The organism is Cryobacterium sp. Hb1 (assembly GCF_004403585.1).
GTDB lineage: Bacteria > Actinomycetota > Actinomycetes > Actinomycetales > Microbacteriaceae > Cryobacterium > Cryobacterium lyxosi.
On record NZ_SOHI01000024.1, the window covers coordinates 284,028 to 365,624 of the forward strand.

The following is an 81,597-nucleotide window of genomic DNA, read 5'->3' on the forward strand; positions in this document are numbered from 1 at the left end:
CTACCTGAGCGCCGGTTTCGTTAGCATCGAGTCGTGCATATGTTTTTTAGAACCCTCCTCCATGCCTTGCTGTCTAAGTTCGGCCCTCGGCTCGGTCATTTCGACGTCGCTCGCACCAACTTCGTGACGATGCCGACCGACCTGGACATTTTGCGGCACATGAACAACGGGGTCTACCTGTCGATCATGGACGTGGCCCGCTTCGATATGCTGCACCGAACCGGCGTCTGGGCCATTTTCCAGGAGCGCGGCTGGTACCCGGTTGTGGTTTCTGAGACGATCAGCTTTCGCAAGTCGCTCATGGTCGGCCAGAAGTTCACGGTGGAGTCGCGCATCCTCGGCTTTGACGAGAAGGCCGTATACGTCGAGCAGCGTTTCGTGCGACCGGATGTCGATGGCTCACCCGAAATCTACTCCCACGGCTACATTCGCGGCCGCTTTCTCAAGCGCACCGGCGGCGTGGTGACGATCGACGAGCTGCTCGAGGCGATCGGTGTCGCCCCCGACGAAGTGACGGTGCCCGAGTGGCTGCTTGAGTGGAGCCGCAATGCCGCGGCTCCCGCCACGCGAGCCCCCGCGCCGAGCATCTGGAACTAGCTGAAACGGTAGCGCCGACCGCGCCACGAGTAGCGTCAGCTGCGCCAGGGTGGTTCGAGGCTGGCGGTATTGGCAGAGCGTGTCCCCACTGTTGCGTCGTTCTTCATCCCGGTTGCACCAATAGCGGCAGCAGGCGCATGACGAGGCGACGCTCGTAAGGGGTTCGGCTCGCGGGCTCGTGTGCAGCCTTCGAGCCAATGCGTGCGGGTGTGCAGTTGTGGTGAATTCTTGGCCGCCAGCTCGACCGGGCAAGCCGTAGTGATGGAAGATGTTCCCGATTCCCGATCCCCAGGTTTCCGAGCGTGCTCGGCGGCGGACCTACACCGCCAAGTACAAACGCGACATTCTGACCGAGTGATGAAATCCATGATTTGTCCGTGCCTGGAGGGTTTTTCATGGGACAGCAGGCGCCCCCGATCGCGCCGCCGCCAGGCCGGGTTCAGAAGGGTTTGGTGGGCAGGTATTTTCCGTCGAGGGTGATCACGGCACGTGAACCGCCGTCGGGGTCTTCAACTTTCTTGATGTCTAGCTTGAAATTGATGGCGCTGATGATGCCGTCGCCGAACTGTTCGTGGACCAGGGCCTTCAAAGTAGAGCCGTAGACCTGCATCATTTCGTAAAACCGGTAAACGGTGGGGTCGGTCGGGATGCCGCCGGGGATGCTGCCGCGCAGCGGAATGGTCTGTAGCAGCATTGCGGCGTCCTTGCCTAGACCCAGCCGCTCAGCGACGAGTTCCGCAGCGGCTTCAGGCAACGGATGCTGACCGAGCAGGGCGGCGGTGACGAAAACTAAGCTCAGACCGGTGCCATCGGTCAGTTCCTGCCAGGAGAGGTCCTTGCGCATCTTGGCGTCGATGATGGCGGCGGTCAGTTCCTCGCGCGGAGCTTGGGTGTTCTGGGAATGAATCATGGTGTTTTCCTTTTCTTTTGGTGATACGAGGTGGTTAGGCGGCCAGGCCGGATACGGCCGGCGTAACATGATCCGGCGAATTGCCCGCGAGTGGGACAAAATGGCCGGTGACACCGTCCAGGGTGTCAATGGAGCCGGTTTCGATGTCGTAGACCCAGCCGTGGAGGTTCAGCCGGTTCTGATCCAGGGCCAAGGCGACGGAGGGATGGGTCCTGATGTTGGTCAGCTGGGCGATGACGTTCCCGCGGACCATGGCCTTCAACGACTCCTGGGCCGATACGTGGGTGCGGGCGGCATTGACGGCCTTCGCCGCATCGGCGTGGGCAAGCCAATTGGCCACGGCCGGCAAGTGGTCCAGGTTCATGTCGGTCGAGATGGCAGTCATCGCTCCGCAGTCGGAATGGCCACAGATGATGATGTCCGTGACGCCCAAGACGGCGACCGCGTACTCGACTGTCGCGGAGACACCGCCGGGCTCCGGGCCGTAGGCGGGCACGATGTTACCGGCGTTGCGCATGACGAACAGGTCACCCGGTTCCTGCTGGGTCAGCAGCTCTGGCACGACCCGGCTGTCCGAGCAGGCAATGAACAGGGCCTCAGGGTTCTGGGCGGTGGCCAGCTCCTTGAAGAGTTCAGAACGCGCCGGAAAGGCCTCCCGTTGGAATTTCAGAAAGCCATCAATGATGTCTTGCATGGGCTGTCCTCTCGATGTTTGGGGGGATAAGTCAAGGATGACGGAAACTATTTATAGTGTCCAAGACCTCTTTATGATGGAATCAATAAGTAATTTCTATAGTTGGAGAATCGTGATGTTGCGCCACATTCGTTACCTGACCGCGGTGGCGGAACACCAGAACTTCACTCGCGCGGCCGAGTCGCTCCACGTCTCCCAACCGACGCTGTCGCAACAGATCAAGCAATTGGAGAACTCGTTAAACGTTCAGCTCTTGGACCGGTCCGGACGGACCGTGCGGCTGACAGACGCTGGCGAGACCTTCCTGCGCTACACCCGCCGCGCCCTGCGCGAACTCGACGCCGGCACCCGGGCCATCCACGACGTGCAGGACCTGAGTCGTGGATCGCTCCGGTTGGCGATGACGCCTACGTTCACCGCGTATCTGATCGGTCCACTGGTCGAACGCTTCCGCACCCGCTATCCCGGCATCGCCTTGAGCCTCCAGGAGATGACCCAGGACCGCATCGAGGTGGCACTGGCCGAGGACACCCTCGACCTAGGCATCGCATTTGCCGAGGTGCGTTCGTCCGAGATTGAGACCCAGGCCTTGTTCGTCGAAACCCTCAGCCTGGTTGTCGGCAACAACCACCCCCGCGCTGAACAGCAGGCACCCATGACCCTGCGGGAGTTGGAACAGGAGGAGCTTGTGCTGCTCAGTGGCGACTTTGCTACCCGGCACCACATCGACCAGCATTTTCGGGACCACGGCGTTGCCCCCCGCATCGCGATCGAAGTCAACTCCGTCAGCGCGATCATGGAAATCATTCGTCGTGGCCAGCTCGCCACCGTGCTGCCCGAAGCCATTGCCCGCGAACAGCACGGGCTCAACCCGGTTGCCGTGCTGCCTGCTATTCCTCACCGCACCGCAGCCCTGCTCAGAAGGCAGGGTGCGTACATGAGCGCAGCCAGTAGGGCCTTCACCGAGCTGATATTGATGTGGAGCTAGCCGCCTGGCCCCGCCACGGCCAACGAAGTCACCGTCAAAGGACCTGTCCAACACCACCGATTCGTTTTACAGAAAACCAATGCAGCGCTCGTCGGCCATCGCACTGTGGTGCGCGACGGCGCCGGCAGTGGCGATCAAGCCGGGCAAGACGTTGACCACCCGCACGCCTTTCGGCCCGACTTCGGCGGCGAGAGAGCGACTGTAAAAGTTCATGGCCTCTTTCGATAATGCGAGAACGAGGTTAAAAACATGCCCTTCGTTGGTTCCCGCGTCTGCGTTCGCGATCACGATTATCCGGATCACTGCGTTTGCCAAGCAGAGCACGACCATTGCGAGGCTGAGTCCGACTTGGTGTCTGTCAAGCCACAAAATCATTCGTCCGCAAGTCGGGGTGTCGATATCTAGGTGACCTCCCAATTCCTACGAGGTCGATGGAAGGTTCCACTCGCGGTCGTTTTTCTGACGGCCGTGATGCCTCGCTGCAGCGCAACCGCGGCTGTCTTGTCAGCAGGCGAATCCGATCGCGGACTGCGAGAATCAATGTATGACTTCCACCGATCCCGCGGCGATGCTCGTTGGGCGGGGGAAGGCCTTCGAATGGATCACGCTGGGGTGGAACCCCATCGGTGTCATCGTGCTGGCTTTCCTCGCGACCGTGGCGGCTTTGGTGGTCCTGGTTACCGAAGGACGGGTGGCGTTCATCGACGGTCTCTTTGCCAGCGCGGTGCTCCTCGGATTGGTGCTCGATCTGACACGCGGATGGTGGTGGGCCGACCCGCTCGCGGGTTGCGTCATCGTCTATTACCCGGCTCGCGAAGCCCTTAGTCTCTTTCGTTTGAACGGGGGCAGCTCTTGACGACCTGGTGGACCGTAGTCCTGAGCGTGCTCGGCGGATTGCTGGTGCTGTGGCTGGTTCTTGTTCTAGTTCTCTGGATCGAGCAACGCCGGCAGCCTGGCGGAGCGTCACTTCGTGATCTGCTGCGCCTCGCGCCCGACGTCGCCCGGCTACTCAAACGCCTCGCCGTCGATCGAACCGTGTCGATCGGGGTTCGAATCTGGCTCGCGGTTCTTTTGCTCTACCTGCTGTCGCCGATCGATTTGATTCCGGATTTCATACCCGTTCTCGGTTACGCCGACGACGCCATCGTTGTCGCGATCGCTCTACGATTCGCGACTCGTCGGGCGGGTAGCGATGCGGTCAAGCGGCATTGGCCGGGAACACCCGAAGGGCTCTCAGCCGTGCTCCGACTGGCTGGCTTGAAACCCTCGGACTAATGCTCGAGTTCGCTGGACGATCCGAAAGCCGTCGAGCAGGCGTCCCAGCGAGGTTCGTCGTATGAGACTTCTGCGGAGCGCGTCTCGCCACTGCCAGGAGCTACCGCAGCAAGACATCACCGATTAGGCGGTGCGCACCGGAACGATGAGGTCCTTGTAGAACTGCGCGTGCGCTGGATAGTAATGCTCCCACTCGGGCATTGGCAGGCCGGCTCGGGAGGCGACCAGTCGATCGAGGTAGAAGTCCCAGCCCGGCCCCATCGTGGCGACCTCCGAGGGGGAACGCAAACGCTGCCCGAACGTGAGGTTGGTCATGCCGTCGCCCTCGACCAGGTGGAACAGCGCGCGCCAAGAATCCTCGCCCTCGCCGAAATCGCCGCTGAAGCGGTGTGGAGCCTGGCACTGCCGAATGCTCACATACTCCCACTTAGCGTCCGGCTCCGCCGTCATCCTGAATTTGACGGCCCCGGTGGCCGGCGAACCGGTGTAGGTACCGATCCACTTCTCGAGTTCGACCGGGCGGGTCAGGCTCGCCCACACTTTTTCGATCGGCGCGTTGAACAACCGATTCAGCATGAGATACAGGCCGTCCTCGCGCTGAACGAGACGTCCGGTGGGCTTGGCTGACATGGTGACCTCCACTGTGAGTGAAACGCGAGTCCTACCTCAGGCTAGGCCACTTTGCGCCCCTCGGCTATATGTCACAGGCCCTCCAGAACGGACACGGCGGCGTCGTGGCCGCCCGCTCCGCTGACCCCGTCGCAGCGACGGGCTCCGGCCCCACCGGTTTGGGTTTCGATGCGAGGGTGACCGTCGGCATCCGTCATGACCAGATCCTATCGAGGGCGAGAAGTCACCTTGTATTCGCCTGCCAGACACCTGGGACCGCTACACAGAGGCATCCAATGTCTGTTCCCAGGAGGATCACCGCATGAGCGCCTTTAGACGCCCCGCCCGACGCCGAGTTCCCGTAGTCACCATGGTGGTCGTCGTCGCCGCCTGCGCCGCGCTCGCGGCGGCGCCCCTCGTGTCGGCGGTGCCGACGGCATCCGCTGCCATCGTCACGGCGCCCATTACCGCGAACGGAACCGACCCCTACTTCGAGATGGCGCCGCTCGGCAGCTACGAGACCGGTACATTCGACAAGTCAGCCGCCGAAATCGTCACCCACCACGCCGGCAGTAAGCGACTCTTCGTGGTGAATGCCGAACAGGGCGCCGTCGATGTGCTGAGCATCACCGATCCCACCATGCCGGCCCAGCTGTTCGCCCTCAATGCTGAGGGTGCCCCGATCAATGGTGGCAGTGAGCTCATCCCGGCCGGGTCAACCGCCAACTCCGTGGCCGTGCGCACCGACGGCCTCGGCGCGATGGCCATCGAATCGCCTACCAAAACGGATACCGGCTGGCTCGTCTTCTTCGACGCCACCGCCGCGGCGCCCACAATTCTCGGTGCCGTCACGGTTGGAGCCCTGCCCGACATGGTCAGCATCTCGGCCGACGGCAGCTACGCCGTCGTGGCCAACGAGGGTGAGCCGAACGACGCCTACACAATCGACCCCGAGGGTTCCGTGAGCGTCGTCACACTGCCCGGCACGCTGGCCGCACCGGCGCAGTCTGCCGTTACGACGGCTGATTTTCACGCCTACGAAGCTAACGGCGGCAGGACGTTGCACGAGGACGTGCGCGTCTTCGGCCCGACGATCAACACGGCGTTCCCGATCTCGGCCAACCTCGAACCCGAATATGTAGCGATTGACGGAGTCACCGCCTACGTTGCTTTGCAGGAAGCCAACGCCGTCGCCGTCGTCGACCTTGCCACCGCAACGGTCTCCGATGTCTGGCCGCTCGGCTTTCAGGACCATGGCATCGCCGGCAACGGCATCGACGCTTCCGATAGGGACTCGACGGTCAACATCCAGACCTATCCAGGCCTGAACGGCATGTACATGCCCGACGGCATGAACGCGTACACGGCGACGGATGCTTCCACCGGCTCGGACGCCACCTACCTGGTCACCGCCAACGAGGGTGATGCCCGCGAGTGGGGTAGCTACGTGGAGGGTACGCGTGCCAGCAATCTCACGATCTGCGCCAACAGCCCGCTCTTCGGCAAAAACACCGACGCCGACCTTGGGCGCCTGAATGTGACCAAGGAAAACGGTTTCAACACCACCAACAGCTGCTACGACGAGCTCTACTCCTTCGGCTCGCGCTCGTTCTCCATCTGGAACACGAACGGCACGCAGGCCTTCGACTCCGGAGACGACTTCGAACGCATCACCGCCGCGGCGAACCCCGCGTACTTCAACTCCACCCACAGCGAGTCCAACCTCGAGGGTCGCAGTGACGACAAGGGCCCCGAGCCGGAGAACCTCGCCATCGGCGCCATCGACGGTCGCACCTACGCCTTCATCGGCCTCGAACGCGTCGGCGGCATCATGGCCTACGACATCACCGACCCGACCAACGCGCAGTTCGTGACGTACCTCAACAACCGCAACTTCACCGCCGATGCCATCACTGACCTGTCGGCGGCTGGCGATCTGGGCCCCGAGGGCGTCACGTTCATCTCCGCCGAGAAGTCACCCACCGGTGAGCCTATGCTCGCCGTCGGCAACGAGGTATCCGGAACCACGACGATCTTCTCGATCAATACCATCGTCGCTCCGGTCGCCACCGAGATCCAGGTGCTCGGCATCAACGACTTTCACGGTCGCCTCGAAGCCAACGCCAGGAACCAGGAGGCCGGAGCTGCCGTGCTCGCTGGAGCCGTCGCGCAGCTGAAGACCGAAAACCCGAACACCCTGTTCGTCTCCGCGGGAGACAACATCGGCGCCTCCACCTTCACGTCGTTCTCGCAGCAGGACGAACCGACCATCGACGCCCTCCTCGCGGCCGGGCTGGACGCATCCGTTGTGGGAAACCACGAGTTCGACGCCGGCTGGGACGACCTCGAGAACCGGGTCAGGTCATCGTTTGGCGACCCGCGTTATGCACTCGGTGCCAACGTCTACCTGAAGGGCACGAAAACTCCCGCTCTGAGTGAGTACTGGGTGAAAGAGGTTGACGGGATACGGGTCGGTTTCATCGGCACCGTCACCGCGCAGACCGCTTCGATGGTCTCCCCGGCCGGCATCGCCGACGTTGAGTTCGGCGACCAGCTCGAAGCCGCCAACCGGGTGGCCGGGCAGCTGCAGGACGGCAACACGGGCAACGGCGAAGCCGATGTCCTGGTGCTGCTCACCCACGAGGGTGGCGTCGGAACCGACTGCGCCGCGATCGGAGCCGCCGACACCCTGTACGGCGACCTCATTCGCGGCGCATCGGCGAACATCGACGCGATCCTCTCCGGCCACACCCACGCCACCTACAACTGCTCCTACCCGGTCGACGGCTGGACCGATGGGCTCGAACGCCCGGTGATGCAGAGCGGCCAGTACGGCATGAACCTCGACCGGGTGAACATCGCGGTCGACCCGGCCAGCAAGGCGGTTGTCTCGCTGACCAGCTCACTCGTCGACCTGCACGACGGAACGACCGGCCTGTTCCCGGCCGATCAGACCGTGGCGCAGACCGTAGCGGATGCGGCGACCGAGGCTGCTATCGTCGGATCGGTCGAAGTCGGGGCCATCAGCGCCGACATCACCCGGGCTTACAAGGGTGTGGCAGAAGATCGCGGTTCAGAATCGACCCTCGGCAACCTCGTCGCCGACATTCAACTCTGGGCCACCTCGAACGCTGACTTCGGCGGCGAGCCAGCCGAGATCGCCTTCATGAACCCCGGTGGCGTGCGCACCGACCTCAGCTTCGGCGAAGACGGAAAGGTGACTTACAAAGAGGTCGCCACCGTGCAGCCGTTCGCCAACACCCTCGTCACGATGGACCTCACCGGAGCCCAGTTGCGCGCGGTGCTCGAGGAGCAGTGGCAGCCCGGCCGTTCCAAGCTGCATCTTGGTGTCTCGGAGGGCTTCAGCTACCTCTACGAGCCCGACGCCGCACAGGGCGAGCACATCGTCGGCATGTCCCTGAACGGTGTGGATATCTCCCCGGCCGCAGTCTTTCGCGTCACGACGAACTCGTTCCTGGCCGCGGGCGGCGATAAATTCACGACCTTCGCCGCCGGAATCAACGCTACGGATACTGGCCAGGCCGACCTCACCGCCACTGTCTCGTACTTCGAGCAGCACGCACTCGTCGACCCGGCACCGCTTGGCCGCGCCGTGCTGGCGGGCACCGACTGGGCCAGTGTCGAGGTCGGCGACGCCGTGTTCACCCCGGGCGAGCGGGTCACCGTCACGGTCTCCGGGCTGAACCCCGGGCAGGAGATCACCGGCACGCTCTACTCCACACCGGTGAACCTCGGCACCTTCGCGGCCAACGCGGCTGGAATAGCCACGTTCTCGGCGGTGATCCCGACCAACACGCCGGTCGGGGCGCACACGCTCGTGATCACCTCCATCGGTCTTGAACCGATCAGTATCGCGGTCGCTGTCGTTGCGCCCGGGTACGCGGGCGCGGAAACGAGTGGCGTGAGCGCGATCCCGGCGCTCGGTGCGTCACTCGCCCCGGCTGGCCTCGCCGCGCTGCTCCTGCTGCTCGGCGGCGGCCTGATCCTGGCCCGTCGCAAGCGCCAGGCCCTCTCGGCCTAGCGTCAGAAAGACGGATGCCCCGGCTGTCGTGGCCGGGGCATCCGTCTGTGATCGCGGGGGCGTGTCACACCGGCGCGAGTGGTTCGAACGGGCGTGGCGGCTCGAGCGGGTCGGACTCGGTGGGCTTGGCCACCTTGCTGACCGCCCGGTCGAGGGCGCCGCGCACCGCGACGACGCCGGGACGCCCGGCACTCGAACGACGCGCGGCCGAGAACAGGGTGCGATGTGGTGTGCCCGGCAGATCGTGCAGCTGCACGGCCGGCATACGCCCGGCCCAGACCAAATCGGGCAGAATGCCCACGGCATTGCCTGATTCAATCAAGCGGATGTGTGCGATCAGGTCGGCGGTCTCGAACCGAACGTCCGGTTCGAATCCGGCCGAACGGCATAGCTGCGTGGCCCACTGGCGCGAGGCGGTGCCGACCGGTTCCATCACCCAGGGCAGGCCGGCGGTGTCCTCGAGCCTGTCGGCGCTGACGCGCGGGTTCTCTGCGGGCGGCACCGCGAGCCGTAATGCGTCCGTCGCGAGGTTCACCCGGTCGAGGTCAGGCCAGTGCGCGCGAGTGTGTCCGGGATATTGCTCGGCCAGCACGAGGTCGAAGTCCCGTGCCGCGACTTCGAACAGGCCACGCTCGGGCTCACGCTCGGTCACTTCGACCCGCAGCGCTGGAAATTCTTCGGCGAGAAAGGTGAGCGCCCGCGGAATCACGGCCAGAGCCGCCGACTGGAACACAGCCACCCGCACGGTGCCAGACACGGTCGTCGTGCTGGCACGCAGGTCGGCCTCGGCGAGCTCGAGCCGCTCCAGCAGATGCGTGGTGTGCTCGACCAGAATCTCGGCTTGCGGGGTGAGCTGCACCCGGCGACCGACTTTCTTGAGCAATACGACGCCGGCTTCTTTTTCGAGCAGCGCGAGCTGTTGCGACACGGCGGACGGGCTGTACGCGAGGGCCGCGGCGACCCCGGCCAGGGTGCCGCGAATCTTCAGTTCACGCAGCAGCCGCAACCGCCTGACATCCAGCATGTGCTACTCCGTACACCCATCAGCCCACCAAAAACCAAACCATTAGAAATGATAACGAATACTCTGCATAAACAATTGCTTTTGCTAAATATAGGCTGGTCCCAGACTTGATACACCAGAGCACCCCATCCGCGAACGAAAGACTAGTCTCGTGACCATGACCAACGCCTCCACCCGCCCCGCCAACGAGGATTTCAGTGCGGAGGTCGTCGCGCTCGTCAAGAAATGGCTCGACGAAAGCGCCACCATCCCGGCGGATGCCGCGGCCGAGCGGCTCGCCGGCGTGCTGAAGGACCCCAACGGCCTGGACTTCACGGTCGGCTTCGTGGACGGCGTCATGCGCCCCGAAGACAAGATGGTTGCCGGTTACAGCCTCGCGCGGGTCGCCAAGAAGGCACCCGGCTTTCTGCCGGTGCCTATGCGCGCCGCCATCGGACTCGGCGGCATTCTCGGTCCGGTGCTGCCTTGGGTAGTCATTCCGGCAGCCCGCACGGTGCTTCGCCAAATGGTCGGCCACCTCGTTGTCGACGCCACCCCCGACAAGCTGGGGCCCGCACTGGCTCATCTGAAAGAGGGCGGCAACCGCCTCAACATCAACCTGCTCGGTGAATCGGTGCTCGGCGAGAAGGAAGCGCGCGAACGGCTCGAGGGCACCAAGCGTATCCTCGAACGCCCAGACGTCGACTACGTCTCGATCAAGGTATCGTCGATCGCCAGCCAGCTGTCGATGTGGGCCTTTGATGAGACCGTCACCCGGGTGGTCGAACGGCTGACGCCGCTGTATGAGTTCGCCGCGGCATCCGCTACTCCGAAATTCATCAACCTCGACATGGAAGAGTATCGCGACCTCGACCTCACCATCGCGGTGTTCGAGGGGCTGCTCGACCAGCCGCAACTCGCCCAGCTTGAGGCCGGTATCGTGCTGCAGGCCTACCTGCCCGACGCCCTCAGTGCCATCCAGGGCCTGACCCACTGGGCCCAGAACCGCCGCGCGGCCGGGGGAGCTGCGATCAAGGTGCGCCTCGTCAAGGGCGCCAACCTCGCCATGGAGCATGTCGACGCCGCCGTGCACGATTGGCCGCTCGCCACGTTCTCGACCAAGCAGGACAGCGACACCAACTACAAGCGGGTGCTCAACTGGGCGCTCACCCCGCAGAATACCGACGCCGTCAAGCTCGGCATCGCCGGCCACAACCTGTTCGACGTGGCCTGGGCGCACCTGCTCAGCGTCGCCCGTGGCGTCGATGACCGGGTCGATTTCGAGATGCTGCTGGGCATGGCTACCGCCCAGGCCCAGGCCGTGCGGCAGGACGTCGGGCAGCTGCTGCTCTATACCCCCGTCGTCGACCCCTCGCACTTCGACGTGGCAATCAGCTACCTCATTCGCCGCCTCGAAGAAAACGCGAGCCAGGAGAACTTCATGTCGGCCGTGTTCGAGCTGACCAGCAGCCCGGAGCTGTTCAACCGCGAGAAGGCCCGTTTTCAGGCCTCCCTCGACGCGCTCGATGACCGGGTTCCTGCCCCCAGGCGCGTACAGGACCGCTCGAGCAGCTATGACCTCGATCGCCTCGCCGCCGCCCTCCCGGATGCTCGCCGCCAGAGCATCGAGACCGCCTCCGATTCCGACCCGCAGCTGACCGAAGCCCTGCTCGGCATCACCCGCGGATCGGTGCCCGCACCCTCGAGCTTTCGTAATGAGCCCGACACCGACCCGTCACTGCCGGCCAACCGGGCCTGGGGCCGAGGCCTCTTGGCCCGCGCCGAGGCATCCGTTCTCGGCACCGCCACCATTGAGGCCGCTGCAGTTCCCGATGAGGCCGCCCTCAATTCCATCATCGACGGCGTGCTGGCCGCCGGGGCAGCGTGGGGCCAGAAGACCGGCGCCGAGCGCGCCGCTGTGCTGCATCGCGCCGGACTGGCGCTCGCTTCTAGACGTGACCGCCTGATCGAGGTCATGGCGAGCGAGTGCGGCAAGACGATCACCGAGGGTGACGCCGAGGTGAGCGAAGCCATCGACTTCGCCAACTACTATGCCGAACGTGCCAAAGACCTCGATCGCGTGCAGGGCGCCATCTTCGTGCCCTCCAAACTCATCGTGGTCACCCCGCCGTGGAACTTCCCGACCGCCATCCCGGCCGGTGGCATGCTCGCCGCCCTCGCCTCCGGTGCTGGCGTCGTCGTCAAGCCCGCCACGATAGCCCAACGCACCGGTGCCGTCGTCGTCGAGGCGCTGTGGGAGGCAGGCATTCCGCGCGAACTTCTCGCGCTCGTCAACCTGCCTGACCGGGACCTCGGCGCCAAGCTCATCGCGCACCCCGCGGTCGACCGGGTCATTCTCACCGGCGGCTACGAGACGGCCGAGCTGTTTCGCTCGTTCCGCCACGACCTCCCGCTGCTCGCCGAAACCAGCGGCAAGAACGCCATCATCGTCACCCCGTCGGCTGACTTCGACCTGGCCGCCGCTGACGTTGTCAAGAGTGCTTTCGGCCACGCCGGCCAGAAGTGCTCGGCCGCGAGCCTGGTGATCCTGGTCGGATCGGTCGCGAAGTCGGAGAGGTTCCTCGGCCAGCTGGTCGACGCCGCGACCTCGATCAAGGTGGGACCGGCCAGCGATCCGGTCACCCAGATGGGCCCGATCATGTCGCCGGCCGACGGCAAACTGCTGCACGCGCTGACCACCCTGGGCGCTGAAGAAAAGTGGCTGGTCGAGCCGAAGCAGCTCGATGAGACCGGCAAACTCTGGTCACCCGGCATCCGCACCGGCGTCGTGCCCGGATCGTACTTTCACCTCACCGAGTTCTTCGGCCCGGTTCTCGGCGTGATGCACGCGCGCAATCTGGAAGAAGCCATCCGCTTTCAAAACGCCGTCGACTATGGCCTGACCACCGGGCTGCACTCGCTCGACGCTGACGAACTGGCCCTCTGGGTTGACTCTGTTGAGGCCGGCAACCTCTACGTCAACCGCGGCATCACCGGCGCCATCGTGCAGCGCCAGCCGTTCGGCGGGTGGAAGCGCTCCGCGGTGGGGGCCGGAACCAAGGCCGGCGGACCGAACTACCTGCTTGGCCTTGGCAGCTGGGTCAGCGAACCGGGCCGCAACAGCTCGACGCTGCACCTGCGCGGCCTCGAGCAGCGTGTCACCGACATCATCGAGGCCAGCCAGCCTTTTCTCGACTACACCGACTTCGACGTACTGCGCCGCTCGGCGGTGAGTGACGCGCTGGCCTGGCGCGAAGAGTTCAACGTCGTGCGCGACGCGACCGACCTCGGTGTGGAGCGTAACCTGTTCCGCTACCGCGCGTTGCCGGTCACCGTGCGCCTGACGGAAACCGGCACGCTCGCCCAGCTGCTGCGCGTGATCGCCGCCGCGACCCTGTCCAGATCGCGCTTCGACGTGTCCAGCGCCATTCCGGTGCCGCCCGCCGTGCGCAATATCCTCGCCGAGCGCGAGACCCTGGTGGTCATCGAGAGTGACGAGGAGTGGCTCGACCGGGCCCGCTCGGGCAAAATCACGGCCAGCCGCGTGCGTCTCATCGGCAGCGACCCGGTGCTGGGCGCGGCGGAGGCGGCATCCGCTCTTGCTGAGGCCACGAACGGCAGCCCGGACATTGCCGTGTATTCCAACGCTGTCACCCAGGCCGGCCGCATCGAAGTGCTGCCGTTCCTGCGCGAACAGGCCATCTCGATCACCGCGCATCGGTTCGGCAACCCGAGCACGCTCTCGCAGGGCGTGATCTGAAAAACGGCCGGTGCGGCTCGCGTGGGCGCACCGGCTACGAGCTATTGGCATAGTGATTAGTGGGGCAAACTGGTAGGGGACGTATAATTGCCGCTGTCCACAATTCGACAGGGGTTGACGCTTGAACGGAAATGCGACGACGACGCATCGAAACGTCGCTTTGTTGTCGGTAGCCAGTCTCATGGCGCCCCTCATTACGACGTCCGAAGAAATCGACCGACGGTTGAAGCCTGTTCTGACGCGCCTCAAGCTGCCCACCGGGCTGCTGCAGCGTGTGGCTGGTGTCTACGAGCGACGCAACTGGGGCCCGAACGAGACTTTTGACGACGCCGCGGTCAAGGCCGGTGAGATCGCGTTGAGGGAGGCCGGCATCAAGCCCAGCGACGTTGGCCTGCTGATCAACACTTCGGTCACTCGCAAACACCTCGAGCCCTCGGTCGCCGTGCGCATCCACCACGGACTCGGCCTGCCGTCGTCGGCGATCAACTTTGACATTGCGAACGCCTGCCTCGGTTTCGTCAACGGCATGACCCTCGCAGCGCAGCTCATCGACTCCGGCCAGATCAAGTACGCAGTGATCATCGACGGCGAAGACGCCGACGAGATCCAGTCCAACACGATCGAACGCCTCGGCCGCCCGGGCATCAAGCGCAAAGACTTCATGAGCGAGTTCGCGAGCCTCACCCTCGGCTCCGGCGCAGCCGCCGCAGTGCTCGGCCCGGCGGACGCGCACCCCGGTGGGCACCGCATCCTCGGCGGTGTCACCCGCGCGGCAACCCAATTCAATGACCTGTGCGTCGGCAGTGTCGACGGCATGTTCACCGACGCGAAAGCGTTGCTCAGGGGCGGTATGGAACTCGTCGTTTCGGCCTGGACCGAAGCCAAACGGGACTGGAGCTGGTCGAATATGGATCGCTACATCCTGCACCAGGTCTCAAGCGTGCACACCAACGCCATCATCAAGGCCACCGGTATGGACAAGACCAAGATTCCGCTGACCTTTCCCACCCTCGGCAACGTCGGTCCGGCGTCGATTCCGATCACGCTCGCGCAGGAGGCCTCGACGCTGAAATCGGGCAACCGGGTGCTGCTCATGGGCGTCGGCTCTGGCCTGAACACCGCCATGATGGAACTCGTTTGGTGAGGGTGGGCCCCCGGCGCCTGCCGGTCGCCACCTCGGACCCGGCCGCATTGCCACCGGCAGGACTGCCCGGACTGAACCCGGTGTGGTCGCGACTGATCGAGGTCACGGAGAGCGGCAGCGCTGGCGGTGTGACCCACGGCTGGCACCTGCTCGACAACGGCCCAGAGCTTGACGCGCTCGGCGTGATTCCGGTCGGCACAATTCTGTGTGTGCACGGCAACCCGACCTGGTCCTACCTCTGGCGCGGTCTGCTGGCCTCGGCAACGGAGGCCGCGACGTCGGGCGAGCCAGCCTGGCGCGTGATCGCCGTCGACCAGCTCGATATGGGCTTCTCGGCACGCACCGGGAGGTTTCGCCCGCTCGCTCGCCGGGTGCAGGACCTCGCCGACCTGACAGACGCCCTCGAACTGGCCGGTCCGGTGATCACTCTCGGCCACGACTGGGGCGGAGTGGTATCCCTCGGCTGGGCCGTCGACCATCCCGAGCTGCTGGCCGGCGTCATGCTGCTGAACACCGCGGTGCACCAGCCGGCCGGCGCTCCGATTCCGTCGCCGCTGCGGCTCGCGCTCGGGCGCGGCATCCTCGGCCCGGCAACCGTTACCACGCCCGCCTTCCTCGCTACGACGCTGGCCCTGGCGCATCCGCCGCTGTCTGCCGCGGTGAAGCGCGGCTACCGCGCGCCGTACCGAACGAGCGCTCGCCGGGGCGGTATCGGCGGTTTCGTCGCCGATATCCCGGTTGCCCTCGCGCACGAGAGCCGGGCTGAACTCGACCGCATCGCCGAGGGCGTGCGCTCGCTCACGGTGCCCACGCTGCTGCTGTGGGGTCCGCGCGATCCGATCTTCAGCGACCGCTACCTCGACGACCTGGTCGAACGGATGCCGCACGCCCGCGTGCACCGGTTCGAGGGCGCTGGCCACCTGCTCGCCGAAGATGCGGACTACGCCGCCGCCGCGCTGCTCTGGCTGGGCGATGCTGTCGTGAGCGCTCCCCTCGAGGGTTCGGTAGCGGTCTCGGTCTCGGTCTCGGGCTCGGGCGAGCCGAGCGAGACGGCCGTCTCGGGGAGCCTTGCCGCGTGGGCGGTAGCGGGGACGCATCCGCTCTGGCATTACCTCGACGAATTACAGGCCTCCGACGACACCGCCCTCGTTGACATGCAGCCGGCCCCTCGCGCCGTCAGCTGGCGACTGCTCTCCCTGCGCGTGCGGCAGATTGCCGCCGGACTCGTGCACATCGGCGTCAAATCCGGCGACCGAGTCTCGCTGCTCGTGCCGCCAAGCGCCGACCTCACCGCGGTGCTCTATGCCTGCGTGCGCATCGGCGCCATCGTCGTCGTAGCGGATGCCGGCCTCGGCCTGGCCGGCCTCACCCGCGCCGTGCGCGGCGCCCGCCCCGACTTCGTCATCGGGGCCGCTCCCGGCCTCCTGGCCGCCCGTGCGCTCGGTTGGCCGGGGCGTAAAATTTCAGTCGCAGGCTTTCCAGCCCCGATGGCCCGGCTGATCGGCGTCGAGCACACCCTCGCCGAACTGATCAGCCTGGGCCAGGCCCGCCTCAGTGCCGGTGACGGGCTTCCGGCTGAACCTGCGCCGATCGATGCGGCCGCCGTGCTGTTCACGTCCGGTTCGACCGGCCCGGCCAAGGGGGTCATCTACACGCACGGCCAGCTCTCGGCCGTGAGTCGCGCGCTCTTTCTGCAGTACGGCGTCGGTGTCGGCACCGGCCTCGTCGCCGGATTCGCGCCGTTCGCGCTGCTCGGACCGGCCCTCGGTGCCCGCTCGGTCACCCCCGACATGGACGTCACCGCGCCGAAGACCCTCACCGCGTCCGCCGTCGCGTCCGCCGTCGCCGCGATCGACGCGACGGTCGTCTTTCTCTCGCCCGCGGCCCTCGTGAACGTCGTCGCGACCGCCGCTGCGCTCACGCCGGCTGACCATGCTGCCCTCGCCGGGGTGCAGCGTTTTCTCTCGGCCGGTGCGCCGATCTCTGAGAGCCTGCTTGCCCAGGCCGCGGCGCTCATGCCGGAAGCGACCGCGCACACGCCATACGGCATGACCGAGGGCCTGCTCATGGCCGACATCACGCTCGAAGGCATCCGCGCCGCGGCCGCGAGTGTCGCACAATCGAAGGCGGTGCAGGCCGTAGCGCACGACGGTGAGTCGGTCCCGGCGCCGCCCGATCCGGCGCACTCGACGGCGCACCCGGCCGGCGGAGTCTGTGTCGGCGGGTCGACCGCGACCACACGCATCCGCATCAGCGCGCTCGACGCGAGTGGGGCAGCCGTTGGTGACCTCTCGGAGGAACCAAACGTGACCGGTGAGATCGTGGTATCGGCGCCGCACGTGAAGGACCATTACGACCGCCTCTGGCTTACCGAGCGCGGCTCGCGGCGTGGCGGAGTGCCGGGCGAACGTTGGCACCGCACCGGCGACGTCGGCCATCTCGACAGCGCAGGCCGCCTCTGGGTCGAGGGCCGCATGCCGCACGTCATCGTGACGGCCGACGGCGTCGTCACCCCGGTCGGTCCGGAGCAGCGGATCGAAACCCTGCCCGACGTTTCTCGTGCGGCGTTCGTCGGCGTCGGCCCTCTCGGCACCCAACAGCAGGTCGCCGTGCTCGAAACCGTGCCGCCCGCCCGCCGCGCGCACCGGGCACCCGAGGCGCTCGCCGCTGCCGTACGCTCGATGGTCGGCACACCGGTCGCTGCAGTGCTCGTGGTTCCGGGCCTGCCGACCGACATTCGGCACAACTCCAAGATCGACCGCAGCCGATTGTCGCGCTGGGCCACCGGGATCCTCTCTGGCGGTCGCTGGGTCAAGCCATGAGAGTGCTCGTCACGGGTGCCAGCGGATTTCTCGGCCGTGCCGTCGCTGCCCGCATCAGCGCGGCCGGGCACGAGGTGCGCACCTTTCAACGCCGGCCATCCGGCGTGCCCGGCGTCGAAGATGTGCACGGCTCGATCACGACGCCCGCCGACACCCCCTATGCCGGCCTCGCCTACGCCGTGAGCGGTATGCACGCGGTCGTGCACCTCGCGGCAAAGGTATCGCTTACCGGCGACCCGGCCGCGTTCGAGGCGGTGAACGTTGGCGGAACGCGCACCGTCGTGCAGGCCGCAGAGGATGCCGGCGTCTCCCGTTTCGTCTACGTCTCCTCGCCGTCCGTTGCCCATGCCGGCCGTTCGATCATGGGTTCTGACGCCCTTTCGGCCGCGCCCGGGCAGGCTCGCGGCGACTATGCCCGCACCAAGGCGCGGGCCGAACTGCTCGCGCTCGCCGCCGATGCTCCCGAATTCAGCGTGGTCGCCGTGCGTCCGCACTTGGTCTGGGGCCCCGGGGATACCCAGCTGATCGACCGGATCGTCGATCGTGCCCGCCACGGGCGACTGCCGCTGCTCGGACACGGTGCGGCGCTCATCGACACGACCTACGTCGACAATGCAGCCTCCGCGATCCACGCAGCGCTCGATGCCGCCGAGCGGGTGCACGGGCAGTCCTATGTGATCACCAACGGTGAACCGCGCCCGATTGCGGAACTCCTGGCCGGAATCTGCGGAGCGGCCAACGTACCCGCGCCAGCCTGGCGGGTGCCGGCATTCGCTGCCCGCGCCGCCGGCTCGCTCATCGAGGCCCTCTGGCGCGCTCGCCCGGGAACGGACGAGCCGCCGATGACCCGGTTTCTGGCCGAGCAGCTTTCGACCGCGCACTGGTTCGACCAGCGTCGCACCCGCGCCGACCTGGCCTGGACCCCCGAGGTGTCGCTGGACGAGGGCTTCGCCCGCCTGGCCGCCCACTACCGCTCGGCCCCCTAGCCCCCCACCACCCCCACCACTGCGGACGGGGCCCGGGCCCCGTCCCTGGGCGCAGTTTATAAACTGGGCCCAGGGCTCGGGCCCAGGCCCCGTCCGGTTAGCGCGTCTCGTGCGCGCGAAGGGGGGCCTCGCGCTACAAACGGATGCCGAGGGCCGCGCGCGCAAACCCGAGCGCTTCCTCGGGCTCCACGCCGAGCTGTCGCGCCTTGCCGGCGAATGTGGCGGCGGCAACCTGGACCTGTTGCTGGGCGGCATTTCCGCTCGCGGCGATGAAGGATCCGTTCCGGCCCCGCGTCTCGATGACCTCGTCACGCTCGAGTTCACGGTATGCGCGGGCCACCGTGTTGGCGGCGAGCCCCAGATCTTCGGCGAGCCTGCGCACCGTTGGCAGCTTGTCACCGGGGGTCAGATCACCCGAGCGCACCGCGGCGAGCACCTGCACCCGTAACTGTTCGTAGGGCGGCGTCGCAGACCGCGGATCGACCAGCAGCATCATGCGGAAGCCTGGGTTCGGTTCCCCGGATCGGGCCGATTGCCGGCCTGATCATCGGCCTGATCATCGGGCCGATCGTCACCACCACCACCGGCGGCGGAGCGCGTGCGGCGACGGTCGAGTTCGATGGCCGTCTCGGGCCACAGCCTGCGCAGAAAGTGCGTCGTGCTGCGATTGCGCATGCTCGTCAGGCTCCAGCTGACCAGCACGACGATGAGTACCGGGCCCATGATCGTGAACGAGCCGGCCAGAATCTCGTCGATCGAGCCGGGCGCCGGCAGGCTGATCGCCTCGCTCAAGGAGAGAAACAACACGCAGGAGCTCGTGGCGGCGATGATCCCGGGAATCTCGACGAGGCTGCGCAGGGTGCTACTGCGAAAAGCATCACTCCAGGCAAGTTGGATGTACGTGCCGGCCGGTTGGCCGCGGCCGAGCAGAGCGTTCGCCGCAGCCCAGGTCACCAGGCTCGCAGCGGTTGCGAGCGCTAACAGCAGCCCGGCCGGCCAGAGAATCGTGCGCACCGAGACATCGTCGAACACCCGATCCGGGTTGATCGCAATGACCCCAAGCACGGCGATGTAGCTCAGGGTGGCGAGGCCCAGCAGGCCCAGTGAGAACGCGCGGTGCAGCCGGGTGACGTAGTCGGTCAGCCCGGGAAAGGCGCTGCGCGCCAGTCGTGGCGCCTCAGCGACAGGGGCGAACGCCGACCGGGAATCGTCACCGATGAGGGCGACCGTCGATCCGACCGTCATTGCTACAACGATCAGGAACCCGTTCCCCAAATTCTGGTTGCCGTCCGTCACGACGAGCGCCGCCGCGCTCAAAACGAGTCCGACCATCGATCCGACCACCCCTGCGCGTTCGCGGCGATGGATCCGGCCCGACAGCTCAGGAACGATCTCAGGAACCAACGCGAGCCCGGCCTGCCGGGAGTAGGCCTGCAGCATCCGCCTGCGTGGTTCGGCTCGTGCGCTATGGATCAAGCGGATGCTGAGACCCGCCAGTACCAGCGCCGCCAGGATCAGTACGACCATGTCCACAAAACCTCCCTTTTGTGTGAATTCTGTACCAGAGTAGCAATACAAAATACGCGATACAAGACCGCTGGTCAGGCGTCGGAACGGCGGTTCAATGCATCGGTGACCAGGGCGAGCGCCGCGGCCGGGCTCAGGCCGAGCTGCTCGATCCGTGCCGCGAACGCGTCGGCAGCAGCCTGCGCGTGTCGTTCGGCCGAATCAACATTGGGGGCGACGAAAGATCCGAATCTGCCCCGCGTTTCAATCACACTGTCCCGCTCCAGCTCGCGGTAGGCACGCGCGACGGTGTTCGTGGCCAGGCCAAGCTCGGCGGCCAGGGCGCGCACGGTGGGCAGGCGGGTATCGTGGGCCAATTCGCCGGAGCGCACAGCCGCAACCACCTGGCTGCGCAACTGCTCAAACGGCGGCGTGCTCGATCGGGAATCGATGGCAATAAAGGATGTGGGCATGGGACCCTCCGTTCGACGTCATGAGCAATTTTGCCTCGCTACAACGAAAGCTGCAACAGCATACTCACGGTACGTTCTCTCGCGATGTTTCGCAGAATCGGGTAACGAGTTGCTTCAGCATCAGCGAAACAACCATCTCTGCGCTCTCGCGTGGCCGCGTAGGCTCGAACCATGACTTTTCCGGCCGACCTCCCCGCAGAATTGGCCGGGCTGCTGCCGACCCTGGTCGGTGTCGTGCTGCTTCTCGCGGTGGTCGTGACGGTGCTGCGCGCTTATCGCACGCAGCACCCGTTCGCCCCGGCACTCGCACTTCTGCGCGGAACCCTGCAACTGGCCGCGATCAGCCTCATTCTCAGCGGCATCATCAACGATCCGCTCTGGGTTGGCGTCGGACTGCTCGTCATGTTCGCAGCGGCCGTCGTTACCGTCACGCGCCGCATCGGCTTCAGCCGCCCGCATCTGGTGCGCGTGGCTGCGGCGATGGCGCTCGGCGTGGGCATCACGCTGACCATCGTGTTCACGACCGGGGCGATCGAGTTCTCGCCGCGCTACGTGCTCGCGATCGGCGGGATCATCATCGGAAACGCCATGTCGATCGCGACGCTCAGCGGGCGCCGCTTCTCGGAGGCGGTCGGCGATCACTGGGACGAGGTTGAGGGCTGGCTTGCACTCGGCGCCACGCCACGGCAGTCGACCCGCGACCTGGCCAGGCGGGCGGTCTACTTCGCGATCATTCCGTCCACCGACCAGACCAAGACCACGGGGCTGGTGACGCTGCCGGGAGCGTTCGTCGGGGCGATCTTCGGGGGAGCCTCACCGCTCGAGGCTGGCCGGTTTCAAATCGTCGTGCTCGCCGGAATCCTCTGTGCCGGGTCGATCGCCGCGGTCACCCTGCTTCACCTGATCTCTCCGGTGCAGCAGAAGCCGCTGCCCGGGTAACAGCCAGCTACTCGATTGAGCGATGGATCAGGCGGGAGAGCACGATCGCGCTGCGGGTGTGGTCGACGTTGGGGGCGAGGCGCACCTTTTCAAGGGCCGCTTCCAGGCCGGGAATGTCGCGGGCGCGAATGTGCACCATGGCGTCGGCGCTGCCGGTGACGGTTCCCGCATCGACAACCTCGGGCACCCCCGAGAGAATACGCAGTAATTCGTCGGGAGCCACCGTGCCGCGGCAGAACAGCTCGACATAGGCTTCCGTGCTCATGCCGTCGACCGCCGGGTCGACCTGGATGGTAAAGCTGCGAATCACCTTGTCGGCCACCAGGCGGTCGACGCGACGTTTCACAGCGGATGCCGACAGCCCCACCACCGAGCCGATGTCACCATAGCCCGCGCGCGCGTTCTGGCGCAGCAGGTCGAGAATGCTGTGATCGAGGTTGTCCATGGGGCGAGTCTAGGGGGCGGTCATACGTAAAATTGCGTCGATACCGTACATCTCGAAGATTTCTTGCGCAGATCAGCGTGAAACGTCGAATCATGCTGTGTGAGACTGAGTATGGCGTCCCGGAACGATCACTGCTGTTCGTGCCGGGCTCACGTGAGCGACCTGGTCCGCCATTCACCCGAGTTCCGAGGGTCGACAGGCCCGCGGATCCCCGAAGGAGCCTCATGTCGATCAACTCAGTCATCCCCGTCATTGCCGAAGACCTGGCCGTTCCCGTGCGTATCGCCACTAAGCGCACCGTGCTGATGTGCAAGCCGCAGTTCTTCACCGTCGTGTATCGCATCAACCCCTGGATGGACCCGGCCCTGCCCACCGACACCTCGCTCGCCGTCGCCCAGTGGCAGACCCTGTACGACACCTATGTCGGCCTCGGCTTCGACGTGCAGCTGATCGATCCGATCGACGGCCTGCCCGATATGGTCTACGCGGCCAACGGTGGCTTCGTCATCGACAACCAGGCCTACGGCGCCAAATTCACGCACGTCGAGCGCCAGCCCGAGGGCCCCGCCTACATGGGCTGGTTCGCCGCCAACGGCTTCGAGGTGCGCGTACCGGTCGAGACCAATGAGGGCGAGGGCGACTTTCTGTTGGTCGGCGACGTCATCCTGGCCGGCACCGGCTTTCGCAGCGACTCCAACAGCCACGCCGAACTCTCGGCCATCGCCGGGCGCCCGGTCGTCACCCTGCGCCTGATCAACCCGAGTTTCTACCACCTCGACACCGCCGTCGCCGTGCTCGACGACACCAACATCGCCTACCTGCCGAGCGCCTTCGACGCGCCGAGCCTCGCGATTCTGCAGGAACGTTACCCCGACGCGGTCATCGTCACCGAAGAAGATGCCGCCATTTTGGGCCTCAACTCGTATTCCGACGGCTACAACGTCGTGATCGCGGCCCGCGCCAAGGACTTCGAACGCCAGCTGCGCGCACGCGGCTACAACCCGATCGGCGTCGACCTGTCCGAGCTGCTGCTGGGCGGCGGTGGCGTCAAGTGCTGCACACTCGAGCTGCGCCGATGACACCGCGTCTCTCAACACTGCGTCTCTCAACACTGCGCCTCTCAACACTGCGCCTCTCAACACCGCGAACGTCAATCTGAAGGAGCACGCTATGACCCCGAACCTGACCGACGCGAAGACTGAAGCCGCCGCATCCGTTTCGCCAGCTGCCGCTGCCCTGATCAGAGAGGAGAGCGCGCACGCCGCGCATAATTACCACCCACTCGAGGTTGTCGTTGCCTCGGGTGACGGCGCCTGGGTAACGGATGTCGCTGGTCGCCGCTACCTGGACTGCCTGGCCGCGTACTCCGCCGTGAACTTCGGGCACTCCAACCCGGTATTGCTCGACGCCGCCCGCACTCAGCTGGGCCGCATCACCCTGACCAGCCGGGCCTTCTACAACGATCAGCTCGGTCCGTTCGTGACCGCGCTTGCCAAACTCGCCGGGAAAGACATGGTGCTTCCGATGAACACCGGCGCCGAAGCCGTTGAATCCGGCATCAAGGTTGCCCGCGCCTGGGGCTACCGGGTGAAGGGCGTCGCGCCCGACCTGGCCAACATCATCGTGGCCGCCGGCAACTTTCACGGCCGCACCACCACCATCATCAGTTTCTCCGATGACGAGTCTGCCCGCGCCGATTTTGGCCCGTTCACGCCCGGTTTTCGCACCGTGCCCTACGGCGATGCCGCCGCCCTTGAGGCCGCGATCGACGAGAACACCGTGGCCGTGCTACTCGAACCCATCCAGGGTGAGGCCGGCATCGTTGTACCGCCAGCGTCGTATCTGCCGGCCGTGCGCGAGATCACCAAACGCCTGAACGTGCTGTTCATCGCCGATGAGATTCAGTCGGGCCTCGGTCGCACCGGATCGACCTTTGCCTGCGACCTCGTGGGCGTCGTGCCCGACCTGTACCTGCTCGGCAAGGCCCTCGGCGGCGGCATCGTTCCCGTCTCGGCCGTGGTCGGCAACACCGACGTTCTCGGAGTGCTGCACCCGGGCGAGCACGGTTCGACCTTTGGCGGCAATCCACTCGCCGCGGCCGTCGGCCTGGCCGTTGTGAACCTGCTGGCCACCGGCGACTACCAACAGCGTGCGACCGAACTCGGTGCGCGCCTGCACGCGGGGCTTTCCGCGCTGATCGGCCACGGCGTGATCGCCGTGCGCGGTGTGGGGCTCTGGGCCGGCATCGACATCGATCCGTCGTTGGCCCCGGGCCGGGTGGTCTGCGAGGCCCTTCTTGCCCGCGGCGTGCTCGCCAAGGACACGCACGGGTCGACCATTCGACTTGCGCCGCCGATCGTGGTGTCTGCTGAGGACGTGGACTGGGCCGTCGAGCAGCTGCGCCTCGTGCTCGCTGACCTCGCCGCCGCGAAGTAGGCCCCCACCCCGCGCCAGCTGCTGCCCGGCCACGCGGCGGGGACGCCGAAAGGGAGTGTCGGCATGTGACGACTGGCCGGGGCGTGGCGGCCAGGCACTCTAGGCTGGCAATCATGTACACCGACCTGCCCGAAACCGAACTCCGCGCCTATCGCAGCGGTCAAGTCGACCCCGCTGATTTCGACGCGTTTTGGGCCGACACGCTCGCCGAGGCCGACCGGTATCCGCTCAATGCCATCGCCACGCGGGTCGATTGCGGGCTGAGCACGCTCGACGTGTTCGACGTGACGTTCACTGGGTTTGCCGGGCAGCCGATCAAAGCCTGGTTGCGCGTTCCTGCTGGCGCTGGCGCTCCGTTGCCGACCGTCGTGCAGTTTCACGGCTACGGCCGGGGGCGCGGGCAGGCGTTCGAGAACCTACTGTGGGCATCCGCCGGGTACGCGCACTTCGACATGGACCTGCGCGGTCAGGGATTCAGCGGCAGCACCGGGGACACGGGCGACGATGCGGGCAGCGGACCGCAGGTACCCGGTTTTATGACTCGCGGCATTGAGTCCCGCGAAACCTACTATTACCGTCGGTTGTTCACCGATGCGGTGCGCGCCGTCGCTGCGGCCCGCAGCCTCGAGCTTGTCGACTCTGCGCGAGTGGGCGTCGTGGGCCGTAGTCAGGGCGGCGGTATTGCGCTCGCTGTGGCTGGGCTCGTGCCCGACCTGGCCGCCGTGGTCGCGCGCGTCCCGTTTCTCTGTGACTTTCCGAGGGCATCCGTCATCACCGATGCGCTGCCGTATCGTGAGCTCGGCCAGTACCTCGCGACCAATCGGTTGAGGGCGACACAGGTAAACGACGTACTGGCCTACTTCGACGGTGTGAACTTTGCCAAGCGCGCCACCGCGCCGGTGACGATGACGGCGGCGCTGATGGACCCGATTTGCCCGCCGTCAACAGTGTTCGCTGCCTACAACAATTACGCCGGACCGAAGCAGATCACGGTCTGGCCGTACAACGGGCACGAGGGCGGCGCCTGGGAAGACGACGCTCTCGCCCTGCGGGCCTTCAGTGAGAGCTTCGCCTGACGCGTGCGCCAGTACTGGAGGTCGACCGCGCGCGTCAGGTGACCGTGCGGTGCGCGTTCCATGTATGAGATGCCGGCCTGCTGGCGTATGCAGTCCGTCTCGCCTACTCTGTCGGAGCAGCCTTCTTCGGCGCACGCTTCACCGGAGCGCTCGTGACGACAGCGGATGCGCTGACCGTCTGCTTGGGCAGAGTGCCCGTGCGCACGGCAGCTCTGCGCGCCGGAACCGCCAGGGCGGCATCGACCAGGGGCGCGGCCACCGGCTGCAGCCGGGAGAGCTGGGTCACGTGGCCGGGGTTCAGTTCTTCGAGCGCGTTCACACCGAGCAGACGCATGGTGCGGGCCACCTGCTCCGACAGAATCGCAATCGTGCGGTCCACCCCGGCTTCACCGCCGGCCATGAGGCCGTAGAGGTAGGCGCGGCCGATCATCGTGAAGCGGGCGCCAAGGGCGATCGACGCGACAATATCGGCCCCCGACATGATGCCCGTGTCGAGGTGCACCTCGGTGTGCGCACCGACCTCGCGGGCGACCCGCGGCAGTAAGTGGAACGGGATCGGCGCTCGGTCGAGCTGGCGACCGCCGTGGTTGGAAAGGATAATGCCATCAACGCCGAGGTCGACGAGGCGCTTGGCGTCGTCGATGTTCTGCACACCCTTGACGACGACCTTGCCGGGCCACTGCGCCTTGATCCAGGCGAGGTCTTCAAAGTCGACGGTCGGGTCGAACATCGAATCGAGCAGGTCGGCGACGGTGCCGCTCCAGCGATCAAGGCTCGCAAAGGAGAGCGGCTCGGTGGTCAGAAAATTGATCCACCACTCCGGGCGAGGCAACGCATTGACGACGGTACCGAGGGTGAGCGCTGGCGGAATCGAGAAGCCGTTGCGCTTGTCGCGTAGGCGGGCGCCGGCGACGGGCACGTCAACGGTCACCAGAAGCGTGTCGTACCCGGCCGTGGCGGCCCGGTCGACGAGCGCCATCGAGCGGTCGCGGTCCTTCCACATATACAGCTGAAACCAGTTGCGCCCGTTCGGGTTGGCGGCTTTGACGTCTTCGATCGAGGTCGTGCCCATGGTGGACAGGGCGAAGGGGATGCCGGCCCGGGCCGCGGCATGCGCCCCGGCAATTTCGCCCTCGGTCTGCATCATTCGGGTGAAACCGGTGGGTGCGATACCAAAGGGCTGGGAAACCGGGGCACCGAGCACGTCCCAGCCGGTCGACACGCTCGATACGTCGCGCAGAATCGACGGGTGAAACTCGATGTCTTCGAAGGCCTGGCGAGCCCGGCCCAGCGAGATCTCGGCTTCGGCTGCGCCCTCGGTGTAGTCGAACGCAGCCTTCGGCGTGCGCTTCCTGGCGATGGCCCGCAGGTCGCCGATCGTGAGCGCCGCATCGAGACGGCGCTTCTTCGCGTTGAGCTCGGGGGTCTTGAACCTCAGCAGCGGGGCGAGGTCTGTGATCTTGGGGATGCGTCGTTGAATCATGGTCGTCCTTATCTAGTGTGCGGTGAGCTGGGTCTCGGCGTAGTACCCCGAAATGTGGGACTGCACGGCGAGGCGGGCGGCATCGGCTTGACCGGTCAGGATGGCACGGAGAATGCTGCGATGCTCGAGCATGAGACGAGCGGATGTTTTCGGCCAGCTCGCCAGACCCAGCGCGCCCGCCCGTGCGTACCCCTCGATGGCGCTGCGGAGGCCGGCCATGGTCGCGGTGATGACCAGGTTGCCGCTCGCTTCGGCGAGCGAGAGGTGAAACTGGGCGTCGAGGGCGAGGAATTCGGCTTCGGTAAGGGAATGCTCTTCCATGGCGGTGAGGATTTGCGCGGAGCTGGTCAGATCAGGAGAGCTGGTGCGGCACGCCTCGGCCAGCCCGGCGACGATGGAACCTTCCAGCACGAGACGGGTCTTCACCACGTCGGCTACCGGAAACCCCTGGGCTGCGACCTGCAGGCGCATGAGCGACGACATGCCGCCGCCGGGGCGAGCGACGATGATCGCGCCGGCCGAGGGTCCGGAGCCGACGGCGGTGCGAATGAGACCCAAGACCTCGAGCACCCGCAGTGCTTCCCGCACGCTCGATCGGCCGACACCCAGGTCGGCCGCGAGGGTGCGTTCGGGCGGCAGGTGGTCGCCCGGGCTGAGGCGTCCCTCGAGCAGGTCGAGTTCGACGGCATCGAGCACGACCTGCCAGGCGCGAAGGCTGATCGCGGTCATGGGGTCCTTTCGCTCGACGAGCTGTGGTCTGACCACAAACTATACGACTTTGCGGGGTTTGCGGGATACAGTTTCAGCCAACCCGGGAGAGACCATGACCGCTGCGCCCCAGCTCATCGACCTGAAACTGCCCGACAGACCGGGTGGCAGCGCCGGCCTGAAAGCCGTGCTGGCGATTCCCTCAGGCGACGGCCCGTGGCCCGGTGTCGTGCTCGTACATGAGGCATTCGGCCTCACCGACGTCATGCGCCGCCAGGTGATCCGCATGGCGGAGGCCGGCTATCTGGCCCTCATGCCCGACTTGTTCACCGAGGGCGGTACGCGCACATGTCTCGTGGCTACCTTTCGCGCCCTGTCGGCCGGTGCCGGCCGGGCCTTCGTCGACATCGAGTCGGGCCGCACGTTCCTCCGCGGGCGCAACGATTGCACTGGTCGAATCGGCGTGTTGGGCTTTTGCATGGGTGGCGGTTTTGCACTCGCCACGGCCGCGCGCGGCTTCGACGCCGCCTCGGTCAACTACGGTCGGCTGCCGAAGGAACTCGACGACCACCTGCTCGGTGCCTGCCCGATCGTCGGCAGCTTCGGCGGCGCCGACCGGTCGCTCATCGGCGCAGCGGCCACGCTCGATTCCTCCCTTGATCGGCTGAAGATCGAGCACGACGTCAAGGAATACCCGGGCGCCGGTCACTCCTTTCTCAATGATGCCGAGACCGGGCCGCGGGTGCTCCGCCCGGTGCTGGCGCGCATCCTCGGCGCCGGCCCCGACCCGGTGGCCGCCGCCGACGCCTGGAGGCGCATCGAAGCGTTTTTCGGCGAGCACCTCGCGGCGCCTGAATAGTGTTGGAAGCGGGTTGCAACTGGTAGCCTCCAACAAGAACAGGGGACACCATCGCCAAACGCTCAACTATTATCGCCATGGTCACCGTCGCATCCGTTGTCGCCATCGGCGGTGCGGCCACTGCGCTGGCGCTGACTCCGCAAACCGGCTCCGACACGACGCTGACCGTGCGGGTCTGGGACGAACAGGTCGCGCAATCCTACGAAAAGTCGTTCACGGCGTTCGAGAAAGCCAATCCGGGCATCGATGTCGCCGTCAACGTTGTACCGTGGGCCGACTACTTCACCAAACTGCGCGTCGACGTGGCGGGCGAGACCGCCGACGATGTGTTCTGGGTGAACGCCGGCAACTTCGCCGACTATGCCGTCAACGGCAGCCTGATGAACATAACGGATGCCCTCGGCTCCGACGCTCAAGTCAACTGGCAAGCCAGCGTCATCGACCAGTACACCCTCGATGGTGCGCTCTGGGGAGTACCCCAGCTGGCTGACCCCGGGATCGGACTGTATTACAACGAGGAACTCCTCGCGGCAGCCGGTATCGACCCGAGCAGCGTTGGTGACCTGCAGTGGAATCCGGCCACCGGCGAAGACACCCTGCTGCCCGTGCTGCAAAAGCTCACCGTCGACGCCAACGGCAACACCGCCGACAACCCAGCGTTCGACCCTTCGCAAATCGTGCAGTACGGCTACAACGCCGCCAACGACCTCAATGCCATCTACCTCAACTACCTCGGATCGAACGGCGCAGCCCTACAAGACGGCGACGAGTTCGTCTTCGACACGGCCGAGGGGCAGGAGTCGTTCCAATACGTGATCGACCTGATGAATAAATATCACGTGGCCCCGTCGGCCGCTGACACCAACCTCAACGGCGACTTCGCGCTCGACCAGTTTCTGCAGGGCAAGATGGCCCTGTTCCAGAGCGGCGTCTACAACCTCAGTAACGTGAGCGATGGCGCCGACTTCACATGGGGTGTCGCGGCGATTCCGTCGGGTCCGGCCGGCGCGATCAGCGTCACCAACGGCGTCATCGCCGCTGGCAACGCCGACTCCAAGCATCCGGGACAGACCCGCAAACTGCTCGAGTGGCTCGGCAGCACCGCGGGCAGCGCGGCTATCGGCGAAGACGGGTCGGCATCGCCGGCCGTCATCGGTGCGCAGGCCAGTTATGTCGAGGCGTGGCAGCAGCGGGGCATCGACGTGACCGCGTTCATCGATGTGCTCGACAACGGCACCGTGCAGGCGCCGCAGGGCGCGAGATGGGCTGAGGCCTCCGACGCGTTCGAGTCGATCTTCGCCGAAATGTTCCTGGGTCGTATTCCAGTCGGTCAGGCCCTGCGCACCGCGCAAGCCAGTGCGAACGCGGCCATCGACGGCTGAACAGGTTGACGCAGCGACTAACTCGTCAACACGACGTTGAGCGGGGTCTCGTCGCGCAGCATCCGTTCCATCTGCTCGCGCACCAGCCGTGCCATGCGCGGCAGCATGGCGCTCGAGGCACCGCCGACGTGTGGTGAGATGAGCACATTCGGCAGGGCGAAGAGCGGATGCCCCGCCGGCAACGGTTCCGGCTCGGTCACGTCGAGTGCGAGCCTGAGGCGGCCGCTCGTCGCGTGCGCGAGCAGCGCGGCGGTATCGGCGACCGGGCCGCGGGCAATGTTCACGAGCAGGCTATCGTCACGCATCTGGGTCAGGAACGCGTCGTCGACCAGGTGGGTGGTCTCTGCAGTCAGTGGAACGCCGACGACGACGATGTCGGCCTGTGGCAGCAGCTCGGAGAGGGAATCGAAGCCGTAGATCGCGCCGCGCTCATCGTTGCGGGCCGTGCGCGCAACGCGGATGACCGTGGTCTCGAAGGCGAGCAGCCGGCTCTCGATGGCCTGACCGACACCGCCGTAGCCGAGTAGTAACACCGTGCGGTCGGCGAGGCTCGGGTGATGGGCCGGCGCCCATTCGCCAGCGTCGGCGGCGCGCACAAAATCGGGGATGCCGCGCTGGGAGGCCAGGATGAGGGCGAGGGTGAGCTCGGCGGTGGAGGCTTCGTGCACGCTTGCAGCATTGGCGAAGACGTGCCCGGCAGGGAGGACCTGATCGACACCGTCGTAGCCGATGGACTGGCTCTGGACTAATCGGGTCTCGACACCGGCGAGGTGCGCGAGTCGGTCGGTCCCGCCCATATACGGTGTGACGACGATGTCGAACCGCGGCCGGGGAGCGGGGCCGTCGAGCGCCCATTCGACGACTTCGACGCCGGCGGGCAGTTCACCGACCGCCTTGCGCAGGAGGGAATCGGGCAGGCTGACCAGCAATGGATTCATCCCCCGAGCCTACTTCGCCCGTGCGCGCCGGCCACCTCTCGGGTGTTCGTCTTCGGCCGGTACCCGGCGTGGTTGGTACCATTGTCTAATGGATAAAGTCGTCGGCCGCGCCGCTGTCCACGAGGACCGAGCCTTCTTCGGGCAGCCGCGATCACTCGCCAACATCTTCGGCGTCGAGATGTGGGAGCGGTTCTCGTTCTACGGCATGCAGGGCATCCTGCTGTTGTACCTGTACTTCTCGGCCACCGACGGCGGCCTCGGAATTGCCCAGACCACGGCAGCCGGCATCGTGGGCGCGTACGGTGGTGGCGTCTACCTGTCGACCATTCTCGGCGCCTGGATCGCCGATCGTCTTCTCGGCTCCGAGCGGGTGCTGTTCTCTAGCGCCATCGTCATCATGCTCGGTCACATCGCCCTGGCCGTCGTGCCAGGGGTCGGCGGTCTCGTAACCGGCCTCATCCTGGTCGCCGTCGGCAGCGGTGGGCTCAAGGCCAACGCGACGTCTGTTGTCGGTTCGCTCTACGCCCCGGATGACCCCCGGCGCGACGCCGGTTTCTCGTTGTTCTACCTCGGCATCAACCTCGGCGCGTTTGCCGGTCCGATCCTCACCGGGCTGTTGCAGACCAAAATCGGATTTCACTATGGTTTTGGACTCGCCGCTGTAGGCATGGCGATCGGTTTGACCCAATACTCGTTCGGCCGCAAACGGCTGCCGGATGCCGTCCGACAGGTGCCGGATCCCCTCCCGCGGTCCCGCTGGCCCGGCTATGCCCTCGGGACGCTACTCGCGGTCGCTGCCATCGTCGTGCTCGTACTGACCGGGGTGATTACCGCGAGCAATCTGGTCACCATCGTGATCGCGCTGACGGTCGTCTCCGCAGTCGCTTATTTCGTGGTGATTCTCACGAACCGGCAGATCACGCCGGTAGAACGCAAGCGTGTCTACGCCTTCATCCCGCTCTTCGTGGCCAGCGCCGCGTTCTGGTCGCTGTACCAGCAGCAGTTCACGGTCGTCACGATCTATTCCGACGAGCGGCTTGACCGGGCTCTGTTCGGCTGGGAGATGCCGGTGTCGTGGGTGCAGTCGATCAACCCCGTCTTCATCATCGTGCTCTCCGGCATCTTCGCCGCTGTGTGGACCAAGTGGGGCTCGAGGCAGCCGTCTACGCCGATGAAGTTCGCGGTCGGAACCGCGGTCATGGGGGCCGCTTTCCTGTTGTTTCTGCCGTTCGCCGGCGGCGCGGCGAATTCGACGCCGCTGCTGGCGATGATTGGTATTTTGCTGGTCTTCACGGTCGCGGAGCTTCTGCTCTCACCGGTCGGGCTCTCCATCGCCACCAAACTCGCACCCGCGGTGTTCAAAACCCAGATGGTTGCGCTGTTCTTTCTCTCGGTCGCGCTCGGCTCTGCCGTGTCTGGGGTGCTCGCCGCCTGGTACGCGACGGCGCCCGAGCGACTCTATTTCGGCGTTCTCGGCGGCATCGCGATCGTGCTGGGGCTTATGCTCGCCCTGATTGCCCGCCCGGTGCTGCGCCTGATGGGCGGGGTGCGCTAGCTGCCGCTCGCCGAAATCGGCGGTGTGGGGCCGGCACCCGCCAATGGGCACCCGGCAATGGTGCCCGCTCAGCTCTAGCGCGGCACTGTGGCCTCGACGATGGCGATTTCTCGCGTCGCGGTTTCGCGGTTGCGTTCGGCGGCGTGCTCACGATCCAGGTCTGGGGCAATGTCCAAGGCGGCGCCCTCGTGCTCGTGCGGCGTCGGCCTGGCGTCCCCGCGCTTGGTCGCAGGCACCTCGCCCCCGTCGCCGGAATGCCGCACGCGCACCCGGGGTGACGAGAACGGATGCAACTGCACTCGCAACCGGCGATAGCGCACCATCCAGAACAATATGACGCCCGCCGCCAACAGGCCGGACGTCGCTGCGAGGCCGAGCGCCCAACGCGGGCCGAAGGCATCCGCTACCCAACCGACGAGCGGCGCGCCGAGGGGAGTGCCGCCGACGAAAATGGCCATGTAGAGCGCCATTACCCGGCCGCGCATCTCGGGCCGCGTCGTGGTCTGCACGTACGCGTTTGCGGTCGTCATCAGGGTGAGTGAGGATAGACCGACCAGCGTGAGAGATATGGCGAAAGTGGCATATGTTGGCATGATCGCCGAGAGTGCGCACGCAATGCCGAACAGAGCGGCGCCGAGCACGATGAGGCGCAGCCGGGCGCGGCTCCGCCGGGCAGAGAGCAGAGCGCCGATGACGGCGCCGATGGCCATGATCGAACTGAGCAGGCCAAATTCCGCAGCCCCCCGGCCGAACTCGATCGTGGCCATGGTCGACGTGAAGATGGCGAAGTTCAGGCCAAACGTGCCGATCAGAAAGACCGCGATCATGACGACAACGATGTCGGAACGACGGCGCACATAGCGAAAGCCAGCCAGGAGCTGCCCACGCTCGCGGGAGATCGTCGGTTGGCGGCGCAGCTGGTGCGTGCGCAGCAGGGTCATCGCGAAGACGGTCCCGGCGAAGGTAACCGCATTGATCATGAACACCCAGCCGGCCCCGACGGCAACCGTGAGCAGTCCGGCGGCGGCCGGACCGATCAAGCGTGCACCGTGGAATGAAGCGGAGTTGAGTGCGACGGCGTTGGACAGTTGGTCTTCAGCGACGAGTTCGGAGACGAAAGCTTGGCGGGCCGGCGCGTCGATCGCGGCGACGATGCCGAGGCCGAAAGCAAAGAGGTAGACGTGCCAGAGCTCGGCCACCTCGAGCACGGTCAGGATGCCCAGGCCGAGGGCCAGCAACCCCATCAGCGTCTGGGTGAGAATGAGCAGCTTGCGCCGGTTGAACCGGTCGGCGATCAGCCCGGACCAGGGCATGAGCAGCAGCATCGGGCCGAGTTGCAACGCCATGGTGATGCCGACCGCGGTCGCGTTGTAGTTGGTGAGCTCGGTCAGTACGATCCAGTCCTGGGCGGTGCGCTGCATCCAGGTGCCGATGTTCGACACCAAAGCTCCGGCGAACCAGATGCGGTAATTGACGACGCTCAGCGAGCGGAACATAGCACTCAACTGTCGGCGAGCTCCTTCATTATCAGCGTCGCGGCGGCGAGAGCGCGGTGCTGTTCGGGGCTGAGCCGCGCGACGCGCTGCACCAGCCAGGCGTCTCGCCGCTTGCGAGTTTCGGTCATCATCTCGCGCGCGGCATCCGTTGTGGTGAGCACGATCTTGCGGCCATCGAGCGCGGAATCGGTGCGGGTCACGAGGCCGGCATCGACGAGGCATTTGACCGTGCGGGTCATCGATGGCGGGGTGACCCGTTCGAATTCGCTGAGCTCGGTGAGCGTCAGCGGGCCGTGCACGTAAAGCACGCCGAGTGCCGAAAACTGGCCGCTGCCCAACTCGTTTTCGGCCGTCTCCTGCCGCAGACGGCGAGCTAAGCGCCCATTGGCCAGCCGAAATTCATGGCTGATCTCCGAGGTGTTTGTCGCCGCCTGGTCGGGGGTTGCCGACGGCAGTGCCGTGACGACTCCCAGGGCTGCGGTTTTCGGGTGTATTCGCGATTCCATATATCATTAGCATAACAAATTAGCCTTGCTAAGTACATTATTACTTTGAGCGTGCCCCCGCACAACGGGGCAGACTAGCCTCGTGCCCACATATACGGATGCCTCCGGCCTGGTTATCACCTACTACGTCTGGCCGGTCCCTGCCCCCCGAGCAGTGATTCAGCTTGCCCACGGTGTCGGCGAACACGCCCAGCGCTACGCGGCGCTCGCCGCCGACCTCAATCGGGCCGGTTACACGGTCTACGCCGACGACCACCTCGGTCACGGCCAGACCGGACTCGCTCAGCACGGCGGCGATCACACCAAGCTTGGTCGGCTCGGCGCCGGCGGGCTGCGCTCGGCAGTAGCCGGCGTCTACCAGCTGAGTGGAATCATCCGCTCAGAGCAGCCGGCCCTGCCCCTCGTGTTGCTCGGGCACAGCTGGGGATCGTTCATGGTGCAGATGATCGTCAACGAGCACGCGGCCGAGTACGACGCCATCGTGCTCTCCGGAACCGCCTACCGCTGGCCCGGTTACCTCGATGGCGGCGATCTGAACCGCAGGCACAAGGCACTGGGTACTACCGGGGTCGAGTGGCTCAGCCGTGACCCGGCCGTCGCCGCGACCTTCGTGGCCGACCCGCTCACCACGGCGACGCCGCTCGCCAAGCTGTTCGGCATTCGCGAGGCCGCGCGCCTGTTCGGTCGCCCAGCCCGCGACCTTCCCGGTCACCTGCCGCTGCTCGTGCTCGTCGGCGGTGACGATACCGTCGGCGGGGAACGCAGTGCGCTCAAGCTGGTGAACTCCTACGTTCAGCGTTCTGGGCTGCGGGACGTGCGCCTGATCGTGTACCCAGGCGCTCGGCACGAAGTTTTCAACGAGATTAACCGCGACGAAGTCATCGGCGACCTCGTGGACTGGCTCGACGAGCGCTTGACCGCCGTAGGCTGATTGTATGCATGGTGAATATAAGGTTCCGGGCGGCAAACTGGTCGTCGTTGATCTCGATGTCGTCGATGACGTCATAACCAACTTTCGTCTGGCCGGAGACTTCTTTCTTGAGCCCGACGATGCCCTCGAAGACATCAACTCCGCGGTGAGCGGCCTCCCCGTCGGCAGTGCGACGGCCACGATCGCCGCTACGGTGCGTGGTGCGCTCCCCAGCGGTGCCATTCTGCTCGGATTCTCTCCGGAGGCTGTAGCCGTGGCGATTCGTCGTTCGCTGGCCCAGGCGAGCACCTGGCGGGACTACGACTGGCAGATCATCCACTCGCAGCAGCCCGTCGCGCCCGTGCTGCAGATGGCCCTCGACGAGGTGCTCGCGACCGAGGTTGCGGAGGGACGCCGACAGCCCACACTCCGTATCTGGGAGTGGAACGAACCGGCCGTCGTGATTGGCAGTTTTCAGTCGCTCAAGAACGAGGTCGACCCCGAGAATGCCGCCAAGTATGGCTTCACCGTGGTGCGGCGCATCAGCGGCGGCGGCGCCATGTTCATGGAAGCCGGCTCGGTCATCACGTATTCCATCTACGCGCCGACCGACCTCGTGCAGGGCATGAGCTTCGCCGACTCCTACGCTTTTCTCGACGAGTGGGTCATCACCGCTCTCAAAACCCTCGGCATCGACGCGCACTACGAGCCGCTCAACGACATCACGAGTCCCGGGGGCAAGATCGGCGGAGCTGCCCAGAAGCGTCTGGGAAGCGGTGCCGTGCTCCATCACGTCACCATGAGTTATGACATGGACGGCGAAAAAATGGTGCAGGTGCTGCGCATCGGCCGCGAAAAGCTCAGCGATAAGGGCATCACGAGCGCCGCCAAACGCGTCGACCCGCTGCGTAGTCAGACCGGTCTCACCCGCGCTGCGATCATCGACCGTATGAAAGAAACCTTCACCGGCCTGTACGGCGCCAGCGAGGGTGACGTCACCGCCGAGGAATACGCCAAGGCCACCGAGCTCGTCGCGAACAAATTCAGCACAGAGGCCTGGTTGGCCCGGGTTCCGTGAACCGCGACGAACGGATGCTCGCGGTGCGCCCGCCAGCCTCCACCCGCCACTAACGCCCGCGCGTCAGCAGGTCTTGGTAGTCAACGTGAGTGTCTATCCAGTGCGCCACGTACGAGCAGTCCGGCACGACGGCTCGCGTGGTGCGAACCCGCACGTCGCCCAGCGCCTGCTCGACCAGAATGCTGGCGAGCCCGTGCGTGCGTTGCGCCGGATCGACCTCGGTGTGGGTGAAGTGCACGGCCGTTGACGTCGTGGTGTAGTCGGCCCGTCCCACGGCCTCGTCGTCGAGCCACACCGTGTAGCGGCTCTGCCCCGGGTCGTGGCGTACTTCCACAGTCCCGGCATCGGCCAGGTTCTGCGAGTGGATGGTCGTCGATTCAGCTGTCATCCCGACAGACTAAACCGATGAGCGGCGCGCAGGCTGAAAGAATGGGGATATGCCAAACGCGTGGACACCGACCAGCCCGAGCCGTGTCATCCACGCCAATAACCTCGACGTGCTGCCGGGCCTGCCCGATGGCGCCTTCACCCTGATCTATCTCGACCCGCCGTTCAACACCGGTCGCTCGCAGAAACGGCAGAGCACCACCTCTGTACGGTCGGTCTCCGCCGACGGCTCGCACGCGGTCGGCACGATCACGGGGTTCAAGGGCCAGCGTTACGAGCGCATCAAGGGTGACCTGCTGGGCTACGACGATCAGTTCGAAGATTATTGGGCCTTTCTGGAACCGCGCCTGATCGAGGCCTGGCGCCTGCTCGCCGACGACGGCACGCTCTATCTGCACCTCGACTACCGCGAAGCGCACTATGCCAAGGTGCTGCTCGACGCCCTGTTCGGCCGGGAATGCTTTCTCAACGAACTCATCTGGGCTTACGACTACGGTGCGAAATCCAAGAACAAGTGGCCCACCAAGCACGACACGATTTTGGTCTACGTGAAAAATCCGGCCCGGTATTACTTCGACTCGACGACCGTCGACCGGGAGCCGTACATGGCGCCCGGTCTGGTCACGCCAGAAAAAGTGGCCAAGGGAAAACTGCCGACGGATGTCTGGTGGCATACGATCGTCTCTCCCACCGGCAAGGAGAAAACCGGCTACCCAACGCAGAAACCGATCGGAATTCTGCGTCGCATCATCCAGGCGTCCAGCCGTGAGGGGGATTGGGTGCTCGACTTCTTCGCCGGCAGCGGCACCACCGGCACGGTCGCCGCCGCGCTCGACCGACGCTTCGTGCTCATCGACCAGAACCCGGAGGCGTTCAGCGTGATGCGCGCCCGGTTCGCGCCGGTTTCCGGCGTTCAATTCCTTGAAACAACCGCCGAGAACCACTGAGATTTCGCAGTCTCACCGAGCCCCGGCAGGGTGCAACGCACGACGATAACGCTCGCGGCACTCGTTAGAGATGCTGGCACCCCTACCTCAGAGTGCCGCCATCGCTGAGGAGTGCCGCGATCGCTGAGGAGTGCCGCCATCGCTGACGAGTGCCGCGATCGCTGAGGAGTGCCGCCAGAAGAGGATGTCGCGACCGGCGGCATCCTCTCGCCTGCCGCCGCTCAGCCCGCGTGTGCCGCCCGTATGTGCGCCGCGAACATGCTTCCGCTGTCTTTCACCGTGCGCTCGAGGGTGTCGTAGTCGACCCGCACGATGCCGAAGCGCTTCTCGTAACCATAGGACCACTCGAAGTTGTCGAGCAGCGACCAGACGAAGTATCCGCGCACGTCGGAGCCGGCCGCGATGGCCTCACCCACCTTGTTGATGTGCGCCACGATGTACTCCGTGCGCTCGGCGTCGTGCACGGTGCCATCGGCACTCACCACGTCGTCGTAGGCGGCGCCGTTCTCGGTGACATAGAGCGGCGGGAGCCGGTCATATTCTTTGCCGAGCCGCACGAGCAGCAGGCGCAGTCCGTCGGGGTTGACCTCCCAGTCCATTGCGGTGCGCGGCAGTCCCCGGGTGGGAAAGCTGATGTACTCCGACCCGATCCACGGCGACCCGACCGAACGCGTAGCGCCGCCGGCGTGCGAGTCGTTCGCCGGCGCATCCGCGTGCCCGCTTACGAGGTCGTCGTGATAGTGGTTGACGCCGAGAAAATCGAGCGGGGCGGCGATGATCTCGAGGTCGTCCGAGTGGATGACCTCGGCCAAGCCGAACGGCTCGAGGTCGCGCAGGGTGTCCTCGGGGTAGGCACCATGCAGCAGCGGGTCGAGAAAGATGCGGTTGGCCAGCGAGTCGAGCCGCCGGGCCGCTTCGATGTCGACCGGGTCGGTGGCATCGCGCGGCACGGCGTTGGTGAGGTTGAGCGTGATCCCGAGGTGCTGGGCGCCCGCTGAGCGCAGCGCGTTATCCGCGAGCCCGTGCGCGAGGTGCTGGTGGTGCACGGCAGCGACCGCCGCCCGACCGTCCTGGCGGCCCGGCGCGTGCACGCCCGATCCGTAGCCGAGCAGCGAGGAGCAGAACGGTTCGTTGAAGGTGGTCCAGTGGGTGACGCGATCGCCGAGCGCGGAGTAGACATCCGTTGCGTAGTCGACGAAACGGTACGCGGTGTCGCGGTTGGCCCAGCCACCCTTCTCCTCCAGTGCCTGCGGCAGGTCCCAGTGATACAGGGTGAGCCAGGGCAGAATACCCGCGCCGAGCAGTTCGTCGACGAGCCGGGAATAGAAGTCGAGCCCATCCAGGTTCACGGCCCGGTCGCCCGGACGTACCCGCGCCCAGCTGGTGGAAAAACGGTAGGAGTCGAGACCGAGTGAGGCCATGAGCGCCACGTCGGCGGGCATCCGGTGGTAATGATCCACGGCGGTCTCCAAATCGTCGCCGCCCGCGATGGCCCCCGGAACCTGCGCAAACGCGTCCCAGATTGAGTCTTCCTTGCCGCCGGCATGGCCGGCGCCCTCGATCTGCGCGGCGGCCGTCGCCGACCCCCAGAGAAATCCGTGCGGCCAGGGGAACGGTGTGGGTGCGGTCTGCGACATGACGTCACGCTATCCTGCCGCGCGGCCACCAACCAACGTTTTGGACCTTCCTTGCCAAGCCCGCGTGCCTCAGCGCGGACATCCGGTCGAAACAGGCCTGCACTCGGGTGGAACCGGAATTCTTGCCGCATATCTCCGCAGTTGTGCACGCGGCATCCAGAACTCTGATAATCGTCGCGGCTAAGCTCGAATCATGCTGCAGAACAACGAACCCACGGAAGCCGACCAGCGGCGTCTCCGCCGCCGGTTTTTGATCGGCGTCATCATCGTCGGAGTGCTCGTCGCCCTCGCGGCGATCGGGCTCTATCTGAGTGCCGCCATCAATGCTTAGGCAGTCCACCATTCCCAGAAAAATCGAAGTGAGTGCACCATGCAGTTGACCCGGTGGCAGCTACTCGGCCTCACAGCGGCCGTCGGAGCCGTGCTCGCCGTCGGCGCGACCGCGCTCGTCGTGCAGGCCCTCGAGGGTTCCGCCGACTCTGCGAAGACCGCGCACACAACGGATGCCACCACTCCCGTCGCAACAAAGGAACCGGCTCGCCCCACCCCCACCGAGTCTGCTCTCGCGGCGCCGGTCGCGGCAACACCGGCTGTGGGCGCCGCCGTAACGGCCCAGCTGGACTACCTTCTCACGCACTGGAAGCTCGAGAACTACAACTCCGCAGAGTGGGGAGTGCTCGGCGAGAATGACTGCGTCAACTTCGCCAGCCAAGCCATGATCGCCCGCGGCTGGACCATGGACGCTGTCTGGTCGAGTCCGAAGAACGGCAACGCGTACGACTCCACAGCGGCCTGGCGCAGCTCGACCGCCTTCATGAAGTACATCGCGGCGACCGGCAAGGCCGTAGCCCTGACCGATCAGCAGCGCGACCAGGTCAAGGTCGGCGACATCGCGCAATTCGACTGGGACAACACCGGCGACCGTGACCACACCGGGATCGTCACCAAGGTCGAAAAAGCCGGCGACACCGTCTCGATCTTCTTTGCCGGGCACACCTTGGATTCCGACTATCGTTCGGTCGATACAGCGATCACGGTGGATCACCCCGGCGGCACTGCGTATTACTGGAGTGTTCCCTAGGCGATCGCGGCGTCGACTATGGCTTTGGCCTCCGCCTGCACCAGGGCCAGGTGCTCCGGGCCGAGGAAAGACTCGGCGTAGATTTTGTAGACGTCTTCGGTGCCGCTCGGCCGGGCCGCGAACCAGGCGTTCTCGGTCGTGACCTTGACGCCGCCGATGGCAGCGCCGTTGCCCGGGGCGACACTGAACGCGCCGGTGATCTTCTCGCCGGCGAGCTCGGTGGCCGTGATCATCGAGCCGTCGAGCTTGGCCAGGGCGGCCTTCTGCGCGGGCGTGGCGGCGGCATCCACTCGGGCATACGAGGGCGCGCCGAAATGCTCGGTCAGTTCCGCGTAGCGCTGGCTCGGGGTCTTGCCGGTCACCGCGAGAATCTCGGAGGCGAGCAGGGCGAGCAGGATACCGTCCTTATCGGTGGTCCAGACGGTGCCGTCGAAACGCACGAAACTCGCTCCGGCGCTCTCTTCACCGCCGAAAGCGACAGAGCCGTCGATGAGGCCGGGGACGAACCATTTGAAACCAACGGGCACCTCCCACAGGTCGCGGCCGAGAAAGCCGGTCACCCGGTCGATCATCGTCGACGAGACGAGGGTCTTACCGACCGCGGCGTCGGGCTTCCAGCCTTCGCGGTGGCTGTACAGGTAGTCGATGGCGACGGCCAGAAAGTGGTTCGGGTTCATCAGTCCACCGTCGGGCGTCACGATGCCGTGCCGATCGGCGTCAGCGTCGTTGCCGGTGAGAATGTCGTACTCATCCTTGTGGGCCACAACGGATGCCATCACCGAGGCACTCGAGGGATCCATCCGGATCTTCTCATCCCAATCCAGGGTCATGAAGCGCCAGGTCGGGTCGACTTTCGGGTTGACTACGACCAAGTCGATCTCATAACGGTCACGGATGGCGCCCCAGTAGCCCACGCTTGCGCCGCCGAGCGGGTCGGCCCCGATGCGGATTCCGCTGGTGCGGATGGCCTGCATGTCGATGATGTTCTCGAGGTCGTTCACGTAGTTGCCGCGAAAGTCGTAGGTTTCCAGGGCGCTGGGTTCGCTCATCAGTACGCCATCGAGACCATGAGCGATGAGTTCGTTGGCCCGGTCAGCGATCCACGAGGTGGCATCGCTGTCGGCCGGACCGCCGTGTGGCGGGTTGTACTTGAAGCCGCCGTCCATTGGTGGGTTGTGGCTCGGGGTGACGACGATACCGTCGGCCAGGTCGCCGTGCTCGGCGCGGTTGTAGGCCAAAATCGCGTGCGACAGGGAGGGGGTGGGCACGTAGTCGTCGAACTCGTCCACGAGCACGCGCACGCCGTTGGCGACGAGCACTTCGAGGGCGGTCGTGTAGGCCGGGCTGCTCAGGGCGTGCGGGTCGGTGCCGATGAAGAGCGGGCCGGTGATGCCCTGTCCGGCGCGATATTCCACGATCGCCTGCGTCGTGGCACTGATGTGATCCTCGTTGAACGCGGTGTTCAGCGAGCTACCACGGTGCCCGGAGGTGCCGAAGGCGACCCGTTGGGCCGGCACCGTGACATCCGGTTTCAGGTCGTAATAGGCCTTGACCAGCCCATCAACGTCGATCAAATCAGATTCCAGGGCGCGGGTTCCTGCTCGTTGGCTCATGAGCACAGTCTGGCACCCCCGGTAGGCTGTCAGCCATGCCCGACTCGCCGAATCCGCTCCAAGCCCAGACTTACAGCTATCTCGGCCCGGCCGGCACCTTTACCGAAGCGGCGCTCGCCCAGGTGCCGAGCGCCCGCGGCCAGATCTGGCGTCCGGTCAACAACGTCGGTGAGGCCTTCGCCGATGTCGTGAGCGGCCGCAGCCTGGCGGCAATGATCGCCATCGAGAACTCGGTCGACGGCGGCGTCACGGCCACGCAGGATGCCCTCGCGAGCGTGCCGAACCTGCGCATCATCGGCGAATACCTGGTGCCCGTGAACTTCGTACTGGTCGCCCGCCCCGGCACAACATTGGATGACGTACGCGTCATCAACGCGCATCCGGTCGCCTACGGGCAGTGCCGTAATTGGCTCGAACGCACCCTGCCGAGCCACGAGCACATCCCCGCGTCGAGCAACGTCGCCGCCGCGTCGTCCCTCCGGGACAACACGCAGGCGGATGCCGCGATCGCCCCGCCCGGCATCGACAAGCACCACGACGTCGTTGTCCTGGCGTCAGAAATCGGTGACAACCCGAACGCGGTGACCCGGTTCGTGCTTGTCGCCCGCGGCAACGAGCTCACCGCGCCGACCGGAGCCGACAAGACCAGCCTCATCATCGAGCTGCCGAGCGACCGCTCCGGCGCATTGCTCGACATGCTCGAGCAGTTCGCCACCCGCGGCGTGAACCTCAGCCTCATCCAGTCCCGGCCGATCGGGGATTCCCTCGGCCGGTACCGCTTCGTGGTCGATGCCGACGGCCATATTCTTGATGAGCGCGTCGCTGACGCACTGCTCGGACTGCGTCGCTTCAGCCCCAAGGTGATCTTTCTCGGGTCCTATCCGCGGGCAGACCAGCGCAAGATCGAGTTCACCTCCCGCTACGACGACGGTATCTTCATTGAGGCCCGCGACTGGTTGCGCGGGCTGATCGCGGGGGAGCCCACCCAATGACCGAGCCGCGCTTTGACCCGGAGCACGATGCCCGCTATCAGCGCGGCTATGAGCCCGGTGACTCGGCGGATTCCACGAGCGCGGCGATGACCGAGCTGTTCGCGCCCACCTCATCCAACCAGCCAGAAGCATCCGTCGAAACAGACGGGCGCAACTCGGGCGCGCTCCCTGTGCCCTCAGACGGTGCAGCTGACGACGACGAGCCCCTCGACCATTTCGAGCCGCGTAATCCGTTCATCATTGCCCTGTGGATTATTGGGCCAGCCCTCATCATCGGCGGGCTGATCCTGCAGGTGCGTACGATCACTTCCACCTATTTCAGCTCCGGCTTCGCGGGATCCTCGAACGCGGAGGTGCCGATCGAGATGGTGATGCAGCAGTTGACCTACACTCTGTCGCCCGCAATGATCTCCACCGGTCTGGTCGCCGTTGTGGGCCTGCTGTTCGTCCATGCCCTGCGGTGGCGTTCCCGATCGTCGCGCCCGTAATCGTCCAAGCTATTTGGCTCAGGCCGGCACGCGCACGATGAGCGCGCCCGCATCGGCGTGCAGGCGCACCTTCTGCACCAGACCGAACTCATCGCCGTCGAGTTCGAAATCCTGCGCGTGCTCGAGCGCGATACGAATGTCGGGCCCGCGCAGGGTCGTCATCACCCGCTCATTTGACGACTCCGTCGCCGCAATCATGCGTCGCCCCACCGCTGAGCGGCGCAGTACCCCGTTCTCCCAAGTCACCCGCCGCCAGATGGTGAGCCAGCCGAGCATGCCCTTGGGCTGCAGCACGGCAATGTCCAAAATGCCGTCGTCGAGGCGTGCCTCCGGTAAAAACTGCAGGTTGCCCGGCAGTAGCCCGCAGTTGGCGACGAGAATGGCGCTCACCTGCGCCGGCCGGTCCGTGCGTCCAGCAACGCTGTAGCGGATGCGAAAGGGCCGCGCTTTCGGCAGCGCCCGTGCCACCCCGTCGACGTAGGCGAGCCAGCCCATCTGCTTCTTGAGGTCGTCGCGTGTGTGGGCGATCATCTGCGCGTCGAGCCCGAGCCCGGCCATGACCAGAAAAACGTGCTCTTCCACGGCGCCGACATCGGTGGTCACGATAGCGACGCCGAGGTCGATGGGCTTGTCGACACCGCTGAACGCGATCGATGTCGCGGCGTCGATGCTGCCGAGCGGGAGCAGCAGGTTGCGGGCGAGCAGATTGCCGGTACCCGATGGCACGATGGCCATGCGCACGCCGGACTCCCGCAGCGCCTCGGCGACGGCCCGCACCGTGCCGTCACCGCCGGCCGAGACCACCATAGCGGCGCCGGTATCGAGGGCCCGTTTGGTAGCGGCCTGGCCGACATCGTCGACAGTTGTTTCAAACCATTGCGTCGTACCCCATCCGGCGGACTGCTCCGCTTCGGCCACGCTCGCCCGCAACTTAGCGAGGTCGACCTTGACGGGGTTGTAGACGACGGCAGCATGCTGGGCGAGGTTTTCGGAGGCGCTCACGAGGCCTAGGCTACTGGGTTGGCCTCGCGATTGCCCGACGGGAGTCACTTGTAGACTGGCCGGGTGATTGATCCGGTGCTGTTACGCGAAAACCCCGACCTCTTCAAGCGTTCGCAGGAGGCCCGTGGCGACTCCGTTGAGGCGGTCGATGCCGCGCTTGCTGCCGACGCGGAACGGCGGTCGACGATCACGGCGTTCGAAGACCTGCGCGCCGCGCAAAACCTGTTCGGCAAGCGGGTAGCTGCGGCGCCTGGCGCTGAGAAAAAAGCCCTCGTTGCAGAAGCGCAAAGCCTCGCCGCCGAGGTGAAGGCTGCCGGAGTCATCGCCGGCGAGGCCGACACCCGCTTCACCGCGGTCGTCAAGACCATCGCGAACCCGATCATCGACGGCGTACCGGTCGGCGCCGAAGAAAACTTCGCGACCCTACGCACCCACGGTGAAGCCCCGATTTTCGACTTTGAGCCGCGCGACCACCTTGAGCTGGGCGAACTGCTCGGAGCCATCGATATGGCCCGCGGCGCCAAGGTCTCCGGAACCCGCTTCTACTTTTTGAAGGGCATCGGCGCCCGGCTCGAGATCGCCCTCATGAACATGGCGCTCGACCGGGCGCTCGAAGCCGGCTTCGTGCCGCTCATCACCCCCACCCTGGTGCGACCCGAGATCATGGACGGCACCGGCTTTCTCGGCGAACACAATGATGAGGTCTACTACCTGCCCGCCGACGACCTCTACCTCACCGGCACGAGCGAGGTCGCGCTCGCCGGGTACCACAAAGATGAGATCCTCGACCTCTCCGAAGAGCCACTGCGGTACGCCGGCTGGTCCACCTGCTACCGCCGTGAGGCCGGCTCGGGCGGAAAAGACACCCGTGGCATCATTCGCGTGCACCAGTTCAACAAGCTCGAAATGTTCACCTACGTGCTGCCCGAGAACGCCGAGGCCGAGCATGATCGCCTCGTCGCCCTGCAGGAGGGCATGCTGCAGTCGCTTGGCCTCAGCTACCGGGTTATCGACGTCGCTGCCGGTGACCTCGGCTCGAGCGCCGCCCGCAAGTTCGACATCGAAGCGTGGGTGCCCACCCAGAATGCATACCGTGAGCTCACCAGCACGAGCAACTGCACCACCTACCAGGCGCGCCGGTTGGACATCCGCTATCGAACCGAATCGGGCAAGACCACGCCGGTCGCCACCCTGAACGGTACGCTGGCGACCACTCGCTGGCTCGTGGCCATGCTCGAAACGCACCAGCAAGCGGATGGTTCGGTGCTCGTTCCGGGCGCGCTGCAGCCCTACCTCGGTGGCCTCGAGGTACTCACGCCGCTCCCCGTGAAAGGAACGAAGTGACCGCGGTGTCCATGACCGAGCGATGGCTCGTCGCCCTCGACATCGACGGGACCACGATGCACGAAGACGGCTCGATCAGCCAGGCCGTGATAGACGAGGTCGCCCGGCTCACCGCTGCAGGACACGAGGTCATGCTGGCCACCGGGCGTTCCGCCGCCGCAGCCCTGCCGGTGCTCGACCGACTCGGCATCTCACCGCGCTACGTAGTTTGCTCCAACGGCGCCATCACCATGCACCGCGACGCCTCAGCGCCCATGGGCTACCGCCGTGAATGGGTCGAAACCTTCGACCCCAGCGACGTGCTCATATCGATTCGCGCGCACCTCGGGTCGGCGCGGTTCGCCGTCGAAGACGAGCACGGCTTCTACCGCTATACCGAGCCGATTCCCGATGCCACGATCGGCATGGACAGCGAACGGGTCGATTTTGATGAGCTTTTGAAGCACCAGGCAACCCGTGTGGTCGTCATCTCCCCCGACCACGACATGGAGGATTTTCTCCAGGTGGTCGAGCGCATGGGGCTGAACCGGGTCAGCTACGCCATCGGGTGGACTGCCTGGCTCGACATTGCCCCCGACGGTGTCAATAAGTCCACGGCGATGGAGCGGGTGCGGGTGTCTGTTGGTGTCCCCCGCGACCGGGTAATGGCCGTCGGGGATGGCCGCAACGACATCGACATGCTGCAATGGGCTGGCGAATTCGGTCGCGGTGTGGCCATGGGGGAGTCCCCTGATGACGTTCTTGCCGCCGGATCGGAGGTCACCGGCAACGTGGCCATCGATGGCCTCGCAACGGTGTTGCGCACGCTCTGACGGGCATCCAGTCGTTTTTCAGCCGGCTCTGTCAGCCTGAGCAGTCCGCCATCGGCTAGAATCGGGCCAGTTCGCCCAATTGTTTCTACGCTGCATTTCTCGTGGGGGCACGGGCAACCGGGAGGGCTGTCCGAGCGGCCGATGGAGCCAGTCTTGAAAACTGGTGGGCAGAAATGTCTCGTGGGTTCGAATCCCACGCCCTCCGCAGCACCTGTGAAATGCACAACCACCGGCTTACAGCGACTGTCGCTTCAGGCCGGTCCGGCCAGCAATCCGATGAGAGGACATGAGTGAGCGACCAACTTCGCCCCCGCTCGAACGGTTCGCAGAACCTCAAAACCGTTGCGCGTCACGGCCGACTGAAGAAGTCGAATGCTGCCGTCACGGTTGCGAAGTTTCTTGCCGGCAGCCTGGCCGTCGTCCTGGTCAGCGGCTTTTCGGTCGGCGCGATCGCAGCCTATGACGTTGCAGCGAGCGTGCAGCCCAGCGTGCACCTCGCCAATGAGACCAACGGTCCGGTCCCATCGATCGGCGCCATCGACGGCGGCGTGAACATGCTCATCGTCGGCAGTGACAGCCGAGTCGGGCAGGATGCAGCCTTCGGTCCGGAAGACTCCACCGGCGACCTCAACGACGTGACGATGCTGCTGCACATTTCCGAAGATCACAGCAACGCGTCGGTCATCAGCTTTCCCCGTGACATGTTCGTCTCCATCCCCTCCTGCCCCGACCCCGAGGGCGGCTCGTTCAGCGCCATGAGCAGCCAGAAGATCAACACCACGCTCACCTACGGCGGGCTCGCCTGCACGGTGCTGACCGTTGAAAAGCTCACCGGCCTCTCCATCCCGTTCGCCGCCGAGGTGCAGTTCAGCGGAGTCATGGCCATGTCCTCCGCCGTCGGTGGCGTGCCGGTCTGCGTGGCCAGCCGCATCGAAGACGAATATACGGGAACGTTCCTCGACCCGGGCGAGCACATGCTCGCCGGCTACGACGCACTCCAGTTTCTGCGCACCCGCCACGGCGTCGGCGACGGCGGTGACTTGACCCGCATCAACAACCAGCAGTTGTTCATGTCCTCGCTGGTGCGCACGATCAAGAGCGCTGACACCCTCTCGGACCCAGCCAAGGTGTATGCCTTGGCCAAGGCGGTGACAGGCAATATGCGGCTTTCCGACAGTCTCAACAGCGTGACAACCCTCGCGTCGATCGCCGTGGCACTCAAAGACATCGACCTCGACCAGGTCGTCTTCGCGCAGGTTCCGACCGGCAGCACGGCCGGAGGGGTCAAGGCCGTTCAGCCATCCTTCGACAACCTATTCGAGGCGGTTGCTGCCGATCAACCCCTCGCGTTGAGCGGAACCACCGGCCGCGGCACCGTCGCCGACCCCAACGCTCCCGTCGAAGCCGCTCCCGCCCCGGCTGCGACCACAGATCCCATCGCGACCGATGTTCCAGCCGCGACCGATGCGCCGGTGGCCACGGAAGCCCCCGGAGTCGTCCTATCGGAGTCGGTGACCGGCCAGACCGCTGGCGACTATACCTGCACCAGGGGACGTACGCTCGAGAACCAGTAGCCGGGCGCGGCATCCGTTTTTCTGACCCGGTTGTCATGGTAAGAGTGGTTACCCGTGGTACGGCTAAGATAAGGGAGTGTGTTTGCGCAAGCAGATGCCAAGGAGACGTCGCATAGTTCGGCTTAGTGCACCACCCTGCTAAGGTGGAGTACCCTTTACGGGGTACCGTGGGTTCAAATCCCACCGTCTCCGCAGCAACTTGAACCCCTGATTCCCCTATACACACTGGGACTCAGGGGTTTTCCTTTGCCCTAAAATCGGCGTTTGCCACATTTCGCCCACAATTGAAATGGCCGCAGCGTTATCGAGACGCTGTGCAACGGCCTCTTAGTCGTCTTCGAAGAGGTCCGCGTAGACGTCGAGGGTCCTCGTCGCCGAGGCCTGTCCGAGCATTCTTTGAACCGCTTTGACATTCGCGCCGGAGGAAATTGCAAGAGACGCGGCCGTGTGGCGAAGGTCGTGCATCGTCCTGGGGGAAGACCAGTGGCGACCAATGCCGTTTTGAACCACGATCGCGAATGTCACCGGCGGCAATTCACGACCAGCTGACGTCAGAGTACGGCGGGCAGTTCACGGTTTTGGAAGCAGACTATGCGATCTTGCACTTGAACGACTGAGCAAGTTCTTCATAAAAGAATCTCACTGAATTGGTGAGGTTCTTTTTTTGCCCAAGGGCGTCCTTCAGCTGTTACATCCAGCCGCAGCCTCTCTCCTTAGGACGCCGCCGGAGCGATGAGCTTGGCTACGGTGAGCAAGATGACCGCGTCCTCGACAGCCTCCAGCGAGTTGCGGCCCGACGGCATCGTGATCAGGTCCCCGCGCCATCCAGACCATGATGCGCCATCCGAGGTGAGAACGACCCGCCCCTCGAGGACCTGCACGGTCGCTTCGGCCAGGTTGTCGTGTTCTCCGAGGTGTTGACCGGCGCGCAGAGCGATCAGCGTTTGGCGGAGGACGTGCGCGTGGCCGCCGTATACGGTCTCCGCGCTGCGACCACTGGATGCGTCCCGTGCGTGATTGAGATGGTGGCGCACGAGTGCGGTGAGCGACTTCTTTTGCATGTCGTTCTCAACTTTCATTTCCCCCATGCTCCGCTACCGCTGCGCGCGTGTCAACGGTACTGTGATCGCCGTGTGTGGCTGGTTGGTGCGCCCGGTCTGGGCGCATAGAGCCGCCAAACCTGTGGACACCAAACGACGCGGGTCTATTTGGTGTCCACAGGATTGGCGGCTCCGCGCGCGCTCCGGGTGCGCAGCCACGGGATGAGGCCACCGACGAGGAGCATTTCGATTTGCCGGGTCGAGAGTTCGTGGCGCACGGAGTAGACCTCATCACGCGTTGTGTTGCGCACGAGGATCTCCGTTCCGTTCGAGAGAGCCTCCCGGATCCCGTCGAGCACGAGCACGTCATCCTGCGCGATGCGATCGTGATCGGCCGGATCCGCGAACTGGAGCGCCAGCGCGCCGAAGTTGGCCAGGTTCTGCCAGTGGATGCGTGCGAACGAGACCGCCAGCACCACCCGCAGTCCGAGAAAGCGCGGGGTGATCGCGGCGTGCTCTCGAGAGGAGCCTTGCCCATAATTGGCCCCTGCAACGATCATGTGGCCGGTCGTATCCCGGGTGAGGGCGGCGCGAGTCGGGTAGGTCGGGTCGACTTGGTCGAAGGTGAACTCGGAGAGCTTGGGAACGTTGCTGCGGAAAGGAAGCACGCGAGCACCCGCCGGCAGGATCTCATCCGTCGAAATGTCATCGCCCACGATCAGGGCGACGGGTGCCTCAATGCGCTCGGAGAGCGGTCCGAAGACCGGCAGTGAAGAGATGTTTTCGCCCTTGATTAGATGCACCCCGATGGATTCCTCCGGCGGCAAGGGCTTCTCGAGCATCGCCAGGTTCACGCTCGACACCGCCGGAAGCGTGATCTGGGGATATTCCAAACCGAAGAGCCCGGGCAGGTCGCGCGGATCGGTGATCTGTCCTGTCAGCGCGGCGGCGGCTGCGGTCTCCGGCGAACACAGGTAGACCGAGTCTTCCTGGGTGCCCGAGCGACCGGGAAAGTTGCGCGGCATCGTGCGCAGGCTGATGCTGCCATTCGCCGGGGCCTGGCCCATACCGATGCAGCCCATGCAGCCGGACTGATGCAGCCGGGCGCCCGCCCCGATCAAATCCAGCGTGGCCCCCATGATGGTGAGGTCCTGCAGAATCTGCCGTGAGCTGGGATTGACGTCGAGGGACAGGCCGGGAAATGCCTGCCGCCCCTTCGTGATCGCGGCAACGATCGCGAAATCACGCAGGCCCGGATTCGCGGAGGACCCGATCACGACCTGTTCCACCGGGCGCCCCGCCACTTCGCGTACGGGCACGACGTTGCCGGGCGAACTGGGAAGCGCAATCAACGGCACGATCGAAGCCAGGTCAATCTCCTCGGTCACGTCGTAGGTCGCATCCTCGTCCGCAAGCAGTTCGGTGAAATCCTGCTCGCGCTGTTCAGCGCGCAGAAAGGTTCGCACTTGATCATCGGCCGGGAAAATGGTGGTGGTCGCACCCAGTTCGGCGCCCATATTGGCGATCACGTGCCGATCCATCGCGGTCAGGGTTGCGAGGCCGGGGCCGTAGTATTCGACGATCCGATTGACGCCTCCCTTGACGCCGTGCCGGCGCAGCATTTCGAGGATGACGTCTTTGGCGCTGGTCCACGGCGGCAATTGTCCGGTGAGCTTCACGCCCCAGATTTCGGGCATCCTGATGTACAAGGGCTCGCCGGCTATGGCCAGGGCTACCTCGGTGCCGCCGACGCCGATGGCCAGCATCCCCAGTGAGCCGGCGGCCGGGGTGTGGCTGTCGGAGCCGACCATGGTCTTGCCGGGGATACCGAAGCGCTGCATGTGCGTGGGGTGTGACACCCCGTTGCCGGCCTTCGAAAACCACAGGCCGAACCGTTGGCAGGCGGAGCGGAGAAAGTCGTGGTCCTCCGCGTTCTTACTATCGGCCTGCAACAGGTTGTGGTCGACGTACTGCACGGAAACCTCCGTGCGAGCGCGATCCAGTCCCAACGCCTCCAACTCCAGCATGACCAGGGTTCCGGTCGCGTCCTGGGTCAGGGTCTGGTCGATGTGCAGGCCGATTTCGGTTCCCGGCACCATCTCCCCGGAGTCCAGGTGTGATGCGATGAGTTTCTGGGCGACGTTGTATGCCACGGTGAGCTCCCTTACTCGATTGCGGCGCCCGCCGACATTCGTCGGTATGAATCAACCACCGGGGCATGCCACTGGTACCAAGGTAGGACACTCGTGACGCCGGGGCTAGCCTTCTCGAGGAGACTGGAAAAGATGGACCAGGAAGACAAGGCGCTGGGGCAGGCGAGCTAGGGTCTTGACATTCTGTCGAAGGGTGAGGTCCAGGACCGTACGGCGCTGTAGGCGCTCGCACGGTGCCTGGACCTCGGTCTTGGCCGGACGCTCGCAGCTAGTGCAGGACTCCGCAGGCGACCGGGTCGGTTACCTCGGCGGGGAGAGCCGGGTTGAGTTCGCTCGCACCCTCGGGATCGCTGAGGTTGTACGTGCCGTTGCCGTCGTAGTCGTTTCCGTGGATGACTACGACGCCCTCGCCGGCGCGGATGGCTTCGGCGATTTGCGCGGCGGTGCCGAGCCCTTCGGCTCCTGGGTATCCGATTCCGGCTACGTCCGTGAAGCGGATGTTGGTGCGAAGGTAGCTATAGGAGCCGTTTTTCGCGACGGGGAACCGGGTAACGTCGAGGAAACTGGCCGGCGTGGTGTCTCCGCTGGTGTTCAGGGACACCACAACGGGGCCGTAGGCCGGTACCCCCTCGGCGGTGTTCAGTCGCCCGTCGCCGTTTTTGTCCAACGCCAGCGTGGGGCATTCGTTCATGGCCTGTTCGCCATAGTGGATGTGCTGAGCGTGGGGAGCGTCGGGCGTCAAACCCCGCGCGCGGATTCCGATCGCCCGGATTGTCTCGCCGCGAACAATGGCGACCGCTCTACCCGACGCTCCCGAGTCGTTCAGCTCCGTGAGGTGGGCGGTCAGCACTACGTTGCCGCGCACCGATTTCGGCACATGCGCTGATGCCGGTGCAGCGCCCAACGATACGGCGATTAGCGCGGCTGCGCTCGCGCCGAGCACCAGTTTGATGTTCTTCTTCACGATTCACTCCTATGGGTTTTCGCCCATCGGGACGATCCCGACGATTAGTGCGACAGCGCTGATACGTAGCCTTCAGCCAAATGCATTGGCATGGATCGCACGCACGCGCGCCTGCGGCGAAGAGTATCCGCAAATCGGTCTTCCTGACAGGGGTGGTTGCTGACTTTTTCGGCCGCTTGCGTATGCCCTGTGTTGGTTCTCGCCATATGGAGTCTTGCTCCTCCCCGCCGTGTCGGCCCGCGGTATCTCTCTGGTCGCCGGTCGTCGAGAGGGCGTCCTGGACATCTGGTTCCGCGGTAAATTTTGGGAGGGGGTCCTCGATATCCTGTACATCTACGGTCTCAGCGGACTGTGGACCCACGCGCTGCGCAAACGCAGGAAGACGCGGAATGTCGCCGGCGTCGACCTGTTCAACATCGTTCTCGACATCGTGTATCACGTGGTACTCACCCGGATGTCGCTCCAAATCCTCGGTATCGGTATCGGGGTCTTGTCGTCGGAGGCACCGCAGCACATGCACTTCAAGTACACGCTCAACGACCTGCGCAAGAACCCCGGCGTGAACATCGCTTTGCTCGTGGTCCTCGTCCTCAGTGCCTTCCTTATGGCGAGCGGTGCGATGGTGCTGGAGCGCACGCTCGGCTCGGTGAACGCCTTGTTCGATCAAGCCAAGCCGCCGCACTTCTTGCAAATGCATAAGGGTGCCTACGACGAAGCGGCCCTGGATGCCTTCGCCACCGCGCATCCGGAAATCGACTCGTGGCTCATCGAGGACATGGTCGGTTACGACAGCGCCGCCATCGCCTGGGACCGCCCGGGCACGACGGAGTCCGGCACCCTGGCGGAGAGCCTTATCGACAACCTCTTCGTCATGCAGAACACCGCGTTCGACTTCCTCCTCGATGCCGACAGCACCATCGCGTACCCGGCTGACGGCGAGACCTTCGTACCGGTCGCCTATCAGCAGCGCTTCGGGCTGCGAGCTGGTGACGAACTTCACATCCGTACCGATGTCGGCATCGAAGACTTCGTCATCGCGGGCTTCGTGCGTGATTCGCAAATGGCCTCGTCGCTCTCCTCCGCAACGCGGTTCCTCGTCTCCGACGCCGATTTCGAGCGACTGCGCACGAGCGGTGGCAGTCCCGAGATCATCGTTGAGTATCGGCTCGCCGACCCGGCACAGGCGAGCGCTTTTCGGGCCGCCTACGAGTCGGATCAGTCGTTGCCGAAGAACGGGCAGGCCGTCACCGGCGACATGATCCGCATCATCAACGCCATCAGCGATGGCCTGGTCGCGATCGCATTGATGTTCGTGAGCCTCCTGCTCATCACCATCGCCCTCCTCAACGTGCGCTTCGTCATCCGCAGCAGGTTGCAGGACGAGGTTCATCAGATCGGCGCGATGAAGGCGATCGGCCTGCCGAACTCGACCATTTCCGGTCTGTACCTATCGAAGTACAGCGCGATGACGCTCATCGCCTGCGTCATCGGCGGCGGGTTCGCGATTGTCGCGTCGCGGGCGCTCACCAGCGGCATGCAGGCGAGCTACGCCGCCGCCCCCGTCGCAGCCCTGACTTTCTTGGTCCCGATTGCCGCGCTCGTGCTGGTGTTCCTCGTCGTCATCGCAATCTGCCGCCGCGTACTGGGCATCATCAATCGCATTGAGGTCGTCAGCGCTCTCGTCCACGGCTCTATCCTCAACGAGCGGCAAACCGCCCGACGCGGGAAGCGGCTTGCCCGCCGGGTGCGTCGCTCGGCGTTCGCCTCGTACGGCGGCGGCGACCTGGGCCGTCGAATCTCGCTGGTCGACCTCCGCTCCGAGGCAGGCCAGTGGATGCTGCTGCCGCTCGTCTTCCTGCTCGCCGTGGTTCTGATCACGTTACCGACGAACCTGCTCACCACCTTCCAGAGCCCGAAGTTCGTCACCTATATGGGTGCGCCCGAGAGTGACCTGCGTCTCGACCTGCAATTCTCCGACGATCTGGAGCAGGTGCGGGAGGAAGCGGATACGGCGCTCGCCGCCGACTCCCGTCTCGCCCAGGTGCACAGGTTCGCCAACGAACTTGTCGAGACGCGCGGGGACGAGGGGTGGGAGTCGATGCGCGTCGAGGTCGGGGAGTACTCGGGGAACACGATCCAGTACCTGCGAGGCGGGCCACCCTCCGCCGGGGAGATCTCGCTATCGGTGCTCAACGCCGACCGATTCGGTGTCGACGTCGACGACGCGTTCACGGTGCGCCGTGACGGGAGCGAGGTCACCCTGACGGTGAATGGTGTCTATCAGGACATCACCAGCGGCGGCCAGACCGCCAAGATGGCGGGCGAGGCGACCGGCGTCGTCACCGGCTACATCTACTACGCCACCACCGCAGCCGGGCAGGACCCCGCCGTGATCGCCACCGACTACGGCGACCGGTTCCCGGCCGCGACCGTCGTACCGATGGGCGAGTACGTCTCGCAAACCCTCAGCTACGTCACCAGTGCTTTCTTCAACGCAGCGCTGCTCGCCATCGTGTTCGCGGTCGGGGTCGCCGCGCTCATCACGACCCTGAATCTCACCCTGCGTCTCGCCCGCGAGAAGCGCCGCTCCGGCATCCTCTCCGCGCTCGGATTCTCCGGCTCCGAGCTCGCAGCGCAGCTACGGTTCAAGGCGATCCTCACCGTCGTGATCGGCACCCTGATCGGCGTCGTCGTCGCTGCGACCCTCGGCGAGGCTCTCGTGGGCGCAGCGATCTCTCTCGCCGGTCTCGGCATCTCGAACCTGGCGTTTATCCCGAACCCGCTGCTCGTCTACGTGGCCTACCCGCTGCTACTCATCGCCGTCGGCACGATCAGTGCCGTAGCCGTGTCGTCGCGGCTGCGTCGCGGCGACACGAGCGCGTGGCTGCGCGCATGATGCACACGCCCCGTCCCGCGAATCATGAATCACCGAACGGATCACACATGACGCTCTCCGAGGCACCTTCGGCTTCTCCCACGCTCGTCACCACCGCCCTCGTCACGACCGCCCTGCAAAAGTCCTACCACTCGACGGAGCCGCCCACCCGAGTGCTCAACGGCATCGATCTCGCCGTTCGCCAAGGCGAATTCCTCGCCGTCATGGGCGCCTCGGGCTCCGGAAAATCGACGCTGCTGTACTGCATCAGTGGCATGGACCGGCCGACCGCTGGCCACGTGCGCCTCGGCGACCTCGACCTCACAGAGCTAAGCGAACGCGACATGAGTCACACCCGGCTCACCAAGATGGGTTTCATCTTCCAGCAGGCGTACTTCTTGTCCAACTTCAATCTGCGCGACAATATCCTGCTGCCTGCGCTCAAGGCACAGCCCAAAGCCCGCGCCGAAGTCGAAGCCCGCGTCGACGCGATGCTCGAGCGATTCGGCATCGCGCATGTCGCCCACCACGGCATCACCCAGGTGTCGGGCGGCCAGCTGCAACGCGCGTCGATCTGCCGGGCTCTGGCCACCACGCCCGCAGTGCTCTTCGCCGACGAACCCACCGGTGCCCTGAACAGCAGCATGACCCTCGACGTGATGGACGCCCTCACCGGCGTGCATCGGGACGGCACCACGATCATGATGGTGACCCATGACCCCGCGTGCGCTGCCCGCGCCGACCGCGTCGTCTACCTGCGCGACGGCCTCCTCGTCGATGAGCGAGACCTGGGCGCCTGGCAACAGTCCGACACTTCCCGGCGTGAGGACGAGCTCCTCTCCTGGCTGCGCGACCACGACTTCTAGTTGCGCCGCCGCTACAAGTTATGCCGCTGCTACACGGCCCGGCACGCCTTCGCCCCGATCCTGGCCGTGACTCATTCAGTCGGAACTGGTCCTCTGATTCTCGTTACATTCGCGATTAGCGGACCCTCAAGGACGCAGAGCCAAGGTCCGTGGTGGCGTGTCGACCTGGCGGGGAACTGACCGACTATGCATCTCTATATATATAGTGATAGTTTCACGTCATGGTCCCTCTCAGTCGTGTCACTCCGGCCACCGTCGATGTGCTGAATGCCTTTCTTAGTGGCGAAGCGCCCATCTGGGGGCTGTTCGTCGTGAAAAAGACGGGTCGTCCGGCAGGCAGTGTATATCCCATTTTGGAGCGGTTGGAAGGTTCAGGATGGGTGACATCAAATTGGGAGGACGATTCCGAACGGACTGGTCCACGTCGACGCCTTTACGAGTTGACTTCGGACGGAGCTGCGGCCGCGAGGGAAGTGGTCGCCGCGGCTGAATTGCGCGATCACGCACGGGCGGCCCGAGTCGTTGCCGTCCCGAGTGAGATCGCGGCGGGGACTCTCGCGTGAAGAGCGACGTGGTCCTTCGTATCATTGCGCTTATGCTGCCCGGCCCCGTACGAGCCCGCTATCTCGAGGAATGGCGCGCAGACTCACTGGCCGCGGCGGATGCCGGTCTCCGGCGACGCGACATAGCTCGCGGCGCTGCAGTGCTCACTTTGACGATTGACCGCGATCTGCCCGCACACACAAAGGAGCCTCGCGGCGCAGTGCCGCGCCGTCTCACGCGCCGAGGACTTGGACTTTTCGCGGCCGCGGCGGTTGTTCTCACTGGAGCGTGGCTCACCAACGGTGGAATCGTGCCCGAGGGGCGCGATATCTCTCCGCAGGCGCTCGTCACACTCAGCGCAGTTGCGTGGATCAGCTTTCGTCTGGCAATACTGGCCGTCTTGGTCGGCGTGCTGTACTTCGGCTGTGCTGGGGTCATGGCCCGATCAACCCGTGCCAGAATTGCGACAGCGGCTGCCGTGACAGGCCCCGTTACAATCGCCCTTGCCGTCACCTTCAACCCCCATTGGACTGTGATGCTGGCCGGAATCCTCTTGTCAGCATTCGGGTTCCTGGTAGGGCTCGTGCTGGTGACCGGGCCGTCCCCGATCTCACTCGAACGACGTGTAGCCAGCCGTTCGAAGAGGATCCCCGTCGCTTTGCTCGGTGTTGCTGCAGTTGGCGTGGTGATCGTGATTGGTGCGGTCGATCTTCTGGTGTGGAACCCCCAGGCGAAAGTGCCGGCGCTGAGTTTCGATGCTATCTATGCGCGGATGGTTGAGGTCGATCAGTTCAGTCCATCGTCGGCAATAGTCGGCGTGACGTTGTGGGCGGCATTCTGGGGTGGTTCAGCGGTGACTGTCTTTATTCTCGCGGCACGACGGAGTCAGATGTGGATGACACCAAGACGAGTGTCGATGCTCTTGCTGAGTATCATCGGCAGCGCAGTCTTCTTCCGCTTCTTCGCGGGTTTCAGTATTGGGATGTCGATAGCTGACACCTTCGGAACGAATGGCGCTAGTTCGTCGATCGCTTCGGCAGTCCTGCCGTACGTCGGTCAATTGGCACTAGCTACTGCAGCCATCCTCTCAGGATGGGCACCCAAGATTCGCAACGCCGATATTCCTGAAGCCGGCGACGTTGCGGTTGCGTAGCCCGGCGCGGACCGTCTCCGCAACCGACGTCAATTCTCACGATTTGGTTCCAGTTCGCTGGTACGAACCAACGCCCCTCGGCCCGACAGCGGCTGGGCCAACCGTGCTCTGGCTGCATGGCGGCGGTTTTTTCCGAGGCGGTCTCGATCAGCCTGAAGCGCATGCCGTCGCACAATCGCTCGCCCGGCACGGGATGATGGTCGCGACAGTGGACTACCGACTTGCTCCGCCTCCGGGTTTGAGCTGGATGAAGTCACGTACGGGCCTGTCCAGGGGGCGCTTTCCATTGCCACTCAACGATGTGCTCGCCGCGTACCGCAAGGTAGCTGCGCGGTCACCCCAGGGAGTGATTCTGGGTGGAGCGAGCGCTGGAGCCTGCCTCGCCGCTGCCGCAACCCTTCGCGCCATCGAAGAAGGTCTGCCCCCGGTCGGTGCCGTGCTTGCATACGGGTTTTTCCATGCCAAGCATCAGCGAACAGATGACGTCCAGCAGCGGGCTCGCGGTCACCGCCGGATCACACATTCCGTCTGGGGCCTGAATGCGATGAACCGCAACTACGCCGGTTCAGAGGCCGCACTCGCTAACAGATTCGCGTTCCCTGGCAGTCACGACCTTCACCAGTTTCCGAGAACCCTTTCAATCAACGCAGAGAAGGACAACATGCGCGCGTCCGGCGACACATTCGCATTAGAACTTTCCACCTACGGAGTAGACGTACAGCACCACGTCCTGCAGGGCACTCGTCACGCATTCTTGAACAGACCCGGTGACGATGCATTCGCGACGGCCGTCTCATTGATCGCGAAGTGGAGTCTCGGCGCGTAGCTCCACCCCAATTCGGTTCAGACCGGCGGCGTCTCGTGCCCTCAGCGTCTCGAAACACATCGGTTATAAGACAGATTGCACTTCGGGGGCCGTTCGGAATGTGACTCGAGTTCGGCTTGCAACCTTGTCGAAGTATTTATCGTCTATCGGGGCTGTCATCTGTGAATGATGGGGGCAGCCCAAGTTCCGAGAGCCGGGTTTCGGGACCATCGCCAGGTGTGAAATTACTCACGAGATGCAATCGACTGATGGCCCAGATAATTGCAGCAAAGACGACAGTTGCGATAGCAATGGCCAGAGCGTAGATCATGACGACGCCGTAGCCCTGTGCGGGATCGAGGAATGGGTAGGGCACCCATCCGTCGGTTGCCCCGCGAATGGTGACAACGATGATCCACACGATGGGGTAGACCAGCGCAACCCATATTTTATTGAGCGGAAGGGCACTGCGGTCGCTGAAAATCACCCAATCCAGTGCGGCATAGAGGGGCAGGATTACGTGCAAGACGGAGTTGGCCCACGCGAGGGACACGCCACCTTCAAGTCCAGCCAACAACACGTTATACACGACGCCGGTGATGACTATGTACGTTGTTGCACAACCTCGCGCCAACATCAACGACCGGGATTGGGGTCGTCCGGAGAGGGACACGACCGCGGCGACCAGCAGCACAACGACCAGAATAATGTTGCTTTGCATGGTGAAAAACCCGAAGAAGTTGAACGGATTGATCGTCGCGCGCGTGGCCGTGTCGAAAAATGTCGACAGAATCGCCACCGTGCCCAGTGTCGCGACAGAAAGTCGCACCGTAGCTACAAGATATTTCACGATTTGCCTTCGATCAGTGGTGCCATTATTGGATAATCCGCAATTCGCTCAAATCTTAGGGGTCAAATCTTTTTTTAAGTGGAAGATGCCCACGTCATGGAATCTGACACCCTTGATGCCGAGAACACGGCCCGTTTTGTGCTCGCCGGACTCGCACCAGCCTGGGCGCCCTGCACGGTGGGCGGGAACGATTAGCCGCCGATCCCGTTCACAAACGCGACGCTCCCGGCAGCAATCTCCGCGCGAGCCTGTTTGTGTCTAATGGTGGGTTTGCCGTCCCCGTCCTGACGCCCGTAGTCTCCGAAGAACGCGTGAACTGCGCCTTCCACCACGAGGCGAATAGGAGCAGCCCGACGACCGGATCACGAGTGGCCCCGGCAAAAGTTTCAGCGTCTGTCGCCGCCACAAGTCCGCCGAGGGAGTGACCGCCAACAACCCAGCGAGTGACCGGATGATGCGCGGCCCGGGCCGTTGCAAACGCTCCGGTAGACAGAAAGCGATTCCGAGGGGTTGCTTGGCAATAACCACCAGGTGCCCCGACTCGACCAGTGGTCGAAGAATCGCGGAATAAGCGCGAGCATCGACTCGAGCGCCGGGCTGAAAGAACACTCCAACGGGGCTTTCGAGGCCCGTTGGCGTCATCACGATTTCGGTGGCGTCCTCCGTCACCGTGACTGTGCGGTCGGACTTCATGGCAGCCAGTGCAGGAGCTTCGGCCGACTGGGGCACCAGCCAGGCAACCGCCGCGATCATGAGAGAGCTCCCGTGCAGCCGGAGCTGCGCGCATCGCGGTTGGGGGATCCGCGGAAGCTCTTGAATTTCTGCACGACAATCGACTGATCGTGGATGACTTCGAGTTCCGGCACGGAACGATGGACGATGTATTCCTTTCCGTGACCTCGAATCGAGCGACCACATGAGTGCACTGATTCTTGCTCGCCGTAACTTGCGCATTTTTTTCGGGATCAGACCGCGGTTTTCTTTTCGCTGCTTTCTGCGCTGATCCTCATCGGTCTTTATGCATTGTTTTTGGGCAGTCTGCCGGTCGACAACCTGCAATCGCGCTTTCCAACTGCAACAAATTCTGAGGTTCAGGCATTCGTTGACGCGTGGGTCTTTGCTGGAATCACGATGATCACAATCCTGACGACCGGACTCGCTGCGTTGAGCGTTTTCATTGAAGACTCCTCTAGCGGTCGCTTCAAAGACTTTCTCGTCTTGCCTATTCGGCGCGCCAGCCTGATCTTCGGCTACATGACCTCTAGCTTCATCGTTTCTATCGTCATGACCGTGGTTGTCGTCGCGATATCGCAGGGGTATACGGCCATTCGCGGCAACGTTACGATGACGGCGACCGAACTGCTTCTTACCCTTGGCTATGTCGTTGTCGCTGCCGCCGCGTTCTCTGCTCTCTCGGGATTTATCGTGACGTTCGTTCGGTCCAATAGTGCTTTCGCGGCGATGATTAGCATTGTTGGAACGGTTATTGGATTCCTGGCGGGTGCCTATATTCCTGCCGGCACTCTTCCGACAGGCGTCGTGAATGTCAGGAACGCGATGCCTTTCGCCCGGGCGGTGATGCTCCTTCGGCAGCCGTTCACCGCGCATTCGGCGGAAGCCCTCACTGACGGACAATCCGAGGCGGTATCTGCGCTAAATGATTTTTACGGAATAGCCATCTCTGTCGGCGACTTTGATGTTTCGAGCGCAAGAGCATTCACCGCGCTGGCCATAGTATGCCTTGTTTTTGCATTGCTCTCGTCTTTCCGTCTCTCGCGGCGCATTCGCTGAGCGGCGGAATATCGAACAGGCCCACCGCAACAATTGCACCGTTATGTCCACGCCGAACCCAATATCTGAAATGTGAGGCAGCTGCTAGAATATATATAGGTTTTTTGAGTCTTGCCTTGTGTTCTAACCGTCAAGCGCAGGCCGCACACTTTCCGTAAAACCACGCCGTGGGCGTGACCGGATCGATGGCACGAAAATCGAGTGCATGATGCACTCGGATTCACGGCATGACAGTGAACTCGCGACCGCGCGGTCGTTCTAAAGATCGCCACGCGCGGCTTGGACATGCCTGGTGGGTTTGATGGGCAGTAGGTGGCCCATTCTGTGTGTTTCGATGACCGGGAGCGGCGCGTTTGCGGAAGATTATCGGTCGATGGTCCTTCCGTGTTTTGCTATTTCAAAGGAACGATCTGTTGATAAATGTACGTGTTGTGACAGTTGTTCTTCGTCACGAGGAAGCCTCCCGCGCGCCCTCGATCGTTCTGGTCCGGGTCAACCAGTTCGGACACGTTCCTGCTGTGCTTATCGACCCGATAGACCGTAAGGGCCTTGTTGTTGACGGAATCTGGCTGGGCGCGGATCTCGACGACCATGCTCACGGCACCTTGTACATCAGAGTTCGAACTGGGAAATGGGGTCCGAGAACGGCTCGTAGTGTTGCGCCCGAACTTATTCACCTAATTTGCCGGTGCAAAACATGCGGGAAAGAGGCGAGGTTCCGTCGGAATCCGTTCTTCGGGCGCGGTTTATCTGTTCATGAATTCATTATTCAATGTTCGGTGTATTCCCATGTCGAACTCGTGCGGACACCCGCATCATCAACTCTTGCCGCACCTCTAGCGGTCGAAAACCAAACACGCCGAACACGGCGCCGGCGCTTTCACTTCAGTCGCGCACGCGAGGCCGACTAACCCAGGGCTGATTGAGTCAGCGACTGCGGCACGCCGAGAGGCCCTGTTCGAGCCCGCAGCGATCTGGCACTTTGACCGCGGCCGCGTTTATCGCGCCGCTTACGCGACGAAATCACAAGCCCAGGGACGCCGAACCCTTCGAGCAACCCCGGTGAGTCACCAGCCCAGCCGGACCGCTCCTAGCTATCCCTGCGGGCACACTTTGCCTCTGCCTGAATCGCAGTGTCCTCGAGGCATCAACCTGTGGGCGGCGCGAGTCCGAGGCGCGGGTAGAGCACGACGAATGCCTCGTCGAGACCGTCAGTGAGGGCAGGAAGCACGTGCCCATCGTTGGGAGATTGCCAATACGTGACCGTCATGCCCGCTGCCGAGGCAGCGGAGGCCATCCGCTTCTGTCCGGGTATGAATCCTGCATCGTTAGACCCCACGGTGAATACCGCGACCATGTCGGAGAATTTCTTCGATGCCAGCAGGTTGTTGAGAGGTTTCACCGCGTCGGAGGCGGCTTAGTCACCGTGGGAGACATCGGCCAGCGTCGGCGCGTCGGAGATGAGTGCTGCGGGCGGCAGATAAATCCCGGCTGGCCGAGAGGTGAATCCTGAGACTGTGTTCGGAATGATTTGGCTGCCGGTAGTGCCCTTTACGGGTAGACCGGCCGGAGCCACCCAACGCTTGTAGAGCGGCCCACCTTCCTTGGCCCCGCTGACGGCGGGTAGCGCGATTGCCGACTCTGTCGTGATGTCGAAGAGCGAACCCAACGTGCGGTTGAGCCCAAAGCCGGCATTGATCGCTAGCGTCCCAGCCGCAACGAAGAGCACAACGGAGGCCGCGGCGATGATCTTGCGATGAAGGCGCGACTTCCGAAGATTTGTCAGAGCAATTGCGACCGCCGTGCACGTCCCGGCAAACCAGAGGAAGCTGACCAGCCCGGGCGACAGTCTGGCGTTGGGTTCGCATGGGCTTGGTCAGCTGACGTGCACATGGGGGCGGCGTTTGGCGTTGGGTTCCGATTCGCGCAGGACCTCGCGGGTTACCGGGGCGATCTCGCCATGGCCGGTGAAGAGAAATTTGAACATATTGGAAATGGGATTGTTCTGGGTCCATTCGAAGTAGATCTCCGGAATGGTCCCGGTCTGGTCGCGGATCTCCAGCAGTACAGCCGCGATCGTGTTGGGCACGTTACCGCTGGTCACTTGGAGGACCCGGTACCCGTGTTTCACCACGCCGCGTACGAGGAGGTCTTCTTCGAAGTCTGACGAATCAGAGGGCAACACCTCCAGGAAGATGATGGGTGAGTTGCCCGGGATGTTGCCGAATCGGTGCTCATCGCGGCTCTTGTTGCGGTACTCGACTTCGGTGTCTTCGTCAGGTTCATGGGAGATGAGGCGGATGACGTCGTAGTCCTCGGCGTCACTGGTCACGAAATCGAGAGCAGAAGGATCCAGAACGATGGACGTCGCCCTGAGCTCGAAGGACCGACGTACGCGCGAGACGAGGGAGGTCACCATGATGCCGAGGATGAAGAGCGCTGCGATACGTACCCCGTCAGGGCGTTCGACGACGTTCGCGACGGTCGTGTAGGCCATGATCGCCGCGATGGCACCGAAACCGATGGTCGGCCAGCGCTGCCTTTTACTCCGGGCCGAGAGGGTGACGGCGACCGAGGCGGACGTCATCAGCACGAGAACACCCGTTGCGTACGCGCCACCCTGAGCGTCGACGCTGGCTTGAAAGGCAATCGTGATCACGAAACCGATCCCGACGAACACCAGCACGAGGGGACGTGTGGCACGGGCCCATTGCGGAGCCATTCCGTACCGCGGTAGATATCGGGGTACGAGGTTGAGCAGGCCGGCCATGGCTGACGCCCCCGCGAACCAGAGGATACAGATGGTGCTGACATCGTATGCGGATCCAAAAAGTGGCCCGAGGAATTCGTGGGCGAGGTAGGCCAGAGCGCGACCATTGGCTGGCCCACCGGGTTGGAAGTCGGCCTGCGGGATCAAAAGTGTGGTGACGATGCTGGAGGTGATCAGGAAACCGCTCATGATGAGTGCCGCCGTGGTGAGGAGCCGCTTCGTGCCGCGGATGCGGCCCGCCGGATCATCGTCAGTGTCGGTGGGGCTGCCTTGGATCTGCGGCATCACAGCCACCCCGGTCTCGAATCCGGACAGGCCCAAGGCCAGTTTGGGAAACACCAGCAGCGCGATTCCCACCATGACGAGCGGATTTCCGTGCTGCACGGTCAGCGCCGCCCACCAGTCCGTAATCAAAACACTGTTCGCGGCTACATGCGCGATTGCGACCAGGATGACGACGGAGTTGAGAAGCAGGTAAACCGCGACGAGGACGACGGCGATGCCGATGGCGTCCTTGAAACCACGGAGGAAGACAATCCCCAGCAACGCGATTATGAACAGTGTGACGGGTACCTCCTGGCCCTGCAGCCACGGTGGTGTGAACGGATTCTCAATTGCGTGAGCCGTGGCGTCGGCCGCCGATAGGGTGATGGTGATCATGAAGTCCGTCGCAGCGAATCCGAGCAGAACCAGCACGAAGATCTTGCCGGACCACCACGGCAGCAGTTTTTCCAGCATATGAATGGAGCCGGATCCTCGGAAGCTTTCGGCAGCCACCCGCCGGTACACCGGCAAAGCACCGAACAGGGTGAGGGCGACCAGCACGATGGTGGCGATGGGCGAGAGTAGTCCAGCGGCTAGCGCCGCGATCGCCGGCTGATAACCCAACGTGGAGAAATAGTCGACACCGGTCAGGCACATCACACGCCACCATGAATGAGTCTTGTCGGCCGTGGCCGCGTGGGGGTCCACCTGGACACCCTGCCGGTCTCCACCGTCTTGTAGGAGCCAGGCTTTGAGGCTCCCGGCCGAAGCCCGCGGTATGTTCACGAGCACACCTTACGCCTCAGAAATTATTGCTAGTTCCGACCGAATGTCATCAGCGCTCGTCGCATCTGGTCACGGCATGCTGGGTGGATGCTCCTAGTATCGTCGAGCGATTTTAGGGCTGGATTCGGTCGGCGATCATGGATTGTCACCCGTCGCGTTTTCGGCGATGACCGCGTCATGTGCGGAGACGATTTGGGGTGTGAAAAAGCCCCACCGGAGGATTCCGGCGGGGCTTTCATCAGGATGTTGACGTGGTTACCGTCATCGGCCGACCCGCTGGCAGGGTGAGCGAGGGCATCCTCAGCTGACTCGGAGAGTGGCGGTTAAGCCATTCAGCGTGACGTTTCCAACGATGGCGGGCATGATCGGAGTGGAAGTCACCTCGCCCGTCACCGGGTTCGGTTCGAGGCCGAGCACGGTGCCGAGCACGGACACTGCGGCCGCAGCGGACCAGGCCTGCGGGCGGCAGGCGGCGGGGTAGGAACCCGCCGCGGTGACAGCAGTGGAGGCGTCGCCGGAGTGGAGTTCGGGCATCCGGTAGTCAAACGACTCGGCCGCTGCGAGCAGGCCGGTGATCAAAACGCCTGCCTCGGCTCCGAAGCCGGCGCGGCCGAGCCCGGCGATGGCAATCGCGGTGTCGTGGGTCCAGACCGAGCCGCCGTGGTAGCTCACCGGCCAGTACCCGGCCGAGTCGGTGGACATTGTGCGAAGGCCGTAGCCGGAGTTGAGTTCGGGGGAGACCAGACGGGCAGCGACGAGGGCGGACTCTTCGGCGGTGAGTAGACCTGTTCCGAGGAGATGGCCGATGTTGCTGGTGACGGTGTCGACCGGGCGCTTGAGCGCGTCCAAGGCCACAGCGGGGTAACGGCCCTGTGGAGAGTCGATCCAGAACGACTGGCGGAACCGGGTCTTGAGCTCCTCGGCCCAGGCGCGCCAGGTGTCGCCGCCGGGCCGGTTAAAGGTGTCGAGCAGGTCGGCGCCATCGATCGCGGCTTGGTAGGCGTAGGCCTGGACCTCGCAGAGAGCGATAGGTCCGGCGGCGAGGCTTCCGTCACGCCACTGGATGGAGTCACCGGAGTCCTTCCAGCCCTGGTTGGCGAGCCCGTGCCCGGTGCTGTCGACGTACTCGAGAAATCCGTCACCGTCGCTGTCGCCGAAGTCGCGCATCCAACCCAGAGCCGCCTCGAGGTGTGGCAGGAGGGCCTCGACCTCGGCATCGGCCATGCCCCAGCGGTGGGCGTCGGCCAACAGGCAGACCCACAGGGGAGTGGCGTCGACGGTGCCGTAGTAGAGCGGCGGCAGCGACACGTCTTCGCCGAGGATCGTGAACGCGGCGGGCCGCAGCTCGTGCATGATTTTGCCGGGCTGTTCCGCAGTCTCGGCGTTGTTCCGGGTGCCCTGCAGCTGGGCGAGCAACCGTAGGGTGGAGGCCGCGAGCTCGGTGCCGAGGGGGAGCAGGAACCGGGCAGCCCAGAGTGAGTCCCGGCCGAACAGGGTGAAGAACCAAGGGGCGCCAGCGGCGAGGAAAGGCTCATCCGGCTGTGCCGTCGTTGCCATCCGCAGGCCGGAGAGGTCGTCGAGTGCGCGCTGCACCCAGCGGTCCAGGCGCGCGTCGCCGGAGCTCACCGATACCCCGGCCCACTCGGGCAGGCCCGAGGCCGCCTGCACCACGGTCGTTGAGTGCTCGATGTCGATCGTCCACTGCACGGTGACGCTGCCGCGGGCAGGCACAGTGACCGACCAGTCACCGCCAACTTCTGTGGCCGCTGTGCTCGGCACACCGTCGTCGCTCAGGGTCACCAGAGCCGCTACGGTCGGGGTGGCCAGGTGGATGCCGGTGCCCGTCTCTTTCACAGTGATGACCGGCGCCTCGGGTAGGTCGGCTGCCCCAGACGTGACCTGCGCTGCGCCGCCACCAAGACCGGCCTTGACGATCTGCATGTCCGCGAAATCGGGAACCAGGCGCACGGAAACAGTCGTGTCAATCGCATGCTGCAGTCCGGAAATAAGAGTGATGCTCTCGGTCAGGTGGCCGGCCGTGACTTTACGGGTAACCTCCAGTCGCAACCGCGGGTCGGCGGTGCGGTCGTCGAGGTGGCGCAGTAGTGCACTGAACGTCATCTCGCCAGCGCCGCGAGCAGCTGAGCCGATCGGCTCGCCCGCCGACCCGCCGACCCGCAGGCTCCAGCCGGAGAGGACACGGGTGTCGGAGTGGTACAGGCCATGAATAGGAAGCGTTGTGCGTCCGTCGGACCCAGACCATGCCTGGGTCGGAGCGGCCAAAACAATGGCGGAATTATGGAGCAACGGCTGGACCGGGTGAGAGAGCATGAGTGAGGTACGACTCCTAGGTGTTGTGGTGCGATCTGGGGGAAAAAACGAAGGGCGCCGACTACTCCTTCACGGCGCCGTCGGTGGTGTTCATGATGCGTTTTTGGAAGATGAAGAACATCACCGCGACCGGGATGGTCATGATTGCCGCCGCGGCGAGCTTGAGCGGGTATTGGGTGCCCTGGCTCAGCTGCCCGGAGGCCAGCGAGGCCACCCCCTTGGTGAGTGTGGTCAATTCGGGTGATTGCGTGGCCACGATGAAGTGCGACAGCTCATTCCAGGAGCCCTGAAACGACAGGATGATGATCGTGACCAGGGCCGGCCGGGCCATCGGTAGCACGATCGACCAGAACACTCGGAAGTTGCCTGCCCCGTCGATGCGTGCTTGCTCTTCGACGCTTGCCGGGATCGATTCGAAGAAGTTCTTCATGATGAAGACGCCCGCGGCGTCGGTGAGCAGCGGCACGATCATGGCCACATAGGTGTCGTAGATGCCGAGTTGGTTGATCACCAGGAACTTGGGAATCAGCAGCACCACCCCGGGCACGCTCATCACAGCGATGAGCAGCGCGAAGATCACATTGCGGCCTCGAAAATGCAGCCGGGCCAGGGCGTAGCCGGCCAGAGAATTGAAGAACACGCGGCCGAGCGTGACGAAGACCGTGACGATTGCGGAGTTCTGGAACCAGATCGGGAAGTCCGAGTTGAGGAACAACCTCTCGTACGCGGACGTCGACCAGGTCTGCGGCAGCAGTGAGATGGGATTGGTGGCTGCTTCGACATCCGTTTTGAAGGAGGTGGCGACCTGCACGAGGAAGGGAGCGATGTAGATCATCGCGAGCACGATCAGGATCGCGTACAGCAGCGACCGGCCGGCGATCGCGCTGGTGGGTAGCTGCGGCCGGCTCAGGTTGCGCAGTCGCTGGGAGGCGGTGCTGGGGCGCATGCGGGTTCTCACGGCGGTGGTCATTTGGAACCTCCGGAGGTCGGGGTTTGCAGGTACAAGCGCATCCGCCGGGCGGAGACGGCGCGTTCGGCCAGTAGCCAACGTTGAAACAGGGTGAAGACCACGATGATCACGAACAGGATGAACGCGATCGCGGCGCCCTGGCCCCAGGCCTGGTTGGTGAAGGCGGCCTGGTAGGAGAGATAGGCCGGGGTGAGCGTGGTCTTGCCTGGCCCGCCCTGGGTGCCGGTGTAGATCTGGTCGAAGACCTGCCAGGCACCGATCAGGCCGAGAGTGAGCACGGTGAACAGGGTCGGCCGCAGTTGGGGGAGAGTGACTTGCCAGAATCGTTGCCAACCGTTGGCGCCGTCCATTACGGCGGCCTCGACGACATCTCCGCTGAGGTTCTGCAGCGCGGCGATGAACAACAGCATGAACGTGCCGCTGGTGGTGAACACGGCCATTAAAATGAAGGCGCTCATGGCAACGGATGGCCCGGCCAGCCATTCCCAGAACGAGATACCGAGGAACGAGTTGCCGGTGAGGACGGCCGGGCCCGTCTCAACGCCCAACGCCTCGAAGATGTTGTGCAGCACTCCGCTGGGGTCGTTGAACCAGTTCGGTCCGTTGACGCCGATGAAGGAGAGCAGTTTGTTGACAGCGCCACTGGCGCTGAACAGGAACAGCCACAGCACCGTGATGGCCACAGAACTGGTGACCGACGGGAAGTAGAACGCGGTGCGGAAGAAGCCGCGGCCGCGCAAGATCTGCCGGTTGACCAAAACGGCCAGGAACAGGGACAGCGTCGTCTGGATCGGTACGACTAAAAGGACGTACCAGGCGTTGTTGCGCAACGCTGTGCCGAAGTCCTGTTCGGCGAGGCCGCCGCCGCCGACCAGGGCGGAATAATTGTCCCAGCCCACAAAAGCAACGGAGCCGGAGAAGGGGCTGCCGCGACCGTTCCAGTCGGAGAAGCTGACCCAGAGGGCCATCAGCACGGGGATGACCAAAAACATTCCGAGCAGGATGATCATCGGGGCGGTGAAGAGCCACCCCGAGGCGGCCTCACCGCCCCGGATACCGGAACGGTGAGGCGTGCGTGCAGGCATCGACATGGGGCTACTTCAGTAGCGCTTGAAGGTTCTTCTGCGTGGAGTCGAGGATCGCTTGCGCGTTCCCGGTTTTGAGTGACTCGAGCTGTGCGTTCAGGTCGCTCACGACATCCGCGGCGCCCTGCACAACGGGCACACCCTGGGCATAGTCCGCGCCGTCCAGGAACGGAATCAGGGTGGGGTTGGCGCTCTTCCATTCGGCGGCGGCCGACATGATCGAGGGCATCGGACCAAACTCCTCAGAGAAGGTCAGTTGGGCGTCCTTGCTGGTGAGCTGTTCCACCAGGTTCAGGGCCGCGGTCTGGTTGGGGCTGTCGGCGGCGATGCCCCAGCAGTTGGTGAATTGCAGGGTGCCCTTGCCCTCTGGGCCCGCCGGCAGTTCGGCCACCGTGTAGTTGACGTCGGGGAAGTCGTTCGTCATCGCGCCGGTGATCCAGTTGCCCTCGATTGTCATGGCGGACAGCTGCTTTCCGAACGCCTCGCCGCCCCAACCTGCACCGATCTCGCTGGCATAGCTCATCACGCCGTCGTTGAGGAGCGTCTGCGCGTATTCGAGGCCCGCAACATTCTCCGGGCTGTTTGCGGTGGCCTCGGTGCTGTCCTCGTTCATCAGGCTGCCGCCGGCCTGGGCCATGAACGCGCCCAGGCGGGCGTATTCGCTGCCGAGGGCGAGGCCCACCTGGGAGTCGGTGGTCAGCGTTGCGCTCACCGTCGCGAGCTCGTTCCAGGTGGTGGGGATGTCGGCATCCGTGAGCCCGGCCTGGGCCCAGAGATCCGTGTTGATGAGCAGCTGCAGGGTGGAAAAGTCCTTCGGGGCGCAGTAGAACTCGCCGTCATAGGTGAAGGCACTGACCAGACTGGGGTAAAAGTCGTCTTTGTTAGCAAGGTTGTCACCGTAGGCGAGCAGCGAGCCGTTCGACGCGTACCCGGCGAGGGCATCTGTCGAGAGGTAGAACACGTCGGCAGGCTTCTGCGCGGCGAAGCCCTGGGCGAGCTGCTGATTGAGGTCGCTCGCGACGCTGACCTCGGCGTTGGTGCCGGAGGTCTTGGCCCAGGCGGCCACGGCGGCGTTGACGACAGCGGTCTCGGCGTCCCCACTTGAGCCGATCAGAACCGAGAGCCCCTGGGAGGAGTCGCTGGTGAGTTTGCCTCCGGTGGTGGCGGAGTCACTGCTAAAACCGGATCCGGAACCACACGCGCTGAGGGTGAGGGCACCGACCACGGTGAGACCTGCGCCGATCAGCAAGCGGGAGTTGCGTCGTTGCATCTTGATGCTCCTTCTATCGCGCTACGGTGCGCAGATCTTGTGTGGTGTTCACAGTAGCTGACTTTATTTGATCGATCAAATAATATCTTGGATCGATCTAATGCAGCGAGGCTTCAGCCAATGCAAAAGCGGTAGCCTGTGGAGAATCAATATTGGGTCGATACATTCTGAAGGTTTGTGGGGAGGATCGATTATGGCTTCGATGCCCACGGTGACGGATGTTGCACTCGCGGCAGGCGTTTCCCGCCAGACCGTTTCCAATGTGATGAACTCGCCCGGCATTGTGCGCGCCGATACGCGTGAACGGGTCGAGGCTGCGATCGCGCAGCTGGGTTACCGCCCGCACGCCTCGGCGCGGCGATTGCGCACCCGACGCAGCTCCACCATTGGTATTCGGCTGGATCCGATGATCGACGGCATATCGGGGTCTGTGCTGGATCGGTTTTTGCACGCGTTGACCGAGCAGGCCGACAAGCAGGGTTTACGGGTGTTGCTGTTCACCGCCACCAGCCCCGAGGACGAGATCATCCAGTTGCAGCGCCTGAACGACGGGGCTGACGTGGACGGCTTCGTGCTTACTTCCACTTTTGCTGGCGACCCCCGCACGAAGTGGCTGATCGAGAACAAGATCGCCTTCGTGACCTTTGGGCGGCCCTGGGGGACCGACGACGTGAGCGACCCGCAGCACCTCTGGGTGGATGTCGACGGCTGGGCCGGGTTGTATGAGGCGACGCAGGCGGCGCAGAATGCCGGTGCGCGGCGTATCGGCTACATTGGCTGGCCCAGCTCGGCGGATACCGGCGATGACCGGCGCCGAGGCTGGCACGATGCGATGCACGAACGCGGCGACGTGACCGAGGCTGACCTGATCGCACTCGAGGCAGTTACCGTCGATGGTGTCGCCGAGGGCACCGCTGCGATGCAGGACCTGCGACGCAGGGCAGGGCCGCTGGACGCAGTTCTCTGCGCGAGCGACTCGCTGGCCCTGGGGGCGATGATCGCCAACCCTGAGCGGGTGCCGGTGACGGGCTACGACAACACACCGGTTGCTGCCGCAATCGGACTGTCGAGCGTGGACCAGTCGGTGGGAGAGGTCGCCGCGGCCGTGCTTGATCTTCTGACCGGCGAGTTCGGTGGTCAAGTGCACGGTGCGCCTGAGTCACTGCAGCCTCGGTACCAGATGATCAGACCCCGGCTGGTCACGCGAGCGTTCGCGGCGATCCCGATGGAGATGTTGGTGTGAACTGGTCTGGCCGCGGGATCAGAAGTTTTCCTGCGCCCCAGAATTGCGTCTCGACAATGTCTGAAAAGATACTGCCTGGTTGACGCACGTCGTACCGGCGTCAGGAGACGTTGATCGGTCGCACGCCTCCGATAAGGTTAAACCGTCCCGCCATACCCGGCACCCCTCGATCGGAGGAGCTCCATGTCCACCACAGTCACAGGCGTCATTGCCCGCTCGAAGGGCGCGCCAGTCGAACTGGTCGAAATCGTCATCCCCGATCCCGGTCCAGGCGAAGTCATCGTGGACATCGAAACGTGCGGCGTCTGCCATACCGATTTCCATTACAAAGAGGGCGGCATCAATGACGATTTCCCCTTCTTGCTCGGGCATGAAGCCGCCGGACGCGTCAGTGTCATCGGCGAAGGCGTTACGCACGTCGCGGTCGGCGACTTCGTGGTGCTCAACTGGCGCGCCGTCTGCGGCGAGTGTCGAGCCTGTAAGCGGGCCCAACCCTGGTACTGCTTCAACACCTTCAACGCCACCCAGAAGATGACCCTCGCCGACGGTACCGAGCTCAGCCCGGCCCTCGGCATCGGCGCTTTTGCCGAGAAGACCCTTGTGCACGCCAAGCAGTGCACCAAGGTGAATCCGGAGGCCGACCCCGCGGCCGTCGGCCTCCTGGGCTGCGGCATCATGGCGGGCATCGGCGCGGCCATGAACACGGGCAACGTCAGCCGAGGCGACTCGGTGGCCGTGATCGGCTGCGGCGGAGTGGGGGATGCTGCGATTGTGGGATCACGCCTCGCTGGCGCATCCGTCATCATCGCCATTGACCGCGACCCCAAGAAGCTCGCCCAGGCGAAACAGCTCGGGGCCACGCACGCCATCGACTCGTTGAACCTGGATGAGGCTGGCGTCGTCGCAGCTGTGCAGGCACTGACCGGTGGATTCGGCGCCAACGTCGTCATCGACGCGGTCGGGCGTCCCGAAACCTGGCGGCAGGCGTTCTATGCCAGGGACCTCGCCGGAACGGTCGTGCTGGTCGGGGTGCCAAACCCTGAGATGGTGCTCGAAATCCCCCTGATCGACGTCTTCGGGCGCGGCGGCTCGCTCAAATCGAGCTGGTACGGCGACTGCCTGCCGGAGCGCGACTTTCCCATGCTGACCGACCTGTACCTGCAGGGGCGGCTACCGCTTGACGAATTCGTCAGCGAGAAGATCGGCATCGGCGAAATCGAGGCCGCATTTGAGAAAATGGCACGCGGCGATGTGCTGCGTTCGGTGGTGGTGCTCTGATGACCGCACGCATCGACCATCTCGTCACCGTCGGCACCTTCAGCCTCGACGGCGGCACGTGGGACCTCGACAATAACGTTTGGATCGTCGGCGATGACACCGAATGCGTCGTCATTGATGCCGCCCACGACGCCGACGCGATCCTGAAGGCAGTAGGCGACCGTAAACTGCTGGCCATTCTCTGTACCCACGGGCACAACGACCACATCGGTGCAGCCGTCAGCGTGAGCGCCGCAACGGGCGCACCGGTCTGGCTGCACCCAGCTGACACCATGCTGTGGGAGATGGTCTTTCCCGCGGATGCTGCTGCGGCGGCCACGCAACCGAACGCGCTGAAAAATGGCCAGCGCATCGCCGTCGCCGGCATCGAACTCGAAGTGCTGCACACGCCGGGGCACTCGCCTGGAGCGGTCTGCTTCTCTGCGCCGGCACTCGGCACGGTGTTCAGCGGCGACACGCTCTTCCATGGTGGGCCGGGCGCAACCGGCCGGTCGTTCAGCGATTTCCCGACGATCATCGACTCGATCACCACCACGCTGCTCACACTGCCGGCTGCCACCGTGGTGCGCACCGGGCACGGTCAGTCCACCCTGATCGGCGACGAGGCGGGCCACCTCGAAGAGTGGATCGCCCGCGGGCACTGAGCAAGAAGTAATTCGCTCGAGTTCGCCTTGCACTTTGTGCGTCGTTGCACTTAGTGTAAGCAGATGATTTCGCTTGACGCCGCACCCGATCGCCGCGCCGACCTCAAAGCGCGGTACCGCCAGGCCATTCTGGATGCCGCCGACTCGCTCATTCGCGAGCGGGGCAGACCACAATTCAGCGTCGACGAACTCGCGGAGCGCGCCGACGTCTCCCGGCGCACGGTTTTCAATCATTTCTCATCGCTCGACGATGTGATCATGACCACCTGCACGCAGGTGCTCAGCGCCACCGTCGACGAATTTCGGGCGGCAACGGCATCCACCCCACTCGGGGACGGTCGTCGCGACGGCCTGTTCGAGGAGATCACGACGGCACTGCGCGCCATCGACCTGCCGCCCGTGGTCGCTTACCTCGCCGGAGTGCTCACGGTCGAGGGCGAGAACGGTCGCTCCCGGCACAGCATCGGTGACGTCTTCACCCGCACGACCGAACAGTTCTCAGCGGAGATCGCCGGTCGCACGAGCGCGATCGACGCATTCGAGGTTTCCATCCTGGTCAGTTCGGTGATGAACGGCATCGCCATCGTATCGGCGCACTGGTTAGCTCGAACGGGTGGCACGCTCGACGCATCTTCCCGCACTGTCTGGTACGAACTGCTCGACCGCCTCATCGTCACGATCCGTACCGGATACGCCCCGTCCAACTGACCAAATGCATTCCGCTGGTGATCCACCACCTCGACTCCCGATGACGGGATGCACGACGCCACTTCGGTCATCCGACCACACCTCACTCATATACAGAAATTGAGAATATGGCATCGCTTCTCTACCGACTGGGTCGGTTCTCCGCTCGCCGAGCGTGGCTGGTCATCGTTGCGTGGGTGGTCATTCTCGGCCTCGCCGTCGGTGCGTTCTCTGCCTTCGGCGGAACACTCACGTCGTCCGTCAGTATCCCCGGTACCGCCACTCAGAAGGTCAGCGACGAACTTGCGGCGAAGTTCCCGGCGGCCAGCGGCGGGCGAGGAACGGTCTTGTTCACTACGACCGACAACTCCGTTTTTACCGGCGTGCAGAAAACCGCCATCGGCGCCCTGCTGACACGCACGACCGATCTCGACAGCGTGAAATCGGTGACGAATCCCTTCGATACCCAAGCCCAGATCGATGACCAGGCGCAGCAGGTCGTCGACGGACGGCAGAAGATCGCCGCTGGAACGGCGCAGATCGATGCGGGGCAGGCGCAGATCGATGCGGCAACGGCCGAGGCCGGGGCTGCGCAGAGCCAGCTCGATGCGGGCCGCGCGCAGGCCGAGGCGGCGGGTCAACTCGCTGCTGCTGGGCGGATGCTCGATGCCCAGCAGGCGCAGATCGATGCGGGCCGCACCGCGATTGCCGAGCAACAGACGGCACTCACGGCAAGCCGGACCGAGCTCGAGGTGTCGAGCACCACGCTCGAACAGGGAGCCGACCTGCTCGACCTGGCCGCGGGCATCCGTCAGGTTTCGACCGACGAGACGACCGCCGTCGCGAGTATCCAGTTCGACACGTCGCTCAACCAGGTTTCGCCCGAGTCGAAGAAGGCGGTCGTCGCGGAGATGGACGACGCCGGGATAGCCGGCGTCAGGGCTGAGGTCTCCAACGACATTGCTGCGAGCCTCCCCGAGATCCTCGGTCCCGGAGAGATCGGCGGCGTCATCTTCGCGGCCATCGTGTTGTGGGTCATGCTGGGCACCCTGATCGGTGCGGGGCTGCCATTATTGAACGCGTTGATCGGCGTGGGCGTTGGCGTGCTCGCTTCACTCGCACTGTCCGGGGCCGTCGAAATGCTCTCCGTCACTCCGGTTCTGGGAGTGATGCTCGGGCTCGCGGTCGGCATTGACTACTCACTCTTCATTCTCAACCGGCATCGAACGCAACTGCGCAACGGGCTGCCCCTGCAGGAATCGATCGGGCTGGCCAACGGCACCTCCGGCAACGCGGTCGTGTTCGCGGGCGCCACCGTGCTCATCGCTCTGCTCGCCCTCAACCTCACCGGCATCCCCTTTCTCGGGCTCATGGGCACGGTCGGTGCCGTCTGCGTCTTCGTCGCCATTCTCATAGCGATCACGCTCACACCGGCAGTTCTGGGCCTGGTCGGCACGAAGATCCTCACAAAGAAGGCCCGCGCGCGGGTCGGCCACGCCAGCAACCATGCCCGGGTACCGGTCAAGCCGATGAACACTGTACGCGCCGTCGTCACGGTGGTCGTAGGCATCGTCGTTCTTCTTGTCGTGGCCATCCCCGCGCTCTCGATGCGCCTCGGACTCCCCGCCGGTTCGTCCGAACCACTGGGCTCGAGCGCGTACAACGCTTACAAACTCGCCGACGACAAATTCGGGCCGGGCGTGAACGGCCCGCTGCTCGTCGTTGCCGACCTTGAGACGGCCGTCACGGATGAGGACCTGCTCGCTGAACAGGTACGCATCGGAACAGCGCTCCGTGCCGAGAACGACGTCGTCGCCGTCGCGCCGATCGGAGCATCCGATGATGACCTGCTTCTCGCTTTCCAGGTCATTCCCGCGGAGGGGCCGAACAGCGAATCGACCGAGCAGCTCGTACGTGACCTCCGAGGAATCGACCTCGTCGGGGTCGCTTCCCTCGGTGTCGCCGGCAACGCATCCGGAAACATCGATGTGAGTGAAAAACTCGCCGCCGCGCTCCCGCTGTACCTTCTCGTTGTCGTGGGGCTCTCACTGATTATTCTGATCTTCGTGTTCCGATCGATCCTGGTGCCCGTAACTGCGACACTGGGCTTTGTCTTGTCGCTGTTCGCCTCCTTTGGGGCGATCACGGCGGTCTTCCAGTGGGGCTGGCTCGGTGCTGTGTTCGGCATCCATGATCCCGGGCCGATCCTGAGCTTCCTGCCTATTCTCGTTGTCGGCGTTCTGTTCGGGCTAGCGATGGACTACCAGTTGTTTCTGGTCAGTGGGATGCGCGAATCGTACGTGCATGGTGCATCGGCGCGCCTCGCCGTGCAGCGCGGGGTGCACGCCGGGCACACGGTGGTTATCGCCGCCGCGCTCATCATGGCCTCGGTCTTCTCCGGCTTCATCTTCTCGAACTCGGTCATGATCCAGTCGATCGGTTTCGGGCTCGCCGGCGGCGTACTGCTGGACGCGTTCGTGGTGCGGCTGCTGATCATCCCGGCCGTGATGCACTTGCTGGGGGACGCGGCGTGGTGGTTGCCGAAATGGCTCGATCGCATTCTGCCCAACGTTGATGTGGAGGGTGCCTCGCTCGAACGAGCGCACCCGGCTGCCGCGCCCGAGCGTGTTCCGACGTCGATCGCCTGACCGGTCGTGAAGGTGGGGATCGCCTGGCGCGCGTTCCTGCCGCAGATCATCGAGCCGTGAGAAGTGCAGGGTAAACGTCGCTGTCACGGGCACTTCTCGCGCCTCGATGAGCGGATGCCGCTCGGGGCGGCATTCAGCTACCGCCTATTCGGTGACCTGCACGTCTTTCGAGAATGCCAGGTAGCCACTGAAGTCCTTGCCGACGCGTTCGAACGCCGTCGGGTACGGGTGCGGGTAGCTGAAGGCACGATCCTGCAGCACGGTGTCACCGTCTTTCACGCTGAAGTACTGGCATTCGCCCTTCCACGGGCAGGTGTACGGGGTGTCGCTCTCGACGAGCAGATCGCTCTTCACGCTCGCGGGCGGAAAGTACCAATTTCCCTCGATGCGGATCAGATCCTGCTCGGGTGCCTCGGCGATAACGGTGTCGTTCAGTACGGCTTTCATGACAAACCTCCTAGTGTTTTGCAACGTTACCCGCGGAAGCCGAATTCTCCCAGCATGGGAATCATTTCGCCCGGCGCAGCGGTTCCGCGACGCGCGGTACCTCAAGCCAGCACACGCTGGCGACATGACTGGCGGTGATGCGAATGCGACCCGTCACCGAGCACACGTCGACGACCGATGCTGTGCAAGTGCGATTCATCCGCTCTCCCGAGGGTCGGTGTATTAAACGGAAAAACGTGCTCTAAAATAAAAGCGTGCCGTAGTTTGCACCAAGCCGAGGAGACACCATGACCGCCGAATCGATCCGTATCACTGCCGGGCCGAATGCCCATGAGCACGAACCCGCTGCGGCGCCGTGTACCTGCGGTCACGACGACAGCGAATCGATTGTTCTTGACAGCCGCACCATCCCGCACGCGATCCGTCACGCCGCGATCTTCGGTGCGTTGGAGGCGATTCAGCCCGGAATATCGCTCGACCTCATGGCGTCGCACGACCCGCTGCCGCTATTGGCCCAGCTCGAACGAAACCACCCGAACACTTTCAGCATCAGCTACCTCGAGAGTGGCCCCGATGTGTGGACCCTGCGCCTGACCCGCATTCTGTAGCGGTTCGAGATGAAACCGAGCCTCAAGCGCCGGCTGTGGCACCAGATCACCGGCATGCTCGTGCCCGTCTGGCTGGTCCTCGGGATCGTCAGCGTCATCCTCTACCGAGGATCGTCGTTTGGCCCCTGGCTCATGGTGCATCTGCTGCTACTGGGGGCCCTCTCGACTGCGATCCTGGTCTGGAGCCAGCACTTCGCCGACAGCCTGCTGAAGAACACGGCTCCCGGCGGCCGGAACTGGCTGGGCGTTCGACTGACCGTTCACACGGTCGGCGCGGCGCTGGTGATGATCGGGATCACCGGCGCCTGGTGGCATGTCGTACTCACCGGAGGAATCCTGGTCGGGCTCAATGCCGTCGTGCACGCCACCATTCTCGTGCGGCAGCTGCGCGGCGCACTCCCGGCCCGGTTCGCTCCGCTCGTGCGGTACTACATTGCTGCGGCCGGATGCCTCGTGGTCGGTGTCACTCTCGGAATTTGGATGGCCCACCCCGGCAGTGCGGCGGCGAGTGACTATTACGACCGGCTCTACATCACGCACATCGGGCTGAACCTGCTCGGCTGGGTCGGCCTGACCGTTATCGGCACCGTCGCCCTGCTGCTCCCGACCGTGCTGCGTTCCCGAGTGCTGTATGCCACACGGGCCGCCGCACGCCCCACCCTGCCGACTCTTCTGGCCGGACTGGTGGTTTTGGGCACTGGCGCCTACGCCGACTCACGAATCATCACTGCGGCGGGTGTACTTATCTACCTGGTCGGCTTTGCCCCGGTGCTCGGGGAGTTGGCCGGGCACGTGCGCCGTTCGCCCGCCGTCAGCTACGCCGGGTGGTCTATCACCGCAGCCCTTGCCTGGTTTGCGGTGTGCGCGCTCGGTTTTGGCACCGTCGTAGTCACCGCTACCAGCTGGGCGGATGCCGCGGCCGGCCTCAAAACGCTCGTGCCGTACTTCGCGGTCGGCTTCGGCGGCCAGATCATGATCGGCGCGCTGAGCTTTCTCATTCCGGTCGTGCTCGGCGGCGGACCGCGGGCGTCCAAGGCCACCGCGCACGAACTCGATCGGGCCGGCCTGTTCCGAGTCAGCATCGTCAATGGCGCACTCGTTCTCACCCTTCTGCCGGTGCCCGACGACGTCGCCGCTCTGCTCTGGGCCGTTCTGCTCACGACCCTTGCGGCGTTCATCATTCTGATGGTGCGGGCGCTGCGCATCAATCGAAAGAACCGCACCCCTCCGGGGGCGCAGCTTCCGCCATTGGTGCGTGACGTCGCGGAGAGTCCCGCGCCGCAGCCACGTCCTCGCGCCAGCATGCTCATCGCGGCGGCGGCGACCCTGGCTTTGACCCTCGCCGTCGGCGTCGCTCTCGAGCCTTCCAACACGAGCCTCGGCTCGGGCTCGGGCTCGGGCTCGGGCGCGACCGGCCACACGACGACCGTCGATGTCACGATGATTGACACCCGGTTCAGCCCCAACATGATCAACGTTCCGGTCGGCGACAACCTCGTGATCACCCTCACCAACGCCGACGGCATGCTCCACGATCTGGTATTCGACAACGGAGTGGAGTCCGGCTCGGTCGAGCCCCAGGCCAGGGCGACCGTCGACGTCGGGATGATCGGCGCCGACCTGGGCGGCTGGTGTTCGCTGGGGGGCCACCGGCTGCTCGGAATGCTGCTGACCGTGAACGCAATCGGTGCGGACTCGACCGCCTCTGCCGATTCGCACGCGACCGCACTGCACGGCGACGCGGCGGCATCCGGCGGCGTAGACTCCCTGGCCGAGCCGGGAAGCGATTTCGTCGCGCGTGATGCGCGGCTGGCGCCCGTGGCATCCGCTACCGTGCACACGAGCACGATGACCGTCAGCAATACCGAGACCGAAGTGGCCCCGGGCATCACACAGATGCTGTGGACCTACAACCACACGGCGCCCGGGCCGACGCTGCGCGGCACTGTCGGTGACGTCTTCGAGATCACCTTCCTCAACGCGGGAACCATCGGCCATTCGCTCGACTTTCACGCCGGCTCGCTCGCACCGGACAAGCCGATGCAGACCATCGACCCCGGGGAAGAGCTCACCTACCGCTTCACCGCCACGCGCTCGGGAATCTGGATGTATCACTGCTCGACGATGCCCATGTCGGTCCACATTGCGAACGGTATGTTCGGTGCGGTGATCATCGACCCACCCGGACTGACCGCCGTCGAGCAAGAATATGTGCTGGTCCAGTCCGAGTTCTATCTGGGCAGGCAGGGCGAGGAAGGCGACCCGGTCAAGGTGCAGACGCAGTTGCCTGACCTGCTCACGTTCAACGGCTACGCGAATCAGTATGTCGCCGCGCCGCTGACCGCGACCGTCGGCGAGAAGGTGCGCATCTGGGTGCTCGACGCGGGCCCGAACGTCGGGAGCTCCTTTCACGTGGTCGGAGGTCAGTTCGACACCGTGTTCTCGGAGGGTGAATACCTCCTTCGGGCCGGTGGCAGCACCGGAACGGGTGGGGCGCAGACCTTAGCGCTCGCACCCGCCCAGGGCGGCTTCGTCGAGCTCACGTTTACCGAAGCGGGTACCTATCCGTTTATGAGCCACGTGATGTCGGATGCGGAGAAGGGCGCGCGCGGGCTGATCGTCGTAACTGACTGACACGTTCGAAAGCTAGTGCTCGCCGCCGAGGTTGCCGGCGAGGCGGGAATGTAGTTCGTGGCTCGCCTCGTTCAATCCCTCGATGACGACGCGCTTGTCGTGTCGTTCATATTTGTTGGTGATGGCGTCGAGGGTGGCGACGGTTGAGGCATCCCAGATGTGTGATGCCGACAGATCGATAATGATTCGGGCGGGGTCGTCGGCGTATTCGAACTGGGTCATCAGGTCGTTGCTCGAGGCGAAGAACAGGGCCCCGGTCACGGTGTAATACGCCGTCGGCACGGGCTGGTTGAGAGCAACCGTGCGTTCCACCCGGGCTAGGTGGGCGACTCGGCGCGCGAAGGCGACCATGGCCACGATCACGCCGGCGACGACGCCGATGGCCAGGTTGTGGG

Annotated in this window: 74 protein-coding genes, 2 tRNA genes and 1 pseudogene; 42 read left to right on the plus strand and 35 right to left on the minus strand. The window is 64.5% G+C overall.

What is annotated here, in order from left to right; translation table 11 throughout:
• The first annotated feature begins 33 nt into the window (after nucleotides 1-33).
• Nucleotides 34-597 (plus strand): acyl-CoA thioesterase, encoded by a 564-nt coding sequence (locus tag E3T38_RS08780; RefSeq protein ID WP_370449011.1) that lies wholly within the window; start codon nucleotides 34-36, stop codon nucleotides 595-597.
• 439 nt (nucleotides 598-1,036) lie between these two features.
• On the opposite strand, the gene cynS is transcribed toward E3T38_RS08780, so the two are convergent.
• A complete protein-coding gene (gene cynS, locus E3T38_RS08785; protein WP_134547875.1) occupies nucleotides 1,037-1,507 on the minus strand; it encodes a cyanase in 471 nt (156 codons plus the stop codon).
• A gap of 34 nt (nucleotides 1,508-1,541) precedes the next feature.
• On the minus strand, nucleotides 1,542-2,201 hold the full coding sequence (locus E3T38_RS08790; RefSeq protein ID WP_134547876.1) for a carbonic anhydrase: 660 nt from the start codon (nucleotides 2,199-2,201) through the stop codon (nucleotides 1,542-1,544).
• A 115-nt stretch (nucleotides 2,202-2,316) separates the two neighbouring features.
• Here E3T38_RS08790 and cynR point away from each other — a divergent pair, with 115 nt between their 5' ends.
• Nucleotides 2,317-3,189, plus strand: coding sequence for a transcriptional regulator CynR (gene cynR / locus E3T38_RS08795; RefSeq protein WP_241984391.1), 873 nt, complete (start codon nucleotides 2,317-2,319; stop codon nucleotides 3,187-3,189).
• Between the two features lie 66 nt (nucleotides 3,190-3,255).
• On the opposite strand, the gene E3T38_RS08800 is transcribed toward cynR, so the two are convergent.
• On the minus strand, nucleotides 3,256-3,564 hold the full coding sequence (locus E3T38_RS08800) for an SDR family oxidoreductase (RefSeq protein ID WP_134547878.1): 309 nt from the start codon (nucleotides 3,562-3,564) through the stop codon (nucleotides 3,256-3,258).
• 169 nt (nucleotides 3,565-3,733) lie between these two features.
• On the opposite strand from E3T38_RS08800, the gene E3T38_RS08805 reads away from it, so the two are divergent.
• Nucleotides 3,734-4,045 (plus strand): hypothetical protein, encoded by a 312-nt coding sequence (locus tag E3T38_RS08805; RefSeq protein ID WP_134547879.1) that lies wholly within the window; start codon nucleotides 3,734-3,736, stop codon nucleotides 4,043-4,045.
• Nucleotides 4,042-4,464 (plus strand): YkvA family protein, encoded by a 423-nt coding sequence (locus E3T38_RS08810; RefSeq protein WP_134547880.1) that lies wholly within the window; start codon nucleotides 4,042-4,044, stop codon nucleotides 4,462-4,464. The genes E3T38_RS08805 and E3T38_RS08810 overlap by 4 nt, the downstream gene beginning before the upstream one ends.
• A 123-nt stretch (nucleotides 4,465-4,587) precedes the next feature.
• Here E3T38_RS08810 and E3T38_RS08815 read toward each other — a convergent pair whose 3' ends face one another.
• Both E3T38_RS08815 and E3T38_RS17310 read right to left on the minus strand, forming a co-directional pair.
• Nucleotides 4,588-5,094, minus strand: coding sequence for an SRPBCC domain-containing protein (locus E3T38_RS08815; RefSeq protein WP_134547881.1), 507 nt, complete (start codon nucleotides 5,092-5,094; stop codon nucleotides 4,588-4,590).
• A gap of 71 nt (nucleotides 5,095-5,165) precedes the next feature.
• Nucleotides 5,166-5,291, minus strand: coding sequence for a hypothetical protein (locus E3T38_RS17310; RefSeq protein ID WP_255452739.1), 126 nt, complete (start codon nucleotides 5,289-5,291; stop codon nucleotides 5,166-5,168).
• A 104-nt stretch (nucleotides 5,292-5,395) separates the two neighbouring features.
• Between E3T38_RS17310 and E3T38_RS08820 the strand changes: the two genes are divergently transcribed.
• Nucleotides 5,396-9,115, plus strand: coding sequence for a choice-of-anchor I family protein (locus E3T38_RS08820; protein ID WP_241984381.1), 3,720 nt, complete (start codon nucleotides 5,396-5,398; stop codon nucleotides 9,113-9,115).
• Between the two features lie 64 nt (nucleotides 9,116-9,179).
• Here the strand turns inward: E3T38_RS08820 and E3T38_RS08825 are convergent, their stop codons facing one another.
• Entirely contained in the window at nucleotides 9,180-10,139 is a 960-nt protein-coding gene (locus tag E3T38_RS08825; protein ID WP_134547882.1) for a LysR family transcriptional regulator, read from the minus strand.
• Between the two features lie 157 nt (nucleotides 10,140-10,296).
• On the opposite strand from E3T38_RS08825, the gene E3T38_RS08830 reads away from it, so the two are divergent.
• The 4 genes from E3T38_RS08830 (at nucleotide 10,297) to E3T38_RS08845 (ending at nucleotide 18,830) form a co-directional block, all read left to right on the plus strand.
• Nucleotides 10,297-13,878: a bifunctional proline dehydrogenase/L-glutamate gamma-semialdehyde dehydrogenase gene (locus E3T38_RS08830; protein ID WP_134547966.1), complete on the plus strand. Its 3,582-nt coding sequence runs from the start codon at nucleotides 10,297-10,299 to the stop codon at nucleotides 13,876-13,878.
• 181 nt (nucleotides 13,879-14,059) lie between these two features.
• Nucleotides 14,060-15,022, plus strand: a complete 963-nt coding sequence (locus E3T38_RS08835; protein WP_233193205.1) for a 3-oxoacyl-ACP synthase III — start codon at nucleotides 14,060-14,062, stop codon at nucleotides 15,020-15,022.
• 2 nt (nucleotides 15,023-15,024) lie between these two features.
• Nucleotides 15,025-17,844 carry an alpha/beta fold hydrolase gene (locus tag E3T38_RS08840; protein WP_241984392.1) on the plus strand — a complete coding sequence of 940 codons (2,820 nt, stop codon included), beginning with the start codon at nucleotides 15,025-15,027 and terminating at the stop codon, nucleotides 17,842-17,844.
• Nucleotides 17,841-18,830 carry an NAD(P)-dependent oxidoreductase gene (locus E3T38_RS08845; protein WP_134547883.1) on the plus strand — a complete coding sequence of 330 codons (990 nt, stop codon included), beginning with the start codon at nucleotides 17,841-17,843 and terminating at the stop codon, nucleotides 18,828-18,830. Before E3T38_RS08840 ends, E3T38_RS08845 begins: the two co-directional genes overlap by 4 nt.
• A 133-nt stretch (nucleotides 18,831-18,963) precedes the next feature.
• Here the strand turns inward: E3T38_RS08845 and E3T38_RS08850 are convergent, their stop codons facing one another.
• The 3 genes from E3T38_RS08850 to E3T38_RS08860 all read right to left on the minus strand — a co-directional run bounded on the left by E3T38_RS08850 (nucleotide 18,964) and on the right by E3T38_RS08860 (nucleotide 20,809).
• Nucleotides 18,964-19,326, minus strand: coding sequence for a GntR family transcriptional regulator (locus tag E3T38_RS08850; protein WP_370449012.1), 363 nt, complete (start codon nucleotides 19,324-19,326; stop codon nucleotides 18,964-18,966).
• Complete coding sequence (locus E3T38_RS08855; protein WP_134547884.1) at nucleotides 19,323-20,357, minus strand: hypothetical protein; 1,035 nt, start codon at nucleotides 20,355-20,357, stop codon at nucleotides 19,323-19,325. The genes E3T38_RS08850 and E3T38_RS08855 overlap by 4 nt, the downstream gene beginning before the upstream one ends.
• Nucleotides 20,358-20,431: 74 nt before the next feature.
• The gene (locus E3T38_RS08860) at nucleotides 20,432-20,809 is read right to left on the minus strand and encodes a GntR family transcriptional regulator (protein ID WP_104197180.1); all 378 of its coding nucleotides are present in this window, start codon (nucleotides 20,807-20,809) and stop codon (nucleotides 20,432-20,434) included.
• 171 nt (nucleotides 20,810-20,980) lie between these two features.
• On the opposite strand from E3T38_RS08860, the gene E3T38_RS08865 reads away from it, so the two are divergent.
• On the plus strand, nucleotides 20,981-21,748 hold the full coding sequence (locus tag E3T38_RS08865; protein WP_134547885.1) for an ABC transporter permease: 768 nt from the start codon (nucleotides 20,981-20,983) through the stop codon (nucleotides 21,746-21,748).
• A gap of 7 nt (nucleotides 21,749-21,755) precedes the next feature.
• Here E3T38_RS08865 and E3T38_RS08870 read toward each other — a convergent pair whose 3' ends face one another.
• Nucleotides 21,756-22,193 (minus strand): Lrp/AsnC family transcriptional regulator, encoded by a 438-nt coding sequence (locus E3T38_RS08870; RefSeq protein ID WP_092106650.1) that lies wholly within the window; start codon nucleotides 22,191-22,193, stop codon nucleotides 21,756-21,758.
• 224 nt (nucleotides 22,194-22,417) lie between these two features.
• Between E3T38_RS08870 and ddaH the strand changes: the two genes are divergently transcribed.
• From ddaH to E3T38_RS08885, 3 genes are all read left to right on the plus strand, one after another.
• Nucleotides 22,418-23,272, plus strand: a complete 855-nt coding sequence (ddaH, locus tag E3T38_RS08875; RefSeq protein ID WP_134547886.1) for a dimethylargininase — start codon at nucleotides 22,418-22,420, stop codon at nucleotides 23,270-23,272.
• Nucleotides 23,273-23,363: 91 nt separating this feature from the next.
• Entirely contained in the window at nucleotides 23,364-24,629 is a 1,266-nt protein-coding gene (gene rocD, locus E3T38_RS08880) for an ornithine--oxo-acid transaminase (protein ID WP_134547887.1), read from the plus strand.
• A 113-nt stretch (nucleotides 24,630-24,742) separates the two neighbouring features.
• Entirely contained in the window at nucleotides 24,743-25,705 is a 963-nt protein-coding gene (locus E3T38_RS08885; RefSeq protein WP_134547888.1) for an alpha/beta fold hydrolase, read from the plus strand.
• A gap of 103 nt (nucleotides 25,706-25,808) precedes the next feature.
• Here the strand turns inward: E3T38_RS08885 and E3T38_RS08890 are convergent, their stop codons facing one another.
• Together E3T38_RS08890 and E3T38_RS08895 are read right to left on the minus strand one after the other, a co-directional pair.
• Nucleotides 25,809-27,188, minus strand: coding sequence for an alpha-hydroxy acid oxidase (locus E3T38_RS08890; protein ID WP_134547889.1), 1,380 nt, complete (start codon nucleotides 27,186-27,188; stop codon nucleotides 25,809-25,811).
• A gap of 12 nt (nucleotides 27,189-27,200) precedes the next feature.
• On the minus strand, nucleotides 27,201-27,917 hold the full coding sequence (locus E3T38_RS08895; RefSeq protein ID WP_134547890.1) for a FadR/GntR family transcriptional regulator: 717 nt from the start codon (nucleotides 27,915-27,917) through the stop codon (nucleotides 27,201-27,203).
• A 94-nt stretch (nucleotides 27,918-28,011) separates the two neighbouring features.
• Between E3T38_RS08895 and E3T38_RS08900 the strand changes: the two genes are divergently transcribed.
• Both E3T38_RS08900 and E3T38_RS08905 read left to right on the plus strand, forming a co-directional pair.
• Nucleotides 28,012-28,755 carry a dienelactone hydrolase family protein gene (locus E3T38_RS08900; protein WP_134547891.1) on the plus strand — a complete coding sequence of 248 codons (744 nt, stop codon included), beginning with the start codon at nucleotides 28,012-28,014 and terminating at the stop codon, nucleotides 28,753-28,755.
• Nucleotides 28,756-28,832: 77 nt separating this feature from the next.
• Nucleotides 28,833-30,137, plus strand: coding sequence for a sugar ABC transporter substrate-binding protein (locus tag E3T38_RS08905; protein ID WP_241984382.1), 1,305 nt, complete (start codon nucleotides 28,833-28,835; stop codon nucleotides 30,135-30,137).
• A 17-nt stretch (nucleotides 30,138-30,154) separates the two neighbouring features.
• Here the strand turns inward: E3T38_RS08905 and E3T38_RS08910 are convergent, their stop codons facing one another.
• Complete coding sequence (locus E3T38_RS08910) at nucleotides 30,155-31,075, minus strand: 2-hydroxyacid dehydrogenase (protein WP_134547893.1); 921 nt, start codon at nucleotides 31,073-31,075, stop codon at nucleotides 30,155-30,157.
• An 88-nt stretch (nucleotides 31,076-31,163) separates the two neighbouring features.
• Between E3T38_RS08910 and E3T38_RS08915 the strand changes: the two genes are divergently transcribed.
• Nucleotides 31,164-32,630, plus strand: a complete 1,467-nt coding sequence (locus E3T38_RS08915; protein WP_134547894.1) for a peptide MFS transporter — start codon at nucleotides 31,164-31,166, stop codon at nucleotides 32,628-32,630.
• Nucleotides 32,631-32,704: 74 nt separating this feature from the next.
• Here E3T38_RS08915 and E3T38_RS08920 read toward each other — a convergent pair whose 3' ends face one another.
• Both E3T38_RS08920 and E3T38_RS08925 read right to left on the minus strand, forming a co-directional pair.
• Nucleotides 32,705-34,135, minus strand: coding sequence for an MFS transporter (locus E3T38_RS08920; protein ID WP_134547895.1), 1,431 nt, complete (start codon nucleotides 34,133-34,135; stop codon nucleotides 32,705-32,707).
• A complete protein-coding gene (locus E3T38_RS08925; protein WP_134547896.1) occupies nucleotides 34,132-34,632 on the minus strand; it encodes a MarR family winged helix-turn-helix transcriptional regulator in 501 nt (166 codons plus the stop codon). Before E3T38_RS08925 ends, E3T38_RS08920 begins: the two co-directional genes overlap by 4 nt.
• An 82-nt stretch (nucleotides 34,633-34,714) precedes the next feature.
• Here E3T38_RS08925 and E3T38_RS08930 point away from each other — a divergent pair, with 82 nt between their 5' ends.
• A complete protein-coding gene (locus E3T38_RS08930; RefSeq protein ID WP_134547897.1) occupies nucleotides 34,715-35,563 on the plus strand; it encodes an alpha/beta fold hydrolase in 849 nt (282 codons plus the stop codon).
• 4 nt (nucleotides 35,564-35,567) lie between these two features.
• On the plus strand, nucleotides 35,568-36,620 hold the full coding sequence (locus tag E3T38_RS08935) for a biotin/lipoate A/B protein ligase family protein (protein ID WP_104195504.1): 1,053 nt from the start codon (nucleotides 35,568-35,570) through the stop codon (nucleotides 36,618-36,620).
• A 49-nt stretch (nucleotides 36,621-36,669) separates the two neighbouring features.
• Here the strand turns inward: E3T38_RS08935 and E3T38_RS08940 are convergent, their stop codons facing one another.
• Nucleotides 36,670-37,008, minus strand: a complete 339-nt coding sequence (locus tag E3T38_RS08940) for a GNAT family N-acetyltransferase (protein WP_104195505.1) — start codon at nucleotides 37,006-37,008, stop codon at nucleotides 36,670-36,672.
• 49 nt (nucleotides 37,009-37,057) lie between these two features.
• Between E3T38_RS08940 and E3T38_RS08945 the strand changes: the two genes are divergently transcribed.
• Nucleotides 37,058-37,954 carry a site-specific DNA-methyltransferase gene (locus E3T38_RS08945; RefSeq protein WP_134547898.1) on the plus strand — a complete coding sequence of 299 codons (897 nt, stop codon included), beginning with the start codon at nucleotides 37,058-37,060 and terminating at the stop codon, nucleotides 37,952-37,954.
• Nucleotides 37,955-38,175: 221 nt separating this feature from the next.
• Here E3T38_RS08945 and E3T38_RS08950 read toward each other — a convergent pair whose 3' ends face one another.
• Nucleotides 38,176-39,591, minus strand: a complete 1,416-nt coding sequence (locus E3T38_RS08950; RefSeq protein WP_134547899.1) for a GH1 family beta-glucosidase — start codon at nucleotides 39,589-39,591, stop codon at nucleotides 38,176-38,178.
• Nucleotides 39,592-39,784: 193 nt separating this feature from the next.
• Here E3T38_RS08950 and E3T38_RS16720 point away from each other — a divergent pair, with 193 nt between their 5' ends.
• Nucleotides 39,785-39,922, plus strand: coding sequence for a hypothetical protein (locus tag E3T38_RS16720; protein WP_166805478.1), 138 nt, complete (start codon nucleotides 39,785-39,787; stop codon nucleotides 39,920-39,922).
• A gap of 39 nt (nucleotides 39,923-39,961) precedes the next feature.
• Nucleotides 39,962-40,672 carry an amidase domain-containing protein gene (locus tag E3T38_RS08955; RefSeq protein ID WP_134547900.1) on the plus strand — a complete coding sequence of 237 codons (711 nt, stop codon included), beginning with the start codon at nucleotides 39,962-39,964 and terminating at the stop codon, nucleotides 40,670-40,672.
• Here the strand turns inward: E3T38_RS08955 and pgm are convergent.
• On the minus strand, nucleotides 40,669-42,285 hold the full coding sequence (pgm, locus tag E3T38_RS08960) for a phosphoglucomutase (alpha-D-glucose-1,6-bisphosphate-dependent) (protein WP_134547901.1): 1,617 nt from the start codon (nucleotides 42,283-42,285) through the stop codon (nucleotides 40,669-40,671). The two genes, E3T38_RS08955 and pgm, sit on opposite strands and share 4 nt — an antisense overlap.
• A gap of 35 nt (nucleotides 42,286-42,320) precedes the next feature.
• Between pgm and pheA the strand changes: the two genes are divergently transcribed.
• Together pheA and E3T38_RS08970 are read left to right on the plus strand one after the other, a co-directional pair.
• Entirely contained in the window at nucleotides 42,321-43,277 is a 957-nt protein-coding gene (gene pheA / locus E3T38_RS08965; RefSeq protein ID WP_134547902.1) for a prephenate dehydratase, read from the plus strand.
• On the plus strand, nucleotides 43,274-43,765 hold the full coding sequence (locus E3T38_RS08970) for a hypothetical protein (RefSeq protein WP_134547903.1): 492 nt from the start codon (nucleotides 43,274-43,276) through the stop codon (nucleotides 43,763-43,765). Before pheA ends, E3T38_RS08970 begins: the two co-directional genes overlap by 4 nt.
• 18 nt (nucleotides 43,766-43,783) lie before the next feature.
• Here E3T38_RS08970 and E3T38_RS08975 read toward each other — a convergent pair whose 3' ends face one another.
• Nucleotides 43,784-44,767, minus strand: a complete 984-nt coding sequence (locus E3T38_RS08975) for a diacylglycerol kinase family protein (protein WP_134547904.1) — start codon at nucleotides 44,765-44,767, stop codon at nucleotides 43,784-43,786.
• Nucleotides 44,768-44,830: 63 nt separating this feature from the next.
• Here E3T38_RS08975 and serS point away from each other — a divergent pair, with 63 nt between their 5' ends.
• The 5 genes from serS (at nucleotide 44,831) to E3T38_RS09000 (ending at nucleotide 48,689) form a co-directional block, all read left to right on the plus strand.
• Nucleotides 44,831-46,111, plus strand: a complete 1,281-nt coding sequence (serS, locus tag E3T38_RS08980) for a serine--tRNA ligase (protein ID WP_134547905.1) — start codon at nucleotides 44,831-44,833, stop codon at nucleotides 46,109-46,111.
• Nucleotides 46,108-46,923 carry an HAD family hydrolase gene (locus E3T38_RS08985; RefSeq protein WP_233200494.1) on the plus strand — a complete coding sequence of 272 codons (816 nt, stop codon included), beginning with the start codon at nucleotides 46,108-46,110 and terminating at the stop codon, nucleotides 46,921-46,923. Before serS ends, E3T38_RS08985 begins: the two co-directional genes overlap by 4 nt.
• A 120-nt stretch (nucleotides 46,924-47,043) precedes the next feature.
• Nucleotides 47,044-47,128 (plus strand) — tRNA-Ser (locus E3T38_RS08990).
• An 85-nt stretch (nucleotides 47,129-47,213) separates the two neighbouring features.
• Nucleotides 47,214-48,497 (plus strand): LCP family protein, encoded by a 1,284-nt coding sequence (locus E3T38_RS08995; protein ID WP_134547906.1) that lies wholly within the window; start codon nucleotides 47,214-47,216, stop codon nucleotides 48,495-48,497.
• A gap of 101 nt (nucleotides 48,498-48,598) precedes the next feature.
• Nucleotides 48,599-48,689: transfer RNA gene (locus E3T38_RS09000), tRNA-Ser, on the plus strand.
• 24 nt (nucleotides 48,690-48,713) lie between these two features.
• Here E3T38_RS09000 and E3T38_RS17105 read toward each other — a convergent pair.
• Nucleotides 48,714-48,971: pseudogene (locus tag E3T38_RS17105) on the minus strand (tyrosine-type recombinase/integrase); the annotation flags it as partial.
• Between the two features lie 44 nt (nucleotides 48,972-49,015).
• Between E3T38_RS17105 and E3T38_RS09010 the strand changes: the two are divergent.
• A complete protein-coding gene (locus E3T38_RS09010) occupies nucleotides 49,016-49,114 on the plus strand; it encodes an Ltp family lipoprotein (protein ID WP_134547908.1) in 99 nt (32 codons plus the stop codon).
• 96 nt (nucleotides 49,115-49,210) lie between these two features.
• Here E3T38_RS09010 and E3T38_RS09015 read toward each other — a convergent pair whose 3' ends face one another.
• The 3 genes from E3T38_RS09015 to E3T38_RS09025 form a co-directional block, all read right to left on the minus strand.
• Complete coding sequence (locus E3T38_RS09015) at nucleotides 49,211-49,576, minus strand: cupin domain-containing protein (RefSeq protein WP_304563203.1); 366 nt, start codon at nucleotides 49,574-49,576, stop codon at nucleotides 49,211-49,213.
• Nucleotides 49,577-49,701: 125 nt separating this feature from the next.
• A complete protein-coding gene (locus E3T38_RS09020) occupies nucleotides 49,702-51,690 on the minus strand; it encodes an aconitate hydratase (protein ID WP_134547909.1) in 1,989 nt (662 codons plus the stop codon).
• Nucleotides 51,691-51,958: 268 nt separating this feature from the next.
• The gene (locus E3T38_RS09025) at nucleotides 51,959-52,654 is read right to left on the minus strand and encodes a hypothetical protein (protein WP_134547910.1); all 696 of its coding nucleotides are present in this window, start codon (nucleotides 52,652-52,654) and stop codon (nucleotides 51,959-51,961) included.
• Nucleotides 52,655-52,868: 214 nt separating this feature from the next.
• On the opposite strand from E3T38_RS09025, the gene E3T38_RS09030 reads away from it, so the two are divergent.
• The 5 genes from E3T38_RS09030 (at nucleotide 52,869) to E3T38_RS09050 (ending at nucleotide 58,917) form a co-directional block, all read left to right on the plus strand.
• Nucleotides 52,869-55,550 (plus strand): FtsX-like permease family protein, encoded by a 2,682-nt coding sequence (locus E3T38_RS09030; protein ID WP_241984383.1) that lies wholly within the window; start codon nucleotides 52,869-52,871, stop codon nucleotides 55,548-55,550.
• 47 nt (nucleotides 55,551-55,597) lie between these two features.
• Nucleotides 55,598-56,395 (plus strand): ABC transporter ATP-binding protein, encoded by a 798-nt coding sequence (locus E3T38_RS09035; RefSeq protein WP_134547911.1) that lies wholly within the window; start codon nucleotides 55,598-55,600, stop codon nucleotides 56,393-56,395.
• A 221-nt stretch (nucleotides 56,396-56,616) separates the two neighbouring features.
• The gene (locus E3T38_RS09040) at nucleotides 56,617-56,958 is read left to right on the plus strand and encodes a helix-turn-helix transcriptional regulator (RefSeq protein WP_134547912.1); all 342 of its coding nucleotides are present in this window, start codon (nucleotides 56,617-56,619) and stop codon (nucleotides 56,956-56,958) included.
• A gap of 290 nt (nucleotides 56,959-57,248) precedes the next feature.
• The gene (locus E3T38_RS09045; protein ID WP_134547913.1) at nucleotides 57,249-58,091 is read left to right on the plus strand and encodes a hypothetical protein; all 843 of its coding nucleotides are present in this window, start codon (nucleotides 57,249-57,251) and stop codon (nucleotides 58,089-58,091) included.
• A gap of 103 nt (nucleotides 58,092-58,194) precedes the next feature.
• Nucleotides 58,195-58,917 (plus strand): alpha/beta hydrolase, encoded by a 723-nt coding sequence (locus E3T38_RS09050; protein WP_241984394.1) that lies wholly within the window; start codon nucleotides 58,195-58,197, stop codon nucleotides 58,915-58,917.
• Nucleotides 58,918-59,053: 136 nt separating this feature from the next.
• On the opposite strand, the gene E3T38_RS09055 is transcribed toward E3T38_RS09050, so the two are convergent.
• Both E3T38_RS09055 and E3T38_RS17485 read right to left on the minus strand, forming a co-directional pair.
• Nucleotides 59,054-59,746, minus strand: a complete 693-nt coding sequence (locus E3T38_RS09055) for a Pr6Pr family membrane protein (RefSeq protein ID WP_198417334.1) — start codon at nucleotides 59,744-59,746, stop codon at nucleotides 59,054-59,056.
• A 258-nt stretch (nucleotides 59,747-60,004) separates the two neighbouring features.
• On the minus strand, nucleotides 60,005-60,700 hold the full coding sequence (locus E3T38_RS17485) for an alpha/beta hydrolase (RefSeq protein WP_370449013.1): 696 nt from the start codon (nucleotides 60,698-60,700) through the stop codon (nucleotides 60,005-60,007).
• A 54-nt stretch (nucleotides 60,701-60,754) separates the two neighbouring features.
• On the opposite strand from E3T38_RS17485, the gene E3T38_RS09065 reads away from it, so the two are divergent.
• On the plus strand, nucleotides 60,755-61,537 hold the full coding sequence (locus E3T38_RS09065) for an ABC transporter permease (RefSeq protein WP_304563208.1): 783 nt from the start codon (nucleotides 60,755-60,757) through the stop codon (nucleotides 61,535-61,537).
• A gap of 392 nt (nucleotides 61,538-61,929) precedes the next feature.
• Here the strand turns inward: E3T38_RS09065 and E3T38_RS09070 are convergent, their stop codons facing one another.
• The 8 genes from E3T38_RS09070 to E3T38_RS09105 all read right to left on the minus strand — a co-directional run bounded on the left by E3T38_RS09070 (nucleotide 61,930) and on the right by E3T38_RS09105 (nucleotide 71,013).
• Complete coding sequence (locus E3T38_RS09070; RefSeq protein ID WP_134547916.1) at nucleotides 61,930-62,130, minus strand: hypothetical protein; 201 nt, start codon at nucleotides 62,128-62,130, stop codon at nucleotides 61,930-61,932.
• Nucleotides 62,131-62,684: 554 nt separating this feature from the next.
• Nucleotides 62,685-62,939 (minus strand): hypothetical protein, encoded by a 255-nt coding sequence (locus E3T38_RS09075; protein WP_134547917.1) that lies wholly within the window; start codon nucleotides 62,937-62,939, stop codon nucleotides 62,685-62,687.
• A gap of 15 nt (nucleotides 62,940-62,954) precedes the next feature.
• Nucleotides 62,955-63,266, minus strand: a complete 312-nt coding sequence (locus E3T38_RS09080; protein ID WP_134547918.1) for a hypothetical protein — start codon at nucleotides 63,264-63,266, stop codon at nucleotides 62,955-62,957.
• A 147-nt stretch (nucleotides 63,267-63,413) separates the two neighbouring features.
• Entirely contained in the window at nucleotides 63,414-65,228 is a 1,815-nt protein-coding gene (locus E3T38_RS09085; protein WP_241984395.1) for an amino acid transporter, read from the minus strand.
• Nucleotides 65,229-65,657: 429 nt separating this feature from the next.
• Nucleotides 65,658-67,688, minus strand: coding sequence for a glycogen debranching N-terminal domain-containing protein (locus E3T38_RS09090; RefSeq protein WP_134547920.1), 2,031 nt, complete (start codon nucleotides 67,686-67,688; stop codon nucleotides 65,658-65,660).
• Between the two features lie 61 nt (nucleotides 67,689-67,749).
• Nucleotides 67,750-68,658, minus strand: a complete 909-nt coding sequence (locus E3T38_RS09095) for a carbohydrate ABC transporter permease (RefSeq protein ID WP_134547921.1) — start codon at nucleotides 68,656-68,658, stop codon at nucleotides 67,750-67,752.
• Entirely contained in the window at nucleotides 68,655-69,749 is a 1,095-nt protein-coding gene (locus tag E3T38_RS09100; protein ID WP_134547922.1) for a carbohydrate ABC transporter permease, read from the minus strand. Before E3T38_RS09100 ends, E3T38_RS09095 begins: the two co-directional genes overlap by 4 nt.
• Nucleotides 69,750-69,753: 4 nt before the next feature.
• Nucleotides 69,754-71,013 carry an extracellular solute-binding protein gene (locus E3T38_RS09105; protein ID WP_134547923.1) on the minus strand — a complete coding sequence of 420 codons (1,260 nt, stop codon included), beginning with the start codon at nucleotides 71,011-71,013 and terminating at the stop codon, nucleotides 69,754-69,756.
• Nucleotides 71,014-71,206: 193 nt separating this feature from the next.
• Here E3T38_RS09105 and E3T38_RS09110 point away from each other — a divergent pair, with 193 nt between their 5' ends.
• The 5 genes from E3T38_RS09110 (at nucleotide 71,207) to E3T38_RS09130 (ending at nucleotide 77,513) form a co-directional block, all read left to right on the plus strand.
• The gene (locus tag E3T38_RS09110; protein WP_134547924.1) at nucleotides 71,207-72,256 is read left to right on the plus strand and encodes a LacI family DNA-binding transcriptional regulator; all 1,050 of its coding nucleotides are present in this window, start codon (nucleotides 71,207-71,209) and stop codon (nucleotides 72,254-72,256) included.
• 183 nt (nucleotides 72,257-72,439) lie between these two features.
• On the plus strand, nucleotides 72,440-73,534 hold the full coding sequence (locus tag E3T38_RS09115; RefSeq protein WP_134547925.1) for an S-(hydroxymethyl)mycothiol dehydrogenase: 1,095 nt from the start codon (nucleotides 72,440-72,442) through the stop codon (nucleotides 73,532-73,534).
• Nucleotides 73,534-74,178 (plus strand): MBL fold metallo-hydrolase, encoded by a 645-nt coding sequence (locus E3T38_RS09120; RefSeq protein ID WP_134547926.1) that lies wholly within the window; start codon nucleotides 73,534-73,536, stop codon nucleotides 74,176-74,178. Before E3T38_RS09115 ends, E3T38_RS09120 begins: the two co-directional genes overlap by 1 nt.
• Nucleotides 74,179-74,241: 63 nt before the next feature.
• The gene (locus E3T38_RS09125; protein WP_134547927.1) at nucleotides 74,242-74,886 is read left to right on the plus strand and encodes a TetR/AcrR family transcriptional regulator; all 645 of its coding nucleotides are present in this window, start codon (nucleotides 74,242-74,244) and stop codon (nucleotides 74,884-74,886) included.
• Between the two features lie 107 nt (nucleotides 74,887-74,993).
• Nucleotides 74,994-77,513 (plus strand): MMPL family transporter, encoded by a 2,520-nt coding sequence (locus E3T38_RS09130; protein WP_134547928.1) that lies wholly within the window; start codon nucleotides 74,994-74,996, stop codon nucleotides 77,511-77,513.
• Nucleotides 77,514-77,657: 144 nt separating this feature from the next.
• Here the strand turns inward: E3T38_RS09130 and E3T38_RS09135 are convergent, their stop codons facing one another.
• The gene (locus tag E3T38_RS09135) at nucleotides 77,658-77,960 is read right to left on the minus strand and encodes a DUF427 domain-containing protein (RefSeq protein ID WP_134547929.1); all 303 of its coding nucleotides are present in this window, start codon (nucleotides 77,958-77,960) and stop codon (nucleotides 77,658-77,660) included.
• Nucleotides 77,961-78,247: 287 nt separating this feature from the next.
• Here E3T38_RS09135 and E3T38_RS09140 point away from each other — a divergent pair, with 287 nt between their 5' ends.
• Nucleotides 78,248-78,568, plus strand: coding sequence for a DUF2249 domain-containing protein (locus tag E3T38_RS09140; RefSeq protein ID WP_134547930.1), 321 nt, complete (start codon nucleotides 78,248-78,250; stop codon nucleotides 78,566-78,568).
• A gap of 9 nt (nucleotides 78,569-78,577) precedes the next feature.
• Nucleotides 78,578-81,202, plus strand: coding sequence for a multicopper oxidase domain-containing protein (locus E3T38_RS09145; RefSeq protein ID WP_134547931.1), 2,625 nt, complete (start codon nucleotides 78,578-78,580; stop codon nucleotides 81,200-81,202).
• A 12-nt stretch (nucleotides 81,203-81,214) separates the two neighbouring features.
• Here E3T38_RS09145 and E3T38_RS09150 read toward each other — a convergent pair.
• A partial coding sequence (locus E3T38_RS09150) for an STAS domain-containing protein (protein WP_134547932.1) occupies nucleotides 81,215-81,597 on the minus strand: 383 nt, incomplete at its 5' end.

Bases quoted from the DNA above. Each gene is read 5' to 3' on its own strand.
- E3T38_RS08800 (WP_134547878.1), bottom strand. From the start codon at position 3,564: ATGATTTTGTGGCTTGACAGACACCAAGTCGGACTCAGCCTCGCAATG.
- E3T38_RS08830 (WP_134547966.1), top strand. From the start codon at position 10,297: ATGACCAACGCCTCCACCCGCCCCGCCAACGAGGATTTCAGTGCGGAG.
- E3T38_RS08945 (WP_134547898.1), top strand. From the start codon at position 37,058: ATGCCAAACGCGTGGACACCGACCAGCCCGAGCCGTGTCATCCACGCC.
- E3T38_RS09140 (WP_134547930.1), top strand. From the start codon at position 78,248: ATGACCGCCGAATCGATCCGTATCACTGCCGGGCCGAATGCCCATGAG.
- E3T38_RS09035 (WP_134547911.1), top strand. From the start codon at position 55,598: ATGACGCTCTCCGAGGCACCTTCGGCTTCTCCCACGCTCGTCACCACC.
- E3T38_RS08895 (WP_134547890.1), bottom strand. From the start codon at position 27,917: ATGACCGCGATCAGCCTTCGCGCCTGGCAGGTCGTGCTCGATGCCGTC.
- E3T38_RS09135 (WP_134547929.1), bottom strand. From the start codon at position 77,960: ATGAAAGCCGTACTGAACGACACCGTTATCGCCGAGGCACCCGAGCAG.
- E3T38_RS08870 (WP_092106650.1), bottom strand. From the start codon at position 22,193: ATGGACAACCTCGATCACAGCATTCTCGACCTGCTGCGCCAGAACGCG.
- E3T38_RS08825 (WP_134547882.1), bottom strand. From the start codon at position 10,139: ATGCTGGATGTCAGGCGGTTGCGGCTGCTGCGTGAACTGAAGATTCGC.
- E3T38_RS09090 (WP_134547920.1), bottom strand. From the start codon at position 67,688: ATGCTCTCTCACCCGGTCCAGCCGTTGCTCCATAATTCCGCCATTGTT.
- E3T38_RS08860 (WP_104197180.1), bottom strand. From the start codon at position 20,809: ATGCCCACATCCTTTATTGCCATCGATTCCCGATCGAGCACGCCGCCG.
- E3T38_RS09115 (WP_134547925.1), top strand. From the start codon at position 72,440: ATGTCCACCACAGTCACAGGCGTCATTGCCCGCTCGAAGGGCGCGCCA.
- E3T38_RS08850 (WP_370449012.1), bottom strand. From the start codon at position 19,326: ATGATGCTGCTGGTCGATCCGCGGTCTGCGACGCCGCCCTACGAACAG.
- pgm (WP_134547901.1), bottom strand. From the start codon at position 42,285: ATGAGCCAACGAGCAGGAACCCGCGCCCTGGAATCTGATTTGATCGAC.
- E3T38_RS08935 (WP_104195504.1), top strand. From the start codon at position 35,568: ATGCATGGTGAATATAAGGTTCCGGGCGGCAAACTGGTCGTCGTTGAT.
- E3T38_RS08790 (WP_134547876.1), bottom strand. From the start codon at position 2,201: ATGCAAGACATCATTGATGGCTTTCTGAAATTCCAACGGGAGGCCTTT.
- E3T38_RS08835 (WP_233193205.1), top strand. From the start codon at position 14,060: ATGGCGCCCCTCATTACGACGTCCGAAGAAATCGACCGACGGTTGAAG.
- E3T38_RS09130 (WP_134547928.1), top strand. From the start codon at position 74,994: ATGGCATCGCTTCTCTACCGACTGGGTCGGTTCTCCGCTCGCCGAGCG.
- E3T38_RS08865 (WP_134547885.1), top strand. From the start codon at position 20,981: ATGACTTTTCCGGCCGACCTCCCCGCAGAATTGGCCGGGCTGCTGCCG.
- cynR (WP_241984391.1), top strand. From the start codon at position 2,317: ATGTTGCGCCACATTCGTTACCTGACCGCGGTGGCGGAACACCAGAAC.
- E3T38_RS09120 (WP_134547926.1), top strand. From the start codon at position 73,534: ATGACCGCACGCATCGACCATCTCGTCACCGTCGGCACCTTCAGCCTC.
- E3T38_RS08820 (WP_241984381.1), top strand. From the start codon at position 5,396: ATGAGCGCCTTTAGACGCCCCGCCCGACGCCGAGTTCCCGTAGTCACC.
- E3T38_RS08950 (WP_134547899.1), bottom strand. From the start codon at position 39,591: ATGTCGCAGACCGCACCCACACCGTTCCCCTGGCCGCACGGATTTCTC.
- E3T38_RS08955 (WP_134547900.1), top strand. From the start codon at position 39,962: ATGCAGTTGACCCGGTGGCAGCTACTCGGCCTCACAGCGGCCGTCGGA.
- E3T38_RS09125 (WP_134547927.1), top strand. From the start codon at position 74,242: ATGATTTCGCTTGACGCCGCACCCGATCGCCGCGCCGACCTCAAAGCG.
- ddaH (WP_134547886.1), top strand. From the start codon at position 22,418: ATGTCGATCAACTCAGTCATCCCCGTCATTGCCGAAGACCTGGCCGTT.
- E3T38_RS09145 (WP_134547931.1), top strand. From the start codon at position 78,578: ATGAAACCGAGCCTCAAGCGCCGGCTGTGGCACCAGATCACCGGCATG.
- E3T38_RS09040 (WP_134547912.1), top strand. From the start codon at position 56,617: ATGGTCCCTCTCAGTCGTGTCACTCCGGCCACCGTCGATGTGCTGAAT.
- E3T38_RS08970 (WP_134547903.1), top strand. From the start codon at position 43,274: ATGACCGAGCCGCGCTTTGACCCGGAGCACGATGCCCGCTATCAGCGC.
- E3T38_RS17485 (WP_370449013.1), bottom strand. From the start codon at position 60,700: ATGCGCAAGTTACGGCGAGCAAGAATCAGTGCACTCATGTGGTCGCTC.
- E3T38_RS08905 (WP_241984382.1), top strand. From the start codon at position 28,833: ATGGTCACCGTCGCATCCGTTGTCGCCATCGGCGGTGCGGCCACTGCG.
- E3T38_RS16720 (WP_166805478.1), top strand. From the start codon at position 39,785: ATGCTGCAGAACAACGAACCCACGGAAGCCGACCAGCGGCGTCTCCGC.
- E3T38_RS08925 (WP_134547896.1), bottom strand. From the start codon at position 34,632: ATGGAATCGCGAATACACCCGAAAACCGCAGCCCTGGGAGTCGTCACG.
- E3T38_RS09015 (WP_304563203.1), bottom strand. From the start codon at position 49,576: ATGAAAGTTGAGAACGACATGCAAAAGAAGTCGCTCACCGCACTCGTG.
- E3T38_RS08885 (WP_134547888.1), top strand. From the start codon at position 24,743: ATGTACACCGACCTGCCCGAAACCGAACTCCGCGCCTATCGCAGCGGT.
- E3T38_RS09110 (WP_134547924.1), top strand. From the start codon at position 71,207: ATGGCTTCGATGCCCACGGTGACGGATGTTGCACTCGCGGCAGGCGTT.
- E3T38_RS09070 (WP_134547916.1), bottom strand. From the start codon at position 62,130: ATGGTCGTCGAGATCCGCGCCCAGCCAGATTCCGTCAACAACAAGGCC.
- E3T38_RS08805 (WP_134547879.1), top strand. From the start codon at position 3,734: ATGACTTCCACCGATCCCGCGGCGATGCTCGTTGGGCGGGGGAAGGCC.
- E3T38_RS08855 (WP_134547884.1), bottom strand. From the start codon at position 20,357: ATGGTCGTACTGATCCTGGCGGCGCTGGTACTGGCGGGTCTCAGCATC.
- E3T38_RS17310 (WP_255452739.1), bottom strand. From the start codon at position 5,291: ATGACGGATGCCGACGGTCACCCTCGCATCGAAACCCAAACCGGTGGG.
- rocD (WP_134547887.1), top strand. From the start codon at position 23,364: ATGACCCCGAACCTGACCGACGCGAAGACTGAAGCCGCCGCATCCGTT.
- pheA (WP_134547902.1), top strand. From the start codon at position 42,321: ATGCCCGACTCGCCGAATCCGCTCCAAGCCCAGACTTACAGCTATCTC.
- E3T38_RS09100 (WP_134547922.1), bottom strand. From the start codon at position 69,749: ATGTCGATGCCTGCACGCACGCCTCACCGTTCCGGTATCCGGGGCGGT.
- E3T38_RS08915 (WP_134547894.1), top strand. From the start codon at position 31,164: ATGGATAAAGTCGTCGGCCGCGCCGCTGTCCACGAGGACCGAGCCTTC.
- cynS (WP_134547875.1), bottom strand. From the start codon at position 1,507: ATGATTCATTCCCAGAACACCCAAGCTCCGCGCGAGGAACTGACCGCC.
- E3T38_RS08900 (WP_134547891.1), top strand. From the start codon at position 28,012: ATGACCGCTGCGCCCCAGCTCATCGACCTGAAACTGCCCGACAGACCG.
- E3T38_RS08890 (WP_134547889.1), bottom strand. From the start codon at position 27,188: ATGATTCAACGACGCATCCCCAAGATCACAGACCTCGCCCCGCTGCTG.
- E3T38_RS09010 (WP_134547908.1), top strand. From the start codon at position 49,016: ATGTCACCGGCGGCAATTCACGACCAGCTGACGTCAGAGTACGGCGGG.
- E3T38_RS08815 (WP_134547881.1), bottom strand. From the start codon at position 5,094: ATGTCAGCCAAGCCCACCGGACGTCTCGTTCAGCGCGAGGACGGCCTG.
- E3T38_RS08940 (WP_104195505.1), bottom strand. From the start codon at position 37,008: ATGACAGCTGAATCGACGACCATCCACTCGCAGAACCTGGCCGATGCC.
- E3T38_RS09085 (WP_241984395.1), bottom strand. From the start codon at position 65,228: ATGTGCCTGACCGGTGTCGACTATTTCTCCACGTTGGGTTATCAGCCG.
- E3T38_RS08845 (WP_134547883.1), top strand. From the start codon at position 17,841: ATGAGAGTGCTCGTCACGGGTGCCAGCGGATTTCTCGGCCGTGCCGTC.
- E3T38_RS08910 (WP_134547893.1), bottom strand. From the start codon at position 31,075: ATGAATCCATTGCTGGTCAGCCTGCCCGATTCCCTCCTGCGCAAGGCG.
- E3T38_RS09105 (WP_134547923.1), bottom strand. From the start codon at position 71,013: ATGCAACGACGCAACTCCCGCTTGCTGATCGGCGCAGGTCTCACCGTG.
- E3T38_RS09095 (WP_134547921.1), bottom strand. From the start codon at position 68,658: ATGACCACCGCCGTGAGAACCCGCATGCGCCCCAGCACCGCCTCCCAG.